113 protein-coding genes, 1 tRNA gene and 2 pseudogenes (2 of these 116 cut by a window edge) are annotated in these 109,797 nt (G+C 65.5%); 60 read left to right on the plus strand and 56 right to left on the minus strand.

Annotation, left to right across the window (positions count from 1 at the left end; all coding sequences use genetic code 11):
• The 3 genes from ACP156_RS16960 to rpe form a co-directional block, all read right to left on the minus strand.
• Positions 1–327, minus strand: partial view of a thioredoxin family protein gene (locus ACP156_RS16960; protein WP_425052544.1) — the 5' portion only. 231 nt of this gene lie to the left of the window's left edge; only the first 327 of its 558 coding nucleotides appear in the window; the start codon lies at positions 325–327; its stop codon lies beyond the left edge, outside the window.
• A gap of 73 nt (positions 328–400) precedes the next feature.
• Positions 401–943 carry a CHAP domain-containing protein gene (locus tag ACP156_RS16965; protein ID WP_425052545.1) on the minus strand — a complete coding sequence of 181 codons (543 nt, stop codon included), beginning with the start codon at positions 941–943 and terminating at the stop codon, positions 401–403.
• A 143-nt stretch (positions 944–1,086) separates the two neighbouring features.
• Positions 1,087–1,785, minus strand: coding sequence for a ribulose-phosphate 3-epimerase (gene rpe, locus ACP156_RS16970; RefSeq protein WP_425052546.1), 699 nt, complete (start codon positions 1,783–1,785; stop codon positions 1,087–1,089).
• Between the two features lie 251 nt (positions 1,786–2,036).
• Here rpe and ACP156_RS16975 point away from each other — a divergent pair, with 251 nt between their 5' ends.
• The 6 genes from ACP156_RS16975 to ACP156_RS17000 all read left to right on the plus strand — a co-directional run bounded on the left by ACP156_RS16975 (position 2,037) and on the right by ACP156_RS17000 (position 9,264).
• On the plus strand, positions 2,037–3,407 hold the full coding sequence (locus tag ACP156_RS16975; RefSeq protein WP_425052547.1) for a glutamine synthetase family protein: 1,371 nt from the start codon (positions 2,037–2,039) through the stop codon (positions 3,405–3,407).
• A 62-nt stretch (positions 3,408–3,469) separates the two neighbouring features.
• Positions 3,470–4,204 carry an SDR family NAD(P)-dependent oxidoreductase gene (locus ACP156_RS16980; protein WP_425052548.1) on the plus strand — a complete coding sequence of 245 codons (735 nt, stop codon included), beginning with the start codon at positions 3,470–3,472 and terminating at the stop codon, positions 4,202–4,204.
• 54 nt (positions 4,205–4,258) lie between these two features.
• A complete protein-coding gene (locus ACP156_RS16985; protein WP_425052549.1) occupies positions 4,259–5,131 on the plus strand; it encodes a BadF/BadG/BcrA/BcrD ATPase family protein in 873 nt (290 codons plus the stop codon).
• A 159-nt stretch (positions 5,132–5,290) separates the two neighbouring features.
• On the plus strand, positions 5,291–6,505 hold the full coding sequence (locus tag ACP156_RS16990; RefSeq protein ID WP_425052550.1) for a lytic murein transglycosylase: 1,215 nt from the start codon (positions 5,291–5,293) through the stop codon (positions 6,503–6,505).
• A gap of 41 nt (positions 6,506–6,546) precedes the next feature.
• Positions 6,547–7,431, plus strand: a complete 885-nt coding sequence (locus ACP156_RS16995) for a DUF1932 domain-containing protein (RefSeq protein ID WP_425052551.1) — start codon at positions 6,547–6,549, stop codon at positions 7,429–7,431.
• A 54-nt stretch (positions 7,432–7,485) separates the two neighbouring features.
• On the plus strand, positions 7,486–9,264 hold the full coding sequence (locus ACP156_RS17000; RefSeq protein ID WP_425052552.1) for a gamma-glutamyltransferase family protein: 1,779 nt from the start codon (positions 7,486–7,488) through the stop codon (positions 9,262–9,264).
• Here ACP156_RS17000 and ACP156_RS17005 read toward each other — a convergent pair.
• Complete coding sequence (locus ACP156_RS17005; protein WP_425052553.1) at positions 9,261–9,647, minus strand: GFA family protein; 387 nt, start codon at positions 9,645–9,647, stop codon at positions 9,261–9,263. The two genes, ACP156_RS17000 and ACP156_RS17005, sit on opposite strands and share 4 nt — an antisense overlap.
• 109 nt (positions 9,648–9,756) lie before the next feature.
• Here ACP156_RS17005 and ACP156_RS17010 point away from each other — a divergent pair, with 109 nt between their 5' ends.
• On the plus strand, positions 9,757–10,728 hold the full coding sequence (locus ACP156_RS17010; RefSeq protein WP_425052554.1) for a LysR family transcriptional regulator: 972 nt from the start codon (positions 9,757–9,759) through the stop codon (positions 10,726–10,728).
• A gap of 440 nt (positions 10,729–11,168) precedes the next feature.
• Here ACP156_RS17010 and ACP156_RS17015 read toward each other — a convergent pair whose 3' ends face one another.
• From ACP156_RS17015 to metF, 3 genes are all read right to left on the minus strand, one after another.
• Positions 11,169–12,383 carry a DegT/DnrJ/EryC1/StrS family aminotransferase gene (locus ACP156_RS17015; protein ID WP_425052555.1) on the minus strand — a complete coding sequence of 405 codons (1,215 nt, stop codon included), beginning with the start codon at positions 12,381–12,383 and terminating at the stop codon, positions 11,169–11,171.
• 161 nt (positions 12,384–12,544) lie between these two features.
• On the minus strand, positions 12,545–13,036 hold the full coding sequence (locus tag ACP156_RS17020; protein ID WP_425052556.1) for a PaaI family thioesterase: 492 nt from the start codon (positions 13,034–13,036) through the stop codon (positions 12,545–12,547).
• 74 nt (positions 13,037–13,110) lie between these two features.
• Positions 13,111–13,977 carry a methylenetetrahydrofolate reductase [NAD(P)H] gene (gene metF, locus ACP156_RS17025; protein ID WP_425052557.1) on the minus strand — a complete coding sequence of 289 codons (867 nt, stop codon included), beginning with the start codon at positions 13,975–13,977 and terminating at the stop codon, positions 13,111–13,113.
• Between the two features lie 98 nt (positions 13,978–14,075).
• Between metF and ACP156_RS17030 the strand changes: the two genes are divergently transcribed.
• From ACP156_RS17030 to ACP156_RS17040, 3 genes are all read left to right on the plus strand, one after another.
• Complete coding sequence (locus ACP156_RS17030; protein WP_425052558.1) at positions 14,076–15,011, plus strand: LysR family transcriptional regulator; 936 nt, start codon at positions 14,076–14,078, stop codon at positions 15,009–15,011.
• Positions 15,012–15,296: 285 nt separating this feature from the next.
• Positions 15,297–16,085, plus strand: coding sequence for an inositol monophosphatase family protein (locus ACP156_RS17035; RefSeq protein ID WP_425052559.1), 789 nt, complete (start codon positions 15,297–15,299; stop codon positions 16,083–16,085).
• A gap of 95 nt (positions 16,086–16,180) precedes the next feature.
• Positions 16,181–16,366 (plus strand): hypothetical protein, encoded by a 186-nt coding sequence (locus ACP156_RS17040; RefSeq protein ID WP_425052560.1) that lies wholly within the window; start codon positions 16,181–16,183, stop codon positions 16,364–16,366.
• A gap of 35 nt (positions 16,367–16,401) precedes the next feature.
• On the opposite strand, the gene ACP156_RS17045 is transcribed toward ACP156_RS17040, so the two are convergent.
• Genes ACP156_RS17045 through putA form a run of 3 tightly spaced genes read right to left on the minus strand, consistent with a single transcriptional unit; the run spans position 16,402 to position 21,003 of the window.
• Complete coding sequence (locus ACP156_RS17045) at positions 16,402–16,770, minus strand: GFA family protein (RefSeq protein ID WP_425052561.1); 369 nt, start codon at positions 16,768–16,770, stop codon at positions 16,402–16,404.
• 3 nt (positions 16,771–16,773) lie between these two features.
• Positions 16,774–17,523, minus strand: a complete 750-nt coding sequence (locus tag ACP156_RS17050) for a rhomboid family intramembrane serine protease (protein WP_425052562.1) — start codon at positions 17,521–17,523, stop codon at positions 16,774–16,776.
• A 30-nt stretch (positions 17,524–17,553) separates the two neighbouring features.
• Positions 17,554–21,003 (minus strand): bifunctional proline dehydrogenase/L-glutamate gamma-semialdehyde dehydrogenase PutA, encoded by a 3,450-nt coding sequence (gene putA, locus ACP156_RS17055; RefSeq protein WP_425052563.1) that lies wholly within the window; start codon positions 21,001–21,003, stop codon positions 17,554–17,556.
• Positions 21,004–21,105: 102 nt separating this feature from the next.
• Between putA and ACP156_RS17060 the strand changes: the two genes are divergently transcribed.
• The 5 genes from ACP156_RS17060 to ACP156_RS17080 all read left to right on the plus strand — a co-directional run bounded on the left by ACP156_RS17060 (position 21,106) and on the right by ACP156_RS17080 (position 26,011).
• On the plus strand, positions 21,106–21,570 hold the full coding sequence (locus ACP156_RS17060) for an Lrp/AsnC family transcriptional regulator (protein WP_425052564.1): 465 nt from the start codon (positions 21,106–21,108) through the stop codon (positions 21,568–21,570).
• A 650-nt stretch (positions 21,571–22,220) separates the two neighbouring features.
• Positions 22,221–22,304: transfer RNA gene (locus ACP156_RS17065), tRNA-Leu, on the plus strand.
• Between the two features lie 195 nt (positions 22,305–22,499).
• Complete coding sequence (locus tag ACP156_RS17070; RefSeq protein WP_425052565.1) at positions 22,500–24,191, plus strand: reverse transcriptase domain-containing protein; 1,692 nt, start codon at positions 22,500–22,502, stop codon at positions 24,189–24,191.
• Between the two features lie 356 nt (positions 24,192–24,547).
• Positions 24,548–25,120: a L,D-transpeptidase gene (locus ACP156_RS17075; protein ID WP_425052566.1), complete on the plus strand. Its 573-nt coding sequence runs from the start codon at positions 24,548–24,550 to the stop codon at positions 25,118–25,120.
• A 93-nt stretch (positions 25,121–25,213) separates the two neighbouring features.
• Positions 25,214–26,011 carry a hypothetical protein gene (locus ACP156_RS17080; RefSeq protein ID WP_425052567.1) on the plus strand — a complete coding sequence of 266 codons (798 nt, stop codon included), beginning with the start codon at positions 25,214–25,216 and terminating at the stop codon, positions 26,009–26,011.
• Positions 26,012–26,015: 4 nt separating this feature from the next.
• Here ACP156_RS17080 and pcaD read toward each other — a convergent pair whose 3' ends face one another.
• The 6 genes from pcaD to ACP156_RS17110 all read right to left on the minus strand — a co-directional run bounded on the left by pcaD (position 26,016) and on the right by ACP156_RS17110 (position 32,228).
• Positions 26,016–26,804, minus strand: coding sequence for a 3-oxoadipate enol-lactonase (gene pcaD, locus ACP156_RS17085; protein WP_425052568.1), 789 nt, complete (start codon positions 26,802–26,804; stop codon positions 26,016–26,018).
• Positions 26,804–27,973 (minus strand): 4-hydroxybenzoate 3-monooxygenase, encoded by a 1,170-nt coding sequence (gene pobA / locus ACP156_RS17090; RefSeq protein ID WP_425052569.1) that lies wholly within the window; start codon positions 27,971–27,973, stop codon positions 26,804–26,806. Before pobA ends, pcaD begins: the two co-directional genes overlap by 1 nt.
• A gap of 65 nt (positions 27,974–28,038) precedes the next feature.
• A complete protein-coding gene (locus tag ACP156_RS17095) occupies positions 28,039–29,229 on the minus strand; it encodes an endonuclease/exonuclease/phosphatase family protein (RefSeq protein ID WP_425052570.1) in 1,191 nt (396 codons plus the stop codon).
• A gap of 493 nt (positions 29,230–29,722) precedes the next feature.
• Positions 29,723–30,709, minus strand: coding sequence for a threonine ammonia-lyase (locus tag ACP156_RS17100; RefSeq protein WP_425052571.1), 987 nt, complete (start codon positions 30,707–30,709; stop codon positions 29,723–29,725).
• A complete protein-coding gene (locus ACP156_RS17105; RefSeq protein WP_425052572.1) occupies positions 30,706–31,545 on the minus strand; it encodes an alpha/beta fold hydrolase in 840 nt (279 codons plus the stop codon). Before ACP156_RS17105 ends, ACP156_RS17100 begins: the two co-directional genes overlap by 4 nt.
• A complete protein-coding gene (locus ACP156_RS17110) occupies positions 31,542–32,228 on the minus strand; it encodes a haloacid dehalogenase type II (protein ID WP_425052573.1) in 687 nt (228 codons plus the stop codon). The genes ACP156_RS17105 and ACP156_RS17110 overlap by 4 nt, the downstream gene beginning before the upstream one ends.
• A 187-nt stretch (positions 32,229–32,415) precedes the next feature.
• Between ACP156_RS17110 and ACP156_RS17115 the strand changes: the two genes are divergently transcribed.
• The 7 genes from ACP156_RS17115 (at position 32,416) to ACP156_RS17145 (ending at position 37,566) form a co-directional block, all read left to right on the plus strand.
• Positions 32,416–33,108, plus strand: coding sequence for a phosphatidylserine decarboxylase (locus ACP156_RS17115; RefSeq protein ID WP_425052574.1), 693 nt, complete (start codon positions 32,416–32,418; stop codon positions 33,106–33,108).
• A 3-nt stretch (positions 33,109–33,111) separates the two neighbouring features.
• Positions 33,112–33,870 carry a CDP-diacylglycerol--serine O-phosphatidyltransferase gene (gene pssA / locus ACP156_RS17120; RefSeq protein WP_425052575.1) on the plus strand — a complete coding sequence of 253 codons (759 nt, stop codon included), beginning with the start codon at positions 33,112–33,114 and terminating at the stop codon, positions 33,868–33,870.
• An 11-nt stretch (positions 33,871–33,881) separates the two neighbouring features.
• Complete coding sequence (locus ACP156_RS17125) at positions 33,882–34,499, plus strand: class I SAM-dependent methyltransferase (RefSeq protein WP_425052576.1); 618 nt, start codon at positions 33,882–33,884, stop codon at positions 34,497–34,499.
• 124 nt (positions 34,500–34,623) lie between these two features.
• Positions 34,624–35,058 carry a VOC family protein gene (locus ACP156_RS17130; protein WP_425052577.1) on the plus strand — a complete coding sequence of 145 codons (435 nt, stop codon included), beginning with the start codon at positions 34,624–34,626 and terminating at the stop codon, positions 35,056–35,058.
• A complete protein-coding gene (locus ACP156_RS17135; RefSeq protein ID WP_425052578.1) occupies positions 35,052–35,765 on the plus strand; it encodes a DUF1194 domain-containing protein in 714 nt (237 codons plus the stop codon). The genes ACP156_RS17130 and ACP156_RS17135 overlap by 7 nt, the downstream gene beginning before the upstream one ends.
• Before the next feature lies 1 nt (position 35,766).
• Positions 35,767–36,483, plus strand: coding sequence for a DUF1194 domain-containing protein (locus ACP156_RS17140; protein ID WP_425052579.1), 717 nt, complete (start codon positions 35,767–35,769; stop codon positions 36,481–36,483).
• 69 nt (positions 36,484–36,552) lie between these two features.
• A complete protein-coding gene (locus tag ACP156_RS17145; protein ID WP_425052580.1) occupies positions 36,553–37,566 on the plus strand; it encodes a hypothetical protein in 1,014 nt (337 codons plus the stop codon).
• 9 nt (positions 37,567–37,575) lie between these two features.
• Here ACP156_RS17145 and ACP156_RS17150 read toward each other — a convergent pair whose 3' ends face one another.
• Together ACP156_RS17150 and ACP156_RS17155 are read right to left on the minus strand one after the other, a co-directional pair.
• Positions 37,576–38,967: a CDC27 family protein gene (locus ACP156_RS17150; protein WP_425052581.1), complete on the minus strand. Its 1,392-nt coding sequence runs from the start codon at positions 38,965–38,967 to the stop codon at positions 37,576–37,578.
• A 1-nt stretch (position 38,968) separates the two neighbouring features.
• Complete coding sequence (locus tag ACP156_RS17155) at positions 38,969–39,916, minus strand: hypothetical protein (RefSeq protein WP_425052582.1); 948 nt, start codon at positions 39,914–39,916, stop codon at positions 38,969–38,971.
• 212 nt (positions 39,917–40,128) lie between these two features.
• Here ACP156_RS17155 and thyX point away from each other — a divergent pair, with 212 nt between their 5' ends.
• The gene (thyX, locus tag ACP156_RS17160) at positions 40,129–41,034 is read left to right on the plus strand and encodes an FAD-dependent thymidylate synthase (protein ID WP_425052583.1); all 906 of its coding nucleotides are present in this window, start codon (positions 40,129–40,131) and stop codon (positions 41,032–41,034) included.
• Between the two features lie 172 nt (positions 41,035–41,206).
• Here thyX and ACP156_RS17165 read toward each other — a convergent pair whose 3' ends face one another.
• Positions 41,207–41,659, minus strand: a complete 453-nt coding sequence (locus tag ACP156_RS17165; protein ID WP_425052584.1) for a hypothetical protein — start codon at positions 41,657–41,659, stop codon at positions 41,207–41,209.
• Positions 41,660–41,859: 200 nt separating this feature from the next.
• On the opposite strand from ACP156_RS17165, the gene ACP156_RS17170 reads away from it, so the two are divergent.
• Complete coding sequence (locus ACP156_RS17170) at positions 41,860–42,159, plus strand: hypothetical protein (RefSeq protein ID WP_425052585.1); 300 nt, start codon at positions 41,860–41,862, stop codon at positions 42,157–42,159.
• 152 nt (positions 42,160–42,311) lie between these two features.
• On the opposite strand, the gene ACP156_RS17175 is transcribed toward ACP156_RS17170, so the two are convergent.
• Entirely contained in the window at positions 42,312–42,518 is a 207-nt protein-coding gene (locus tag ACP156_RS17175; RefSeq protein WP_275634911.1) for a cold-shock protein, read from the minus strand.
• Positions 42,519–42,730: 212 nt separating this feature from the next.
• Here ACP156_RS17175 and ACP156_RS17180 point away from each other — a divergent pair, with 212 nt between their 5' ends.
• Positions 42,731–43,057, plus strand: a complete 327-nt coding sequence (locus ACP156_RS17180) for an ArsC/Spx/MgsR family protein (protein WP_425052586.1) — start codon at positions 42,731–42,733, stop codon at positions 43,055–43,057.
• Between the two features lie 45 nt (positions 43,058–43,102).
• Complete coding sequence (locus tag ACP156_RS17185) at positions 43,103–43,459, plus strand: hypothetical protein (protein ID WP_425052587.1); 357 nt, start codon at positions 43,103–43,105, stop codon at positions 43,457–43,459.
• Here ACP156_RS17185 and ACP156_RS17190 read toward each other — a convergent pair.
• From ACP156_RS17190 to ACP156_RS17205, 4 genes are all read right to left on the minus strand, one after another.
• Entirely contained in the window at positions 43,441–44,013 is a 573-nt protein-coding gene (locus ACP156_RS17190; RefSeq protein ID WP_425052588.1) for a DoxX family protein, read from the minus strand. The genes ACP156_RS17185 and ACP156_RS17190 overlap by 19 nt on opposite strands.
• Positions 44,010–44,771 carry a DNA-binding domain-containing protein gene (locus ACP156_RS17195; protein WP_425052589.1) on the minus strand — a complete coding sequence of 254 codons (762 nt, stop codon included), beginning with the start codon at positions 44,769–44,771 and terminating at the stop codon, positions 44,010–44,012. Before ACP156_RS17195 ends, ACP156_RS17190 begins: the two co-directional genes overlap by 4 nt.
• A complete protein-coding gene (locus tag ACP156_RS17200) occupies positions 44,768–45,631 on the minus strand; it encodes a DUF692 domain-containing protein (protein ID WP_425052590.1) in 864 nt (287 codons plus the stop codon). The genes ACP156_RS17195 and ACP156_RS17200 overlap by 4 nt, the downstream gene beginning before the upstream one ends.
• A 76-nt stretch (positions 45,632–45,707) precedes the next feature.
• On the minus strand, positions 45,708–46,019 hold the full coding sequence (locus ACP156_RS17205) for a DUF2282 domain-containing protein (protein WP_425052591.1): 312 nt from the start codon (positions 46,017–46,019) through the stop codon (positions 45,708–45,710).
• Between the two features lie 157 nt (positions 46,020–46,176).
• On the opposite strand from ACP156_RS17205, the gene ACP156_RS17210 reads away from it, so the two are divergent.
• Positions 46,177–46,713, plus strand: a complete 537-nt coding sequence (locus ACP156_RS17210) for a sigma-70 family RNA polymerase sigma factor (protein ID WP_425052592.1) — start codon at positions 46,177–46,179, stop codon at positions 46,711–46,713.
• A 17-nt stretch (positions 46,714–46,730) separates the two neighbouring features.
• Positions 46,731–47,372: an NrsF family protein gene (locus ACP156_RS17215; RefSeq protein ID WP_425052593.1), complete on the plus strand. Its 642-nt coding sequence runs from the start codon at positions 46,731–46,733 to the stop codon at positions 47,370–47,372.
• Between the two features lie 96 nt (positions 47,373–47,468).
• Here ACP156_RS17215 and pyrE read toward each other — a convergent pair whose 3' ends face one another.
• Positions 47,469–48,005: an orotate phosphoribosyltransferase gene (gene pyrE / locus ACP156_RS17220; RefSeq protein WP_425052594.1), complete on the minus strand. Its 537-nt coding sequence runs from the start codon at positions 48,003–48,005 to the stop codon at positions 47,469–47,471.
• 101 nt (positions 48,006–48,106) lie between these two features.
• Positions 48,107–50,056 carry a threonine--tRNA ligase gene (gene thrS, locus ACP156_RS17225; protein ID WP_425052595.1) on the minus strand — a complete coding sequence of 650 codons (1,950 nt, stop codon included), beginning with the start codon at positions 50,054–50,056 and terminating at the stop codon, positions 48,107–48,109.
• 179 nt (positions 50,057–50,235) lie between these two features.
• On the opposite strand from thrS, the gene ACP156_RS17230 reads away from it, so the two are divergent.
• From ACP156_RS17230 to ACP156_RS17245, 4 genes are all read left to right on the plus strand, one after another.
• Positions 50,236–50,994, plus strand: a complete 759-nt coding sequence (locus tag ACP156_RS17230; RefSeq protein ID WP_425052596.1) for an alpha/beta fold hydrolase — start codon at positions 50,236–50,238, stop codon at positions 50,992–50,994.
• The gene (locus tag ACP156_RS17235) at positions 50,994–51,422 is read left to right on the plus strand and encodes a VOC family protein (RefSeq protein ID WP_425052597.1); all 429 of its coding nucleotides are present in this window, start codon (positions 50,994–50,996) and stop codon (positions 51,420–51,422) included. Before ACP156_RS17230 ends, ACP156_RS17235 begins: the two co-directional genes overlap by 1 nt.
• Positions 51,423–51,439: 17 nt before the next feature.
• Positions 51,440–52,078, plus strand: coding sequence for a hypothetical protein (locus ACP156_RS17240; RefSeq protein WP_425052598.1), 639 nt, complete (start codon positions 51,440–51,442; stop codon positions 52,076–52,078).
• A gap of 83 nt (positions 52,079–52,161) precedes the next feature.
• Positions 52,162–52,899 carry an alpha/beta fold hydrolase gene (locus ACP156_RS17245; protein ID WP_425052599.1) on the plus strand — a complete coding sequence of 246 codons (738 nt, stop codon included), beginning with the start codon at positions 52,162–52,164 and terminating at the stop codon, positions 52,897–52,899.
• Positions 52,900–53,143: 244 nt separating this feature from the next.
• Here the strand turns inward: ACP156_RS17245 and phaZ are convergent.
• Positions 53,144–54,403 (minus strand): annotated as a pseudogene (phaZ, locus tag ACP156_RS17250) (polyhydroxyalkanoate depolymerase); the annotation flags it as partial.
• Between the two features lie 101 nt (positions 54,404–54,504).
• Here phaZ and phaC point away from each other — a divergent pair.
• The 5 genes from phaC to ACP156_RS17275 all read left to right on the plus strand — a co-directional run bounded on the left by phaC (position 54,505) and on the right by ACP156_RS17275 (position 58,857).
• Complete coding sequence (gene phaC / locus ACP156_RS17255; RefSeq protein WP_425052600.1) at positions 54,505–56,313, plus strand: class I poly(R)-hydroxyalkanoic acid synthase; 1,809 nt, start codon at positions 54,505–54,507, stop codon at positions 56,311–56,313.
• A gap of 112 nt (positions 56,314–56,425) precedes the next feature.
• Positions 56,426–56,857, plus strand: coding sequence for a phasin, PhaP (locus tag ACP156_RS17260; RefSeq protein WP_425052601.1), 432 nt, complete (start codon positions 56,426–56,428; stop codon positions 56,855–56,857).
• 306 nt (positions 56,858–57,163) lie between these two features.
• The gene (locus tag ACP156_RS17265) at positions 57,164–57,616 is read left to right on the plus strand and encodes a phasin, PhaP (RefSeq protein WP_425052602.1); all 453 of its coding nucleotides are present in this window, start codon (positions 57,164–57,166) and stop codon (positions 57,614–57,616) included.
• A 145-nt stretch (positions 57,617–57,761) separates the two neighbouring features.
• Positions 57,762–58,307 carry a polyhydroxyalkanoate synthesis repressor PhaR gene (gene phaR, locus ACP156_RS17270; RefSeq protein WP_425052603.1) on the plus strand — a complete coding sequence of 182 codons (546 nt, stop codon included), beginning with the start codon at positions 57,762–57,764 and terminating at the stop codon, positions 58,305–58,307.
• 19 nt (positions 58,308–58,326) lie between these two features.
• The gene (locus ACP156_RS17275) at positions 58,327–58,857 is read left to right on the plus strand and encodes a hypothetical protein (RefSeq protein ID WP_425052604.1); all 531 of its coding nucleotides are present in this window, start codon (positions 58,327–58,329) and stop codon (positions 58,855–58,857) included.
• Between the two features lie 19 nt (positions 58,858–58,876).
• Here the strand turns inward: ACP156_RS17275 and ACP156_RS17280 are convergent, their stop codons facing one another.
• The 4 genes from ACP156_RS17280 to ACP156_RS17295 form a co-directional block, all read right to left on the minus strand.
• Positions 58,877–59,473 (minus strand): TadE/TadG family type IV pilus assembly protein, encoded by a 597-nt coding sequence (locus ACP156_RS17280; protein ID WP_425052605.1) that lies wholly within the window; start codon positions 59,471–59,473, stop codon positions 58,877–58,879.
• Position 59,474: 1 nt separating this feature from the next.
• The gene (locus ACP156_RS17285) at positions 59,475–60,014 is read right to left on the minus strand and encodes a TadE/TadG family type IV pilus assembly protein (protein WP_425052606.1); all 540 of its coding nucleotides are present in this window, start codon (positions 60,012–60,014) and stop codon (positions 59,475–59,477) included.
• Positions 60,011–61,822, minus strand: a complete 1,812-nt coding sequence (locus ACP156_RS17290; RefSeq protein WP_425052607.1) for a TadE/TadG family type IV pilus assembly protein — start codon at positions 61,820–61,822, stop codon at positions 60,011–60,013. The genes ACP156_RS17285 and ACP156_RS17290 overlap by 4 nt, the downstream gene beginning before the upstream one ends.
• Before the next feature lie 66 nt (positions 61,823–61,888).
• A complete protein-coding gene (locus ACP156_RS17295) occupies positions 61,889–62,173 on the minus strand; it encodes a hypothetical protein (RefSeq protein ID WP_425052608.1) in 285 nt (94 codons plus the stop codon).
• Positions 62,174–62,260: 87 nt separating this feature from the next.
• Here ACP156_RS17295 and ACP156_RS17300 point away from each other — a divergent pair, with 87 nt between their 5' ends.
• From ACP156_RS17300 to ACP156_RS17325, 6 genes are all read left to right on the plus strand, one after another.
• Positions 62,261–63,697, plus strand: coding sequence for a Glu/Leu/Phe/Val family dehydrogenase (locus ACP156_RS17300; RefSeq protein WP_425052609.1), 1,437 nt, complete (start codon positions 62,261–62,263; stop codon positions 63,695–63,697).
• Positions 63,698–63,882: 185 nt separating this feature from the next.
• Complete coding sequence (dnaG, locus tag ACP156_RS17305) at positions 63,883–65,907, plus strand: DNA primase (protein WP_425052610.1); 2,025 nt, start codon at positions 63,883–63,885, stop codon at positions 65,905–65,907.
• 118 nt (positions 65,908–66,025) lie between these two features.
• Entirely contained in the window at positions 66,026–68,014 is a 1,989-nt protein-coding gene (rpoD, locus tag ACP156_RS17310) for an RNA polymerase sigma factor RpoD (protein ID WP_425052611.1), read from the plus strand.
• Positions 68,015–68,443: 429 nt separating this feature from the next.
• The gene (locus ACP156_RS17315; RefSeq protein ID WP_425052612.1) at positions 68,444–68,710 is read left to right on the plus strand and encodes an HlyU family transcriptional regulator; all 267 of its coding nucleotides are present in this window, start codon (positions 68,444–68,446) and stop codon (positions 68,708–68,710) included.
• 10 nt (positions 68,711–68,720) lie between these two features.
• Complete coding sequence (locus ACP156_RS17320; protein WP_425052613.1) at positions 68,721–69,182, plus strand: thiol-disulfide oxidoreductase DCC family protein; 462 nt, start codon at positions 68,721–68,723, stop codon at positions 69,180–69,182.
• Positions 69,175–69,699 (plus strand): DUF4166 domain-containing protein, encoded by a 525-nt coding sequence (locus tag ACP156_RS17325; protein WP_425052614.1) that lies wholly within the window; start codon positions 69,175–69,177, stop codon positions 69,697–69,699. Before ACP156_RS17320 ends, ACP156_RS17325 begins: the two co-directional genes overlap by 8 nt.
• Here ACP156_RS17325 and ACP156_RS17330 read toward each other — a convergent pair.
• Positions 69,693–70,367, minus strand: coding sequence for an SDR family oxidoreductase (locus ACP156_RS17330; RefSeq protein ID WP_425052615.1), 675 nt, complete (start codon positions 70,365–70,367; stop codon positions 69,693–69,695). The two genes, ACP156_RS17325 and ACP156_RS17330, sit on opposite strands and share 7 nt — an antisense overlap.
• A 579-nt stretch (positions 70,368–70,946) precedes the next feature.
• Between ACP156_RS17330 and ACP156_RS17335 the strand changes: the two genes are divergently transcribed.
• From ACP156_RS17335 to ribD, 4 genes are all read left to right on the plus strand, one after another.
• Complete coding sequence (locus ACP156_RS17335) at positions 70,947–71,375, plus strand: secondary thiamine-phosphate synthase enzyme YjbQ (RefSeq protein WP_425052616.1); 429 nt, start codon at positions 70,947–70,949, stop codon at positions 71,373–71,375.
• Complete coding sequence (locus ACP156_RS17340; protein WP_425052617.1) at positions 71,372–72,385, plus strand: hypothetical protein; 1,014 nt, start codon at positions 71,372–71,374, stop codon at positions 72,383–72,385. Before ACP156_RS17335 ends, ACP156_RS17340 begins: the two co-directional genes overlap by 4 nt.
• Before the next feature lie 91 nt (positions 72,386–72,476).
• Positions 72,477–72,947 carry a transcriptional regulator NrdR gene (gene nrdR, locus ACP156_RS17345; protein ID WP_275634876.1) on the plus strand — a complete coding sequence of 157 codons (471 nt, stop codon included), beginning with the start codon at positions 72,477–72,479 and terminating at the stop codon, positions 72,945–72,947.
• A gap of 29 nt (positions 72,948–72,976) precedes the next feature.
• A complete protein-coding gene (gene ribD / locus ACP156_RS17350; protein ID WP_425052618.1) occupies positions 72,977–74,074 on the plus strand; it encodes a bifunctional diaminohydroxyphosphoribosylaminopyrimidine deaminase/5-amino-6-(5-phosphoribosylamino)uracil reductase RibD in 1,098 nt (365 codons plus the stop codon).
• 129 nt (positions 74,075–74,203) lie between these two features.
• Here the strand turns inward: ribD and ACP156_RS17355 are convergent, their stop codons facing one another.
• The 5 genes from ACP156_RS17355 to cobS all read right to left on the minus strand — a co-directional run bounded on the left by ACP156_RS17355 (position 74,204) and on the right by cobS (position 80,061).
• Complete coding sequence (locus ACP156_RS17355; RefSeq protein ID WP_425052619.1) at positions 74,204–74,545, minus strand: DUF427 domain-containing protein; 342 nt, start codon at positions 74,543–74,545, stop codon at positions 74,204–74,206.
• 64 nt (positions 74,546–74,609) lie between these two features.
• Positions 74,610–76,424, minus strand: coding sequence for an aminopeptidase P family protein (locus ACP156_RS17360; RefSeq protein WP_425052620.1), 1,815 nt, complete (start codon positions 76,422–76,424; stop codon positions 74,610–74,612).
• 132 nt (positions 76,425–76,556) lie between these two features.
• The gene (gene cobT, locus ACP156_RS17365) at positions 76,557–78,434 is read right to left on the minus strand and encodes a cobaltochelatase subunit CobT (RefSeq protein ID WP_425052621.1); all 1,878 of its coding nucleotides are present in this window, start codon (positions 78,432–78,434) and stop codon (positions 76,557–76,559) included.
• Between the two features lie 42 nt (positions 78,435–78,476).
• Positions 78,477–78,875, minus strand: coding sequence for a hypothetical protein (locus ACP156_RS17370; RefSeq protein WP_425052622.1), 399 nt, complete (start codon positions 78,873–78,875; stop codon positions 78,477–78,479).
• A gap of 199 nt (positions 78,876–79,074) precedes the next feature.
• The gene (gene cobS / locus ACP156_RS17375; protein WP_425052623.1) at positions 79,075–80,061 is read right to left on the minus strand and encodes a cobaltochelatase subunit CobS; all 987 of its coding nucleotides are present in this window, start codon (positions 80,059–80,061) and stop codon (positions 79,075–79,077) included.
• Positions 80,062–80,301: 240 nt separating this feature from the next.
• Between cobS and msrB the strand changes: the two genes are divergently transcribed.
• Positions 80,302–80,778: a peptide-methionine (R)-S-oxide reductase MsrB gene (gene msrB, locus ACP156_RS17380; protein ID WP_425052624.1), complete on the plus strand. Its 477-nt coding sequence runs from the start codon at positions 80,302–80,304 to the stop codon at positions 80,776–80,778.
• Between the two features lie 6 nt (positions 80,779–80,784).
• On the opposite strand, the gene ACP156_RS17385 is transcribed toward msrB, so the two are convergent.
• The 3 genes from ACP156_RS17385 to ACP156_RS17395 form a co-directional block, all read right to left on the minus strand.
• Positions 80,785–81,651, minus strand: a complete 867-nt coding sequence (locus tag ACP156_RS17385; RefSeq protein ID WP_425052625.1) for a DUF6473 family protein — start codon at positions 81,649–81,651, stop codon at positions 80,785–80,787.
• Positions 81,652–81,663: 12 nt separating this feature from the next.
• Positions 81,664–82,377, minus strand: a complete 714-nt coding sequence (locus tag ACP156_RS17390) for a sulfotransferase (protein WP_425052626.1) — start codon at positions 82,375–82,377, stop codon at positions 81,664–81,666.
• A gap of 184 nt (positions 82,378–82,561) precedes the next feature.
• A complete protein-coding gene (locus ACP156_RS17395; RefSeq protein ID WP_425052627.1) occupies positions 82,562–83,188 on the minus strand; it encodes a DnaJ domain-containing protein in 627 nt (208 codons plus the stop codon).
• Between the two features lie 76 nt (positions 83,189–83,264).
• Here ACP156_RS17395 and ACP156_RS17400 point away from each other — a divergent pair, with 76 nt between their 5' ends.
• On the plus strand, positions 83,265–83,522 hold the full coding sequence (locus ACP156_RS17400; protein WP_425052628.1) for a BolA family protein: 258 nt from the start codon (positions 83,265–83,267) through the stop codon (positions 83,520–83,522).
• Here ACP156_RS17400 and ACP156_RS17405 read toward each other — a convergent pair.
• Together ACP156_RS17405 and gatB are read right to left on the minus strand one after the other, a co-directional pair.
• On the minus strand, positions 83,519–84,112 hold the full coding sequence (locus ACP156_RS17405) for a DUF4177 domain-containing protein (RefSeq protein ID WP_425052629.1): 594 nt from the start codon (positions 84,110–84,112) through the stop codon (positions 83,519–83,521). The two genes, ACP156_RS17400 and ACP156_RS17405, sit on opposite strands and share 4 nt — an antisense overlap.
• A 401-nt stretch (positions 84,113–84,513) precedes the next feature.
• Positions 84,514–86,025: an Asp-tRNA(Asn)/Glu-tRNA(Gln) amidotransferase subunit GatB gene (gatB, locus tag ACP156_RS17410; protein ID WP_425052630.1), complete on the minus strand. Its 1,512-nt coding sequence runs from the start codon at positions 86,023–86,025 to the stop codon at positions 84,514–84,516.
• A 577-nt stretch (positions 86,026–86,602) separates the two neighbouring features.
• Here gatB and ACP156_RS17415 point away from each other — a divergent pair.
• Entirely contained in the window at positions 86,603–87,223 is a 621-nt protein-coding gene (locus ACP156_RS17415; RefSeq protein ID WP_425052631.1) for a VPLPA-CTERM sorting domain-containing protein, read from the plus strand.
• Between the two features lie 75 nt (positions 87,224–87,298).
• Here ACP156_RS17415 and maiA read toward each other — a convergent pair whose 3' ends face one another.
• Complete coding sequence (gene maiA / locus ACP156_RS17420; protein WP_425052632.1) at positions 87,299–87,943, minus strand: maleylacetoacetate isomerase; 645 nt, start codon at positions 87,941–87,943, stop codon at positions 87,299–87,301.
• A 91-nt stretch (positions 87,944–88,034) separates the two neighbouring features.
• On the opposite strand from maiA, the gene ACP156_RS17425 reads away from it, so the two are divergent.
• Complete coding sequence (locus tag ACP156_RS17425) at positions 88,035–88,724, plus strand: D-lyxose/D-mannose family sugar isomerase (protein ID WP_425052633.1); 690 nt, start codon at positions 88,035–88,037, stop codon at positions 88,722–88,724.
• A 219-nt stretch (positions 88,725–88,943) separates the two neighbouring features.
• Positions 88,944–89,537, plus strand: coding sequence for a transglycosylase SLT domain-containing protein (locus ACP156_RS17430; protein WP_425052634.1), 594 nt, complete (start codon positions 88,944–88,946; stop codon positions 89,535–89,537).
• Between the two features lie 142 nt (positions 89,538–89,679).
• On the opposite strand, the gene infC is transcribed toward ACP156_RS17430, so the two are convergent.
• Positions 89,680–90,225, minus strand: coding sequence for a translation initiation factor IF-3 (gene infC / locus ACP156_RS17435; protein WP_425052853.1), 546 nt, complete (start codon positions 90,223–90,225; stop codon positions 89,680–89,682).
• Positions 90,226–90,416: 191 nt separating this feature from the next.
• Here infC and ACP156_RS17440 point away from each other — a divergent pair, with 191 nt between their 5' ends.
• The gene (locus ACP156_RS17440; protein WP_425052635.1) at positions 90,417–91,949 is read left to right on the plus strand and encodes a hypothetical protein; all 1,533 of its coding nucleotides are present in this window, start codon (positions 90,417–90,419) and stop codon (positions 91,947–91,949) included.
• A gap of 96 nt (positions 91,950–92,045) precedes the next feature.
• Here the strand turns inward: ACP156_RS17440 and ACP156_RS17445 are convergent, their stop codons facing one another.
• Positions 92,046–92,582, minus strand: a complete 537-nt coding sequence (locus tag ACP156_RS17445; protein ID WP_425052636.1) for a winged helix-turn-helix transcriptional regulator — start codon at positions 92,580–92,582, stop codon at positions 92,046–92,048.
• A 40-nt stretch (positions 92,583–92,622) separates the two neighbouring features.
• On the opposite strand from ACP156_RS17445, the gene ACP156_RS17450 reads away from it, so the two are divergent.
• Positions 92,623–92,997 (plus strand): VOC family protein, encoded by a 375-nt coding sequence (locus tag ACP156_RS17450; RefSeq protein ID WP_425052637.1) that lies wholly within the window; start codon positions 92,623–92,625, stop codon positions 92,995–92,997.
• Positions 92,998–93,084: 87 nt separating this feature from the next.
• On the opposite strand, the gene ACP156_RS17455 is transcribed toward ACP156_RS17450, so the two are convergent.
• The 6 genes and pseudogenes from ACP156_RS17455 to cysG all read right to left on the minus strand — a co-directional run bounded on the left by ACP156_RS17455 (position 93,085) and on the right by cysG (position 98,542).
• Positions 93,085–93,933, minus strand: coding sequence for a ferredoxin--NADP reductase (locus ACP156_RS17455; RefSeq protein WP_425052638.1), 849 nt, complete (start codon positions 93,931–93,933; stop codon positions 93,085–93,087).
• Positions 93,934–94,005: 72 nt separating this feature from the next.
• Positions 94,006–94,407: a DUF934 domain-containing protein gene (locus ACP156_RS17460; protein ID WP_425052854.1), complete on the minus strand. Its 402-nt coding sequence runs from the start codon at positions 94,405–94,407 to the stop codon at positions 94,006–94,008.
• 51 nt (positions 94,408–94,458) lie between these two features.
• Positions 94,459–95,184, minus strand: a pseudogene (locus tag ACP156_RS17465) (phosphoadenylyl-sulfate reductase); the annotation flags it as partial.
• Positions 95,174–96,844: a nitrite/sulfite reductase gene (locus tag ACP156_RS17470; protein WP_425052639.1), complete on the minus strand. Its 1,671-nt coding sequence runs from the start codon at positions 96,842–96,844 to the stop codon at positions 95,174–95,176. The gene ACP156_RS17470 and the pseudogene ACP156_RS17465, both read right to left, overlap by 11 nt.
• Before the next feature lie 4 nt (positions 96,845–96,848).
• A complete protein-coding gene (locus ACP156_RS17475; protein ID WP_425052640.1) occupies positions 96,849–97,148 on the minus strand; it encodes a DUF2849 domain-containing protein in 300 nt (99 codons plus the stop codon).
• Positions 97,145–98,542 carry a siroheme synthase CysG gene (gene cysG / locus ACP156_RS17480; protein WP_425052855.1) on the minus strand — a complete coding sequence of 466 codons (1,398 nt, stop codon included), beginning with the start codon at positions 98,540–98,542 and terminating at the stop codon, positions 97,145–97,147. Before cysG ends, ACP156_RS17475 begins: the two co-directional genes overlap by 4 nt.
• Positions 98,543–98,681: 139 nt before the next feature.
• Here cysG and ACP156_RS17485 point away from each other — a divergent pair, with 139 nt between their 5' ends.
• Entirely contained in the window at positions 98,682–99,143 is a 462-nt protein-coding gene (locus tag ACP156_RS17485; RefSeq protein ID WP_425052641.1) for an Lrp/AsnC family transcriptional regulator, read from the plus strand.
• 4 nt (positions 99,144–99,147) lie between these two features.
• On the opposite strand, the gene ACP156_RS17490 is transcribed toward ACP156_RS17485, so the two are convergent.
• Together ACP156_RS17490 and ACP156_RS17495 are read right to left on the minus strand one after the other, a co-directional pair.
• On the minus strand, positions 99,148–99,669 hold the full coding sequence (locus ACP156_RS17490) for a hypothetical protein (RefSeq protein WP_425052642.1): 522 nt from the start codon (positions 99,667–99,669) through the stop codon (positions 99,148–99,150).
• 32 nt (positions 99,670–99,701) lie between these two features.
• Positions 99,702–100,883, minus strand: coding sequence for a cytochrome P450 (locus tag ACP156_RS17495; RefSeq protein WP_425052856.1), 1,182 nt, complete (start codon positions 100,881–100,883; stop codon positions 99,702–99,704).
• A 102-nt stretch (positions 100,884–100,985) separates the two neighbouring features.
• On the opposite strand from ACP156_RS17495, the gene ACP156_RS17500 reads away from it, so the two are divergent.
• From ACP156_RS17500 to ACP156_RS17520, 5 genes are all read left to right on the plus strand, one after another.
• Positions 100,986–102,746, plus strand: coding sequence for an ATP-binding protein (locus tag ACP156_RS17500; RefSeq protein WP_425052643.1), 1,761 nt, complete (start codon positions 100,986–100,988; stop codon positions 102,744–102,746).
• On the plus strand, positions 102,743–103,966 hold the full coding sequence (locus ACP156_RS17505) for a sigma-54-dependent transcriptional regulator (protein ID WP_425052644.1): 1,224 nt from the start codon (positions 102,743–102,745) through the stop codon (positions 103,964–103,966). The genes ACP156_RS17500 and ACP156_RS17505 overlap by 4 nt, the downstream gene beginning before the upstream one ends.
• Before the next feature lie 270 nt (positions 103,967–104,236).
• The gene (locus ACP156_RS17510; RefSeq protein ID WP_425052645.1) at positions 104,237–105,247 is read left to right on the plus strand and encodes a DctP family TRAP transporter solute-binding subunit; all 1,011 of its coding nucleotides are present in this window, start codon (positions 104,237–104,239) and stop codon (positions 105,245–105,247) included.
• A 75-nt stretch (positions 105,248–105,322) separates the two neighbouring features.
• Positions 105,323–106,012 carry a TRAP transporter small permease gene (locus ACP156_RS17515; protein ID WP_425052646.1) on the plus strand — a complete coding sequence of 230 codons (690 nt, stop codon included), beginning with the start codon at positions 105,323–105,325 and terminating at the stop codon, positions 106,010–106,012.
• Between the two features lie 4 nt (positions 106,013–106,016).
• Positions 106,017–107,486: a TRAP transporter large permease gene (locus ACP156_RS17520; RefSeq protein WP_425052647.1), complete on the plus strand. Its 1,470-nt coding sequence runs from the start codon at positions 106,017–106,019 to the stop codon at positions 107,484–107,486.
• Between the two features lie 96 nt (positions 107,487–107,582).
• Here the strand turns inward: ACP156_RS17520 and mmsB are convergent, their stop codons facing one another.
• The 3 genes in view from mmsB to ACP156_RS17535 are tightly spaced (each overlapping or abutting the next) and all read right to left on the minus strand, a layout consistent with a single transcriptional unit that may run on beyond the window.
• Positions 107,583–108,458 (minus strand): 3-hydroxyisobutyrate dehydrogenase, encoded by an 876-nt coding sequence (gene mmsB / locus ACP156_RS17525; RefSeq protein ID WP_425052648.1) that lies wholly within the window; start codon positions 108,456–108,458, stop codon positions 107,583–107,585.
• Positions 108,455–109,471, minus strand: a complete 1,017-nt coding sequence (locus tag ACP156_RS17530) for an enoyl-CoA hydratase/isomerase family protein (protein WP_425052649.1) — start codon at positions 109,469–109,471, stop codon at positions 108,455–108,457. Before ACP156_RS17530 ends, mmsB begins: the two co-directional genes overlap by 4 nt.
• On the minus strand, positions 109,468–109,797 hold the 3' portion of the coding sequence (locus tag ACP156_RS17535; RefSeq protein ID WP_425052650.1) for an acyl-CoA dehydrogenase family protein. Its footprint extends 816 nt past the window's final position; 330 of the gene's 1,146 nt are visible here — the last part of the coding sequence; the start codon falls outside the window, past its right edge — the gene reads right to left on this strand; the stop codon is at positions 109,468–109,470. Before ACP156_RS17535 ends, ACP156_RS17530 begins: the two co-directional genes overlap by 4 nt.

The following is a 109,797-nucleotide window of genomic DNA, read 5'->3' on the forward strand; positions in this document are numbered from 1 at the left end:
CTGCGACTCGTCGTGCAGATAAGGGAACGGAAAGGCGTGCCGTTCGGCCAGCGCCTTCATGTTCTCGAAACTGTCGGCGGGATGGGTGGTGGCGTCGTTGGCGCAGATCGCGACGACGCCGATCCCCATCGTCTGAAGGTCCTGCGCGGTGACGATCAGCCGTTCGAGGATGGCTTTCACGTAAGGACAGTGGTTGCAGATGAACATGACCAGCGTGCCCTTGGGGCCGGCGATATCCGCCAGCGCATAGGTTCTGCCGTCGGTCCCGGGAAGGGTGAAGTCGGGCGCCTTGGCGCCGAAATCGCAGACGGGCGGGGTGGTGGCCATGTCGGTCTCCTTCGTGTCACGCAGGAGCACTATAGAGCCGGGGTGGACTTACGCCAGCCGCCCCATACCGGTGTCAGGCCTGCGGCGCCCAGATGAACCCGTCGATCTGGTAAACGCTGCCGTAGGAACCGGGGTTGGTCATCACCCGGACCCGCGACCAGTCGTTGTCGGGCGAAACGTCGATCACCGACATGTTCAGCGAGACCTGGTTGCGGTGCCAGTTGGCGTGGTGGATCAGGATCTCGCGATCCGACACGACCTTCGACACGACCGCGATATGTCCCATCGGCAGCTTGCTGGTGCCCGAGAACGCCATCACCGCGCCGATGGTCGGAGTATGCCCGCGCGCGAACTTGCCCTCGGCCTGTCCCCACCAAGTGTCGGCATTGCCGCGAATCTCGATGCCGCTGGCATTGCGGGCGAAGGGAACGCACCAGACCCGCTTGCCGGCGGCGCGCATGTCGGTTGCGATATTGACCGCGCGGCTGACGAGTTCGCCGTTCAGGCCGGGGATGTCTTCACGTTTCACCTGCCCGCAGGCGGCCGTCATCAGAAGCAGCGCGCAAAGCGCCGGGAATCGAAGCCGTGACGGCTTGAAAGCGTGATCGATCTGCATTTGTCCCTCGGCCGGTTGTGGTCCGCCCCCGATCCGTTTTCGGATCTTCGACAGGAAGGATGCCAAATCCAGAGGCAAAATCAAGCTTTTGTTGCCCGACCTTCGTTTGAATGCATGCGACAGGCTGCCCGTCTGCCGGAACGTTAAGCGAACTGTCCGGTCGCCAGCTCTGCCGCCTCGCGGATCGCGCGGATGTTGTCGCCATAGGGCGCGGCGTTGTCGGCAGAGCCGCCCTTGAACACGGCAGAGCCCGCGACCAAAACGTCGGCGCCCGCCCGCGCGACAAGGGGCGCGGTGTCCGGCGTGACGCCGCCGTCGATCTCGATATGCACCGGGCGGTCGCCGATCATCGCCCGCAGGCTGCGCACCTTGTCGGTCAGGTCGATGAACTTCTGTCCGCCGAAGCCGGGGTTCACCGTCATCACGCAGATCAGGTCGGTCAGGTCCAGCAGATGCGCCACCGACTCTGCCGGGGTGCCCGGGTTCAGCGCCACGCCCGCCTTCATCCCCGCCGCGCGGATCGCCTGCAGGGTGCGGTGGATATGCGGTCCGGCCTCGACATGCGCGGTCAGGATGTCCGCGCCCGCCTCGGCGAAGGCGTCGATATAGGGATCGACCGGCGCGATCATCAGGTGCACGTCCATCACCGTCTTCACATGCGGGCGGAACGCCTTCACGGCGGGCGGCCCGAAGGTCAGGTTCGGCACGAAATGCCCGTCCATCACGTCCACATGCACCCAGTCGGCGCCCTGATCCTCGATGGCGCGGATCTCGCGCCCGAAGTCGGCGAAGTCGGCGGACAGGATCGACGGCGCGATCTTGATGGAGCGGTCGAACGACATGGGGCACCTCCGTGATGTCTGCGCGCGGATTAACGGCAACCGGGGCAGGGGTCCAGAGCGACGGCGCGTATCGGCGCTGCCGAATAAGGGGGCTGTCCGCCCCTCTGCGCCTGCGGCGCATTCACCCCGGAGGATATTTTTCGTCCGAAGAAGGAGAGTTGCGCCCGGATGCAGGCCCTGAGGCTCGACATCGGCGCCCGCTTCCGCTCAAGTCGCGGAAACAACAAGACCCGACCGACAGGAGAGACCCGATGACCGACGCCCCGCTGACCCTCGACGAGTTGAAGGCCGCGGCCGCCTCTGGCGAGATCGACACCGTGATCATGGCGCAGACGGACATGCAGGGCCGGCTGATGGGCAAGCGGTTCCACGTGTCGAACTTCCTTGAAGCGGGGATGCACGAGACCCATTCGTGCAACTACCTGCTGACCGTCGACATGGACATGGAGCCGGTGCCGGGGTTCAAGTCGGCGTCGTGGGCGCAGGGCTATGGCGACTACATGATGAAGCCCGACCTTTCGACGCTGCGCCGCATCCCGTGGCAGGAGGGCTGCGCGCTGGTCCTGTGCGACGTGCTGGATCACCACGGTCACGCGCCCATCGAGATGAGCCCCCGCGCGATCCTGAAGGCGCAGCTGAAGCGGCTGGAGGACATGGGCCTGACCGCGATGATGGCGTCCGAGCTGGAATTCTACATGTTCCGCCAAAGCTTCGAAGAGGCGCACGCGGGCGGCTATCGCCAGCTTGACCCGGTCAGCCCGTACAACGAGGACTACCACATCTTCACCACCCAGCGGGACGAGGTTGTGATGCGCGCGCTGCGCAACGGCCTGTACGGCGCGGGCATCCCGGTAGAGAACTCGAAGGGCGAGGCCTGGGCCGGACAGGAAGAGATCAACGTCAAATACGCCTATGCCCTGACCGCCGCGGACAACCACGTGCTGACCAAGGAGGCGACGAAAGAGATCGCGCTACAGGCGGGCCACGCGGTGACGTTCATGGCGAAATACGCCGACGCGCCCGCCGGGTCCTCGTGCCACGTGCACCAGTCGCTGTGGACGCAGGACGGCAAGCCCGCGTTTCTGGACGAGAACGGGACCTACGGCATGTCGAAGCTGATGGAGCAGTATGTCGCCGGGCTTCTGACTTACGCCCCCGACATCACCGTGTTCCTTGCGCCCAACATCAACAGCTACAAGCGCTATGTCGCGGGCACCTTCGCGCCGACCAAGGCGATCTGGTCGCGCGACAACCGCACCGCCGGGTTCCGGCTGGTGGGCGAGGGCGGCAAGGGCATCCGCATCGAGAACCGCATCGGCGGCGCCGACCTTAACCCCTACCTTGCCTTCGCGGCGCAGCTTGCCGCGGGCCTTGCCGGGATCGAAGAGGGGCTGGACCTTGAACCCGAGTTCACCGGCGACGCCTATGGCGCCAAGAAGGCGCGCCAGATCCCCGGCACGCTGCGGGACGCGGCGAAGCTGTTGAGCCGATCGAAGATGCTGCGCGCGGCGATGGGCGATGCGGTGGTCGATCACTATGTGCACGCCGCCGAGTGGGAAGTCGCCGAATACGACCGCCGCGTCACCGACTGGGAAGTCGCGCGCGGGTTCGAACGGTCGTGACCGCCACGGGCGCTTGACCATCCCGCCGCGACACGGAACAGTCCGCGGCGGGAGGATATTTCATGGATTTCAAAGGACAGGTGGCCGTCATAACCGGCGGCGCACAGGGCATCGGCCGTGCGGTGGCCCAGCTTCTGCATGCCCATGGCGCGCGGATCGTGATCTGGGACATGGACATGGCCGCCGCGGCCGAGACGTCCCGCGCGCTAGACGGCGCCCGGATCGATCAGGTCGACATCACCGACTGGGCCGCCGTCGCCGCTGCCCGTGACGCGACGCTGGCCGCCGAGGGCCGCATCGACGTTCTGGTGAACTCTGCCGGTATCGCGGGGCTGAACGACACGGTCGAAAACTACCCGCCCGAGGAATTCGCGCGGATCATCGACATCAACCTGCTGGGGACGTTCCACGCCAACAAGGCCGTGGTGCCCGCGATGCGGGCGCAGGGCTATGGCCGGATCGTCAACATCGCCTCGATCGCGGGGAAGGAAGGCAATCCGGGCGCGTCGGCCTATTCCGCCTCGAAGGCGGGGGTGATCGGGCTGACGAAGTCGCTGGGCAAGGAACTGGCGTCCGAGGATATCTCGGTCAATTGCGTCACGCCCGCCGCCGCGCGGACCCGGATCTTCGACCAGATGAAGCCCGAGTTCATCGATTTCATGCTGTCCAAGATCCCGCGCGGCCGCTTTCTTGAGGTGGACGAGGCCGCCGCGATGATCGCTTGGGTCGCCAGCCGCGAGAACGGGTTCACCACCGGCGCGGTGTTCGACCTGTCGGGAGGTCGGGCGACGTACTGACCCACGCGCCAGTTGCCCGTTTCCAACCCCGCGCCGCTGCACTAAGGAGCGGCCATGACACGCACTGACACATACGTGGTCGGCGTCGACGGCGGCGCGACGGGGTGCCGGGTGGCGATTGCCCGGACGGACGGAACCGTGGTGGCGGGGGCCGAAGGCGCCGAGGCGAATGTCGCCTCGGACTTCGACAAGGCGCTCAAGCACCTGTCCGAGGCGATCGAGACCGCGCGGGCAAAGGCCGGGATCGACGCCCGAACGCTGGCCGCCAGCCCTGCGTGGTTCGGCCTTGCCGGCGCCATTGACGCCGCGACCTGCGACCGGGTCGCCGCCGCGCTGCCCTTCGATACCGTCCGTGTCACCGACGACCGCCCGACCGGCATGACCGGCGCGCTGGGGGGCCGCGACGGGTGCCTTGTGGCGACGGGGACCGGCTCGTTCCTCGGGCGGCAGGCGGGCACCGAACGGTTCTTCGTCGGAGGCTGGGGCCTGCAACTGTCGGATCAGGCCTCGGGCGCTTGGCTCGCGCGGAACCTGCTGCGCGCGCTGGTCGACCACCATGACAACATGGGCCCGGACTCGGCGCTGCTTCAGGACGTGTTGGCAGAGTTCGGCACCGTCGCGGCGGCGGTGTTCTTCTCGCTGCGCGCCACGCCGACCGAATTCGCGCGCCTCGCGCCGCGCATCGTGGCCGCGGCGAAGGATGGCGACCCGGTGGCGCGGCGGCTGATGCAGGAGGGCGCCGACTGGGTGGCCGAGGGCCTGAACGCGATGGGCGCTTCGGATGCCGAGGCGGTCTGTCTGATCGGCGGCATCGGTCCGCATTACGCCGACTACCTGCCGCCCGCGCTGACCCGCAACCTGCTGGAGCCGCGCGGCACGTCGCTGGACGGTGCGGTGCTGCTGGCGCGCGAGCTGGCGGCGGGCTGAACCGGCCCGGCGGCAACCCGCGCGGGACCTTGCGGGACGGCTCGACCGACCGGGGTCGGCCGCGCTATGCTGGGCCTAGAGCAGTCGCAAATCAGCACCAGAACAGGGCACCCGATGCAACCTCCCGCACCCATTCCGTCCCGCCGCGCGGTCCTTCTCATGCTGGGCGCCAGCACGCTGGCCGCCTGTGGCGGCGGCAGCCGTTTCACCACAGGCGCGGCGGCCACCACCACGGCCTACAGGCCTGTCGACAACCCCGCCTTCGACGCGTGGATCGCGGCGTTCCGGGGCCGCGCCGCGTCGGCGGGCATCTCGGGCTCTACGCTCGACGCCGCGCTGGGCCGGGCGGGCTTTCTGCCCGGCGTGATCGAGCGCGACCGCAATCAGGCAGAGGTCGACCGCTCGTTGCAGGACTATCTTGCGCTGACCGTGGACGACGAACGCGTTTCGGTCGGCCGCGCCAAGATGCGCCAGCACGCGGCGGTTCTGGCTGAGGTCGAGGCCCGGTTCGGCGTCGAGAAACACGTGGTCGCCGCGATCTGGGGCGTCGAAAGCCGATATGGCGCGCGGATGGGCGATATTCCCGTGATCTCGGCGCTGGCGACGCTTGCCTTCGACGGGCGGCGCGGCCAGTTCTTCGAGCAACAGCTGATCGCCGCGCTGCGCATCCTGCAAAACGGCGACATCACCGTTGACCGGATGACCGGAAGCTGGGCCGGCGCGATGGGGCACACGCAGTTCATCCCGACCTCTTACGAAGCCTATGCCGTCGACTTTCGGGGCGATGGCCGCCGCGACATCTGGAGCGAGGATCCGACCGACGGCCTTGCCTCGACCGCGTCCTACCTGAAGAACGCGGGCTGGCAGCGCGGCCGGCCGTGGGGGCTGGAGGTGACGCTTCCCTCGGGCTTCAACACGGGGCAGGCCGGGCGCGGCCGCAACCGGTCGGTGGCCGAATGGAACGGGCAGGGCGTCCGTCTTGCAAGCGGCGGTTCGATCCCCGACCACGGGCCCGCCTCGATCCTCGTTCCGGCGGGCGCCAGCGGCCCGGCCTTCGTGATCTTCCGCAACTTCGGCGCCATCGCCCGCTACAACAACTCCGAGAAATACGTGATCGCGGTGGGGCACCTGTCCGACCGTCTGAATGGCGGCGGCCCGCTGCGGGGCAACTTCCCGCCCGACGCGCAGGGCCTGTCGCTGGCCGACCGGAAAGAGCTGCAAGGCCGCCTGACCGTCGCGGGCTACGACGCAGGGACGCCGGACGGGGTGATCGGCAACGGCACTCGGGACGCCATCCGCGCCTACGAGGCGGCGAACGGCCTGCCGGTCACGGGCGAGGCGACGCTGGCCCTGCTGCAAAGGCTCAGAGGCTGACGGTCCGTCCAATCGCCGGCCACACACAGGGAGAGCACCGCATGACCCGGATCGCATTCATCGGCATGGGCGAGGCCGGAGGCGCGCTTGTCACCGGGTGGGCGGGCGCGCATCCCGGCATCCGCGCCTATGACGTGAAGCTGGACGATCCGTCGACGGCGGACGCCATGCGCGCCCGGTGCGAAAGCCTTGGCGTCATCGCCTGCAACAGCCCAGCCGACGCGGTGGGCGAGGCGGATCTGGTGTTCTGCACCGTCACCGCCGACCGCGCGGTCGAGGCCGCCCGCGCCGCCGCGCCGCATATGCCACAGGGGGCGTATTGGCTTGACCTGAACTCCTGTGCGCCGTCGTCGAAGGAAATCTCTGCCGGGGTGATCGAAGCGGCGGGCGGGCGCTATGTCGATGTCGCGGTCATGTCGCCGGTGCATCCCAAGCTGAACATGGTGCCGCTGCTGATCTCCGGCCCCCATGCCGAGGGTATCGCGGCGGATCTCGAAGCCCTTCCGATGTCGCTGCGCGTGGTCGAGGGGGCGGTCGGCCGCGCCTCGTCGATCAAGATGATCCGCTCTGTGATGATCAAGGGGATCGAGGCGCTGTCCGCCGAATGCGCGCTTGCCGCCGTCGCGGCGGGCGTCGCGGACGAGGTGGTGCCGTCGCTGTCGAACAACTATCCCGGCGTGGAATGGGCGGGGCAGATGGCCTACAACATGGAACGCGCGATGGTGCATGGCGAACGCCGCGCGGCCGAGATGGAAGAGGTCGCCAAGACCCTCGCCGATCTCGGTCTGCCGTCTGCGATGGCGCAGGCGACGGTCGGCTGGCAACGGCGTCTTGCCGGGGCCGGGGCAGCGCCGCCAGATAACCCGCGCGAGGTCGGGGCTGCGGCGGTTGCAGAGATGCTATTGGCAGAAATTCAAAAGAAATGACCGGGTTTTTGCGCAGAATACCCCTCAGAATGTTCGATAATTGAAGGCCCGTTAATGTTCACCACTCGCCCCGATCTGACCGGCACCTTCGGAATGGTGGCCACGACGCACTGGATTGCGTCGACGGTCGGAATGAAGCTGCTGGAACAGGGCGGCACTGCGGCCGATGCTGCCGCCGCCGCGGGGTTTACGCTGAACGTGGTGGAACCCCACCTGAACGGGCCGCTCGGCGACATGCCGCTTTTGCTGCGCCCTGCTGGCGCGGACCAGCCCACCGTCATCTGCGGGCAGGGCCCGGCCCCCGCCGCCGCCACGATCGAGCGATACCGTTCCGAGGGGCTGAACCGTATCCCCGGATCCGGCCTGCTTGCCGCCTGCGTCCCCGGCGCGTTCGACGCGTGGATGCTTCTGCTGCGCGACCACGGACGCCTGCCGCTGCGCGCGGTAATGGAGCCCGCGATCCACTACGCGGAACACGGCCACCCGGCGCTGGCCCGCATGTGCAGCGCCATCGCGGGGCTCGCGGACTTCTTCCGCGCCGAATGGCCCACCTCTGCCGAAACGTGGCTTCCGGGCGGCGCGGTGCCCGAACCCGGCCGCCTGTTTCGCAATCCGGCGCTTGCCGCCTTCTGGTCGCGTCTGCTGGACGAGGCCGAGACCGCGACTGGCCGCGAGGCCCAGATCGAAACCGCCCGTCGCACCTTCGCCGAAGGCTTCGTGGCCGAAGCGATCGACACCTACCTGCGCGACGCCCGCGTGATGGACGCCGAGGGCGACCGCCGCCCCGGCGTGCTGACCGCTGACGACATGGCAGGCTGGCGCGCAGGCTACGAGGCCACCGCCTTTACCACCCACCACGGTTGGGAGGTGCACAAGCCCGGCTTCTGGTCGCAGGGGCCGGTGCAGCTTCAGGCGCTTAACATGTTGGAAAACGACGATCTCTCCGGCCTCGACCCACTGGGGCCAGAGTTCGTTCACCTGACGACCGAAGCTTTGAAACGCGCGTTTGCCGACCGCGAAGCCTATTACGGCGACGGCGATATTCCGGCGGCAACCCTGCTGGACAAAGCCTATGCCGCCACCCGCCGCGCCGACATCGGCGACAGCGCCAGCCTTGACCACCGCCCCGGCGCGATCCCGGGCTACGAACAGCTTGCCGACGCCTTCCTGCGCCGCGCCGCGACGGACTATGCGGCGGGGCCGGGCACCGGCGCGGGAGAGCCGACCATGGCGCATCTGTCGGAACGCCGGGGCGACACGGTGCATCTCGACGTGATCGACCGCTGGGGCAACATCGTCTCGGCCACGCCCTCGGGCGGCTGGCTGCAATCGAACCCGGTGATCCCCGGCCTTGGCGTGCCGCTGGGAACGCGGGCGCAGATGTTCTGGCTGGATGAGGGCCTGCCGACCTCGCTTGCCCCCGGGCGCCGTCCGCGCACCACGCTGTCGCCGTCACTGGCGCGCGACGAGAACGGCCGCTGGCTGTCCTATGGCACCCCCGGCGGCGACCAGCAGGACCAGTGGCAACTGATGTTCTTCCTGCGCCACGTTCACCACGGGATGACGATGCAGCAGGCCATCGACGCGCCGCTGTTCTACACCGATCACCTGCAGGCGAGCTTTTACCCGAGAAACGTCAATCCGGGGCATCTGAAGGTGGAAGAACGTTTCGCGCGCGAAACAATCGAGGCTTTGCGGGCCAAGGGGCACAGGCTGGAGATTTCCGGTCCGTGGGACGTTGGCCGCCTCACCGCCGCCGCCCGCGACGCGGACGGTATGCTGCACGGTGCCGCCACCGCGCGGCTGATGCAGGCCTACGCGGTCGGGCGCTAAGCGCGAGGCAGGTCGTCGGCCAGATGCAGCCACGGCAACTGCTCGTCCGCGTGGTCGTGGTTGGCGGGCTCCGCCTGTTCCGGCGCGTCGAGACTGGCGGAATAGCCGTGGATCTCGCCCGGGCTCTGTTCTGTCCGATAGGCCATCTGGCTGCCGCAGCGGTCGCAGAAGAACCGATGCACCCCCGGTGAGCTGGCGAAGACCGCAGGGGGTTCGCCAGACCAGCGCCATGCGGAATCGCGGACGCCGAAGAAGGTCGTCATCGGGGCCGAACAGGCGCGGCGGCAGCTTTCGCAGTGGCAATGGCCCTGCCACAACACCGCCTCCGGGTCGAACTTGTAGGTGACCCGCCCGCACAGGCAGCGGCCCTTCCCCTCGATCATCGCAGTCTCCCCTGTGCCGCCTCAAGTTGCGTCGCCCTCAGAATGTCCGCGTTGCGAAACGGGGGCAATGGCCTTAGCGTCTGCGGCGAACGCAGACGGACGGGACGCGATGGCCGAGACGGCAGGACGCATAACGCTTTGGCATATCGAGGTCTTCGTCGCGACGGCGGAAGAGGCTTCGATTTCTGCCGCGGCGCAGCGGCTGGGCGCCAGCCCGTCGTCGGTGAGCCAGCAGCTGACCAACCTCGAGGCCGCGCTGGGCACCGCGCTTCTCAACCGAAACGAGAGACCGATGAGCCTGACACCCGCCGGGAACCTGTTCCTGCGCCGGGCGCAGGCAATCCTGAACGAGGCGGCGCGCGCCAAGGCGGAACTGGCCCGGCGCGATCCCCGGATGCTGACCCGGCTGCGGATCGGCGTGATCGAGGATTTCGACGCCGAGGTGACGCCGCGCCTGTTGCGCGACCTGTCGCAAGAGATGACGGGCTGTCAGTTCCTGCTGGAGACCGGCGCCTCGCACCGGCTGATCGACAAGCTGGAAACCCGCGCGCTGGACATGATCATCGCCGCCGAGATGGGGGCCGAGGCCGCATGGATGGAGGTGCACCCGGTCCTGACCGAGCCCTTCGTCGCCGCCGTTCCCAAGGGCGCGGTGGCCGAGGGCGCGGACCTGATGGCGGTGCTGCGGCAGATGCCGCTGATCCTGTACACGGAACGTCACCACATGGGCCGGGTCATCGCCTCGCATCTTGCGCAGCAGAACTTCCGGCTGTCGCACCGGTTCGAGTTGGACAGCTATCACGCCATCATGGCGATGGTCGCGGCGGGCGAGGGGTGGACGATCCTGACGCCGTTGGGCTTCCTGCACGCCGCCCGGTTCCGCGATCAGGCGGACGTCATGCCCTTGCCCTTCGCTCCGCTGTCCCGCCGCATCTCGCTGACCGCGCGGCGCGGCGTGATGGAGGATATCCCCGCCCGCACCGCCGAGACCCTGCGCGGCTACCTTCGCGACCTGATCGTCGCGCCCGCCATCGAGCGGATGCCGTGGCTGGAGGGAGAATTGCGGGTCGAGGGGCGGTAGAGCGGAGCGTTGCCCGTGGAAGATAGGGCGCCTGTCGGAGGTTTCGGACGGGTCTGGTGGGGAGATTGGGTGAAACGCTATCCAACGGCGGTTCCGTCGATGGGGTGAAACCCCATCCTACATTGGCACGTTGACGGGGTGGAAGGGTATCCAACGGCGGTTTCGTCGATGGGGTGGAACTCCATCATACATTGGCCTGATGACGGGGTGGAGGGGTATCCAACGGCGGTTTCACCCCATCTTCACCCCGGAAAACCGTGGAACGCGTTCCATCCCATCTTGCAATACCGGAGACCACGGCACGTCGGCTGCAGAGGCAGGAGGGGGCTCTGCCCCCGCTGTGCCGGGCACAGCCCCCCGAGGTACTTGGAAAGAGAAGAAGCCGGGGTGAGCCCCCGGCTTCGCGTGTCTGTAACCGTGGCGCGGCAGCGCCGCGCGGGTCAGGTTCCGTAGGCCAGTTCCGGGCTTTTCACGTCCTCGGCGGCAGCAGTCAGCGCGTTCGCGACGAAATCGCAGTCCGCGCGGGTCAGCCGGGCAGGCAGGCGGGCGTCGCAGGCCCGCATCAGCATCGTGCGGGTCTGCGGAAGCTCGGGCACCTCGCCAAGGAACTGCCAGTTCCAGAAGGCGCGGGCATTGTCGGTGGACATGCCGAAGATCTGCACCTTCACACCCCGCGCGGCGGCGGCGTTCTGGAAGGCGCGCGCCTCGTCATCGGTCATGCCGACAAGGTTGAACTGGATCGAGTCCGGCGCACGCTCTTCCGGGCCCAGCTTGTCGGGCACGGTCAGCCAGTCGCTCTTGTTCAGGGCGGCCGCGACATAGTCGTGGTTGCGGCGGCCGTCGCGGACGCGGCGCGGGATCTCGGCGATCTGCGGGCGGACGATGGCGGCCGACAGGTTGCCGAGGCGGGTGTTGTACAGCGGCAGCTTGTTCTGCCAGCGGGCAAAGGCCTGTTCCAGTTCGGGCGAGTTCTCGCCGCGCGGGCCTTTGTGCTTCTTCCAGTTATGCTCGTAGGCGCCGGACATGATCACGGCGCGGGCGATCAGTTCCGGATCGTCGGTGATCAGGATGCCGCCTTCGCCCGAGTTGAGAAGCTTGTAGCTTTGGAACGAGAAACAGCCGATGCGGCCCAGTGTGCCGATGGTCTTGCCGTGCCAGGTGGTGCCCAGCGAGTGGGCCGCGTCCTCGATCACCGGCAGGCCGCGCTGTTCGGCAAGCGCCATGATCGCGTCCATGTCGCTGGTGTGGCCGCGCATGTGGCTGATCATGACCGCGTCGACCTGGTCGAGCTTGGCTTCGAAGTCGGCGATGTCGATGCGGTAGTTCGCCTTCACCTCGCACAGCACCGGCACGCAGTCGGCGTGGACGATGGACGAGGGGACGGCGCCGAAGGTGAAGGCGGGGATCAGGACTTTCGCGCCGCGCGGCAGGTCCAGCGCCTTCAGCGAAAGGAACAGCGCTGCCGAGCACGAGGCCACGGCAAGCGCGTATTTGGCGCCGACGGCATCCGCGAACTCACGCTCCAGCAGGGCCACGGGACTGTCGCCCGGATCGGTGTAGCGAAACAGGTCTCCGCTTTGCAGCAGCCGCTCGATCTCGGCGCGGGCGGAATCAGGAATTGGCTCGGCGTCATAGACGTTGGGGGCTGCCGTCATGTTTTCACCTTTTCCGAAAACTACCTTCGGAAAGACTACAAAGCAGGGCCCAAAAAGGGAAGGCCCTTTCCCCGCCGGGGTGGGCGAAAACGTGCCGTCCGGGCCGGAAAGCCACAACGTCTTCCCGGTTCGCTGTCACAAAACCGCAATATTTAGGGGTATCAGCCCTTGCCGGGCGTCATGATGATGCAGGTGGTCGAGCCTGTGGCATAGATCCGGCCATCCTGTTCGCCCCGCAATTCGCCCATGGCGATCCCGGTGGAGCGGCCCGCGTGCTGCACCCGGCCCTCGGCCAGAACGGTCATGCCAAGGGGCAGGGGGCGGACGATGTTCACCTTGTACTCCAGCGTCGTGTAGATCTGGCCCTGGGGCACCTTGGTCATCACGGCGCAGGCCATGCAGCTGTCCAGCAGGGTGCCGTACCAGCCGCCATGCACCGTCCCCATCGGGTTCAGCGCGCCGAACGCGGGGGTGCCGCGAAACAGCACGCGGCCATCCTCGACCAGATCGATGTCGATGTTGAGCGTGCCCGCGATAGGCGCGCCCGCGATCTCACCCCGGGCGACGGCCCGCATGAACTCGAGCCCCGACATCGAAGTCAGTTGCGCGAGGGTGGCCAGCTGGTCGGGCGAGGCGGCGGCGAAGGCGTTCATGAAAAAGGCTCCGGTCGGTGACGACCGAAGCCTAGTGCCGATCCGGAAACCCCGGCAACGCCGGGATGCCGCCGTTACGCGACGTCGCGGAGCGTCGCCTGCGGAACCACGCCAAGCGCATGCGCCACTTCGCGGGTCAGGTGCGGCTTGTTCAGGGTGTAGAAGTGCAGGTCCTCGACGCCGCCTTCCAGCAGGTCGGTGCACAGTTCGCTGCACAGCGACACGGCCAGCAGGTCGTGACGGTCGTCGCGCTCGGCCTTCTCGAACGCCTCGATCACCCACTGGGGCACATGCGCGCCGCAGCGGTCGGCGAATTTCTTGACGCCCTTCCAGTTCTCGACCGGCAGGATGCCGGGGATGATCTGGGCGTCGATGCCGGCGGCGGCGCAGCGGTCGCGGAAGCGGAAGAACGTGTCCGCCTCGAAGAAGAACTGCGTGATGGCCGAGGTCGCGCCGGCGTCGATCTTGCGCTTGAGCCAGTCGATGTCGGCGGTGTCCGAGGCGGCTTCGGGGTGCGGATCCGGGTAGGCGCCGACGCGGATCTTGAACTTGCCGGTGTCCGCCAGCGCCGAGATCAGCTCGCAGCTGTCGGCGAAGCCGTCGGGATGCGGGGTGAAGGCGCCTGCGCCTTTCGGCGGGTCGCCCCGCAGCGCGACGATCTCGGTCACGCCGGCTTCGGCGTAGCGGTCGCAGATTTCCATCGTCTCGGCCTTCGTCGCTTCCACGCAGGTCAGGTGGGCTGCGACGTTCAGGCCGTAGTGATTGTGGATCGTCTTGACCGCGTCATGCGTCAGGTCGCGGGTGGTTCCCCCTGCGCCATAGGTCACTGACACGAACTCGGGCGCCAGCGGCGACAGCGTGCGGACGGTATCCCAGAGGCGAAAGGACGCCTCCAGCGACTGGGGCGGGAAGAACTCGAAAGAAAGGCGAGGCGCAGACATGGCGTAATCCTGTGATCGGTACTGGAACCAGTTGTAAGTTTTCCGGTGACGTGAGACAAATTCATAATCCTCAAGAAGGTTATGAGCGGAGCGCTAGGTTGCATCTCGAATTCCGGCATCTTCGGACCATCAAGGCGATCCACGAGGCGGGCGGTCTCGCGCGCGCGGCCGAGCTGATGAACATCACCCAGTCCGCCCTGTCGCATCAGGTGAAGGGGCTGGAGGAACAGGCGGGGGTGGAACTGTTCGTGCGCCGCACCAAGCCGCTGCGGCTGTCGCCCGCGGGCATGAAGCTGCTGCGTCTCGCCGAGCGCATCCTGCCCGAGATCGAGGCGCTGGAGGACGAGTTCCTGGCTTTGGAGTCCGGGCGCTCGGGCCGGTTGCACATCGCGATCGAGTGCCACGCCTGTTTCGAATGGCTGTTCCCGGTGCTCGAGCAGTTCCGGCAGGCCTGGCCCGATGTGGATGTCGATATCCGCCCCGGCCTCGCCTTCGATGCGCTGCCCGCACTGAAGCGGGAAGAGGTTGATCTTGTTGTATCTTCCGACCCGGAAACCATCAGCGACGTCGATTTCACGCCGCTGTTCGACTATGAGCCCGTCTTCGTCGCCTCGTCGCAGCATCCGCTGGCGCAGAAGGACTATGTCGAGGCCGAGGACTTCCGGGGCGAGACGCTGATCACCTATCCGGTGGACCGCGCGCGGCTGGACGTGTTCAGCCAGCTTCTGACCCCCGCCAAGGTCGAACCGCGCGCGGTGCGGCAGGTCGAACTGACGGCGGTGATCCTGCTGCTGGTCGCCTCGAACCGAGGTGTCGCGGTGCTGCCGGACTGGGTGGTGCGCGAGGTGCGGTATCATTCCGACTATGTCACCCGCCCGATCACCAAGGCCGGCCTGACCCGCCGCCTGTACGCCGCGACGCGGGCCGAAGACACGGCGCGTCCGTTCATGTCGCACCTGCTGAAACTGGCCCGGACTGTGCCGGTCCGGCTGCAAAGAGGCGATCTGACGAAATCGGCGGCCCCGTCTGCCTGAAACAATTCGGCGGCTGGGGCTTCTTTGGTCCTGCAAATATCCTCGGGGGGAGCTGCCGCAGGCAGCAGGGGGGCGGAAAGCCCCCCGCTTCGGGGGACGATTCGGGCGAATCCGCCGGGGTGATGCGCGGATCGGCGGGGGCGCGAAAGATCGTTCCAATGTTAAGTAATTGGCGAAACAGACGGTGCGGCGGCCGGATTCCCACCGTGTTCCGCGCGCATGCGCCCTTCACATCGCCGCGCCTCTGGCCTATGTCGCGGCCTGACCTTCAAGGAGCCGGATGACATGCAGGGCAGCGCCAATATCAATCTGATGATCAAGGCCGCGCGCAAGGCGGGGCGGAGCCTGGTGAAGGACTTCCGCGAGGTCGAGAACCTGCAGGTCTCGATGAAGGGTGCGGGGGACTTCGTCAGCCGTGCCGATATCGCGGCCGAGAAGATCATCCGCGACGAGCTTATGTCGGCCCGCCCGAACTATGGCTGGCTGGGCGAGGAGAGCAAGCCGGAAGAGGGCGCCGACCCGACCCGCCGCTGGATCGTCGACCCGCTGGACGGCACCACCAACTTCCTGCACGGCCTGCCGCATTGGGCGGTTTCCATCGCGTTGGAACATAAGGGAGAAATCGTCGCGGGCGTTATCTTCGACGCGGCCAAGGATGAACTCTACTGGGCCGAGAAGGGCGCCGGGTCGTGGATGAACGAAAGCCGTCTGCGGGTGTCCGGGCGTCACAAGATGATCGAGTCGATCTTCGCCACCGGACTGCCGTTCGGCGGGCGTCCGGAACTGCCCGCCGTGATGCATGACCTTGGCCGTCTGCTGCCGGTCTGCGCCGGGGTGCGCCGCTGGGGCGCCGCCGCGCTGGACATGGCCTATGTCGCGGCCGGTCGTCTGGACGGCTACTGGGAGCGGGGCATCAACGCGTGGGACATGGCCGCCGGCGTGGTCATCGTACGCGAGGCCGGGGGATTCGTTCACGCCATCGCCGAGGACGGAAACATGCTGGAAGACGGCGATGTGATCTGCGGCAACGAGCGCATTTTCGACCAGTTCGCGGGCGTCATCCGGAAGGGGTGACGCGCCGGGCGGGCCGCACAAATTGACGTAGCGTTCCCCAATCAGGCCACATTTGAAGGTCAGAAACTTCCCAGACCTTCCAAGTGAGTGTGCCCATGACTCAGATTATGAAATTCCTTCGCGACGAAAATGGCGCCGTGACTGTCGATTGGGTAGTGATTACCGCAGCGATCGTCGGCCTTTGCATTTCCGCATTCGGGTGGATCGGAAACGATACCCACGACTATGGCGAGCGCATCGGCGACCACATGTCGACGCAGGGCGTGAAGACGACTTACTAAGCGAACTTCTCCGCGCCGGATGCGGCGCGGACCGCCTAGCGGTCCGACGGGTGATTTACGCCGTCGTTCCAGCCGAACTCGGGGAAGTCGCTGGGGTTCACACCCTCCAGCGCGCCCAGATTGATGCCGTATTCGTTCGGGTTCGAGCGGCGGCGGTGGTGCGTGTAGATCCCGCAGACCGAGCAGAACCAGTGCCGCGCCGTATGCGTTCCGAACTGGTACAGCGTCAGTGCGTCTTCTCCCTTCAACACCGTCAGCCCGTCCAGCGGCACCGCCAGCATCGGCGCGCCGCGACGGCGGCAGTACGAGCAGTCGCAGCGCTTCGCGTCCGCAAGCGCCTGTTTCGGCTGCACCTCCAGCGCGACGGCGCCGCAGTGGCACGACAGGCGGTATGTCTCTGCCATGGTCTAGCGCTTCCGGCGAGACACGGTGGGGATGTGGCTGCGCTCTAGCTTGTACTTCGCCGCCGGGTGGTCCGGGTGGCCGTGGGTGCGGCTCCAGTAGGACGTGCCGCCCCGGCGAAGGAACAGCGGGATCACCAGCAGGAAGCCCACGATGAAGCCGCCCGCATGCGCCCAGTAGGCGACGCCGCCCATGTCGGGATCCGCGCCGACGCCGTTGAACAACTGCAGCGCGAACCAGATGCCCAGCATCAGCCATGCGGGGACCGGGATGATCTTGAAGATGACGACGAAGATGAAAAGGATGTCGACCTTGGCCTTGGGGTACATCAGCAGATAGCCCCCCATCACCCCGGCGATCGCGCCCGACGCGCCCACGGTGGGCACCATCGAGTAGGGGGCGGACAAAACATGCACCAGCCCCGCGCCAAGCCCGCTGGCAAGGTAGAACCCCAAGAAGCCGATATGGCCGAAGTCTTCTTCGAGGTTGTCGCCGAAGATCCACAAAAACAGCATGTTACCGGCGAGGTGCAGGAACCCGCCGTGCATGAACATGGTCGAGATCAGGGTGTAATAGCCGTCGCCCTGCGAAATGCGGGCAGGGATCAGCGACCACTCGATCATCAGGTTGCGCTGCGACGCGAGGTCCTGCATCGCGGGCAGGGTGGCAAGATACACCAGCACGTTCACCGCGATCAGCGCGTAGGTGACGTACGGGGTCTTGTTCGACGGGTTGTGATCGCGGATCGGAAACATGCGCTTACCTTGGCCCTCGCGGGCGCAAGGTCAAGCGTCCGATACCTCGGCCAGCAATTCCGCGTTGCCCCCTGATGCGGTCGTGTCGATGCAGAGGTGGCGTTCCAGCAGCACGTCGGGTTCGGACGGCCGCGTTGTGATCAGCGGAAGGATCGCTCCGTCCCGTTTCGCCAGTGCCTGCGCGAGGGGCCGCGCGGTGTCGGGGCCGCCCCAGTACACCACGCCGCCAAAGCCGGTGGCCATGGTCAGCGCCTCCGGCAAGACGCCCTCGGGCAGTTCCACCGCGACGCCGCCCAGGGCGCGCACCGCGTCGGCCTGCGCCGCTGCCGCCGTCGCGCCGGGGCCGAGGCACAGAAGCGGGGGGCGGGCGACGCGGGTCAGCCGGTTTGACTCGCCGGTCGGGCCGGGCATGTCGCGCACATCGACCGGAAGGTCCGAGGTTTTTGCCGCGCCGATCCGGGCCTGCACGGCGCCTGCGTCCAGCGTGCCGGGTTCGCCCGCGGCGGCTTCCATCGTCTCGGGCCGGGTAAACCGCGCGACATAGTCGGGGCCGCCCGCCTTTGGGCCGGTGCCCGACAGCCCCTCGCCACCGAAGGGCTGGCTGGCGACGATGGCGCCGATCTGGTTGCGGTTCACGTAGGCGTTGCCGACCGCCAGCCGCTCGGTCACGTATTGCACGCGGTCGTCGATCCGGGTGTGCAGGCCGAAGGTCAGGCCAAAGCCGCTGGCGCGGATGTCGGACAGCACGCGGTCAAGGTGTTGTGGCCGGAAGGTTGCAAGGTGCAGCACCGGGCCGAAAACCTCGCGTTCGATGTCGCGGATGCCGGTGACTTCGACAACGGCTGGCGCGACGAACAAGCCGTCCTCCGGGGCTTTCAGGCGGTGCAGGACGCGATTGCCCGCGGCGTCGACATAGTTGGCGATACTGTCGCGCGCCTCGGGGTCGATCACCGGTCCCACGTCGGTGGACAGGTGCCACGGGTCACCCATCTTCAGCTCGTCCATCGCGCCGAACAGCATCTTGCGGAAGGCCGGTGCGATGTCGTCCTGAACGTACAGGCAACGAAGTGCGGAACAACGCTGGCCCGCCGACTGGAAGGCCGAGGCGATCACGTCACGCACCGCCTGCTCGGGCAGGGCGGTCGAGTCGACGATCATCGCGTTGATGCCGCCGGTTTCGGCGATCAGGGGGGCGTCGGGCGACAGGTTGTCCGCCATCGCGCGGCGGATCGCCTGCGCCGTCTCGGTCGAGCCGGTGAAGGCCACGCCGTCGACGCGGGCGTCCGAAGTCAGCGCCGCGCCCACGGTGGGGCCGTCGCCGGGCAGGAATTGCAGCACCTCGCGGGGCACGCCCGCCTGATGCAGCAGTTCGACGGCGGCGTGGCCGATCAGCGGCGTCTGTTCCGCCGGTTTCGCCAACACGCCGTTCCCGGCTGCCAGCGCCCCGGCGATCTGGCCGGTGAAGATGGCGAGCGGGAAGTTCCATGGCGAGATGCAGGTGAAGAGGCCGCGCGGCGGCCGGGTCAGGCCCTCTGCCTGTTCGGCGTAGTACAAAAGGAAGTCCGCCGCCTCGCGCAATTCGCCCACCGCGTCGGGCAGCGACTTGCCGGCCTCGCGCGCGAGGATGGCGAAGAGGCGGGCGTGGTGGTCCTCGTACAGCTGCGCCGCGCGCTTGAGGATCGCGGCGCGCTCGGCGGGCGGAGCCGTCCACGGGGTCGCGGCGTCCAGCGCGGTCTGCACCTCGGCGGGCGAGGCGTCGCGGACGCGGCCCACGGTGTCGGAGGGGTTGGCCGGATTGGTTGTCGTCTCTTCCGCGCCGGGTTCTGCCGTGCCGGCGATCAGCGGGGCGGCGGTAAAGACGGTGTCGCGAAAGTCGGTGCGGGCGGCGTCCAGCGCGTCCAGTTCCGGGCGGTGCGCAAGATCCCAGCCGCGGGAATTGCCGCGGGCAGGCTGGAAGATCTCGGCGGGTTTGCGGACACGGATCTGCGCCGCCTCGACAGCGTCGAACGGGTCGGCGGCGACGGTCTCTGGCGGAACGTCCTCGTCAACGATCTGGTTCACGAAGGACGAGTTCGCGCCGTTCTCCAGCAAGCGGCGGACGAGATAGGCCAGCAGGTCGCGATGCGCGCCGACGGGGGCATAGATCCGGCAGCGCGCGCCGGGCTCTTTCATCAGGATGTCGTGCAGACGCTCGCCCATGCCGTGCAGGCGCTGGAACTCCCAGCCGTCGCGGCTGTCCGCCATCTCCAGCACGGCGGCGGTGGTGTGGGCGTTGTGGGTGGCGAACTGGGGGTAGATCCGGTCGCGCAGGCCCAGCAGTTTGCGGGCGCAAGCGATGTACGAGACGTCGGTCGCGGGTTTGCGGCTGAACACCGGGAAGCCCGGTGCGCCGATCACCTGCGCGTGCTTGATCTCGCTGTCCCAGTACGCGCCCTTGACCAGCCGCAGGGTGAAGCGGCGGTCGAGACGTTCGGCTAGCGCGTGGAACCAGTCGATCACGTGGCGGGCACGAGGGCCGTAAGCCTGCACGACAAGGCCGAAGCCGTCCCAGCCGTGCAGCGCTTCGTCGGCCAGCGCGGCCTCGATCACGTCCAGCGACAGATCAAGGCGGTCGGCTTCTTCGGCATCGACGTTCAGACCCATGCCCGCGGCGGCGGCCTGCTTGGCCAGCGCCTGCAGTCGGGGCACGAGTTCGGTCATCACCCGGTCGCGCTGTGCATCCTCGTAGCGCGGATGCAGCGCGGACAGTTTTACCGAAATGCCAGGATTGTTTCTGATATCGCTATTGTTCGCCGCCTGGCCGATCGAGCCGATGGCCTGTGCGTAGGCGTGGAAATAGCGCTCTGCATCGGCGCCGGTGCGGGCGGCTTCGCCGAGCATGTCGTAGGAATAGGTGTAGCCCTTCGCCTCCATCCCGGCGGCGCGCTTCATGGCAGACCCGATGGTTTCGCCCAGCACGAACTGGCGGCCCATCTCGCGCATGGCGCGGCCAACGGCGGTGCGGATCACCGGTTCGCCCAGCCGCTTCACCGCGCCCCGAAGCGCGCGGGTCACACCCGGCTTGCGGTCGTCCAGAACCCGGCCCGTCAGCATCAGCGCCCATGTCGAGGCATTGACCAGCGAGGACGAGGAATGGCCCAGATGCTTGCCCCAGTCGGACGGCGCGATCTTGTCCTCGATCAGCGCGTCGATGGTGTCGGCATCGGGGACGCGCAGCAGGGCCTCGGCAAGGCACATGAGCGCGATGCCCTCGTCGGTGGACAGGCCGTATTCGGCTAGAAACACCTCCATCAGCCCGGGGCGGGCCGAGGCGCGGATGTCGCGCACCAGCCCCGCGGCACGGGACGAGATGCGGGCGCGATCCTCGGCGGAGAGGTCGGCGAGTGCCGTCAGTTCGGCCAGCGTCTGGGCCTCGTCGGCATAGGTCGCGGCGGCGATACGGTCGCGGATCGGGTCGGACTGGGGGGTGTCGAGAGTCATGTTGAACCTCCGTTTGACCCGTTTTACCGCAGGTTGGGCTTTGATTTTCTCCCGAATAGTGAAGAATGATGGTCGAAACGACCAAAGACGGGGTCATGTGCAGTGCAAACGGTCCATCCGAAGCTTGACCGCTTCGATCACGCGATTCTCGATGTGTTGACGACGGAGGGCCGGATCAGCGTCACCGAGCTTGCGGCGCGGATCGGGCTGTCGAAGACGCCCACGCAGGCGCGGCTGCGGCGGTTGGAGGCGGACGGGGTGATCACCGGATACCGCGCGATGCTGGACCCGATCCGCATCGGGCGCGACCATGTGGCATTTGTCGAGGTGAAGCTGACTGACACGCGCGAGGCGGCGCTGGCCGCGTTCAACGCGGGCGTCCGCAGGGTGCCGGAGATCGAGCAATGCCACATGGTCGCGGCGTCGTTCGATTACCTGCTGAAGGTCCGCACGGCGGACATGGCCGCCTATCGCCGGGTGCTGGCCGAGGACATCTCGACCCTGCCGCATGTCGCGCAGACCTCGACCTTCGTGGCGATGCAGGCGGTGAAGGAGGACGGGCTGTAGCGCGCCTGTCGCTGCGCCAGCCGGCGCGTTTTCGGGTTCCAGCCCCGGACGGTCCCCACTAAGGTGCGCGCCGGGCCCGCGTGGTGGAATGGTAGACACAGAGGACTTAAAAGTGCGCCATTGCGCATATCACAACGACACCAAGGGTAGCCTTGGTCATACTAAAAGGAGTGTATGTAAATCAGCGACTTAGGGAATGGAGACTTACCAAACCCGATACCGGAGAGGGAAACCTCAAAGGGACCAGAGCAGGTCGTGAAAAGCCTCGTTGAGGATGGTAGGACATCCAAGAGAACAAGGCAGATATTTGTATATGGTGAAGGCTATACAGCTTGAATCGCAGTCTTGGCGGGTAGCTCTCGAACCCCGTGGGTTTCCTACAACAATCCCCACGACATCAGGTGGCACTTAAAGATTTTAAGTAGGTGTCAACCTTTTCCTGATGAGCCACTCACAAGAAGTGAGTAAAGAGACGAACGCGGCACCTACGTACAAGACCTTCGAGGAACCAAAACCATCCTCGTAGGAAAATCGTTGTGATATGAACTATGGGATCACCTAAGGGAAGCAATTCCTACCTTTTCGAAGGCGAATTTCGATACCATATCTCTGGTAGAGAAAAGGGGTGACGGAGTTGTCGTAGTATTTGTGGCGGCGTGGTGGAATCGGTAGACACGAGCGACTTAAAATCGCTTTCCTATGGAGTGCGGGTTCGAGTCCCGCCGCCGCTACCAAAGAAGGACAACAGTTGAAGCAAGTTTGGGAGATGAAAGGTATATCGGATGGTATGTGAGCCTCTTACTCGCCTGAACAAACTATACGAGTTGAACTCGAATTCAGAATGGATGAACGCTGAATTATACAGGTTGGTGTGTAGTCCAGACCTTCTGACAATCGCTTACGAGCGTATCAAATCCAAATCGGGAAATATGACCCCCGGAACGGACGGAGAAACACTCGACGGTATCTCTTCCTCCTATATCTCGCGCCTCTCGGACGCACTCAAAAACGAGTCGTTCCAGTTTCGCCCGACACGGAGACATCTCATTCCGAAAAAGAATGGGAAAATGAGACCACTGGGTGTCCCATCACCACGGGATAAGGTTGTTCAAGAGGCTATCCGGATTATTCTGGAAGCCATATACGACAGCCCAACATCTCCAACTTTTGTTCCTGAAAGTCATGGCTTTCGAGAAGGACGAAGTACGCATACGGCGATTGAACAAGTTCGTGCCAATTGGGGCGCGCCAAACTGGGTGATTGAAGGGGACATCAAGTCATTCTTCGACGAGATTAACCATCACACCCTAATCCAAATCCTACGGAAACGAATTTCTGATGAACGCTTCATAAGCTTGATTTGGAAGGCTTTATCCGCAGGGTATATGGAGGATGAACAGTTTGTTGCCTCAAAAGTCGGAACTCCGCAGGGAAGCATTATCAGCCCCGTTCTAGCCAACATCTACCTCCACGAGTTCGATGTGGCTGTAAAGAAATGGATTGCTGAACTTTCCAATAATGTGAAAAAACGCCCTAATCCCGAATGGCGCCGCGTGGTGCGCAAAAGGGAACGCCTGATGAAGGCGTCAGGTGGTGAAGTCACAGAGGAGATCAAGTTACTCACCCAAACCATCCGTTCGCTTCCTTCTCAGGACCACAACGACCCCAACTCAATTCGGGTGTCTTACGTGCGTTATGCGGACGACTGGATTATTGGCGTGACCGGTCCGAAAATGCTGGCAAACACCCTCAAAGAGCGAGCGCAAATATTCCTTCGGGATGAACTTAAACTCGAACTTTCGATGGATAAGACCAAAGTGACGAACTTAAGAAAAGGCTATGTCCATTTTCTCGGGTTTTCACTAACGGTCCCATCGCCAAAAGAGGCTAAAGTCAGTGATTATCAAAGTGGCTCTTTTGGCTTGAAGCGACGCGTCAGTCACGGCGCAAGTATTAAAGTCAATATTCCATTGGATGAAGTCTTTACACGGCTAAAATCTCGTGGATTTTGTGACGAAAAAGGTTTTCCAACCCATCACAAGGGCCTTCTCGCTTTGGATTTAGACCAAATCGTCGCTCAATATAATTCGGTAATGAGAGGTATCGCCAACTACTATGCGGCGTGTACAAATTTCTCAAAACTGAATAGGGTTGATTACATCTTGCGATACTCGCTCGCCAAGACCTTGGCGAACAAGGAACGCTCATCAATGGTCAAGCAATTTCAAAAACGCGGAAAAAACCTCCGTGTCAAGAAAACCATTGGTGAAAAGAAGGTGTCGGTCAGTTTTGTCAACTTCCGCTCCCTTAAAAGAACGAAGTTCTCCGGCGAACAACCGAACTTGGACCGTATCTTTATCTTCCAGACTTTCCGCACAAAATCCCGTCTTGGGGTTACGGAATGCGCCGTCAAAGGGTGTTCATCTGGGGAACCCGTGGAAATGCATCACGTTAAGCATATCCGGAAAATGGGAAAGAAGGTCTCTGGCTTTACGAAGTTAATGGCACAAATAAACCGCAAACAGGTTCCGTTGTGTACCTCTTGTCATAAGAAGGTTCACAAAGGAACATATGACGGATTGGCTCTGAAAGATTTGGAGTTGTCAGTTATATATGGGTAACCATCTACGGTTGTTCGAGTAAGACTAAATGGTGCCGATACGGAGAGCCCAGTGCCAGGAAACTCGCACGCTGGGTTCGGAGGAAGGCAGTTGGTTATCCCTTCTGGGACCCGACTGCCGATCCTACTCCTTAGGCCGAAAGGCCGTGCCGGTTCGAGTCCGGCCGCGGGTACCAGGGCTTTGACGCTGCGCTGCGGCGAAAAATGCGGGCGTGTTCTCAGGGGCTTGATGCAATTTTATTGCCGTTCGACGGGGCGGGCGCTACCGTATTGGCGACGTTCTGCTTCCGCCCTTTCCGACAATACGCGCCCCGCTGCGGGGCACAGTTCCGCTTCATTCCTGCCGATGGACCCTGCATGACGAACCGCCGTACCTTCCTGACCGGAGCGCTTGCCGCCACCGGCGCCACAGCCATTCCCGCCGCCGCCCAGCAGGTGTTCGAAGTGCCCGAAAGCTGGCAGCCGCGTGTCGTGGACATGCCGGCGCGGTATCGGCCCGGTGTCATCCTTGTCTATCCCGACCGCTTCTCGCTGTTCTGGACGCTGCCCGAGGGCAAGGCGATCCGCTATGCCGTGCGCGTCGGGCGGGGCGACCTGTACGAGCCCGGCGAGTACACCATCGGCGCGCGGAAAGAGTGGCCGTCGTGGACGCCGACGCCCGACATGATCGAGCGCGAGCCCGAACGCTGGGGACAGTACGCCGACGGGATGCCGGGCGGGCCGAACAACCCGTTGGGTGCGCGGGCGCTGTACCTGTTCCAGCCGGGGCGGGGGGATACCTTCCTGCGCATCCATGGCACCAACGATCCCGGCAGCATCGGGCGGGCGGTGTCGAACGGCTGTGTCGGGCTGCTGAACCCGCACATGATCCACCTGTACGATCAGGTGCCGCTGGAAACGAAGGTATATCTGTACCCCAAAGCGGCGTGACGATCCGTGGCGCCGCGCGACCCCGCACTTGCGCGCGCGATGCGCTGTGGGCTACAGGGCAGCAGGTGACACGGCGCCGGTGGTTCAGTGATCATGATTAAGTTTTTTCTTTCGGATCAACGGCCCGGCTGGGCCCCTTGGGTTGCGGGGCTGTCGCTGCTGGCGAACACCTTCGTGGTCGTCACGGTGAACCTGAACATCTACAAGGCGCGCGCCGATTTTATCGAGGCGCATCCCGAGTACGTCGCCAACCAGCCGCCCACCATCAGCCGTGCTCTGTCCGATCCGGCCATCGGAGACGGCTTCGCCTTCTGGATCGCGATCTCGGCCGTGCTTCTGTTTCTTGGCGTCTGCGGGCTGATCGCGACCTTCGCGACGGCCTTGCCCGCGGTGCGGGCGGTGTCCTCCAGGGGCGCGCGGCGGCTGACAACGACGCTTTGCCTTGTGCCGCCTATGCAGCTGGCGGCCTGTGTCGGAATGGTGATGCTGTCGCAGTACACCTTCCCGCACCACAACGAAGCGCACATGATGGGCAGCTATATCTTCTTCGCCAGTCAGGCGGCGACGGTGCTGACCGGCCTGTTGCTGAGCCGCGCGATCGCGAAGGATCAGCCGATGGCCCGCGCGATGGCAGATGTCGGCGTCTATTCCGCAGGCGCGAACCGGGTGCGGCTTTGGGTCGGTATGGCCAGCGTGGTGCTGGTGCTGAGCTATCTCGTGCTGTTCGTGGTCAAGGACTTCGATCTGGGCGCATGGGAGCCGCTGGTCTACCTGATCTACGTCAGCACCGAGCCGCTGTGCATCTCGTCCTTCCTGCTGTTCGTGCTGCTTTACAACGCCGACCTTGCCCGCGCGGCGCGCAGCCGCCGGGCGGTAGAGCAGGGCGCCTGACCTTTCAGATGTGGCCGACGGACCGGGCGAAGTCCGCCAGCAGGGCGGCATAGGCTTCGGGCTGTTCCACGCAGGGCAGGTGGCCCGCGCCGCGCATCAGTTCGAACCGCGCGCCCTTGATCAGCTCTGCCGTCTCGCGCACGAGATCGGGCGGGGTCGATCCGTCCTCGCTGCCGGCTATAACCATCGTGGGCAGGGTCAGGCCACTGGTGGGTGTGTAGAAATCGGTGCCCCGGATCGCCGCCATGCAGCCCAGATAGCCCTCGACCGGCGTGCGGGTCAGCATGTGGCGCCAGACGCGCATATCGGGCGTCGTGCGGAAGGGCTTCGAGAACCAGCGCTCCATCGTGCCATCGGCCAGCGCCTCGATCCCGCCCGCCTCGACGGCGGCGATGCGGTCGTCCCACGTGCCATGAGCGCCGATCTTGGCGGCGGTGTTCGACAGCACCATGGCGCGGACAAGGTCTAGACGTTTCACCGCCAGCCCCTGCGCGATCATGCCTCCGATGGAGATGCCGACGAACAGGCTGTCACGGACCTTCAGGTGGTCCAGCAGGCGTTCCGCGTCCGACACCAGAGCCCCCATGGAGTAGGGGCGGGAAGGGCAGTCGGACAGGCCGTGCCCGCGCTTGTCGTAGCGGATGATCCGGAAGCCCGGCGGCAGGTGGGACAGCACGCCGTCCCATAGCCGGTGATCGGTGCCCAGAGAGTTCGCAAAGACCAGCGGCGCGCCGTCGGGGTCGCCGTCCTCGCGCCAAAAGATGCCGGTGCCTTGCAGTTCCGTCAGCGGCATCAGTAGGGCGCGCCGACGTACAGCTCTGCCATCGCGGCCTGCGCGGCCTTCGAGGTCTCCAGCAGGGTGATTTCGCTTTCCTGCATCCGCCGGTCAAAGCCCGACTGATCCGGGAACTGGTGCATGACGGTGGTGAACCACCACGAGAACCGCATCGCCTGCCAGACGCGGGCGGCTGCCTTCTGCGCGTAGTCTTCGATCCCGCTATCGTCCTTGTCGAGGTAATGCGCCTTCAGCGCCTCGAACAGGTAATGCACGTCCGAAGCGGCGAGGTTCAGCCCCTTCGCGCCGGTGGGCGGAACGATATGCGCCGCGTCGCCCACAAGGAACATCCGGCCCCAGCGCATCGGTTCGGCGGCGTAGGACCGCAACGGGGCGATGGATTTCTCGATCGCCGGACCGGTGATCAGCTTCTCTGCCAGATCGCCGGGAATGCGCGCCTTGAACTCGTCCCAGAACCGGTCGTCGGACCAGTTCTCGACCGGTTCGCCCTGCGGCACCTGCACGTAGTAGCGGCTGAGGTTCTCGTTGCGCAAAGACGCCAGCGCGAAGCCGCGCGAGTGCGAGGCGTAGAGGATTTCGTGCGTTACCGGAGGCGTCTCGGACAGGATGCCGAGCCAGCCGAAGGGATAGACGCGTTCGTATTCCTTCAGAACGCTGCGCGGGATCGACTTGCGCGAGACGCCATGGAAGCCGTCGCAGCCCGCGATCCAGTCGCAGTCGATCCGGTGCTCTGCGCCGTCCTTGTAGTAGGTGACGAAGGGCGCGTCGGTGTCCATCTCGTGCGGCTTCACCGCCTCGGCCTCGTGGATCACGGTGCCGCCCATCGCTTCGCGCGCGTCGTAAAGGTCTTGCGTGATCTCGGTCTGGCCCCAGACCATCATCGACTTGCCGGTCAGCGCCTTGATGTCGATGCGGAAGCCGTGCGTCTCGCCCGCGACGACGATGCCTTCGTCGACGATGCCCTGCTTGTCCATCCGGTCGCCGACCTTCGCCCTGCGCAGCAGGTCGACGGTGCCCGATTCCAGCACGCCCGCACGGATGCGCCCCAGCACATAGTCGCGAGTCCGGCGTTCCAGCACGACGCTGTCGATGCCGGCAAGGTGCAGAAGCTGGCTAAGCAGTAGCCCCGACGGGCCTCCGCCGATGATGCAGACCTGTGTGCGCATGGGGCGCTTCCTCCCGTTTTGGGTCAGACTTGCACGCGGCCCCGCAGTTGTCGACAAGCCGCGCGTCAATCGTACATGCGGATGTGCGCCATGATCTGCCCGTGGTCGCTTGCCAGCTTGTTATAGGGCGCCTCGGGATGAGCGCCATCGGTCAGATGATCATTCAGCACGCTGAAATACTCCATCTCGCCGATGTGGTTGTCATAGCCCGGATGGAAATGGCGCGACATCAGGATCTGGTCGATGCTTTCGTACACGCCGCCGAAGGCCGAGGTATAGACCATGTCGCGCAAGGATTTGGAGACGAACAGCTTTTCTGCCGAGTGCAGGCGATAGCGTTCGACCTGTTCGCGGATGATCTCGGCTTCTTCCTGGGAGTAGCGGTCGTTCGCGTGGGTGGCATCGTGGCGGCGCATCCAGGCGTAGTTCACGAAGGGTTTCTCGCCGCTCACGATCTCCGAGGATACGGCGTGTTCGCCGTCGTTCAGGTCGCCCAGCACCATCACCGGGCGCCCCGCGTCGAGTTCGGCGATCACGAGGCGGCGCAGGACCCAGGCTTCGGCCATCCGGCGCAGCCCGGCGCGCAGCGCGCCCATGGCGCGGCCGGTCGGGTCGTAATGGACAAGATCGGCCTCGGGGGCGAAGGGGGCGCCGGCGGGCTTCAGGAACTCGCCCAGCTTGGACTTGAAGTGGACGCAGAAGACCGTGACCACGGTGCCGCCGACCGGGATGCGGACCTTGAGGATCGGACGCGACAGCCGCGACAGGCGGTAAAAGCCGCCGTCCTCGCCGGTGAGTTCGCGGAACGGGATGTGGAGCGCGGGGTCGAGGGCCTGAACGACCTCGGGCGCGCCTTCAAACCCGAAGCGCGACAGAACGGCGACACCGGGGCGGCGTTCGCCGGGCTCGCCGTCGTTCAGGTTCGGCGCGAAAGCGACGGCAGCGTCGCCATAGGGGGCGTAGCGCAGTTTGCGGAAGATCGCCTTCTTGCGGTACGGGCTGTCGCTGCCGGGGACCACGGCGTCGTTCAGCAGATGCCCGCGCCGGTCGGCCTCGGCGATGACGGCCGCGAGGGGGGCTTCGTCGAAGATCTCCTGAAAGCAGGTGATATCGGCGTTGAGCGACATCAGTTGGTCGGCCAGCCAATCCTGTTTCCAGGCGTATTCCTCGGCGGTGTATTGTTCGAAACGGTAATATTCCTCACCGGAACCAATCAGGTTTTTGACGTTGAATGTTGCAATTGTGAAATTGGCCATGGAAATGCGCTCCGTTTAGGGACGGGTTCACGAGAAGCGTAGCGGCTGGCGCGCGGCGGGCCAACCGTTTGGGGCAGCGCCGGTATGAGAGGCGGGTTCGGGATGGGTTGGAAACCCGGCCTTCAAGGTGGTTCCGAATTTGGCTGCCGGTCCGTGATTGTCCGATGGCGTGAGATGGGTTGGAAACCCATCCTACGGGGACGGGTTGGCTGCCGTTCCGGGATTGTCCGAGGGTGTGGGATGGGTTGGAAACCCATCCTACGGGGAGGTGTCCGATTGGCTGCCGTTCCGGGATTATCCGAGGGTGTGGGATGGGTTGGAAACCCATCCTACGGGGACGGGTTGGCTGCCGTTCCGGGATTATCCGAGGGTGTGGGATGGGTTTTTAACCCATCTGTCAGGCCGCGTGTCGCGGGGGGCGTGGTTTCCGGGGCGACGGATTGGCTGCCGTTCCGCGATTGTCCAAGGGTGCGGGATGGGTTGGAAACCCATCCTACGGGGTGGTTTCGAGGGCCTTTGTGAACATCGGAACGTCGACGTTGCCGCCAGAGGCGACGGCGATCACCGTGTCGCCCTCGACCGTCTCCGGCATGTAGAGCGCGGCGGCGAGGGCGATGGCGCCGCCGGGTTCCAGCACGATCTTCAGCCGGGTGAAGGCCGCCGCCATGGCGCGCAGGCACAGCTCGTCGGGCACCACGACGCCGGGGCCGCACAGGCGCTGCATGATGGGGAAGGGAAGCACGCCGGGGGCGGGGGTGACGATGGCGTCGCAGATCGAGCCGGACATGCGGGGGTTGCGCTCGATCCTGCCGGACTCCAGCGAGCGGGTCACGTCGTCGAAGCCTACGGGTTCGACCGGGCGCACGCGCAGGCCGGGGGCGTCGGCCTCCAGCGCCAGCGCAATGCCCGAGGTCAGGCCACCGCCGCCGCAGCAGACCAGCACGTCCGCGGTTTCCACACCGGCTTCGGCGGCCTGCGCGGCAATCTCCAGCCCGCAGGTGCCTTGTCCCGCGACCACCAGCGGTTCGTCGAAGGGCTTGATCAGGGTCAGCCCGCGTTCAGAGGCAAGACGCGCGCCGATCTCGTCGCGGTCCTCGTTCTCGCGGTCGTACAGCACCACCTCGGCCCCCAAAGCGCGGGTGTTGGCGATCTTCAGGGCAGGGGCATCCTCGGGCATCACGATCACCGAGGGCACGCCGTGGCGGGTGGCGGCGTGGGCGACGCCCTGCGCGTGATTGCCGGACGAGAAGGCGATGATGCCCTTCGCACGCACCTCGGGATCCAGCGCCGAGATCGCGGACCACGCACCGCGGAATTTGAACGAGCCGGTGTGCTGCAGACACTCGGGCTTCACCAGCACGCGGCGGCCTGCGATCTCGTCGAGGAAGGGCGAGGACAGCAGCGGTGTGCGCCGCACCACGGGGGCCAGCCGTTCGTTTGCGGCGCGGATGTCGTCGATGGAAACGGGCGAGGGGGTCATCGTGTCTGGCACAGGTCTATCCATTTGCGGATGGCGGCGACGGCTTCGGGCTCGTCGAGGAAGGGGATATGGGCGCGGTCGGGGACTTCGGCGGCGATCATGTCGGGGCGGCGGCGCTGCATCTCGGCGAAGGTCTCGGGGCTGAGAAGGTCCGAGTTCGCGCCCCGGATCGCGGCGATCGGCAGGCCGTCCAGCGCATCGAACACCGGCCAGAAATCGGCGGGCGCCGGGTTCGCGTCCGGGTCGGCGGCATCGAAGATGCGGGCGAGGTCGGGGTCATAGTTGATCCGAAGCCCGTCGTCGGTCTGCACGAAATGGCGGTGTACCTCTTCCATCCAGCGCTCTTCCGGGACGTTCTCGAACCCGACCATCAACCGCGCGCGGGTCATTGCGGCCTGTTCGTAGGTCTTGATGCCGGGCTGCTTGCCCACGTAGCCCTGGATCACGTCCAGCCCCTTGGGGTCGACCACCGGGCCGATGTCGTTGAGGCAGGCGCCCAGCATGCGGTCCTTGGCGACATAGGCCAGCAGCATCGCGATCAGCCCGCCGCGCGAAGTGCCGAGGATCGCGGCCTTGTCGATGCCAAGGTGGTTCAGCAGCGCCAGCGCATCGCCGCCTTCGACCTGGATCGTATAGGTGGACGGGTCGGCCCAGTCCGAGCCGCCGCGGCCGCGGTAGTCCAGCCGGATCAGCCGCACGTCGCCTAGATGCGGGGCGACATAGTCGAAGTCGGTGCCGTTGCGGGTCAGTCCCGAGAGGCACAGCACCGGCAGGCCCTCGCCCTCGTCCTTGTAGGCCAGATGGGTGCCGTCGGGCGCGTCGAAATACTGCATCATGCCTCTTTCGCCAGTTTCGGTATGCCGCTCAGGTCGGCGAGGATGTGATCGGGGCGCCAGCTGAGCCGGTCCACGGGTTCGCCCGCGCGGTTCACCCACGCCGTGACGAAGCCATAGCCCTTTGCGTGCGCCGCGTCCCAGCCATTCGACGAGACGAACAGCACGTCGGAGGGCGCGCAGCCGAACCGGTCGTCGACCATGTCGTAGACCTTGCGGTGGGGTTTGTAGACGCCCACGTCCTCGACCGACAGAACCGCGTCAAGGCGATCGCCGACCCCGGCGCTGTCGACCGCGCCCGCCAGCATTTTCGGTTCGCCGTTCGACAGGATCGCCGTCGCCATGCCGTCCGCCTTGAGTTGCGCCAGCATCGCGGGCACCTCGGGATAGGCGGAGAGGCGGAAGTACAGGTCCATCAGGCGGTCGCGCAGGTCTGCGTCGTCGAGGCCCGAGGCCTCCATCGCCCAGTCCAGCGCGTCGCCGGTGACCTGCCAGAAGTCCGTGTGATCGTCGGCCACGGCGCGAAGCCAGCTGTATTGCAGCTGTTTGAGCCGCCAGTCACGGGCGAGCGTGGCCCAGACGGGCTTCAGCGCCTCGTTCCCCGGCTGATCTGCCGCCTCGCGCGCGGCGGCGGCGACGTCGAACAGCGTGCCATAGGCGTCGAAAACGCAGGTGGTGATGGACATCGGCGGCCTCCCTCTGGCGGCAGACTGTCAGATGGCGGGGGCAAGGGGAAGAGCGGCGCGCCCCGTGCCGGTCGCAGGGAACGGGTCACTCTTCCGCGCGTTGATCGGGTGACGCTGATGTTCCCTTGCCCCTGACGGCTGCGGCACGTACCACCGTTCACAACCAAGGACGAAAGGCGACACTTCGATGCGCATGCGCGACACTTTCATCAAGCCGATGCACCCCGAGGGGCGCCGGTTCGTCGCCATTTTCGCGGCGATCACGGTCGTCCTGTTCCTGATCTGGCAGCCCTTGGGATGGCTGGGCGTCGGCGCGACGGTGTGGTGTTATTACTTCTTCCGCGACCCGGTGCGGGTGACGCCGGTACGCGAGGGGCTGGTGGTGTCGCCGGCGGACGGGGTCGTCTCGCTGATCGAGCCTGCCGTGCCGCCCGCCGAACTGGGGATGCCGGACGTGCCGCTGACGCGGGTCAGCGTGTTCATGTCGGTGTTCAACTGCCATGTGAACCGCGCGCCGGTGGCGGGCCGGGTGACGGCGGTGGCATATCGGCCCGGCAAGTTCTTCAACGCCTCTCTGGACAAGGCGAGCACCGACAACGAGCGCAACGGGCTGGCCATCGAGATGGCGGACGGCCGGACGCTGGCGGTGGTGCAGATCGCGGGACTGGTGGCGCGGCGGATCGTTTGCTTCACCGCGCCCGAGAAACGGCTGGCGGCGGGGGAACGGTTCGGACTGATCCGCTTCGGCTCGCGGCTGGACGTGTACCTGCCGGAAGGCTCGGTGCCGCTGGTGGCGCTGGGCCAGACGATGATCGCGGGCGAGACGGTGATCGCCGACCTGGCCTCGGACGAGGACACCCGTCCCGCGCGGACGGACTGAGCCATGAAACACGACGATCTCGAGACTGACCCGAAACGTGACCGCGACCTGCCGCTGGTCAAGCTGCTGCCGAACCTGCTGACCCTGACCGCGGCCTGCGCCGGGCTGACCGGCGTGCGCTTCGCGCTGCTGGGCGAGTTCCAGTGGTCGGTGCGGATGGTGCTGATCGCGACCATACTCGACGGGCTGGACGGACGGCTGGCGCGGCTGCTGCGCAGTCAGTCGCCTTTGGGCGCGGAACTGGACTCGCTGGCGGATTTCCTGAACTTCGGCGTCGCGCCGGCGCTGATCCTTTACTTGTGGACGCTGAACGACGTGGGCGGCATCGGCTGGATGGCCTCGCTTTGCTTCACGCTGTGCTGCCTGCTTCGGCTGGCGCGGTTCAACGTGGGCCAGAAAAACGGCAACGGGTCGTCGGATTACTTCGAGGGCGTGCCGTCGCCCGCGGGTGCGCTGCTGGTGATGATGCCGATGGTCGCGGCCTTTGCCTTTCCGGGCCTCCCCGAGATTCCGGCATGGCTGTCGACGATCTATGTGCTGGCGATCGGGTTGCTGATGATCAGCCGCATCCACACGTTCTCGTTCAAGAACGTGAAGATCCCGCGTCGGAATGCGCGGTACGTTCTGCTGGGCGCCGTGCTTGCCGCCGCCCTGCTTTTCAATTTCACATGGGCGACATTGCTTCTGGTTATGATCGCCTATCTGGCAACCATACTTGTCGCGCTTCGGGTGAAACCGGGCGGCGGGCAAAAAGACCTTTAGGGAAGACCACTTTGGAAATCGACGTCGTCAAGAATTCCTACGCCCGGTGGGCGCCCGTCTACGATCGCACCTTCGGTGCGGTGACGCAGGTGGGGCGCCGGACCGCTGTGGGGCACATCAACGAGATGGCCGGGACGGAGGTGCTGGAGATTGGCGTGGGCACTGGGCTGGCGCTGCCGAACTACGCGCCGGACCGGCACGTGACCGGGATCGACTTCTCGCACGAGATGCTGGCGAAGGCGCGGACCAAGGTGTCCGAGATGAACCTGACCGCGGTGAAGGACCTGCGGCAGATGGATGCCCGCGAACTGGATTTCCCGGACGCGAGTTTCGACGCGGTGGCCCTGATGCATGTGATCTCGGTCGTGCCCGAGCCCGAGAAGGTGATGGCGGAGGCGGTGCGCGTGCTGCGGCCCGGCGGGCACGTGGTGGTGGTGAACCACTTCGCCCGCGACAAGGGGTTCCTTGCGCGGGTCGAGAAGATGGCCGCGCCGATGGCGAACGTGCTGGGGTGGCATTCGGATTTCGAGATGGACGTGGTCACCGACCCGCCCGAGTTGCAGTTGGTCGAACAAAAGCAACTGCCGCCGATGGGAATGATGACCTACCTGCTTCTGCGCAAGGTCTAAGGCCCGCCGTTTCACCCGGTTCCCCTAGGCGCGCCACACGCAGCCGTCACCGCCTCGCCACTGGCCCCGGCGCGCAATCGTGCTAGGGTCCGGCCAAAACCGCACTGAAAGTTCCGGAGGGAAAATGGGTATCAAGTATCTGCACACCATGGTTCGCGTGAAGGACCTGGAGAAATCCAAGGCGTTCTACGAACTGCTGGGTCTGGTCGAGCGCCGCCGGGTGGACAACGAGAAGGGCCGCTTTTCGCTGGTCTTCATGTGCCCGCCGGATCAGGCCGACGGCACCGCCGATGTCGAGATGACCTATAACTGGGACGGCGACGACGGGCTGCCCTCGGACAGCCGCCATTTCGGCCACCTCGCGTATACCGTCGACGACATCTACGACATGTGCGCCAAGCTTCAGGACGCGGGCGTGGTGATCAACCGGCCGCCTCGCGACGGGCACATGGCGTTCGTGCGCTCGCCCGATAACGTCTCGATCGAGCTTTTGCAGGCGGGTGACGCGCTGCCGCCGCAAGAGCCGTGGGCCAGCATGGAAAACACGGGCCATTGGTAAGGCGCTTCGCCCTTGCCCTGACCTGCGGGGCGGCGCTTGCCGCCGCCCCGGACGCCCGCGCCGACTGCCGGCTGGCACTGGTGCTGGCGCTTGATATCTCTTCCTCCGTCGACAATGCCGAGGACCGGTTGCAACGCGAGGGCCTTGCCGCGGCGCTGACCTCGCCCGAGATCGTCGAGGCGATCCTTGCCCTGCCGGAACAGCCCGTGGCACTGGCGGTCTACGAATGGTCCGGCCGCTATCAGCAGGACCTGCTTGTCGACTGGACGATGCTGGACACCCGCGACGACGTGGTCGAGGTTGCTGGCCGCATCGCACGGTCCATCCGCAGTTATGCCGACTATCCCACCGCCATCGGCTATTCGCTGGGCTATGCCGCCGGGCTGTTCGAAAGCGGGCCGGACTGTCTTTACAGCACGCTCGACGTCTCGGGCGATGGCCGCAACAACGAGGGTTTCGGGCCCGATCTGGCCTACGAGAACTTTCCGCTGGCCGAGGTCACGGTGAACGGCCTGACCATCGGGGGCGAGAAGGACGGGCTGTCCGACTATTACCGCGAGAACGTGATCAAGGGTCCCGGCGCCTTCGTGGAAGAGGCGCTGGATTTCGACGATTTCGAGCGGGCGATGCGGAAGAAATTGCTGCGCGAGCTAGAGGTTCGGGCCGTCGGGTCGCTGCCGCGCGATGCTGCGACGGGGGACGGCTGAGATGCGCCTCCTTGCCCTTCTCGCGGCGCTGCTGGCGACGCCCGCCGACGCCGCCTGCCGGCAGGCGCTGGCGCTGGGTCTCGATGTCTCGGGCTCTGTCGACGATACCGAGTATCGTCTGCAACTGGACGGGCTGGCCAACGCGCTGACGATGCCCGAGGTGCAGGCCGCGTTCCTTGCGCTGCCCGAGGCGCCGGTGCGGCTGTACGTGTTCGAGTGGTCCGGAAGCGGGCCGAAACGGCAGGTGCTGGACTGGCGAGAGATCGCCACGGCGAAGGACCTTGCCGGTGTCGCTGCGAAGTTACGCGCCACGGGCCGCGCTCCGATGCCTCAGTCGACCGCGCTGGGCGAGGCGATGGTGACAGGGGCGAAGGCGCTGGCGGCGCAGCCCTCCTGCTGGCGGCGGGTGCTGGACCTGTCGGGCGACGGCAAGTCGAACGCAGGCCCGCGCCCGCGCGATGTGCGCGGCGGGCTGGGGGACGTGACCGTCAACGGGCTGGTCATCGGTTCGGACCCGCGCAGCGCGGGCGACCAGAGATCGCCGCTTGTGGGAGAGTTGCAAGCCTACTACGCGGCCGAGGTGATCCGCGGCCCCGACGCCTTTATCGAGGTGGCGCTGGGCTTCGAGGACTTCGAGGCGGCGATGGCGCGCAAGCTGCTGAAAGAGCTTCAATTCGTCATCGTTTCGGACCTTGGCGCGATAGCCCCCGCACGCTGATTGGCAGCAGCGCAAGCCTGCGCTATGGTCCTCGGCCAACAGGGGTGTTTGGGTAACGAGCGGGCGGGAATGACAGCGCTGACGCAATACGAGCGGCTGGAGGCTCCAGCGGTCTGGCGGGCCGGGCCCGAGGATCAGCGGCGCGATGTGATCCTGTCGCTGGGGGATGCGACGCTTGTGATCTATGACGGGGCGGGGCGTCCCGTGGGGCACTGGTCGCTGGCGGCGATCGAGCGCACCAACCAAGGCTGCGAGCCCGCGCTGTACCGTCCCGGCCCCGACAGCCCCGAGGAACTGGAGATCACCGCGCCCGAGATGGTCGACGCGATCGAGCGGATCCGCGACGCGATCCAGCGGCGCGGACCGCACCGGGGCCGGTTGCGGTACTATCTTCTGGGCGGCGCATTGGCCGCCGTTCTGCTGGGCGGTATCTTCTGGCTGCCGGGCGCGATGGTGCATCACGCGGCAAGCGTGGTGCCCGCCGCCAAACGCGCCGATCTTGGGCAGCGGCTGCTGGCCGAAATCCGTCAGATCGCGGGGCAGCCCTGCGGCAACGAACTGGGCCAGAAGTCGCTGGAGCGATTGCAGACGCGCCTGATGCCGCCCGGCGGGCGGATTGTCGTGCTGCCCGACGCGGTCGAGGACGCGGCGCATCTGCCGGGCGGGATCGTCCTGCTGAACCGCAGCCTTGTCGAGGATCAGGACGACCCGACCGTTACCGCAGGCTATGTGCTGGCCGAGGTCGAGCGCGCCGCGCGACGCGATCCGGTGGAACTGCTGCTGGAGAATTCGGGCGCCGTCACCGCGTTTCGCCTGCTGACCACCGGCGATGTATCGCAGTCGGTTCTGTCGGGCTATGCCCGGTCGCTGCTGGCGGCCGAGCCCGCGCCGGTGCCGGACCTGCCGCTTCTGACCCGGTTCGAGGCGGCGGACGTTCCCGCCACGCCCTATGCCTATGCGCTCGATCCCACCGGCGAGACGGTGCTGGGCCTGATCGAGGCGGACCCGGTCAGCCAGCTATACGCCGAGCCGGTGCTGCGGGATTCCGAATGGGTGAGCCTGCAGGGCATCTGCGGCGAATAGGGCAGGGGGTCAGAAGTTCGACCGGATGCCCACCGCGACCGACCATTCAGACATCTCGTAGCGCGACACGTTCGAGTCGGTGATCGTGCGGCGCAGCCGGACGCTGGGCGAAAAGCCGGCGTATTCCACCTGCGTGAATACGCCTTCGAGGTCGAAGAACACCGTCTCGTCCTGCCGCCCGCCGGGCACGGGGAAGATCAGCATGGTATAGTCGGCGTATTCGGTGAAGCTGACGCCGATGCCGGCGGTCAGGTCGACGCCCAACACGGGTTTGCCCAGCGAGTAGCTGACCTTGCCGGTCCAGCCGGTGCTGTCGAAGATGTCGCCCGGCACATCGCTTTCGTTGTAGCCCGCCGCGACGCTGACGACCGAGCCGTTGTCGAAACGGTAGCTCAGCGCGGCGTTGAACCCGCCCAGCAGGCCCTCGTCGCCATAGCCGTCGGCATAGTTGCGTTTCTCGGCGCTGAGTTGGCCCGAGAAGCGCAGCCGCTCGGTCAGCGGGCGGGTGTAGTACACGCCGCCGGTGAGCGCGGTATAGATCCGGTCGCCGCCCTGCCAATAGTCGCGCAGCCCCGCATCGAACCGCAACGCAGAGCCCGGCACCTTGCCCACCTTCATGACATGGGTGACGCCGAAAGTGGCCGAGGTCACGCCCAGGCGCCCCGCATCGAAATCGGGTGCGGTGTCCTTGCCGTCTTCGTCCAGCCAGGCGCGTTTGACGTAATAGCCGCCGGTCAGCGCGGTCTCGGAGGTTTCAGAGCGGCGCAGGCGGTAGCTGAGGCGCAGGTTGGTCTGGGCGATGTAGCCCGACAGCGCCATCGCGTCGGGCGACAGGATGCCGACCAGCGGAACGCCTTGGATGATGTTGTACGCGCTGTCCGAGCCGCTGTTGATGTTGCTGGACGGGCTGACCGAGGCGTCGAGCTGAAAGCGGAAGGGGGTTTCGTGCCGCAGGTAGGCGAACTGGCGCTGGATCTTGTTGCGCTCGGCCTCGGTTGGCGCGTTGTCCCCGGCGCGGCGCAGCCAGAACTGCGACTGGATGCGCCGCTCGCCCGCAAGCGCGGCGATCGAGGCGACGCGCGCCGCGTGATAGCGGTCGGTGTCGTCCTCGGCGAAACGGAACGCCTTGCGGCTGGTCTCGTAAGCCGCGTCCCAGCGCCGGGTGGCGAGGTAGGCGGTCGACAGGGCGAACAGGGCCTGGCTGTCCTCGGGATCGTGGCGCAGCAGTTCGCCCGCCAGAACGGCGGCGGTCGCGGCGTCGCCGGACACGGCAGCGGCGACTGCGGCGGCGCGTGCGTCGTCGAGGGACAGGGCAAAGGTCTCTTCCGCCGCGGCCCCGTGGGGCTGGGCCCCCGCGAGGGCGGCCGCGGCGAGAAGGGCCGTCAGAAGACGGCGCGGCATATCAGTTCGGGGCCGCTTCGACGCAGAGCGCGGCATCGTCGCCCGCCAGACCGCACTGGGTCAGGACGAACATACCGGTCTCCCAACTGTTGGGATCGTCGGGATCGGGGATGAAGCCCAACAGACCCGCGACGGAACTTGCGTTGTTGCCGCCGAAGATGCCGCCGTAATTGCCGGTGGCGTCGTCGCCGTTGTCGAACTCCAACTCGCCGAGGAAGGTGCCGTCCTCGGAAATCTCGGTGACGATCATCACGATGTCGCGCAGCTCGGGCAGGGTGGGGTTGTCGATCGTCTGACGATTGAAGACCGAGCCGTTGATCTGCATGTCTTCGAAGTTGACGTTGACGAAGGCGCTGCCCACGACGCGGCCCGGCGCTTGCGGTTGCAGGGTCGGGTCGGTGTTCTGCGGCGGGACCGGGCCGGAATAGTTGTCGAGACCGACGTAGTCGCCGGCATAGCTGACCTGACCCTCGCCGGGACCGTCGCCGGAACTGGGCGGATCGAAGTCGCCGTCGCGCTCGTAGTGGCCGCCCCAGAAGAAGCGGTTGAACTGGCCGCCGTCGGACACGATCACGGCGCGCGCGCTTTCGTCGCTGCTTTCCTTCACGATGCCGGTAAAGAAGCGATCCAGCGCGTCTTCCTGCTGGGTGAACGCGAAATGACCGGCGGGAAGGCCGGCGGTCGCGGCAGAGTTATAGTCGTATTCGACCGCTTCGGGCGTGCCGTCGAGACCGCTGATGGTCACGAACAGCCGGCGGGCGGCCGGGTCGTAGACGACGCTTTCGAGGTTGTTCGACAAGACGGTCGGAATACCGGCGCCGTTCGTTTCGACACCGTCTTCCTCGTCGGTGCCGTCGTCGATGACGTCTTCTTCTTCCACCAGAAGGGGGTTGCCGTCGCAGGCGGCCAACAGGCACAGGACGGCCAGCGCCGCCACGGATTTACGCATTGGTCTGCTCGTTCTTGTTGCCTCTTTCCGACGGAAGGTGCCGAAGCCTTGTCTTCAAGTCAACGAAGCGCGATTCGCGGTACGGATGAGTGATGCAGGAAAACCGCGCCTATCGGCCGAGTGGCGTCTCGACTTTGCAGCATCTCGCGGATATTCCAATCGGGCGACATAGATGTAGTATAGCGTGCGACCGACCCACAGGAGCCCCCGACATGCCTCTGACGCCTGAACAGCAAGCCGAGATCGACGCACAGCGCGCCACCCCGCGCCCCACGCTGCGGGCGGTATCCGAGGGCATGGAGGCGCATCTCTACAAGGCGCACGAGGTGCTGGACCACGGCTTTGTCCGCGTGATCGACTACATGGGCGACGACAGCGCCATCGTGCAGGCGGCCCGCGTGTCCTATGGCGCCGGCACCAAGCATGTGTCGAACGACGAGGGGCTGATCCGCTACCTGATGCGGCACTGGCACTCGACCCCGTTCGAGATGTGCGAGATCAAACTGCATGTGAAACTGCCGGTCTTCGTCGCCCGCCAGTGGATCCGCCACCGCACCGCGAACGTGAACGAATACTCGGCGCGCTATTCGATCCTCGACCGCGAGTTCTACATCCCGCAGCCCGACGCGCTGGCGGCGCAGTCGACGGTCAACAATCAGGGCCGCGGCGAGGTGCTGACCGGCGCCGAGGCCGAGCGTGTGCTGGAGATCCTGAAGGCGGACGCGGGCCGGTCCTATGACCACTACGAAGAGATGCTGTCGCAGGACGGCCAGCAGGGTCTGGCGCGCGAACTTGCGCGGATGAACCTGCCGGCGAACATCTACACCCAGTGGTATTGGAAGGTCGACCTGCACAACCTGTTCCACTTCCTGCGTCTGCGCGCGGATTCCCACGCCCAGTACGAGATCCGCGTGTATGCCGAGGCGATTTGCGAGATGGTCAAGGACTGGGTGCCCTTCGCCTATGCCGCGTTCGAGGATTACCGGATGGGCGGCGTCACCCTGTCGTCCAAGGCGGTGGACTGCCTGAAGCGGATGCTAGGCGGCGAAGAGGTAACGCAGGAGACTTCGGGCATGTCCAAGGGCGAGTGGCGGGAGTTTCAAGCCGCACTGGCCTGACACGTCGGGTGGGTTTCCAACCCCAACGCTTTGCCAAGGACCGTAGGGTGGGTTTCCAACCCACCGTCCAACCCCCAACGTTTTGCCGTTCACCGTAGGGTGGGTTTCCAACCCACCTTCCAACTCCAACGCTTTGCCGTGCACCGTGGGGTGGGTTTCCAACCCACCACCCCTACGGATTGACCGCCACCCATCCGCCGCCGTCCACCAGCACCGCGCAGGCGTCCGCGTCCGGGGCGCCTTTCGGGTAGGTGACGCCGGCGGCGATCTGTTCGGGGGTGCAGCGCGCCAGCGACGCGCGGCGGTAGTTGCTGGTCGCCATGCAGTTCTCGACCGCCTGCGTGCGGCGCGTGGCGTTGGCGTCGTAGGTCGAGACCGGCGCGGTCTGGTACACCCCGATCCCGGTGCCGGTGCACAGCCAGCCGTGACAGACACGCGGCCCGATGGTGCCGCCGATGCCGATGGTGGTGCGGGGCTGCATGCTGACGGGGAAAAGCTTCAGCGCCTGCGCCTCGCAGGCCAGCAGGTCGGCCTGCTTCTCGGCCGGGTAGGTGCCGCTGCGGGTGTAGACGGTGGTGGTGCAGCCGGTCGCCAGCACCAGAAGGATGATCCCCGCGATCCGCATGGCCCGCTCACTCCGATAACTTCGTTAACTATAGTCTCCGCCCCTGTCCCGGATGAGTCAAACCGCAAGGGTGCCGCAGGACCGGGCAGGCGGCGCAACCGTTACCGGGATAGAGACAATTTTGTATAACAAACGTATATACAGGTTGTCATAAAGCCGTTACACTTTCTCTCAGAGCCAACGACTCCGGGAGACTACCCATGAGCATCCGAGTGGCCGTCCCGGCCATCCTTGCTGTTTCGCTACAGGCGGCGCCCGTTGCCGCGAACCCGTTGCCGGACATCATCTGCGCACCGACCGACCAGATGTATACCCGCCTGTCGCGGGAATACCTGGCAGAGCGGCGGGGGACCGGAATGCGGGCCCCGGATCAGATCATGGAGATCTGGGAAGCGCCGAAGTCGGGCGAATGGACACTGTTGATGACCTACGCCTCGGGGCGGTCGTGCATCGTGGCGATGGGGCAGGACTGGTACACACCCGAGAAGACCGAAAGCTGACGGCGCGCGCGCCAGGCGTAGGGCTTCGGGGAAAAGGGGCCAGTCGCGGCGACGACGTATCGTGTCACCGGACCGCGGCGGGGGCGTGCCACGGGCAGACCCGATAAAGCGGCCCGGCGGGGCCGCCCTTCACGGGTGTCGGGCCGATCCGTTCAGATGGCCTTGAGTTCCGAAGCCGACGCACGGCCGTCACGGCCTTCACGCAGTTCGTACTCGATCTTCTGGTTGTCGGCGAGGCCGGTCATGCCCGCACGCTCGACCGCAGAGATATGCACGAAGACGTCCTTGCCGCCCTCGTCGGGCGCGATGAAACCGTAGCCCTTGGTGGTGTTGAACCATTTCACGGTGCCGGTCGGCATTCCGTTTCTCCTTGTCTAGTTTCCCACCCACGGGATTGCGGTGGGTGTGATGCAGCCAGGGTCTTCCAAGTCTCAGAGGCTGCTCCGGACAGGAGCGGTCTTCGAAGAAAGTCTGTCGTCACGGCAACAAGCATCGCCCATTCACGTACAGAAGCAAGTGAATTATTGGTGTCGCGAGACGGACATGTTTACGAGCGATAGTGGAAGAACAGATGGATTTCTATGGCCTTAAGACATGCGACACCTGCCGGAAAGCGGAAAAGGCTTTGCGGTCGCATGGTTATGACCTGAACGTCATTGACGTAAGGTCTGACGGCGTGCCCAAAGCAGAGCTTGAACGCTTCGTCGAGACCTTCGGAGAGCCGGTGGTGAACCGCCGTTCGACCACGTGGCGCGGACTCAGCGACGCTGAACAGGCAGGCAACCCGGTGGAATTGTTGGCGAATCATCCCACACTGATGAAACGGCCGGTGATCGGGCACGAGGGGCGGCTGTACTTGGGCTGGGGCAAGGACGTGCAGGACGCACTTCTTGGATAACGCCGACAACGTTCCTATCTGCTGATCGCACGAAGGAGAAAACACATGCGCAACGCGGCGCTTATGCTGGGTGTCATCGGCGGGATCGTCGGAATGATCGTGGGGCTGTTCAGCACCGGGTACCTGTGGGTCGTGGAATGGCTGGGGGGCGTCGACGAGGTCGCGCTGCAGGTCGAAAACGCGGAGCTTATCCGCGCGGCGGGCTTCCTTGCGCCGATCCTTGCCATCGCGGGCGGGGCAATGGCCCGGTCGCAGGCCGCCGCCGCCGCGGTGCTGATGGCGCTGTCGGCGGGGGGCATGTACTATGCCTTCGGCTTCAACCCGGCGACGATGTTCCCGATCGGGATGTGCGGACTGGGCGCGGTGCTTGCGCTGGCCGCGCGTCAGCCCGACACCGCCTGAGGCGCTGGCGCGGGACGGTCCAGCACCAGCCGGTCGACAGAGACCGGCCCCGCGCCACGGAACACAAGGTAGATCAGGATAAAGACCCAGAACGCGCGCTGGTCGAGGATGTGCGCGTCGGACACGCTGTCGAACCAGTGGCCCACCGTCTCGGCATCGGCGTTGTGGCCGTAGATGTCGGTCAGCGACTGCACCGCCACGAAGCCGATCATGCCCAGCGACGCAAGCCGCGTGAACAGGCCGATGACCAGCAGCAGCGGCAGGACGAACTCGGCCCACGTCCCCGCAAGCGCCACCAGCTTGTAGCCGAAGCCCAGCATCGACGGGTCATAGCCCACCGCTTCCATCTGTTTCGGGAACATCTGGACATAGGCGCCGGAGCTGAGATTGACGAAGCCGAACAGGCCGTCGCCCAGCTTGGTCATCGCCGAGTTCCAGTAGTACCCCAGCAGCACCGCCGCGAAGGTGAACCGCGCGAGCGTCGGAAGGATGACCGGGGCCGCTGCCTCGATGCGGGCGAAGGCGGCGTTGTGCAGAGCGATGATCCTGTTCATGGAAGGTCTCCTTCGGTCAGTCCGGTGATCGCGCCGGCGGCGATGAGGTGCCCCAGAAGGGGCGCAAGGTCGAAGCCCGGCGCGGCGTCCAGCGCGGCATCGTGGGCGCCGGAGAGGGTATCGCCCGCCTGCAATCTTGCGACGAAGACACCGCCGCCGGTGGACAACAGGCTTGGGGTCGGGTCGAACTCGGGGCGCAGGATCAGCACGTCCTCGGCGCGGGGCTCGGGGCGGGGTGCGCCGGGGTCCATGTTGAACCGCCAGATTCCGTGGATCGGCCAGTCGGACCGGACCAGCCGCAACGAAGGCGCAAGATGCAGGACCGAGGCCATCAGCGCGTCCGGCGGCAGGCTTTGCAGGCGCACAGGGTCGACGCCTTGGCTGTCGGTTGCGTGGTACGAGGCGCGCAGGGCCAGTTCCAGCCGCGCCACATCGGGCAGATAACCAAGGCTTTGGACCGGCTCGAAGCGCGCCAGAAAGCCCGGCATCTCTTGCCCGTAGTGCATCATCAGCGGCGAGGCCGGTGGATGCTGCCGCAGGTAGACCCCGGCCAGCACGCGGAAATTCGTCTCGCCCACCAGTTTGCGGATCACCGGGAAGGCCTGTTCCAGAGCTTCGGTCAGGCTGACGGCCACGTTGTTGCGGTACACGTCGAAGCGGCGGGTCGCCGGGCGCCCGTCGGGGTTGGCGAGCCCCGCAGGGATCGCCGCGCCGGGGTCCAGCATCGCGCGGGTGAACTGGTCCTGCGTGACGGTCATGCCACCGGCTCCGCGAGCGGTTCGAGAACCTGCGCCGCGCGGGCGGCCTCGGCGGCTAGCACCGGCCACTCGGGCACGTCGGTGTCCCATTCGATCAGCGTGGGCTTCTCGCCGCCGACGGCGATGGTGTGGGTGTAGAGCGCCCAGACCGGATCGACGACCTCGGCCCCGTGGCTGTCGATCAGCAGCGGCGCGCCGGTTTCGTCCTCGTCCTCGTCATGGCCGCCAAGGTGGATCTCGCCGACGGCGGCATGGGGGAATGCGTCGATATAGAACACCGGATCGGTCTGCTGGTTGGTGGCCGAGACGAAGACGTTGTTCACGTCCAGCAGCAGCCCGCAGCCGGTGCGGCGGGCGATCTCGGCAAGGAAATCTACCTCGGACCAGTCGCTTTCCTCGAAGGCGAGATAGGTCGAGGGGTTTTCTAGCAGCATCCGGCGACCCAGCGTGTCCTGCACCTGCTCGATATGCGAGGCCACGCGGGACAGGGTCTGCACGGTGTAGGGCAGGGGCAGCAGGTCGTTCAGAAAGTGACTGTCGTGGGTGGACCATGCGAGGTGCTCGGAAAAGCTTGCGGGCTTCAGCCAGTCCATCAGGTGTTTCAGGCGGGCAAGATGGTCGGCGTCCAGACGCCCCTCGCCGCCGATCGACAGGCCGACGCCGTGCACCGAGATCGGGAAGCGTTCGGACAGGTGGCGCAGCTGCGCGATGGGGCGGCCGCCGTCGCCCATGTAATTCTCGGCGTGGATCTCCAGCCATTCGACCGGCGCAGGGTCGCGCAGGATGTCGGCATAGTGTTGCGGCTTGTAGCCGACGCCGGGGGCGTGGGGGAGGCGGTCGAAGGGGGTCGCGTCAAGCATCGGTCTGCCTTTCTGTCCGGAGATCGTCACGTGGCCCGGGCGCGGCTGTCCCGCCGCGCCCGGTGTTGTCGTCGGATCAGGACGCGGGCATGTCGCGCTCGAGCGGCTCCAGCGAGCCCATGCGCGGCGAACCGTCGGCCATCGCCGGAAGCTCGATCTCGGCGCAGGTGCCGGAGTCGACGAGCGTCCATGCGTTGCCCTGGTAGTCCACCTTGGACGTGCCGGCGCAGGTGGTGCCGGGGCCGGCCGCACAGTCGTTCTCGCCCGCCATGGAAACGCCGTAGCACTTTTCCTGCGCTTGGGCGTTGGCGGTGCCGGCAACACTGACACCCATAAGGGCGGTGGCGACGGCGGTGGCGAGAAGGGCTTTGTTGGTGGTCGTGGTCATGTCTATCCTCCAAGATGCGGAGCGCCGTTGTGGCGTCCATGCAAAGCCATTCGGAGAGAGGACCGGGAATGTTACGCCGCTCACGAACGAGTGAAGAAATTGCATGAAATGGGCCGGTGACTGTAACGTTTCGCCGTAACGCGCGAATGGAGGAGCAATGACGGATCGGAATGACCGCTGGGGTGCGCTTCTGGGCAGGGCGAACCGGGGCGAGGCTGTGGCCTACGCCGCGTTCCTGCAGGACGTCACGCCGGTTATCCGAACCATCGTCCGGGGCCGTTCCTCGTCCGAATTCGAGAACGAGGACATCGTGCAGGAAGTCCTGCTTGCGATTCACGCCAAGCGTCATACATGGCGCGAGGGCGACCCGGTGGCGCCGTGGCTCTATGCCATCGCGCGCTACAAGACGGCGGACGCATTCCGCCGCAGGAAAGGCGCGGTGCAGGTTCCGATCGACGACCTGGCCGAGCGGCTGGCCGACGAGGCGCCGGGCGATCCGACCGCGGCGCGCGATCTCGGGCGGCTACTGGAAGGCATCGACGAACGCTCGGCGGGGATTGTGCGGGCGGTGGGCGTCGAAGGAGAGAGCGCCGGCGAAGTCGGCGCACGCATGGGGATGAGCGAAGGCGCGGTCCGGGTGGCCTATCACCGCGCGCTGACCCGGCTGAAGAAGATGGCCGGGTCCAAGGAGTGACGGAAGAGACGCAGAGTATGAAGACCGAAGACCTCATAGCCACGCTGGCCGCCGAGCCCGCACCGCCCCCCGCCGCCTCGCTGGAGCGACGCGCGGGGATGGGTGCCGTGGCCGGGCTTGCCGTGACGGTCGTGCTGTTCCTTGCGGTGCTTGGCCCCCGCGCGAACCTCGGCGCGGCGCTGTCGGATCCGGTGGTGCTGGCGAAGACGCTGATGCCGCTGCTGCTGGCCCTGTTTGCCGGGGCGCTGGCCTTGCGGTCCGCGCGGCCTGCGGTGCCGTCTGGCGTGCCGGGCCGCATCGTCTGGCTGGTGCCTGCGGCGGTGGGTGCGCTGTTCTTCTGGGCGCTCGGCGCGACCGAGGCGGGGCAACGGCTGGTGGCGTTCCTTGGCCATTCCACGCAGGTCTGCATTCCCGCGATCACCGTTCTGTCGCTGCCGATCCTCGCCGGGCTGATCCACGCCATGCGGGGCGGCGCCCCGGTCCATCCGGCACGCAGCGGCGCGCTGGCGGGTCTGGCGGCGGCGGGCATGGCGGCGGCGATCTACTCGCTGTTCTGCACCGAGGACTCACCGCTGTTCTACGCGGTCTGGTACAGCGTCGCGATTGGCGTCGCGACGGGCATCGGCGCCGTGGTGGGGCGGCGGTTCTTGCGGTGGTAGCGGTGCGGGTCGCTGGTTCCCGGTCGCGCATGAAGGGTGCCGCCGCTTGGGCCGGACCCGTGCCGCACACGCGTCGCGGGTCGGACCAAAGTCTGCTCAGCGCTCCAAATCAGCGCGGGTGAACAGGGGAAGCACCGGAAGCTCGGGTACGTCCTGAACCTGCGGGTCTCCATCGCCGCGCCAGATTGCACATACGACGGCCAGAATGTCGGCGCCCTCTTGCCGGGCAAGACGATAGGCGTCCGCGACTGCGCCGCCTGTGGTGATGATGTCCTCGATGAACGTCACCTTCTTTCCGGAGACATCCTGACCTTCTAGGGCGCGACACGTCCCGTATGTCTTGGCCGATTTCCGCACGAAGGCCGCTGGCAACCCTGTTGCAAGTGAGATCGCGGTGACCAGGGGAACGCCTCCCAACTCGAGCCCGGCGACGATTTCCGTGTCCGCTGGGAGAAGTCGGCTCATGGCGGGGGCGAGTTCTTTCAGAAGGGCCGGGTCACCCTCGAAGCGGTACTTGTCGAAGTAACGCTTAGAAGTTTGCCCGGATCGCAGCAGGAACTCGCCTTCAAGGGTCGAGACTTCGGCAATCCGGCGCGCGAGATCGGCAATTGGGTCAGCTTCTGCGTTGGTCATAGGCAAGCCTCTGGGTTATCAAAATCGAATTGGGCCACCGCGAACCTTTGTCGGACCCCTAGGTGCAAAAAAGGCGCCCCGCGGGGCGCCTTTCCATTTCGTTACTTCCGCAGGTCCGGCGGGGTCGCTTCCGCCGCCAACGCGGTGGCAAGATCGTCCAGCGCCTCGACGCTGGTCTGCTTCTCGCCCAGCCGGCGCACGGTCACCGTGCGTTCCTCGACCTCGCGGGCGCCGCAGGCGAGGATCACCGGGACCTTGCCCAGCGAGTGCTCACGGACCTTGTAGTTGATCTTCTCGTTGCGCGTGTCCGCCTCGGCGCGGATGCCTGCGGCTTGCAGCGTCTTGACCACCTCGTGAACGTAATCATCGGCCTCGGATACGATCGAGGCGACGACGACCTGGCGCGGGGCCAGCCAGAACGGCAGCTTGCCCGCGAAGTTCTCGATCAGGATGCCGATGAACCGCTCGAAGCTGCCGACCACGGCGCGGTGCAGCATCACCGGGCGGTGCTTGTCGCCGTCCGCGCCGATGTAGTTCGCGCCCAGCCGTTCCGGCAGGTTCGGGTCGACCTGGAAGGTGCCGCACTGCCAGTCGCGCCCGATGGCGTCGGTCAGCACGAACTCCAGCTTCGGCCCGTAGAACGCGCCTTCGCCCTCGTTGATGGTATAGTCGTAGCCCGCCGCCTTGGTCGCATTGCCAAGCGCCGCCTCGACGCGGTCCCATTCCTCTTCCGATCCGATCCGCTTCTCGGGCCGCGTCGACAGCTTTACCGTCCAGTCGGTGAACCCGAGGTCGGCGTAAATGTCGGCGAGGAAGGCGATGAACTTCTCGGTCTCGGCTTCGATCTGGTCCGGCGTGCAGAAGATGTGCGCGTCATCCTGCGTGAAGCCGCGCACCCGCATGATGCCATGCAGCGCGCCCGAGGGTTCGTAACGCGCGCAAGAGCCGAACTCGGCCATCCGCAGGGGCAGGTCGCGATAGGACTTGAGGCCCGAGTTGAAGATCTGCACGTGGCACGGGCAGTTCATCGGTTTCAGGGCGTTGACCGTCTTTTCGCGCGCGTGTTCCTCGTCCACTTCGACGATGAACATATGCTCTTGGTAGTTGTCCCAGTGGCCCGAGGCTTCCCACAGTTTGCGGTTCACGACCTGCGGCGTGTTCACCTCGACATAGCCGCCGGCTTCCTGCCTGCGGCGCATGTAGTCCTGCAGCACGGTGTAGATCTTCCAGCCATTCGGATGCCAGAAGATCTGGCCCGGGGCTTCTTCCTGCATGTGGAACAGGTCCATTTCCCGGCCAAGCTTGCGGTGATCGCGCTTGGCGGCCTCTTCCATCATGATCTGCCACGCCTTCAGCGCCTTGCGGTCCTTGAACGCGACGCCATAGATCCGTTGCAGCATCGGGCGGCTGCTGTCGCCCAGCCAGTAGGCGCCGGCGACATGCGTCAGCTTGAACGCGTCCGCCGGGACCTGACCCGTGTTCTGCAGGTGCGGGCCGCGGCAAAGGTCCTGCCAGTCGCCGTGCCAGTACATACGGATGTCCTGATCCTCGGGGATGCGGTCCAGCAACTCGATCTTGAACGGCTCGCCCCGCTCTTCGTAATAGGCGACGGCGCGCGCACGGTCCCAGACCTCGGTCTTCACCGCGTCACGGGCGTTGATGATCTCTTTCATCTTCGCCTCGATCTCGCCGAGGTCCTCGGGCGTGAAGGGCTCTTCGCGGTCGAAGTCGTAGAACCAGCCCTGATCGCGGACCGGGCCGATGGTGACCTTTACGTCGGGCCACAGTTCCTGCACCGCCCGCGCCATGATGTGCGCAAGGTCGTGCCGGATCAGTTCCAGCGCCTGCTCGTCGTCTTGCAGGGTGTGGATCGCGATAGAGGCGTCTTCGGTGATCGGCCACTGAAGGTCGTAATGCGCGCCGTTCACCGTCGCGCTGATTGCCTTCTTGCCAAGGCTCGTCGAGATGCTTTCGGCGACGGCGGCAGGCGTCACGCCCGCGTCGAAGTCACGCGAATTACCATCGGGGAATGTCAGGGAGATCTGGGCCATATCGGCTCCTCGTCGGTTTGGCGCCCACGGAACGCCCGGTTGCGGGTTATGTGTGCGGCGCTTATGGCGCTGGCTTCACAAGGAAGTCAACCGGGGAAGTCAACCGGCGCCAACGCGATGTTAAGGCTTTCGTGTCCCTCGAGGTCACGTGTATTCAGAAGCCAATACGGGAGGATGCCATGCCTGAACCATCGTACCTCGAAACGCCCCAAGGGCGGCGCATTGCGTACCACCTGACCGACGGCAGGGGGCCGACCGTGGTGTTCCTTGGCGGGTTCCGGTCCGACATGGAAGGCACCAAGGCGGTGCATCTTGAAGCGTGGTGCAAAAAGCGCGGGCAGGCGTTTCTGCGGTTCGACTATTCCGGCCATGGGCAATCGTCCGAGGATTTTCTGGACGGCGCCATCGGAGACTGGGCCGAGGACGCCGAAGAGGTGATCAACGCGCTGGTGGACGGGCCGGTGATGCTGGTAGGCTCGTCGATGGGCGGGTGGATCTCGCTGATCCTGTCGAAGCGGCTGGGCGGCAAGGTCTGCGGGCTGGTCGGCATCGCCGCTGCGCCGGACTTCACCGAGGATTCCATGTGGGCCGGGTTCTCACCGGATCAGAAGGTCGCCTTGGTCGAGGACGGGCGGGTCGAGCTGGCGTCTGAATATTCCGACGATCCCTACGTGATCACCCGGCGGCTGATCGAAGAGGGCCGCAGCCAGTTGGTCCTGCGTCTGCCGCTGGTGCTGAAGTTTCCCGCCCGGTTCCTGCAAGGCACCGAGGACGCGGATGTCGAGATGTCCGTCGCGCTGCAATTGCTGGATCACGCCGAGGGCAGGGACCTGCGGCTGACGCTGGTCAAGGGCGCCGATCACCGGTTCTCGACGCCCGAGTGCCTTGGCCTGATCGAGCGCGCCATCGACGACGTTCTGACCCGGGGGGGCAACTGATGGACCAGCGCGTCAGCCTGATCACCCTTGCGGTGGACGATCTGAAGGCGTCGGCCGCCTTCTACGAGGCGCTGGGCTGGACCCGCGAGCCCGGCGAAGAGGGGATCGTCGCCTTCGATCTGATCGGCCAGACCATCGGGCTGTATCCGCGCGCGGATCTGGCGCGGGACATGGGGCTGGAGCCGTCGGACGTCGGCGGCTTCTCCGGCATCACGCTGGCGCACAACCTGCCCAGCAACGCCGAGGTGGATGCGCTGTACCAGCGGTTCCTCGACGCGGGCGGGCGCGGGATCAAAGCACCGCACGAGGTATTCTGGGGCGGCTACACCTCTTACGTGGCGGACCTTGACGGCCACGTGTGGGAACTGGCCTGCAACCCGTTCTCGCCGCTGGGGCCGAAGGGCGAATTCCAGTGGGGCGGTGCGTGAGGAAACCGGGGCGTTACGTGTCGCTCGAAGATCTCGGCAGGGTGCGCCTGTCGAAGCACTTCCAGTTCCGCAACTTCCTGTACTCCGAGATCGGCAATTTCTACGGCAAGCCGAACATCCCCGAAGACCCCGAACTTGCCATCGCGGCGGGGCGTCGGCTGGCCGAGGAACTGCTGGACCCGCTGGTCGAAACGTTCGGGCCGATCGACATCCGGTCGGGCTATCGCTCGCCATCGTTGAACCATTTCGGCGCGACCGAGGTGAAGCCTCAGAAATGCGCGGCGAACAAGGCCAATGCCGGGGGTGGGCACATCTGGGATCTGCGCGACGATGCGGGGCGGATGGGGGCGATGGTGTCGGTTTCGATCCCGTGGTTCGCGGAGCAGTACAACGCCGGGCGCGACTGGCGCGACCTTGCGTGGTGGCTGTTCGACCATCTCGATTTCCACTCGATCTGGTTCTTTCCGAAGAACGCCGCCTTCAACCTGAGCTGGCGCGAACAGCCAGATCATGTGATCCACAGCTACATCGCTCCGAAGGGCAAGTTGTACGGTCCCGGACTGACAGCCGATCCGCAGCGGGCCGAGCGCTATGCCGACTTTCCCGCCTTCCGCGCCATCGCCTATCCGGCGCAGCCCAATGCCGTCACCCCATGAGTTGCATGAAGCTGGCTAAATTGGAACAAAGGGGCGTGTCATGCGCTGCCGCGTAGCACAGAACGAATTTTACTGAGGATACGATGCTAGAGCCTCTGGTCCTGATTCCGGGCATGATGTCCGACTCGCGCGGGTTCCTGCCGCAGATCGTCGAGCTAAGCTGGGAGACATCCGTGCACGTCGCCCCGCCGCTGACGGGCGAGACGATCGAAGAGATGGGCGACGCGATCCTTGCGCGCGCGCCCCAGCGGTTTGCGCTGTGCGGGCACGGGCTGGGCGGCATGGTTGCGATGGACCTGCTGAACCGTGCGCCCGAGCGGATTACCCGTCTGGCGCTGATGGACACCAACTGCCAGTCCGAACTGCCGCAGGTGGCGGCGGCGCGCGAGAAGCGGATCGTCGCGGCGCGGGCAGGGCGGCTTGCCGAGGCAATGCAGGACGAACTGCGCCCCGAGCACATCGCAGACGGCGATCAGCGCGAGGCGATCTGGCAGATGATGCAGGACATGGCGCTGGATCTTGGGGTCGAGACCTTCATCCGGCAGTCACGTGTCCTGCAAAAGCGACCCGACCAGCAAGGCATCCTGCGCAAGTCGCGCACGCCCACGCTGATCCTGTGCGGCGAGGCGGACACGCTGTTTCCGGTGCGCCGCCACGAGTTCATGGCGCACCTGATGCCGAATGCGAAGCTGGAAGTGGTGCCGGGCGCCGGCCATCTGCCGGCGCTCGAGAACCCTAATGCCGTGTCTGCGAGCCTGCGGAATTGGCTTTCGTGGCCGATTTCCGCGGGGCGCGCGTCTTCGACGACGAACTGGACTTAGCCGCGCCGTTGCCGTTGCCGGACTTGGCGGCGGTTTTCGACGCCGTTGTCTTGGTCGCGGCGGGCTTGGTCGCGGCAGGTTTCGCAGCCGCGGGCTTCTTCGCCGCGGTCGAGCGCGAGGCGCTGGCCTTACGCGTCCGGGTGGCCGGTTTCGCCGCCGGTTCTTCCTCGACCGACGTGGTTGCCGTCAGCGCGGGCTTCGCATCCATCGCCGAGGTCCGTTCGGCCTCGCGCTGTTCCGCGTCGGCCTTCCGCTTCGACGACACGCCGGACGGGGCCGCGTTGTCGTCGATGAACTGCAGCACCAGCGGCCGGATGTTGTTGCGCCAGGACTTGCCCGCGAAGATGCCATAGTGGCCCGCGCCGGGTTCGAGGTGCGCGGCTTTCTTGCTGTCGGGCAGGTTGGGCATCAGGTTCAGCGCGGCAAGGCACTGGCCCGGCGCGCTGATGTCGTCCTTCTCGCCCTCGACGATCTTCACGGCGACATCGGTGATCTTGGTGATGTCGATTCGCTTGCCGTCGATCGAGAACTCGTTCTTCGCGATCTCGCAGCTTTTGAAGATCCGCTCGACCGTCGACAGGTAGAACTCGGCCGTCATGTCCATCACGGCGAGGTACTCGTCGTAGAAGCGGTTGTGCTTGTCGTGGTCGCTGGCCTCGCCCTTCGCGGCGGCCAGGACCTGGTTGTAGAATGCCTCGCCGTGGCGGTCGGCGTTCATCGACATGAAGCCTGCCAGCTGCAGCAGGCCCGGATAGACCATGCGGCCGACGCCGGGGTAGTTCACGCCGACATGCTGGATCGCCATCCACTCAAGCTGGCCCATGGTCACGCGGCGGCCGAAGTCGGTGACATCGGTGTCGGCTGCGTCCGGGTCGATCGGGCCGCCGATCAGCGTCAGGCTGCGCGGCTGCGCCAGCGGATCGTGTTCTGCAAGATAGGCCGTCGCGGCCAGCGCCAGCGGGGCGGGCTGACAGACGGCGATCACGTGGGTCGAGTGACCCAGCGCGCGCATGAACTCGATGATATACTTTGTATAATCCTCGACGTCGAACTTGCCCTTGCTGACGGGAATTTCGCGCGCGTTGTGCCAATCCGTAATATAGACTTCGCAATCCGGCAGCAGGCTGGTTACAGTCGACCGGAGGAGGGTGGCATAGTGACCGGACATCGGTGCGACAAGCAGAACACGGCGCTTGCGCTCGGGGCGACCGACGACACGGAAGTGGATCAGGTCGCCGAAGGGACGCTTGACCAGGGGCTCGACGGAAACGACGTGATCGCGGCCGTCCTCGCCCACGACCGAGGTGATGCCCCAGTCGGGTTTGGCGACCATGCGGGCGAAGGCGCGCTCGGTGACCTCGCCCCACGCACGGAGCATCTGGAACGCGGGCGTCGGCATCATGCCCGTGAAGGGATAAGAGCCCATGGCGGCGGCCGTCGCGCCCAACCACTGGTTGGTGTTCCGGAACGTTTCCATCAGGTCGTACGTGTGAAGATACCGCATCGTGTCAGTCCCCGGATTGTTCGGCAGGTCTTCGCGCCGCCATTCCTCCCCGATACGGTGACGCCCGTTGCTGCAACTGCAAAATAGCTGGAATTGTTAAAATGACAACCGAGGAAAACGGAGCAGGCCGGGAACTGGACGAGTTGAGTGCCAACCTGGTTAAGATGGACGAACTGTCCCAGCGTCTGGTCGCGGCGCTTGCCAACAAGACCCCGGACCGCGCCGGGCTGCAGGGGCCGGGGCAGGATCTCTACATGAAGGCCGCGACGGCTTACATGGCCGAGATGATGGCCAATCCGGCCCGTATGCTGGAGCAGCAGATCAGCTATTGGGGCAAGACGTTGCAGCACTATGCCGACGTGCAGCAGGCGCTGTCGCGCGGCAAACTGGAGCCGCCGGAAGACAGTTCGCCCTCGGATCGGCGGTTCTCGGATCCGCTTTGGCAGACGCATCCGTATTTCAACTTCTTGAAACAGCAGTATCTTCTGAACTCGGAGGCGTTGAAGAACGCGGTGGACGGGATCGAGGGGCTCGACGACCGGGAACGCCGGCGGGTGGAGTATTTCAGCCGGCAGATCATCGACATGTTCAGCCCGACCAATTTCCTTGGCACCAATCCCGAGGCGTTGCAGCGCGCGGTCGAGACGAACGGGCAAAGCCTTGTCGACGGGCTGGAGAACCTCGTGCGCGACATCGAGGCGTCGGAAGGCAGTCTGAACGTCACGCTGGCCGACAAGGACGCCTTCAAGGTCGGCGGCAATATCGCGACGTCACCGGGCAAGGTGGTGTTCCGCAACCGGATGTTCGAGCTGATCCAGTACAGCCCGCAGACCGAGACCGTTCACGAAACGCCGCTGCTGGTCTTCCCGCCGTGGATCAACAAGTACTACATCCTCGACCTGAAACCGCAAAACTCGCTGATCAAGTGGGTGGTCGAGCAGGGCTATACCCTGTTCGTCGTCAGCTGGGTGAACCCCGATGCCGCCTATTCCGACGTGGGTCTGGATACCTATATCGAGGAAGGCTACCTGACCGCGATCGAGCAGGTGAAGCAGCTGACCGGTCAGAAGCGGATGAACATCATCGGTTACTGCATCGCCGGGACCACGCTGGCGCTGACCCTGTCGTACCTTCACAAGAAGAAGGACAACTCGATCAAGTCGGCCACCTTCTTCACGGCGCTGACCGACTTCTCGGATCAGGGCGAATTCACGCCGTTCCTGACCGACGACTTCGTGGACTCTCTGGAAGCGGAGATGGCCGAGAAGGGCTATCTGAACCACAAGATCATGGCGCGGACCTTCTCGTTTCTGCGGTCCAACGATCTGGTCTATCGCCCCGCGATCCGCAGCTACATGATGGGAGAGGCGCCGCCGGCCTTCGACCTTTTGTTCTGGAACGGCGACGGCGCGAACCTGCCCGGACGCATGTGTACCGAGTACCTGCGCTGGCTGTGTCAGAAGAACCTGTTCGCCAAGGGCGAGCTTGAACTGCTGGGAGAGACGCTGTCGGTGAAGGACGTGCGCGTCCCGCTGTGCGCGATCACCTGCGAGACGGACCACATCGCGGCGTGGAAGGCCTGTTACGAAGGCGTCCGCCAGATGGGGAGCCGGCAGAAGACCTTCATCGTATCGGAATCCGGCCACATCGCCGGCATCGTGAACCCGCCCAGCAAGAAGAAGTACGGGCATTACGTGAACGAGGATCTGACGCTGGACGCCGACAAGTGGATGGCGGGCGCAGAGTTCCACGAGGGCTCGTGGTGGCCCCGGTGGGAAGAATGGCTTGCGAAGCGGTCGGGCAAGATGGTCCCGGCCCGCGAGCCCGGTGACGCGGATCATCCGGCCATCTGCGATGCGCCCGGCGTCTACGTCGTCGCGCAGCCACGGCTTATAGGCGAACCGGCGTAGAATCTTCGCGCGATTGCCGAATTGCCTCTTGAATGCTGCGGTGCAGCATTGTATCGGTCCGATGACGTAACGGCAGGCGGACGGCCTGCACTCAAATGGGGAGAAGTCAACAATGGCGAAGTCGACGACAGGTAAAGGCGGCATGTCCGATCCGTTCGGAAACGTGGACATGGGCTCGATGATGGAGCAGATCAAAGGGTCTGCCGTTGTCGGTGAGAAACTGTCGAAAGCTGCTTTGGACGCGGCCGAAAAGGCCAGCGAGCTGTCCAGCAGCTGGACCAAGCAGACGATCGCGAACATGGGCGACGTGACCTCTGTTAAGGACGATCCGACGGACTATGCGAAGGCGATGACCGATTTCGCGTCGTCGCAGGGCGCGCTGGCGCAGGAAAACCTGAACGCCTTCGCCCAGATCGCGCAGGCGCTGCAGGAACAGACGATCTCGATCCTGATGGAAGCGAGCTCGAGCATGGGCGGCGACGCCGCCGAGGCGGTCCAGAAGGCCGCCGACATGATGGGAATGAAGGGGCCTGGCTCCAAGTGAGCCGGGACGCCCGGTTGAGGGACCGGGTGTGACGCTTGGTGTTGTAACGAGTATGAAAGGGCGGGCCTTCGGTCCGCCCTTTTCAATTGGCGGTTTTGCTGACGTAGGGGAATCACGCGCGCAGTAAAATCGTGCCAATTCTTGCGGTCGATGTGGGGCAATCGCGATTAACTACCTGATAAACCGCCATTTAAAAATTTTGCTGCAGTGCAGAAAAATCCCTTGAAATGCCGCGCCGCAGCAAGCATATTCCTTGTGCAGATGCAGAATTCCGGATCGGGCACGATCCACCGAAGGAGAAATGATATGGCTGCGAAGACCGCCGACTACACCAAGATGATGAAAGACATGATGGGCGCCTTCCCGGTCGACATGACCGCGATGCAGGACGCCTTCAAAACCCAGGCCACCCTGTCGGACAAGCTGTCCAAGGTTGCTCTGGAAGCCGCAGACAAGTCGACCGAGATCTCGACCAAGTGGACCAAGGACACGCTGTCCAAGATCAGCGCCATGACCACCGTCAAGGACGATCCGGCTGACTACACCAAAGCGATGACCGATTTCGCGTCGGCCCAGGCTGAGATGTCGGCCGAAACCATGGCCGCCTTCGCTGAAGTTGCGAAGAAGGTTCAGATGGAAACCGTCGAGCTGCTGCTGGCCGCTGGCAAGGACATGTCGGAAGACGCGACTGCCGCCGTCAAGAAGGCCACCGCCGAGGTGACCGCCGCTGCGAAGAAAGCGACCGCAGCCGCCAAGTAAGGCTTGTTGCCAAGAACTGGGGCGTGACCGGATATCCTCCCTGCCGGAACGCCGAACTGGGCGGGCTTGAAGCCCGCCCTTTTATTTTTTTCCGCAAGGGCCTAGTCTTTTTTCTGCACCGCCAAATACCCGGGGAGGGACCGCGTTGGCCGATACCGATGCTCCACTGCTGATCAAGCGCTACGCAAGTCGCAGGCTCTACAACACCGAAACGAGCGATTACGTCACGCTCGACGACATTGCCCAGTTCATCAGGGACGGGCGCGAGGTGCAGATCATCGATCTGAAATCCGGCGACGACCTGACCCGGCAGTACCTTCTGCAGATTATAGCGGACCACGAAAGCCACGGCGAAAGCGTGCTTCCGATCAACGTGCTGACGGACCTTGTCCGCAGCTACACGACCGGCGTGCAGTCGGTGGTGCCGCAGTTCCTGCAGATGTCGTTCGAGATGCTGCGCGACGGCCAGTCGAAGATGTTCGAGAACTTCACCAACCCGATGGCCAAGATGCCGGGGTTCGAAGCGATGCAGGCGCAGCAGGAAGCCTTCCTGAAGGCGATGACCGGCGGATGGGCGGGGTCGCCGGGCGCCGGCAAGATGCCCGATGCGACCGAAAGCGCCGCCGAGGATCTCGACGACATCAAGAAGCAGCTCGCCGATTTGCAGGCCAAGCTGTCCAAGCTGAGCTGACCGTCGAAAGGAAGCCTTCATGGCAGATGACGTGATTGCGGTCGTCGCGCCCTCGCAGGCGCGGCGCTGGCTGGCGGTGGCGTTGCTGGTGGTTCTGGGCGGGATGCTTTTGTACCTCGCCTTCAGCTCACCGCCGGAAAACCTGTTCCTTCAGGCGTTCCTTGTGGCGCTTGGCTTGGCGTCGGTGGTGATGGGCGACCGCATCCGCCGCGCGACCGAGACCTATATCGAACTGACCGAGGACGGTCTGCGCGATGGCGACGGGCGGGTGCTGGCGCGGATGGACGAGATCGACCGCGTGGAACGCGGCGCTTTCGCGTTCAAGCCGTCGAACGGCTTTGTCGTTCACCTCAAGACGCCCGGCCCGCGCGCGTGGCAGCCGGGCCTGTGGTGGCGCACCGGCCGCAAACTGGGCATCGGCGGGGTGACGCCCGCGGGGCAGGGGAAGTTCATGGCCGACATGATCGCCCTGCGCCTGCGCGGCGGCGACCCGCTGGGTCTGGGACTGGATGCAGGGAAAGGCAGCGACCCGGACAGTCAGAAGGACTGATCCGGGGCCCCGGCCCGGATTACGAGGCGTTCAGGCAGGGCGAATCCTGCGTCAGTTCGCCTTCCTCGAAGCAGAGGTTCGGCGCGAAACGCGGGCGGGTGACCACCGTGTTCTCGAAATAGAACGCGCCCAGACCCCAGGTCATGACCGGCTCGAACGCCGCCCATGTCTCAACCACGATGTTGAACGCGCCATGCGCCATGATCGGGATCTGGTCCTCGATCTCTTCGAGCGTGCCGTTCGTCAGCGGCACGATGATGCCTTTTGTGCCGCCGTCGACAGCGGACCAGACCACCGATGTCGTCTTGGAGTTGTCGTCGTAGGTGACGGCGGTGACGCGGATGATGGTCGGATGCTTCGACTGGGTCAGCAGCGACAGAAGCTTGTTCATACCCTCGACGTAGTCTTCCGTCAGCAGGTTGTCCTCGCGCGAGATCAGGTCGGACACCGTGTAGGACGCGCGCACGTTGACGTTCTGCATCCGGAACGCATCGAAGAAGGTGAACAGACCGGCGAAGCAGAACAGCAGCAGCGGGACGATCAGCACCGTCTCGACAGAGAAGGTGCCGCGCTCGGAGCGGCGGAAGCGCCGAAGATATGTGTGCAGTCGCTTCATGTTACGGCTCGTTCACGAAGGCGGACATCGCGACGAGGCGATAGTGCAGGTCGTCGCCCAGCTTGGGCAGGTAGCGGCCGATGAAGCTGAGCGGGCGCATCACCGGGAACTTGCCGCAGACGGTAATCACCATCAGGTCGTTCAGCGTACCGGGGTTGAACCCTTCGACAAGGTCGATCTCTTCGGACACGTCGGTGCAGGCGATAAGGCCGGTCCGGAAGTCGAAGTCGGCGGTGCTGACGCGTTCGAGTTCCACGAACAGCGACTGGTCGCAGTCTCCGATCACGCCGGAGTATTCGCAGATCGCCCAACGCAGTTCTTCGTAGGTCGGCGTCGGGTCGCGGCCAAGGCGCAGGTCGCGCACGGCAAGGTCGACGCCACGTTCCAGCAGCGCATGACGTGCGTTCACCATGCCGACTTCGAACGTCGCCACGAGAATGGCGATGAACAGCGGGAACAGGATGATGAATTCGATCGTCATCGCCGCGCCGTCCTCGCTGCGCCGGAACCGGCGCAGGTGGTGTTTCAGACGCCGGATCACTGGATCAGCCTCAGACGGTTGATGTCCGCGGCGATGGCCGAGAAGGCGGCAGAAATCTGGGTGCCGCTGACGTTGAAATAGTGCGACGGCGTCGTGGCGCAGTCCTGCAGCAGGATGCGCGAGTTATAAGGCGCCTCGAAACCGATGGTGTAGACGTAGATGCCGTTTGCCTTGGCGGCCGTGCAGATGCTGCGGGTGCGGGTATCCTTGGTGTCTGAGTAGACGTAGTTCCGGGCGTTCTTCACGCCGCTGCGGTAGGCATCCATCATGCTGCCCATGTCGCGCAGGTATTCGTCGGCGAAGTACTCTACCGGAACCTCGGCCCAAAGCTCGTCCCAGGTCATGATCCACGCTTCTTCGTTCACGTTGCCGACGAAGGGCGTGCTGCGCCATCCCGTGCTGGCACCGTCGTAGGAATAGCGGTTGGCGAGGTACCAGTTTTCAATGAGCACGGTCTCGGTCGTGGTCTGCTCTTCGCGGCAATAATAGTAGCGGCGGCCGCGGTGGTAGTAAGAGCCCCAGGAGACGCATTCGGTGACTTCCTGATCCTCGTATTGCTCTTCCGGGACCGGCGCGCCGTCGCCGCCCCAGATCGAGAAGTACGGGCGACCGTACTGGTCGTACCAGACGTAGACGATGCTGTCGCCGGCGCGGTACGGATCGTCCATTTCATAGTGCTGGGTGTTCTGACCGTCAGTCATCACGACCATCACTTTCAGGCCGTCCGCGGTGTTGTAGTCCAGCGGGCGACCGGCGAAATCCGCCTCGACGATCCCGTCAGAGATCAGGCCGGTGACCACTGGCCGGAATGCCGGGTCCAGCATCGCGGTACCCCATTTCACACCGATCTCGATCGATGTCAGGTTGGTGTCGTCAAAATCATTCACGTAGTCTTCGATGACGCCCGGCGACTGCGAGAAGGGCAGGATGTCGGTCCAGGAATCCGTGGGGCACACGACCTGCCACAGGTCGTATTCGGGGCGCCAGTTGTCATTCTCGTCGGTCCACGGGTCGAAGTGCAGCGTCTGCTCGACCTCGGCAGAGGTTGAGATCGAGGCCGAGCTGAAGTCGCTGGCCGAGAAGTTCAGACAGTGCGAATGCTCGTGGCTGACCGGCGCACGGTTAAGGTACTTCAGGATATCCGGGCCGGCCGACACCTGCGTGGAGTAGGGGATCACCGAGGTCGAGATCGAGCTGTCCTCGGCGTTCTCGTAGATCGCGTCGATGAAGTCCTCGGCGGCGTCCTTCAGGTTCGCCAGCTTCGAGTTCGAGCCCATCGAGCCCGACACGTCGAGCACCAGCGAGATTTCGACGTCGCCGATGGATTCCTCGGCCACCGAGTCGACCAGCGTGCCAAGGTTGGTGACGCCCACCATGTTGAAGAAGTGCGTCGGCACGTTGATGTCGGCGTCGATTTCGACGTGCTTGTAGTTGATGGCCTCGGTGACGCGGACGTCATCGACGAAGCCCGCCACGCCGGCTTTTGCGAAATAGTCGTAAACCAGCACTTCGCTGTCGACTTCTTGCGTCAGCGAGGCGGCGGCAAGTGCGGCGCCGTCGGCGGTGTTCTGAAGCTTGGTGCGGGCGGTCTCGAAGCGTTCGATGTCCAGCGGAATGCCGGCCATGAACAGCATGACGATCATCATCATCAGACCGAAGATGATAAGCGACCCGTCTTCTTCCCGCCGGAAATGGCGTGCAAGGTCGCGGACGCGGGTGCGCATCGGCGCCTGGTCGGGCGACATTTCGGAAATCCGGCGGAAAGGCCGGATGCAGGACGGCTCTGGCAGCTCGCAGCGTCGACGCATCTTTTCCACTCCTGGCGGCCCCGTGGCCGCGCACCCCCCGGGACGCAGGCCCGGTTGGTCAATAATTCAACCTAAGATTTGCACCGTTAACCGGGCCGGGTTGCGCGGGATTTGTGGCAAGAATATGGTTTTCCGCTCAATGTTGTCCGTGCCGGGATAGTGTTTCGCCCCCAGATGCAATTTCCGGGAGAGCAGGAAACAAATTCCCTTCAATTCCGGGCTTCTGGAGAATCGGCGCGCGATTTGCGGGAATCTGCTTAGCGGCCGCATCGCGCGGCCTTCGATGGTCATTACGACGGCGCGCGACTGCCGGTTCCGGCACGCATACACGGCAGGGATGAACTCTTTCACCGCGCGGACATGCGAATCGGTTTAGCGTGAAGGAATCGCAAACTGCACAAATGCGCGGCGGCGCGCCGCGACAGTCTGGAGGCCCCGATGAACACCCACGCCACCCGAGAGCCGAGCTTCCGCCAGTCCGTCGACCTGATGTTCAACCGGGCCGTCGCGCTGATGGACCTGCCGCCGGGGCTGGAAGAGAAGATCAGGGTTTGCAACGCGACCTATACGGTGCGGTTCGGGGTGCGCCTGCGCGGCCAGATCCAGACCTTCACCGGTTATCGCTCTGTTCATTCCGAACACATGGAGCCCGTGAAGGGCGGCATTCGCTATGCGCTTGGTGTCAACCAGGACGAGGTCGAGGCGCTGGCGGCGCTGATGACCTATAAATGTGCGCTGGTCGAAGCGCCCTTTGGCGGCTCGAAGGGCGGGCTGTGCATCGACCCGCGCCAGTATGAAGAGCATGAACTGGAACTGATCACCCGCCGCTTCGCCTATGAACTGGCCAAGCGCGACCTGATCCACCCCTCGCAGAACGTGCCCGCGCCCGACATGGGCACCGGCGAGCGCGAGATGGCGTGGATCGCCGACCAGTACCGCCGGATGAACACCACCGACATCAACGCCAGCGCCTGCGTCACCGGCAAGCCGATCCACGCGGGCGGCATCGCCGGCCGGGTCGAGGCGACGGGCCGGGGGGTGCAATACGCGCTGCAAGAGTTCTTCCGCCACCCCGAGGACATCGCCAAGGCCGGGCTGTCGGGCAAGCTGGACGGCAAGCGGGTCATCGTTCAGGGCCTCGGCAACGTGGGCTATCACGCGGCCAAGTTCCTGTCGTCCGAGGATGGTGCGATCATCACCGGCATTATCGAGCGCGACGGCGCGCTGGTGTCGCAGGCCGGCATCGACGTTGACGACGTGCGCGCCTGGATCGTCAAGCACGGCGGGGTGAAGGGCTATTATAATGCGCAGTACGTCGAGACCGGCGCTGCGGTGCTGGAAGAGGATTGCGACATCCTCATCCCGGCGGCGATGGAGGGAGTCATCAACCTTGGCAACGCCGACCGCATCCGCGCGCCGCTGATCATCGAGGCCGCGAACGGCCCGATCACCGCCGGGGCCGACGAGGTGCTGCGCGAGAAGGGCTGCATCATCATCCCCGACATGTTCGCCAATGCGGGCGGTGTGACGGTGTCCTACTTCGAGTGGGTCAAGAACCTGTCCCACATCCGCTTTGGCCGCATGGGCCGCCGGCAAGAGGAAGCGCGCCACCAACTGATCGTCGACGAGCTTCAGCGGCTGGACGAGCATCTTGGCGACGCGTGGTCGATGAGCCCGGATTTCAAGCGCCGCTACCTGCGCGGCGCCGACGAACTGGAACTGGTGCGCTCGGGTCTCGATGACACGATGCGCGAGGCTTACCAGTCGATGTCCGAGGTCTGGCATGCCCGTGACGACGTGGTGGACCTGCGGACGGCGGCCTACATCGTGTCGATCAGCCGCGTGGCGCTGAGCTATAAGGAAAAGGGCCTGTAGGCGGCGCGAGGGTTAACAGGATCTTCTAGAAAAACCTGCCCGGCACGGTCTTCCGGAAGATCGTGCCGCAAGGCCTGTGTGCGACTGGCAGACCCGCGCCATTCGGCGGGTACGGCGCCGGGAAATCCGCATCCGTCGCGCGCGGCATCTCGACTCTCGGACGCCCCGGACCGATATTGTCGGGCATGAGTCTGCCCCCCGGTTTCCTTGATGAACTCCGCACCCGCACCTCGCTTTCGCAGGTGGTCGGGCGCAAGGTCATGTGGGATCAACGGAAGTCCAATCAGGGCAAGGGCGACATGTGGGCGCCGTGCCCGTTCCATCAGGAAAAAAGCGCCAGCTTCCACGTCGATGACCGCAAGGGCTTTTACTATTGCTTCGGGTGTCACGCGAAGGGCGACGCCGTGACCTTCGTGCGCGAGACCGAGAACGTGGGGTTCATGGAAGCGGTCGAGATCCTTGCCCGCGAGGTTGGGATGCAGATGCCCGCCCGCGATCCGAAGGCGCAGGAGAAGGCCGACCGGCGCACCCAGCTGGCCGAGGTGATGGAGCAGGCGGTGCAGCACTATCGCCTGCAGCTGAACACCGGTGCCGCCGCCGAGGCGCGCGACTATCTTGCCGGGCGCGGGCTGCCGCCCGAGGCACAGGCGCGCTGGGACATCGGCTTTGCCGCGCCGGGTTGGCAGGGGTTGTGGGATCATCTGCGCGGCAAGGGCGTTCCCGAGGACCTGATCATGGCGGCGGGGCTGGCGAAGGCCTCGACCCGCGACAACGGGCGGCCCTATGACACCTTCCGCAACCGGATCATGTTCCCGATCCGCGACGCCCGTGGCCGCGCCATCGCGTTCGGCGGGCGGGCGATGGACCCCTCGGACAACGCCAAGTACCTGAACTCGCCCGAGACCGAGCTGTTCGACAAGGGCCGCAGCCTGTACAACCATGGCCCCGCGCGCGAGGCGGCGGGGAAGGGCGCACCACTGCTGGTCGCCGAGGGCTACATGGACGTGATCGCCCTGTCCGAGGCCGGGTTCGGCGCCACCGTGGCGCCCCTTGGCACCGCGATCACCGAGGATCAGTTGCAGCTTTTGTGGCGCATCGCGCCAGAGCCGATCATCGCGCTGGACGGCGACACCGCCGGTCTGCGCGCCGCGATGCGGCTGATCGACATGGTGCTGCCGCAGCTTGAGGCCGGGAAGTCGTTGCGCTTCGCGATCATGCCGGCGGGCAAGGACCCGGACGACGTGATCCGCGACGGCGGGGCAGGGGCGATGCACAAGGTGATCGACGCCGCGCAGCCCTTGGTCAACCTGCTGTGGCAGCGCGAGACCGAGGGCAAGATCTTCGACAGTCCCGAGCGCAAGGCGGCGCTGGACAAGTCGCTGCGCGAGGCGATCCGCAAGATCCCCGATCCATCGCTGAAGAAGCACTATGGCGACGAGATCAATCGACTGCGCTGGGAACTGTTTCGCGGCAACCGCGGCTCGGACCGCCCGGCCAATGATCGTGGCGCGCCGCGGCGGGGATTCGGGGAAGCCGGGCAAAGCGGATTCGGACGCGGCAACGGGCGCGGATTCGGTCGCGACTTCACCCCCGGCGCGACGCCGGGACTGCGCGCCTCGGTACTTGCGGCCGAGGGCACCGCGGTCGAGGATCAGGTCCGCGAGGCGGTGATTTTCGCCGTCCTTCTGACCCATCCCCACCTGCTGCCCGAGATCGCGGGCGAACTGGAAGGGCTGCATCCGGCCAATCCCGATCACGCGCGTTTGCAGATGGCGCTTTTGCGCCACGCCGGGGCGGAGCCTGCCGAACTGCGTGATCTGGTGGCGCAGGAAACCGGCGCCGAGACCCTTGAAAAGCTCTTCGCGCAAAGCCACATAGCCGTCATTCCGGCGGTGCGGCATCCCCATGACAGCGAGACAGCGTTGCTGTGTCTCGCCGAAGAATTCGCCAAGCTGGAAGCGCGTCGCGGAGCCGAACGGGAGATCAGCGAGGCGATGCAGGATATCGACCGGCTGGCCGATGAAGGTCTGACGTGGAGATTGAGCCAGGCCGCTCTAGCTAAGCAAAGAGCGGAGACCGGTTCGCAGGAGGACACGACGGAATACGACACCGCGCCGACGGGAGCGAAAATGAGCCGCGACGAACGCAGCGCTTTTGATGCGCTGATAGCCAAGATCGAGTTCAAGAAGCCCGGGCGAAAGTCGACCTGAGACGATTCGGTGACGAATCGGTAAAGGAAACAGGATAAATTGGCGCGAATCAGTGATTCGCCTTGTGTGATTCGGTAAACTGAAACGAATCACGCTGCCGCTTTTCGAAGGAGTGCCAATGGCCGCCAAAGATACGGACGACCGCAAGCAGGACGATCAAGAGCCGGAAGTGATGCTCGACATGAGCCAGGCTGCGGTCAAGAAGATGATCGCCGAGGCGCGTGAGAAGGGCTACATCACCTACGATCAGCTCAATCAGGTCTTGCCGCCCGACCAGGTTTCGTCCGAGCAGATCGAGGACGTGATGTCGATGCTGTCCGAAATGGGCATCAACATCATCGAAGCCGAAGAGACCGAGGAAGAAGAGAACAAGGGATCGACGGACATCGTCGAGACCTCGAACTCGCGCGAGGTCGCGGTTTCCCAGTCCGAGACGGAAAAGCTCGACCGTACCGACGACCCAGTGCGCATGTACCTGCGCGAGATGGGCTCGGTCGAACTGCTGAGCCGCGAGGGCGAGATCGCCATCGCCAAGCGGATCGAGGCGGGCCGGAACACGATGATCGCCGGGCTGTGCGAAAGCCCGCTGACCTTCCAGGCCATCACGATCTGGCGTGATGAACTTCTGTCCGAAGACATTCTCCTGCGGGACGTCATCGACCTTGAAACCACCTTCGGGCGGTCGATGGGCGAGGATGACGACGAACCCGTGGTCGAGAACCTGTCGGTGTCCGAAGCGCCGGCCGCGAAGAAGAAGGAAGAGGGCCAGCAGGAACTCGACGCCGACGGCAACCCGCTTCGCAGCGATGACGACGATGACGAGGACGATCAGGCCAACATGTCGCTGGCCGCGATGGAAGCCGCGCTGAAACCGCGCGTGCTGGAGACGCTGGACCGGATCGCCAACGACTATGTCCGTCTGTCCGAGATGCAGGACCTTCGCATGTCGGCCACGCTGAACGAGGACGGCTCGTTCAGTGCGTCGGCGGAAGGCGAGTATCAGCAACTGCGGTCCGAGATCGTGCTGCTGGTGAACGAGCTGCACCTTCATAACAACCGGATCGAGGCGCTGATCGACCAGCTTTACGGCATCAACCGCCGGATCATGTCGATCGACTCGTCCATGGTGAAGCTGGCCGACCAGGCCCGCATCAACCGCCGCGAGTTCATCGACGAATACAAAGGCTCTGAGCTTGACCCGACCTGGATGGAGCGGATGGGCGAAAAGTCCGGCCGCGGCTGGCAGGCGCTGATCGAACGTTCCGCCGACAAGGTGGACCAGCTTCGGTCCGACATGGCGCAGGTCGGTCAGTATGTCGGCGTCGACATCTCGGAATTCCGCCGCATCGTGGCGCAGGTCCAGAAGGGCGAGAAAGAAGCCCGGCAGGCCAAGAAGGAAATGGTCGAGGCGAACCTTCGCCTTGTGATCTCGATCGCCAAGAAATACACGAACCGCGGCCTGCAATTCCTTGATCTTATTCAGGAAGGCAACATCGGCCTGATGAAGGCCGTGGACAAGTTCGAGTATCGCCGGGGCTACAAGTTCTCGACCTACGCGACGTGGTGGATCCGCCAGGCAATCACCCGCTCGATCGCCGACCAAGCGCGGACGATCCGTATCCCGGTCCACATGATCGAGACGATCAACAAGCTGGTCCGCACCGGGCGCCAGATGCTGCACGAGATCGGCCGCGAGCCGACGCCGGAAGAACTGGCCGAGAAGTTGCAGATGCCGCTCGAGAAGGTCCGCAAGGTGATGAAGATCGCCAAAGAGCCGATCTCTCTCGAAACGCCGATCGGCGACGAGGAAGACAGCCAGCTTGGCGATTTCATCGAGGACAAGAACGCGATCCTGCCGCTGGACTCGGCCATTCAGGAAAACCTGAAAGAGACCACGACCCGGGTTCTCGCCTCGCTCACCCCGCGCGAAGAGCGCGTTCTGCGGATGCGGTTTGGCATCGGGATGAACACCGACCACACGCTGGAAGAGGTCGGCCAGCAGTTCTCGGTCACCCGCGAACGGATCCGGCAGATCGAAGCGAAGGCGCTGCGGAAGCTCAAGCATCCCAGCCGGTCGCGGAAACTTCGGTCGTTCCTGGATCAGTAACGCCACCATGTTTACGACAGCGCCCCCGGACACGGGGGCGTTTTTCGTTTGGGGGTTCGGGGAGATTGGGTGGGCAGATGGGGTGGAACCCCATCCTACAACGGAGGCGGCGCGTCGCGATGGGGTGGAACCCCATCCTACAACGGGGACGGCCCGTCGCGATGGGCTGGACCCCATCCTACTATGGAGATGGCCGTCGCGATGGGGTAGAACCCCATCCTACAAGGGCGATGACCCGTAGGATGGGGTTCCACCCCATCCGCCACCCAGGTAACGCTGCGCCGGTAGGATGGGGTTCCACCCCATCCACCACCCCGCCACCCCGGCGAGCCCCGTAGGATCGGGTTCCACCCCATCCCACCCAGCCCCCCATCGCTTGACCCCGCCCGCGGCCAAATGCGACAACCGTCCGGCAACAGGAGATCCCCCATGTCCCTTCTTTCCCGTCTGTTCGGTGGCGGCGGCGGCGCGTCGGCCCCGCAGGTCCAGCCCGAAGAGCACAACGGTTTCGCAATCTACCCCGAGCCGATCAAGGAAGGGCCGCGCTGGCGCGTGGCGGCGCGGATCGAGAAGGACGGCAAGGTCCACAAGCTGGTCCGCGCCGATACCATCGAGGATGAGCAGACCGCCCGAGACGTCTCGACCGCAAAGGCGCGGCAGATGATCGACGAGCAGGGCGAGCGCATCTTCACCTGACCCCGGCGCGATGACACCGGTCGCCGATCTGCCCGAGGGCCTGCGCGCCCGCATCGAAGGGCGCGACGTCATCGTGTTCGATGGTGAATGCGTCCTCTGTTCGGGCTTCTTCCGCTTCATGCTGGCGCGGGACCGCGAGAGGCGGTTTTCCTACGCCACGGCGCAGTCCGAACTCGGGCATGCGCTGTACACGGCGCTGGGCCTGCCGATTGACGACTTCGAGACCAACCTCGTGATCGTCGGCGGCTGCATCTACGGCAAGCTCGACGCCTTCGCAGCCGCGATGCGGGCGCTGCCGGGGCCGTGGCCGGTGCTGGGCGCGGTGCGGTGGCTGCCGAAACCGTTGAAAGACCCGGCCTACGGCGTCATTGCGCGCAACCGCTATCGGCTGTTCGGCCGCTACGACGCCTGCATGGTGCCGGATGCGGACCTGCGGGCGCGGTTCCTGCCCGGCGGTTTCGCCCTTGGCTGACCCCATCGCGCTGGCCTGCGCGGCGCGCGGCATCCCGCTGCCGCCGCCATTGGCCGCGTTTCATGCCGGAGGTGCGGCGTGGCGGGGCAGGGCGCATATCGAGCGCGGACGCCGCTTCCCGGTGCCGCTGCTGCTTGGATGGGGCGGCTTCCCGCCCGAGGCGGCAGAGGTGCCGGTCACCGTCGAGGTTCGCCTGACCGCCACCGGCGCGACGTGGGTCCGGCGCTTTGGCACCCACGTCACTCGGTCGGACCTGCGGTTCCTCCCCGAGCGCGCTCTCGTGTCCGAGCGGCTTGGTCCCTTCCGGCTGCTGATGGCGCCGGAGCCCGTCGCGGGCGGCTTTGCCCTGCGGATCGTGGGACTGTCGCTTTGGGGGCTGCCCGCCCCGCGCGCCCTGCATCCCAAAGCCGCGGTGCGGGAAGTCGCCGAGGGCGACATGCTGTCCTTCGACATCGGTGCGTCGCTGCCGCTTTTCGGGCCGCTGATCCGCTATCGCGGAACGCTGTCGCCTCAGTAGCTTGGCATCACGAAGATCTCGCGCACCGTGGCGCGCGGGTCCGCCTGCAGCGCATGCATCACCGAGCGGGCGACGTCGGACGGGTGCAGCTTGTCCGGCTTGGCCTCGGAGAAGAACGGCGTGTCGACCATCCCCGGCGCGATCACGGTACAGCGCCCGCCCCAGCCGCGCATGTCCTCGGCAAGGTTCCCGGCGAGCCCGTGGACGAACCACTTGGTCGCCCCGTAGATCGAGCCCGCGATATGGGTCCGCCCCGCCGCCGAGCCGGTCATCAGCAGATGTCCCTTGCTGTCCTTCAGGTGCGGATAGGCCGCGCGCGCGGTGTAAAGCACGCCCATGCAGTTGAGGTCGATCATCGCCTGCCATTCCGCCGGATCGCCCTCGAGAATGCCGGGCGTATCAAGCCCGGTCCCCGCGTTGGCGAAGGCCGCATCGACCGACCCGAACTGCTGCGCCAGTTGCGACAGCGCCGCCTCTTGCGCGCCAAGGTCCGAGGCATCGCCGACAAGCGGCAGGGCGGCGTCTCCGAGGTCTTCGGCCAGCGCCGAGATCTTGTCCTCGGACCGTGCGAACAGCCCCACGTTCCAGCCTGCGGCGACCGCGGCGCGGGCGGTCTCGGCCCCGATCCCGCTGGAGGCGCCGGTGATGAAAAGGGTCTTCGCTGTCATGTCGTCTCTCCCGTGTCTGTCGTCGCTGGGGGCTCTGCCCCCGGCCTGCGGCCTCCCCCGGGATATTTCCGGACCGAAGAAGCAGGAAGGGGAGAGAGGTAATGCGCGGGCGGCGCAAGAAAAGCGGCGTATTCCTGCGACCATGTCGCGAACGCCGCATCCGGCGGGCCGGGCGCGGCGTATCTGTCGGGCGAGGCGGCACAAGGCCGCCCGAGCAGGACAGGACATCATGAAGACACAGACCAGCCCCGCGCCGGAGAAACCGGTGGAAAACCGGCAGGCCGCGCGCAGTCTCGCCCGCTACATGTGAACCGGGACCTACAAGGCGACGCACCCGGACGCGGCAGAGGACGAGCTTCGGTCGGCATGGGACGCAGCCAAGGCGTCACAGATCAAGCTGGCCCGCGCGGCGCTGCGGCGGCTTGCCCGGACCGGCGCGATCACCGTCAACGCGCAGCCTGCGCCAGAGACGGGCTCCGCCTGAGGCGGGCAGAACGGACACGGCCCTCGCGTCAATCGCGGGGGCCGGTTGCCTTGCGGCCGGATCGGGCTGATGATCCGGCCAAGAGGATCGGGCGCGTGTATAGCAATTTCCGGATCGAGACCCGCGGCGCGGGCCTGTACGAGTTTACCCGCGAGGTGGCGGGGTGGCTGTCCAATGGCGGCGCCCGCGACGGCGTGCTGACGCTGTTCGTGCGTCACACCAGCTGTTCGCTGCTGGTGCAGGAAAACGCGGACCCCGATGTGAAGACCGACCTGCTTGCGTGGCTCAAGCGGCTGATCCCCGATGCCGACGATCCCTCGATGTCCTACCTGACGCATGTGCTGGAAGGCCCTGATGACATGCCGGCGCATCTGAAGGCGTCGGTTCTGCCGGTCAGCCTGCAGATCCCGGTGGTCGGCGGCCGCATGGTGCTGGGGACGTGGCAGGGGATCTACCTGTTCGAGCATCGCGCCCGACCGCACCGGCGCGAGGTGGCGGCGATGCTGGTGCCTGCCGCGGGATGAACGACGCAAGTTACAACGGGCGCTACGGCGGTGACGAGACGGCCTGCCGTTTCGTGTCGAACTTCGGCCTGCTGAAAAGCATCGCGGCGCGGGGTGTGCCGCGTCCCGGGCGATTCCCGAAGCTGCCCCGCGATATGCTGCGCCGCCATCGCCCGGGCGATTCGGTCTACGTGCAGCCAGAACTGCTGGACCGCTTCGTTGCGCGTGTGCTGCCGCGGATTGCCGGGCCGTTCACGCTGGTGACCGGAAACAGCACCAACGACATCCGCCCCGGACAGGTCCGCAAGGAGGTTCTGGAGGCCTTGCTGTACCATCCCGGCCTGCGCCACTGGCACGCCCAGAACCTTGCGATGACGCACCCGCGGCTGTCGGCGCTGCCGCTTGGCCTTGACTACCACACGCTGTCCATCGGGCGGAAACCCGGCTGGGGCCCGCCCGCGACGCCGGCGGTGCAAGAGGCGGAACTGGACGCGATCCGCCGTGCGGGCAAGCCGCTTTCGCAGCGCGAGGTCACCGGCTTCTCGAACTGGCATTTCGCCACCGGCAACACGGCGCGTGAGACGATGAGGGCGCGGCTCGATCCCGAAACGGTGCACTGGCAGCCCGCACCGATGCCGCGCGCAGAAAGCTGGCGCGCCTCGACCGGGCATTTCTTCACCCTGTCGCCGCGGGGGCGGGGCATGGACTGCCACCGCACGTGGGAGGCGCTGATCCTCGGCTCGGTTCCGGTGGTCGAGGATCTGCCGATCCGCACGCTGTTTGCCGACCTTCCGGTGGTGCGCGTCACCGACTGGACCGACCTGACGCCCGCGCGGCTTCAGGCCGAGCGCGAGCGCATCCTGCGCGGCCGCTTCGATTTCGCGCCGCTGTTTCTGGACACATGGCGCGCGCGCATCGCCGGAGAGCCGGTTTCAAGCCTGCGGATGACCTATCAGCAGTTCCTCGACACACCCCTGTCGCAGATGGCGGGCAGGGTGCAAGCAACCCAGCGGCAACACATGCCACGCTAAATCCGGTGGCCGGTTTCGGGGGCTACCCAACCTCTCGGTGCTCCCCTATAGTCGCTGTGGATAACCGGGGACTGGGATCAATGGAGAGGCCATGCGCTGTCCGTTTTGCGGAAATATCGACACTCAGGTGAAAGACTCGCGCCCGGCCGAGGACCATGTGGCGATCCGCCGGCGGCGGTTCTGTCCGGCCTGTGGTGGACGCTTCACGACCTATGAACGGGTGCAGCTGCGCGATCTTGTGGTGATCAAGTCGAACGGGCGCCGCGAGGATTTCGACCGCGACAAGCTGGAACGCTCTATCCGCATCTCGATGCAGAAACGCCCGGTGGAACCCGAGCGCATCGACCAGATGATCTCGGGCATCGTGCGGCGTCTGGAGTCGATGGGCGAGACGGACATCCCGTCCAAGACCATCGGCGAGATCGTGATGGAAAGCCTCGCCCGGATTGACACCGTGGCCTACGTCCGGTTCGCCAGCGTTTACAAGAACTTCCAGGCGGCGGACGACTTCGAGGACTTCGTCAGCGAACTGCGCCCGCACCTGCCGCCCGATGCGGTCTGACCGCCGCCCCACGGGACGGTGACCTTCCGATGAGCGACGACCTCCGGCACATGCGCCACGCGCTGTCGCTGGCGGCGCGGGGGCTGGGCAACGTCTGGCCCAACCCCGCTGTCGGCTGCGTGCTGGTGAAGGACGGCCGGGTGATCGCACGCGGCTGGACCCAGCCCGGCGGACGACCACATGCCGAGGCGATGGCGCTTGCCGCGGCGGGCGGGGCCGCGCGGGGCGCCACGGCCTACGTTACGCTGGAACCCTGCGCCCACCATGGCAAGACGCCGCCCTGCGCCGACGCGCTGATCGCGGCGGGGGTGGCCCGCGTCGTGGTCGCCTTGCAGGACCCGGACCCCCGCGTCGACGGCGGCGGCATCGCTCGGCTAAGAGCGGCAGGGATCGCGGTGACCACCGGGGTGATGTTCCCCGAGGCGCGGCGGCAGCAGGCGGGGTTTCTCAGCCGGATCCAGCGGGGCAGGCCGCACCTGACGTTGAAACTCGCCACCTCGCTTGATGGGCGCATTGCCACGGCGACCGGCGAGAGCCGCTGGATCACTGGCCCCGCTGCGCGGCGGCTGGTGCACGGGATGCGGCTGGACCACGACGCGGTGCTGGTGGGCGGCGGCACGGCGCGCGCCGACGACCCGGACCTGACGGTGCGCGACTTCGGCCCGGTGCGGCAGCCTGTACGCGTGGTCTGGTCGCGCCATCTTGACCTGCCGCTGGACGGACGGCTGGCCCGCACCGCGCGGGACGTACCGGTCTGGTTGTGCCACGGCGGCGACGCCAGCCCGGATCTGACCTCTGCGTGGGAAAGCCTTGGCGCGCGGCTGATCCCGCTGGACACCGGGCGCGCCCGGCAGATCGACCCGAAAACGGCGCTGGACGCACTGGGAGAGGCGGGCATCACCCGCGTGTTCTGCGAGGGCGGCGGCGCGCTTGCGGCCTCATTGCTCGCGGGCAACCTCGTGGACCGTCTCGTCACCTTTCAGGCCGGTCTCGCGCTGGGGGCCGAAGGGCGTCCGGCGCTGGGGGCGATGGGCGTCGACCGGCTTGGCGACGCGCCCCGGTTCACGCTGACCGAGACACGGCAGGTCGGCCCGGACGCGATGCACGTCTGGGACCGCGACGCCTGACGGGCTGCGCTGGCGCCGCCTTCTTTGGTCCAGAAATATCCCGGGGGTGAATGCGCCGCAGGCGCAGAGGGGGCAGCGCCCCCCGTGAGTCCCCTGTGACCCTCCGGTGAGTCGCCCGCGAAAGGCGGCTCAGAGCTGCTCTACCGCAACCCGGTCGGTGTAGAAGGCAAGGTGCCCGGCAATCGCTTCTAGCCCTTCTTTCGGCGTCTCATAGCTCCACGCCGCGTCCGGGATCGGGCCGCTTTTGGCCTGAATGGTGTAATAGACCGCGTCGCCCTTGTAGGGGCATGTGGACCGGGTCTCGGACGGTTCGAGGAAGGCCATCGCAAGGTCTTCGCGGGGGAAGTAGATCACCGCCGGATAGTCGCCCTCGGTCAGTTCAACCGCGTTGGTGGTTTCGCCCAGCACAGCGCCGCCGGCGCGCACCACCCACGTGCCCGGTGCCTTGCGGGTCTTGATGTGGCTTGTCATATCCGTCCGTCCCCTACGTCTTGTGTCCGGTGGGTTGTAGCACCCCTACCGTAACAACAACATCTCAAATCGCTTTGGTCGCCCGCGACAGCCAGTCGCCCGTCGTCTCGGACACGCGGTCCGCCAGACGCGCATGACATTCGGCGTGGTACGCGTTGAGCCACGCGCGTTCGTCGCGGTCCAGAAGCTCTGCATCGACCAGTGCAAGATCGATGGGCACGTATGTCAGCGTTTCGAAGTCCAGCATCGCCCGGTGCGCATCGCCGCCGGGCAGGGCGGGCGCGTTCTGCACCGCCACGAGGTTCTCGATCCGGATGCCGAACGCCCCTTCGCGGTAGTAGCCCGGCTCGTTCGACAGGATCATCCCGGGCTCCAGCGCGATGTCGGACACGCGGCTGATGCGGGCGGGGCCCTCGTGAACCGACAGGTATTGCCCGACGCCGTGGCCGGTGCCGTGGTCATAGTCCTGCCCGGCGCGCCACAGCGCGATGCGGGCCAGCGCGTCGAGATCATGGCCCGAACGTCCCTTGGGCCAGCGCGCCTGCGAGATCGCGATCATGCCTTTCAACACCCGCGTAAAGCAGGCGCGCTGCTCGTCGGTGGGTGTGCCGATGGCGATGGTGCGGGTGATGTCTGTGGTGCCGTCGAGATACTGGCCACCACTGTCGACCAGAAGCAACTCACCGGGGGCAAGCCGACGGTCGGTGTCCTCGGTGACGCGATAGTGGACGATGGCCCCGTTCGGGCCAGAACCGCAGATCGTATCAAAGCTGATCTCTTGCAGCGCGTTGGTCGCGCGGCGGAAGCCTTCGAGCGCCCGGACGACGTCGGTCTCGGTCACCTTGTGGCCGCTGTCCGAGGCAAGCTTCTGGCCCTCGGCGTCCACCCACGCAAGAAACTCGCACATCGCGGCGGCGTCGCGCAGGTGGGCGGCGCGGGCGGCGGTGAGTTCGGTGTCGTTCTTGCAGGCTTTGGGCAGGATGCAGGGGTCGTCGGCGTAAGAGATCGTGATATCCGCCGATTGCAGCGCCCGTGTCACGGCCAGCGGGGCGCTGGACTTGTCCACGCGGACCGGTCCGTCAAGCTGCGTCAGCACCGGCTCGAAGGCATCCCACGGCGCGATGTCGACGGCCTTGTCGGTGGCGAGGCCCCGGAACTTCGCCTCGTCCGAGAAGATCTGCACCTTGCCGTCGTCGTGCAGAATGGCGAAGGCCTGCACCACCGGGTTGCGCGGGATATCCGCGCCGCGCACGTTCAGCAGCCAGCAGATCGAGTCCGGCAGGGTCAGCACCGCCGCCTGCTGGTTCGCGTCGCGCAGGGCGGCGGCGAGGCGGCCGCGTTTCTCGGCGTCGGTTTCGCCAGCCATGTCGTCGGGATAGCGGGTCACCGGCTCGCAGGGACGGTCGGGACGGTCGTCCCAGATGCGGTCGACGAGGTTATCGCTTTCCACCAGCGTGATCCCGGTGCCTTTCAGGCGTTTCTCGACCGCTTCGATCTCGCCCAGCGTATGCAGCCACGGGTCGAAACCGACCTTGCCGCCGTCGGGCAGGGCCTCGGCCAGCCAGTCGCCCAGCTTGGTCTCGGGCCAGTCGACGGGGGTGTAGTCCGAGGCGACCTGCGCCTTCACCTGCACCCGGTAGCGGCCGTCGACGAAGACACCCGCACGGTCGGCGAGCGCGACACAGAAGCCGGCCGAACCGGTGAAGCCGGTCAGCCACTCCAGCCGCTTGTCACAGTCGGCGACGTATTCGCCCTGATGCTGGTCGGCGAGCGGGACGATGAACCCGTCAAGCTTCTCCGCCTTGATCTCGCGCCGCAGCGCGGCCAGCCGGGGCGGGCCCTGTTCGGGGGAACTGGTGCTGTCGAAAGTCTGGAACATGGGGGCTCCTGTCGTTTGCGGCGAGACTGCCCAATCGTCGCGGAAGATGCCAGAGGGACGGATGCGGGCGCGTCAGACGGCGCGCCCGGGCCCGCAAAGGGGCTGGGTCGAAGCAGGCGAAAGGCGCGGGGCTCAGGACGCCTTGCGGATGCCCATAATGCGCGCGCGGGCGCGCGGGTCGCTGTCGAACAGGCTTGCCAGTTGCTCGGTCATAGCGCCGGCCAGTTGTTCCACGTCCGTGATCGTCACCGCGCGGTCGTAGTAGCGCGTCACGTCGTGGCCGATGCCGATGGCCAGCAGCTCCACCTGTTTGCGCTTTTCGACCATCGCGATCACGTCGCGCAGGTGCTTTTCGAGGTAGTTGGCGGGGTTCACCGAAAGGGTCGAGTCATCCACCGGCGCGCCGTCCGAGATCACCATAAGGATCTTCCGCGCCTCGGGGCGGTAGGCGACCCTGCGGTGCGCCCATTCCAGCGCTTCGCCGTCGATGTTCTCTTTCAGCAAACCTTCCTTCATCATCAGACCAAGGTTGTCGCGCGACCGGCGCCACGGCGCGTCGGCGGACTTGTAGATGATGTGGCGCAGGTCGTTCAGACGGCCCGGTCCCTGTTCGCGCCCGGCGTTCAGCCAGTCTTCGCGGCTCAGGCCGCCTTTCCACGCGCGGGTGGTGAAGCCGAGGATTTCGACTTTCACGTCGCAGCGTTCCAGCGTGCGCGCCAGCACGTCGGCGCAGATCGCGGCGATCGAGATCGGACGCCCACGCATCGAGCCGGAGTTGTCCAGCAGCAGCGTCACCACGGTGTCGCGGAACTCGGTGTCTTTCTCGGTCTTGAACGACAGGGGCGTGGTCGGGTTGGCGACGACGCGCGCCAGCCGTCCGGCGTCCAGCGTGCCTTCCTCGAGGTCGAACTCCCAGCTGCGGTTCTGCTGCGCCTGAAGCCGCCGTTGCAGCTTGTTGGCCAGACGCGACACGGCGCCCTTCAGCGGTTCAAGCTGCTGGTCCAGATAGGCGCGCAGGCGTTCAAGCTCTTGCGGTTCGGCCAGTTCCTCGGCGCGGATTTCCTCGTCATGGGCCGTGGTGAAGACCTTGTAGCCCGGATCGGCCTCGGAGTGGGGCGGGGGCGGCGGAGGTTCGAGGGGCATGTCGCCCTCGGGCATCTCCGTCTCTTCCGACATCTCCATGTCGTCGATCTCGTCGGTGGACACCTGCGCTTCGGCGGCGTCCATCTGTTCTTCCTGGCTTTGCTCCGGCGCGGCCTCGCTGTCATCCTCGGACTGGTCGTCTTCCGAGCCGGTGGAATCGGGTTCTTCTTCCTGCTCGTCCGAGCTTGCCTGATCCTCGTCGTCTTCCGAGATGTCGTCGGGGTCGTCGCCCAGCTGGTCGCCGTAGCCCAGATCCTCGATGATCTTGCGCGAGAACTTGGCGAAGGCGGCCTGATCCTTCAACGTTTCGTCAAGGTTGCCCAGCGTATCCGCCGCGTGCTCTTCGATGAAGTCGCGCCACAGGTTCATCACGTTGGCGGCGGCGGCGGGGACCGGGCGGCCCGTCGCGAGGTGGCGGATCAGGTAACCGGCGGCGGCAGCCAGCGGCGCCTCGGACGCCTGCGTGATAGAGCCATAGCCGCGTCGTTCCGCCTCGTTCGCGATCTTGGCGTCGATGTTCGACGCGGTGCCGGGCATGGTCATCGCGCCCACCGCTTCGCAGCGGGCGGTTTCCATCGCCTCGTACAGGTCGCGGGCCATCTGGCCCTGCGGGGAATAGCGGTTGTGTGTCTTCGCGTTGTGATGCTTCAGCTTCAGCGCATAGGCGTCGGCGGTGCCGCGGGCCAGCAGCACCTCTTGCTTGGTCATCCGCCGGCTGATCTGCGGCAGCCGGACAGAGTCGTTGCCCAGCCCCGGCGGGTCGACCGAATAGGTAACCGCAAGCTCGGGGTCGTCCGCAAGAACGCGGGTCGCCTCTGCCAGTGCCTTCTTGAAGGGATCTGCCGGGTTGTCGTTGGGCTTCTTCATGCCCGATACATCGGCCCGATGCGGCCCGAACGCAAGGCGGAATCAGCCTTCGAGCATCAGCTGGTCGCAGCGGGCGATATGGTCCGCAGCGCTTGCCGCCGCACTCGCGCGGCGCCCGGGATCGGTGCCGAAGGTCGCGACCAGCAGCAAAGCCGCCTGCGCGGCTTTCGCCTCGATCCGCCAAGCCAGAACGGTGCGGCCCGTGTCGGGCGCGCGCACGGCGTCCAGCATCGCGGCGAAAGAGTTGCGCCGCCGCTCGGCCCGGTTGTCGCCGGTCTCTCCGATCAGCCAGTGATGTTCCATCAGGGCGGAATAGCGGCCTGTGCAGTTGGCGAATTGGCGTGGCAGGTCCACCGCGTCGAGGGCGCGGGCCTCGGGAGGGGACAGTGTCAGCAGGAGCAGCACTGTCCACAGGGTGACCTGTGTTTTCATTCCGCTCATTATCTAGACCTTACCCCAAAAATCTTGCCGATCAATTGGGCAATACTGGGGCCGGATCTTGCCGGCCCGGGGCGTGTCTAGCAGTCGCGGCTTTCGGCGGCGTTAAGGCGTGGCCCGGCGTTGGGGCGGGCAACCTGTGCGGCGCAACGAAAAAGCCCGGGCGCAGGGCCCGGGCTTGGTGTCTGGCATGTCCGCCGGATCAGGCGATCGCGACCGACGCGGCGCTTTCGGGCAGTTCCTCGTCAAAGCAGCGCTGGTAGAACTCGGCCACCGTTTCACGCTCTAGCTCGTCGCACTTGTTGAGGAAGGTCACGCGGAAGGCATAGCCGATGTCGCGGAAAATCTCGGAGTTCTGCGCCCAGTTGATGACGGTCCGCGGCGACATGACCGTGGACAACTCGCCATTCATGAAGGCGGTCCGGGTGAGATCGGCGACCGAGACCATCTGGCTGATCTCGCGGCGGCCCTTCTCGTTGTTGTAATGCGGGTTCTTCGCCAGCACGATCGCCGCCTCGGCATCGTGGCTGAGATAGTTCAGCGTGGCGACCAGCGACCAGCGGTCCATCTGGGCCTGGTTGATCTGCTGAACGCCGTGATACAGGCCCGTCGTGTCACCCAGACCCACGGTATTCGCGGTGCCGAACAGGCGGAAATACGGGTGGGGCGTGATCACTTCGTTCTGGTCCAGAAGCGTCAGCTTGCCGTCATGCTCCAGCACCCGCTGGATCACGAACATGACGTCGGCGCGGCCCGCGTCGTATTCGTCGAACACGATGGCTGTCGGGTTGCGCAGCGCCCACGGCAGGATGCCTTCCTGAAACACGGTGACCTGCTTGCCGTCCTTCAGCTTGATCGCATCCTTGCCGATCAGGTCGATCCGGCTGATGTGGCTGTCGAGGTTCACACGCACGCAGGGCCAGTTCAGGCGCGCGGCGACCTGTTCGATGTGGGTCGATTTGCCGGTGCCGTGATAGCCCTGGATGATCAGGCGGCGGTTGCGCCCGAAGGCGGCAAGGATTGCCAACGTGGTGTCGCGGTCGAACTTGTAGGTGCTGTCGACATCCGGCACGCGGTCCGAACGGTCAGCGAAGCCCTTGATCTTCATCTCTGATTCAATGCCGAAGACGTCGCGAACGTCGAGCTCTTCGGTCGGTTTCGCCGTCACATCCAGGTTTCCGTCCGCCATTTCGACCTCTGCTTCAGGGAATTCGTTCCATGCGGCGCCGCGGCGCGGCGCCCACGGGCCTTCATGTAAGATTATCGGGATGAGGTCAACGCCACCCGCCGTCCGTCGCCGTATGCCGCCGTCCGGGCGCTACAGCCGATGGGGCGGGGCCACCTTTGGTCACGGTTTCGCGAGGTGGCGGAGCGGATCGGCGCCGCGTCCCGTGTCTGCCAGCACTATAACAGAGAAAAGGAGCAGACCATGAACCGCAGGGAATTCGTTCTGTCCGCCGCCGGCACCATTGCGCTTCTGCGCGCAGGCGCAAGCCGCGCCGCGACCGATGCGCGCTATGTCACGGTGCGCCGGTCCGAGGCCGAATGGCGCGCCATGCTGAGCGATGCCGAATACGACGTGCTGCGCGACGAAGGCACCGAGCGGGCTTTCACCAGCCCCCTGAACGACGAGACGCGCGCGGGCACGTTCCACTGCAAGGGCTGCAAGCTGCCGGTCTATCCCTCTGAGACAAAGTACAAAAGCGGCACCGGCTGGCCCAGCTTCTGGGCGCCCATCGAGGACGCGGTGCGCACCAAGCCCGATCGCAAGCTGTTCATCACCCGGACCGAGGTTCACTGCCGCCGATGCGGCTCGCACCTTGGGCACATCTTCGACGACGGCCCGAAGCCCACCGGCAAGCGGCATTGTCTGAACGGCATCGCGCTGACCTTCACCCCGGCCTGAGCCGTCCTATGGCGCCAGGAACGGCCCGACGACCGGGTAAAGCTCCAGCGCCGCCTGAACGTGCATGTGCGGCGGGATATAGGCGCGGTGGTTGGTGATCGTGTAGGTCTCGGACCGCTTGATCGACGTGTACTCGCCGGTGAACCGGTTCAGCAGGCGCCGGTCCATGCCTTCCTTGCCGACCACGGCGACGGTCGCCTCGCACAGCGTCTGAAGCTCGGCGAAGACCTTCTGCGTCACGAGATGCGGATGCGTGCCCACCAGACGCTCGGGCGTCCAGTCGTCCGAGGTGACATCGGCGATCGGCGGGTTCGGCCCGAGGTACAACAGCACCTTCGGCACGGTGATCGCCGCGCAGAGCGCACGATACTGCGCGACGTAGTTGTCCAGCGTCTCTGCCACGAGGTCCGCGAACTCCTGCTTCGACACCGCGCCCGCGATGCGAAGAAGCGCATGGTGGCCGAGACAATCCTCGCTTCGCCCGTCCGGGTAGGTCAGCCGCACCGAGGCGCGGCCGTTCAGCGAGGTCATGTACCGGTTCTGCATCGACGAGCGCGCCGACATCACCTGTATCACGCAGACCGAACTGCGGTTCACAAGGTCGATCAGCTCTGGCCGGGTGGCGTACAGACCCGGCCCCGCGCCGCCGTTCGCAAGGTTCATCACACGGGCCGACAGCATCTCTCCCAACAGGTTGGGGAAGGGATGGTTCACGAACGTCCCGAACACCTGCGCCGCGCCGAGGAACGAGATGGCAGGGGCCTTGCCGTCGATGGCGACCGGCGGGCCGCGCAGGGGAAAGTCGATCCCGGGCAGGGTCCACAGGCCATAGTCGGCGATGTGGCTGCTTTCCATCTGGTACTGCATCGACATCGGCCGGCTTCCTTACAGGTGGGATTTGTCGAAATCCGCGATCTCGTTGTAGTTCGAAACGATATCCGGGATCGCCCATGTGTTCTGCTTGCGGATCGGAAGCTGCATCGGGAAGGCGGGCATCGGAAGCCCGGTCACCTGCGCGATACGTTCCGCGCAGAGCTTCGGATCGGCGGCGATGTCCTCGTAGCTGACCTCGTGCAGATCGGCGTTCCGGAACCGTTCGCGGAAGCGCTGCACATAGGCCTGCCGTTCGCTGATGAAGGTGGCAACTTCGGTTGGGTCCAGCCGGACCTCGGGTCGCGCGGGCGGACCGTCGACATGGCTGGGCTGGAACCATGTCCCGCTGTCCTCGGCCAGCTTGCGCGACACCAGCGTGTCGAGGATACGGCGGCGGACAAGGTGGATGATCCGCGCCTCGTCGATCAGCCTGTCCCAGATCGGGCTGCCTGGCCTTGCGTGGTAATAGAAGATCTTCACCGCCAGCGGACGCGATCCGGCGGCCTTACGCAGCATTTGCCACAGAGCGACCGGATCGTCCTGCCCCAGCGTCACCAGCCGGGACCGCGGCAGGCCGGTCAGTTCGGCGAGTTCCGGAAGGTTGTCGCCGCCCTTGCGGAACACCTCGCGCAGAACCACACCGTCCGGCGCCATCTTCTGGAAAACGCTCAGGAAATAGTTGGTGCCGGAACGTGCGCTGGACAGCACGACCAATGGCTTTGTCATTCTCCGACCCCGGATACCGCGTTCACATTCCCTATCGGGCGGGCGGTGCACCTGTCAATTTCCGCTCGCGCCGCGCGGGCGCCCCGGTCCGGTTTCCGCGCATGACGCAGGGTCGGCGGGCAGGGGCGCGAACGACAAGGGGCGCACCCATGGCGCGCCCCCGAAATCGTGTAAGGATGCGGCCTTACTGGAAGTTCCGGCTGTCCTTGATCTGGTCCCAGGCCCAGACGACTTCCTGCAGCTGTTCCTCGTGCCCGCGGTCGCCGCCGTTCATGTCGGGATGCAGTACCTTGATCAGCGCCTTGTAGGCCTTGCGGATCTCGGCCTTCTGCCAATGGTCCTTGGCTTCGAGAATATCCAGCGCGCGCCGTTCGGTGGGGGGCAGCTTGCGGGTGCCGGTGACCGATTTGCCGGGGTTGCGCGTGGCGTTCTCGCCCAGCACCTGATGCGGGTCGTCGATGCCCAGCCGCGCCCAGGCGCGCTGTTCCTCGCCCGGTTTCAACGGCTTGGTCTCGCGGCCCCAGACGCGGTCGCTGTCGATCTGCTCCTGAAATTCCTCTTCGGTCGTGCCGTTGAAGAAGTTCCATTTCAGATTGTACTCGCGGACGTGGTCCTTGCAGAACCACAGGTACTCGTCGAGGTGATCGGGCGACCGTGGAGCGCGGTACTGGCCCTGTTCGCGGCAGCCGGGATGTTCGCATTCCCGCTGCGACGTCTCGAACGCGCCGGACATGCCGCGTTTGCCACGATTGCGCTTCTTCTTGTCAGAGGTGACGCGGATGTCAAAACCGAACGGATCTGGATTCGCCATTTGGGCTCGCCTTTGCTACTCGGACACGGAAGTCTAATGGTTTTGCCGCCGGATTGAAGGGGGCAGGTGGGAAAAAATGAAACTGGTAACGATCATAGAGCAGAAGCTGTCGGAAACTTTTGCACCCGAGACGCTAACTGTTGAGGATGAAAGCGAAAAACACCGTGGCCACGCCGGGTACCGGGAAGGCGGCGACAGTCATTTCCGCGTGTGGATCAAGGCGCCGGCCTTCGAACCCATGACCCGACTGCAACGCCATCGCGCGGTGCACGAGGCGCTGGGGCCGGATGTCATGGGACGTCTGCACGCGCTGGCCCTTCACATAGAGGCCTAACCCCGCCGCGCCACCCCGGGGGATGTTTCTGCCGGGGGATCCGCGGGCTCTGGATGGCTGGCGGCGCCAAGGCGCGGCGTGACGCCCTCGGGCGAGCGGGCGCTGATCTGCGGCTCGTCCTGACCGTCGCCGCGGTGGTGGAACGGCGCGCGCGAGAACGACAGTTCGCCATCGGGAGTCCGCATCGGCTCGGCTGAGAGTGTCGGGGTCGGGGTCGGCGCGGGTGCCGGGGCTTCGGCCCGCGGCGCGGGGGCCGGCTCGGCGTGCGGCGGCGTGCGGACCGGGGCAGGGGCCGTCATCGGCGCGGGCTGGTCGACGTGGACCGACGCGATGGCATCCGCCGCGCGCATCGCCGTGTCCAGTTCGCGCCGGAACACCAGCAGGTTCTGGAACGTCGTGGTGCGGCCCGTCAGGCCCGAGCGTTCCTCGCAGGGCAGGGTATCGGTGCGCTGGTATTCCCAGCCGTCGGCGCCGTACTGGTTCATCAGGCTGGCGAGTTCGTGGGCAAAGCGGGCTTCGGTTCCCTTGACCCCTTTTACCTTCCCGGCCTTCTTCGGCGCGGGCACGACCTTGTATTCATAACGCGGCATCTGGGACCCCTCGGATTCGACGCCGAGGGACATTAGCAAACGGGTCGGGCCAGGGAAAGCGGCGGGCGGGCGTGAGCGGTCACAACCCGCGGAAATCGGCCGTTGGGGGGGCACGGTGCGCATGAATGCGCACCGTACGGGGGAATGAATTTCGCGGTGCGCACAAGTGCGCAGCCTACGGGGTGTGAAATATGTGGTGCGCACAAGTGCGCACCCTACGGGGTGTGAATTATGCGGTGCGCATAAGTGTGCACCCTACGGGTGCCGGCGTAGGGTGCGCGTTCATGCGCACCGAACGAAAATGTACCGCGAGCCGGGTAGGGTGCGCATTCATGCGCACCACAAACCCCAACCACATTGCCGCAACGTCGGGTGCGCACTCACGCGCACCACAAACCCCGTCACAAACCCAGTTTCGCCGAGACCAGCTCGTTCACCGCCTTCGGGTTCGCCTTGCCGCCGGTGGCTTTCATCACCTGGCCCACGAACCAGCCGGCGAGCTTGGGGTTGGCCTTGGCCTTTTCCACCTGGTCGGGGTTGGCGGCGATCACCTCGTCCACCGCGGCCTCGATGGCGCCGGTGTCGGTGACCTGTTTCATGCCACGCTCTTCCACGATCAGCGACGGGTCGCCGCCCTCGGTATAGACGATCTCGAACAGGTCTTTCGCGATCTTGCCCGAAATGTCGCCCTTCTGGATCAGCGAGATGATCCCGCCCAGCTGCGCCGGGCTCATCGGGCTGTCACCGATGTCCTTGTCGTCTTTCTTGAGACGACCGAACAGTTCGTTGATCACCCAGTTCGCGGCTAGCTTGCCGTCGGACGCCGCCGCGACCTCTTCGAAGAAGGATGCGTTCTCGACCTCGGCCGTCAGCACCGAGGCGTCGTATTCCGTCATCCCGTAATCCGCGACAAAGCGGGCCTTCTTCTGATCCGGCAATTCCGGCAGCGAGGCGGCGATGTCGTCGACCCAGGCTTGCTCGATCTCAAGCGGCAGCAGGTCGGGGCACGGGAAGTAGCGGTAATCGTGCGCCTCTTCCTTGGACCGCATCGAGCGGGTCTCGCCCTTGTCGGGGTCGTACAGCCGCGTTTCCTGATCGATCTCGCCACCCGCTTCCAGGATCTGGATCTGGCGGCGCGCTTCGTACTCGATGGCCTGCTGGATGAAGCGCATCGAGTTCATATTCTTGATCTCGCAGCGGGTGCCCAGATGCGAGAAGTCCTGCGTCTCCTGGTACTTCTCGTAATCGCCCGGACGGCAGACCGACACGTTCACGTCGGCGCGCAGGTTTCCGTTCTGCATGTTGCCGTCGCAGGTGCCAAGATAGCGCAGGATCTGGCGCAGCTTGCCGACATAGGCCGCCGCTTCCTCGGGGCCGCGGATGTCGGGGCGGCTGACGATTTCCATCAGCGCGACGCCGGTACGGTTCAGGTCGACGAAGGTGAAATGCGGGTCCATGTCGTGGATCGACTTGCCCGCGTCCTGCTCCAGGTGGATGCGTTCGATGCGGACCTTGCGCGCGCCGCCGGGGCCCATGTCGACCAGCACTTCGCCTTCGCCCACGATGGGGTGGTACAGCTGGCTGATCTGGTAGCCCTGCGGCAGGTCGGGGTAGAAATAGTTCTTCCGGTCGAAGGCGGACTTCAGATTGATGTCGGCCTTCAGCCCCAGCCCGGTGCGCACCGCCTGCGCGACACAGAACTCGTTGATCACCGGCAGCATCCCCGGCATCGCCGCGTCCACGAAGGCGACGTTCGAGTTCGGCTCGGACCCGAACTGCGTCGAAGCGCCCGAAAACAGTTTGGACTTGGAGGCGACCTGGGCGTGCACCTCGAGGCCGATCACGAGTTCCCAGTCGTGCTTGGCGCCCTGGATGACCTTCGGTTTCGGGGCTTCATAGGTGAGGTCGAGCATGTGTGCGGTCCTGCTGCAAGATCGGCGCTTGTTCTAGGGGAGCGGGCGCGGCGGGGCAAGGGGATGGCGCATGGCGTCCGGCGGGCCGGATCGTCACGCCCGTGCGGCGGGCGATCCGATCACGATCGTGTCAATTTCGGGGCGGCGCGCGCATCGACTCGGCCCCGTGTGGCGTCGATTTTGCGTTTGCCGGCGAGGGCCGCGAACCGCGCGCTCCGCGTCGGCGACAACTTGCCCTTTACCCATGGTAATAGTGTTTCGGATCAGGGGGTTACTTCGCGGAAACCTGTCCGGTCCACCGTGGATACTTAACATCATGTCATTGATTTCCCTTGTTTATCAAGGATCAGGCATTTCACACGGTTTGCAACGGCCCTGTAGTATGGCGTGAGCATTGTTAATGCCGAGGCCGCCAGTTCGTTAAAATTTACCCGGTATATTAGGTGTTTAACGGCATTGCTTTTGGGCATTGTGTTCTTTGGGTGAACAGTGCCTGAATTCTGCCACTTTGCGGTTGCCAGCCGAGGTTCGATCCTACATTCCTCGAAGTTACAGGTTTGAGACGGAGACAGTGACAATGAAGAAATTGCTCTCGGCAATCGCCCTCGTCCTGACGGCAGGTACGGCGCAAGCCGTTACGGTGGACTTTGAAGGCATCGCGGCTGAAAACGGCCATACGCACTATAGCAACGATTTTCTGCACACCGGCACGTTCCGCTTTTTCGTGCCCGAAGGATATGTGATCGACTCGGGTTTCGCCGAGCCGCGCCCCTATGCGTCCAAGAACGGCAGCGACTGGCTGATGAGCCTGAGCAACGAACCGCTGCTTCTGCACTCGGCGTCGCCGTTCTCGATCGAGAGCCTCGACGCGGGTTCGAACAGCGACCTGTCGACGCTGGTGCGCGTGGTGGGCTACCTGGCGAACGGGGACCACTTCAAAAAGGTGTTCTGGGCGCAGCCCGGTTTCTCGACGTTCCAGCTGGGTTGGACCGGCCTGTCGAGCGTGTTCATCTACACCAAGTTCGGCAACGCCAGCTTCGACAACTTCGTGCTGAATGAGCCGGGCGTGCAGGGCGGGCAGTACGCCGAAGCCGCCGCCATCTCGGCCGTGCCGCTTCCGGCTGCAATGCCGCTGCTGATCGGCGGGCTGGCCGCGATGGGCTTCGTCGCCCGCCGCCGCAAGCGCAAGGCCGACTGACGCGCCGCAACAGTCGACAGACCATGGATACGAGGGCCGCGCGAAATGCGCGGCCTTTATCGTTTGGATCGGGGCCTAGGCCGCGTCGGGCTGCGTCGGAGGCGCCGCCTTGCGGAACGCGTCCAGCGTGTCGAGGGCCGTGAAGATCCGTTCGATCGTCGGATAGGCCGAGGTGTTCACCTTGAACCGCTTGTTGTTCCACATCTGGGCATACAGGCAGCAATCAGCGAGCCCCGGCGTCTCGCCATGGCAGTAGGTGCCGGTGTCCGGACTTTCGGCAAGCAGGGTCTCCAGCGGCGCGAACGTCGCGTGGACCCAGTGGTTGAACCATGCGGTCTTTCCCTGATCGTCGGCATCGAATTCCGAGGTCAGATACTGAAGGACCCGCAGGTTGTTCAGCGGGTGCACCTCGCAGGCGATCATGTAGGACAGGGCGCGCACGCGAGCGCGGCCTTTGGCGTCGGCGGGCAGAAGCGGGGGCTCGGGATGCTCTTCCTCGAGGTATTCGATGATCGCCAGCGATTGCGACAGGGCGGTTCCGTCCTCTAGCTCCAGCACCGGCACAAGGCCCGCGGGGCTTTTCGACAGGAACTCGGGGGTTTGCGTTTCGCGCTTGAGAAGCGCATACGCCTTGTAGTCGTAGTCCAGGCCCTTGAGATTCAGCGCCGCGCGCAGGCGGGTCGAGGTCGAGGACCGGAAATAGTTGTGTAATGTAAGCATGTGGGGAGCCTCCGATCGGCGCACTCTTGCGCGGGCCGGAGCGGAAGGCAACAGCACCGGCATCCCCCGGCAGGACAGAGAGGAAGCCCTCATGAAACGATCCACCGTGAACGAGATCCTGAAGGACGGCGACGCCTTCATCCGGTCGTTCGGCTATATCATGCCCCCCTTCGCCTACTGGACGCCCGAAGAGCTGAAACGGCGGGTGGCCGAGGATTCCCCGATGGTGCGCGATCATGCGCTGGGCTGGGACATCACCGACTACGGGCAGGGCAAGTACGATGACATGGGCCTGTTCCTGTTCACCGTGCGCAACGGGACGAACGACAACATCCCGCAGGGCAAGGGCATGCTATATGCCGAGAAGATCATGATCTCGGGCGAAGATCAGCTGTCGCCGATGCACCGGCACAACCTGAAGACCGAGGACATCATCAACCGTGGCGGCGGGACGCTGGTGCTGGAGCTGTTCAAGGCGAAGGCGGACGGCTCGGTCGACGAGAACGCCGAGGTCCGCGTGCTGACCGACGGGCGCGCGCGGGTGATGGAAGCCGGCGGCCTGCTGAAGCTGAAGCCCGGCGAAAGCGTCACGCTCGAGACCGACACGTGGCATGCGTTCTGGGGCGAGGGCGGCCGCGTTCTGATCGGCGAAGTGTCGAACGTGAACGACGACCGGACCGACAACGTGTTCCGCGAGCCCATTGGCCGATTCTCTGAGATCGAGGAGGACGCCGATCCGGTTCACCTTCTCGTTTCGGATTATGACAAGTGGCTGGGCTGACGTTCGCCTGCCGCGCGAAACATCACGTGGTGGCGCGCCGCGAGCGCGCTGCCACATCTTGTGAATTCGTACCGTTCTTTGGATTAAGCCAAAAACCCCGGCGGGGGATTCCCGCCGATGGCCTGACCATAGGGTAGACGGACCGGATCGTTTTTGGCACAGGATTTCCCTTGCCGGGGGTTGGCCCGGTGCTGCCAAAGTTTGCCAATGATCCGTTCCATGTTGAGAGCCGCGACGCTGTTCGCGGTGCTGACCGCCTCCGCCTGCGCTGCAAGCAAACCCTACGAAACGCCTGACGTCCCGCCGATGCGCTGGGACTTCCGCCCGGAAGCGACCGAGTGGACGATGGCGACGATGGGCGCGCTGGAGACCCACGGAGCGGTGCTGTCTCAACTGGTTCCCGAAGACATCGACCAGTGGTGCCCGGCCTATCGCGCGGCGCCGGTGGAACAGCGGCGGGCCTTCTGGGCCGGCCTGTTCTCGGCGCTCGCGAAGCATGAGAGCCGCTGGACTCCCGATGCCTCGGGCGGCGGCGGCAAATGGCTGGGCCTGCTGCAGATCGCCCCGGCGACGGCGCGCGGCGTGGGCTGCAAGGCGCAATCCGCCTCGGCCCTGTTCGACGGCGCGGCGAACCTAAGCTGCGGCGTGCGGCTGGCGGCCTACGAGATGCCGAACAAGAACCGCATCCTTGGCGGGCCGGGCCACTGGGGCGGCATTTCCCAGCACTGGGCGCCGTTCCGGTATCCGGACAAGGTGGAAGACATGCGCAGCTGGATCAGCTCGCAGGAATACTGCGCATTGCCGCAGAAATAAGACGCGGTCACGCGCGAGGGACAAAAGGGCCGGGGTTCACGCCTCGGCCTTTTTCTTTTGGGTCGGGGCAGGGGGCCTCCCCTGAAACGAAAACAGGCACCCGAAGGCGCCTGTGCATCGTGTCTGCCGATGGGCCGGACCCTTACTTGGTCGAGGGCCCGATCATCATGACCATCTGGCGGCCTTCCATCTTCGGCATGTTCTCGACCTTGCCGAGTTCCTTCACGTCTTCGGCGACCCGCTCCAGCAGTTCACGCCCAAGGTTCTGGTGCGCCATCTCGCGGCCACGGAAACGAAGCGTCACCTTGACCTTGTCGCCGCCCTCGAGAAACCGGAAGACGTTTTTCATCTTCACATCGTAGTCGTGCGTGTCCGTGTTCGGGCGGAACTTGACCTCTTTGACTTCGATGGTCTTCTGTTTCTTCCGCGCTTCCGATTCACGCTTCTGCTGTTCGTACTTGAACTTTCCGAAGTCCATGATCTTGCACACCGGAGGCGTGGCGTTCGGGGAGATCTCGACAAGATCGAGGCCCGCCGCTTCGGCAAGGGCCATGCCCTTTTGCGGCGTAACCACCCCGACGTTCTCTCCCTCGGCGCCGATCAGGCGGATCTCGGGCGCGCGGATCCGGTCGTTGACGCGAGGCCCGGTGTCACGGGTCGGCGGGGCATTGTGGGGTCTGCGAGCGATGGTCGTGCATCCTTATGTCGTTGCAGGAAAGTCAGGCATAGAAGATACGGCTTGGAGGGGTCCGTTTCAACTGCCATTTCGTTCCGCGTGGCCTTTGTTCCTGCGCTTTCCGACTTGAAAGCGCTGAACACCGCTTCATTTCAATGCTTCGACACGAAACGCGTTCGGAATATCAGCGGGGAGTTCCTTTTATGGAAAAGAGTTGGATCATCGGAGCCCTTGTCGTGGCCGCGGCCATCGGCGGCTTCGCGTATTTCCAGGTACAGGATGAAGAGCCTGTTGCGGCGATGGACGAGCCCGGCGAAATCGCCGCGGCGCCCGAGATGACCGAGGAACCGGCAGCCGAGGAAGAAACCGCTGCCGCTGACGAGGAAGCGGAGGCGGAAGAGCCTGCGGCGACCGAGGAAACGGCTGAGGCCGAGGAACCTGCGGCAACCGAGGAACCTGCGGCAACCGAGGAAACGGCTGAGGCCGAGGAGCCTGCAGCGACCGAGGAAACGGCTGAGGCTGAGCAGCCTGCGGCGACCGAGGAAATGGCTGAGGCTGAAGAGCCTGCGGCAACTGAGGAAACGGCTGAGGCTGAGGAGCCTGCAGCGACCGAGGAAACGGCTGAGGCGGAAGAACCCGCTGCGACCGAGGAGATGGCTGAGGCCGAGGAGCCTGCGGCGACCGAGGAAATGGCCGAGGCTGAAGAGCCTGCGGCGACCGAGGAAACCGCTGAGGCGGAAGAGCCTGCGGCGGCCGAGGAAATGGCTGAGGCGGAAGAACCCGCTGCGACCGAGGAGATGGCTGAGGCGGAAGAGCCTGCAGCGACCGAGGAAACGGCTGAGGCCGAGGAGCCTGCGGCGACCGAGGAAACCGCTGAGGCGGAAGAGCCTGCGGCGACCGAGGAAACCGCTGAGGCGGAAGAGCCTGCGGCGACTGAGGAAACCGCTGAGGCGGAAGAGCCTGCGGCGACTGAGGAAATGGCTGAGGCGGAAGAGCCTGCGGCCACCGAGGAAACGGCTGGGGCAGAAGAGCCTGCGGCGACTGAGGAAACGGCTGGGGCCGAGGAGCCTGCGGCAACCGAGGAAACCGCTGAGGCGGAAGAGCCTGCGGCGGCCGAGGAAATGGCTGAGGCGGAAGAACCCGCCGCCACGGAAGAACCCGCCGCCGTCGAAGAGACTGCCGAAGCCGAAGCGCCTGCGGCCGATGAAGAAGTTGCCGGTGCGACGACCGCCGAGGAAGACCCGATCAGTACTGCGGCGTCCGAGGTGATCATGGGCGAGGCGGCAGAACTGCGCGATCAGGCTGACGAACTGATGACGAAGGCCGAAGAGATGCGCGCCGATGCTGCGGCGATGGAAGAAGCGGCGACGGCCCTGGCGGATACGGCGGACTCGATGGAGGAAACTGCTGCCGAAATGGCCGCCGGTGCCAGCGATGCGGCGGCGGATGAAGAGACCGCCTCGGAGGAAAGCGCCGCGGAAACCGGGGACGAGGCCGCTGCCTCTGACGAACCGGCGTCCGACGCGTCTGCCGAAACCGACAGCACTGACGCCGATCCGGCAGAGATCTTCACTGTCGAGGGCTTTGATCGTGACGAGGTTCTGGCGACGATCCAGGGCTCGGATCTGGACGCCGAGCAGAAAGAGACGCTGACCACGGCCATCGAAGAGGCCGGGGATGACGAGGCGGCGCTTTCGGATGCGCTCGAGCAGGCCCGCGAGGCGCTTGATATGTGACGGGATCGGATCGCTGTGCGATCCGACCGCCGCCCGGAGCCTGACAGCTCCGGGCGTTTTGCGTTTATGGGTGAGCGCAGGCGACGGGTCGGGCGATCAGCCCACGGCGGCGAGCGCCCTGCCGATGACCTGACCCGCATTGGCCGCATGGTAGCGCGGGCGCGGGGGGTGCTGCTCGGTGTCCGTGTGCCGGTCCAGCCAGCGGTGCGCCTGCAACTGCTTCAGCGATAGCGACAGCGCCCGGTCGGTGATTGGCGACAGGTCGGCGCGGATCTCGCCGAAATAGCGGGGCCGCTGGCAGGCGACGAGGATCGGCACTGTCCACGTGCGGCGCAGCAGGGCCGCGTCTTCGTCTCGCGAACCTGCGCCTACGATGCGTCCCGCGATAGCGGCGATCCGGATCCCTTCGGGCGTCAGCCGGAATTCGGGCCGCAGCGGGTGGCCATGGCCTGGGTTGCGCTCTAGCAGTTTCAACTCGATCAGGTGCGACAGGCTTTGGGCGAAGGCGGTCCGGCTTGCGCCCGTGGCGGCCAGAAGTGGCGCCTGCCGTCCCGGCGTGCCTGCGTCAAGGCAGGCGAGGATGTTCAGGGCCCAGGCGCGCGCGGTCAGCTTGACAAGAATCTCAATGTCCATAAAGTATAGTTACTATATTTTCTGAATTAAGGGAATCCCCATGGCTGCCGTTACCCTTGAGAACACGATTACCCTCGCGATGTCGGTGAAGGACCGCCACGTCAGCGCGAAATGGTATCTGGATATGCTGGGCTTCGACCTGATCTACCATGCCGACGATGCAGGCTGGACCGAGCTTCAGACCAAGACCGACGGCGTGACCCTTGGCCTTGGCGAACAGGCGTCGCCCGCGCCGGGCAATATGGTGCCCGTGTTCGGTGTTGCCGACATCGACGCCGCCCGCGCCGCCTTGGAGGCGGAAGGGGTGCGGTTCGACGGGCCGACCGAGGTGATCGAGGGGATGGTCAGCACCGCGACCTTCTACGATCCGGACGGAAACGCGCTGATGCTGGCGCAGGACCTGACCGGCGGCTGAGGTGAGACCCGGAAAAGAAAAACCTGCCCGGCGGTGACGCGGGGCAGGTTTGGAATATCACGGTCGACGCCGAGGCGCCGGGAAGGATCAGCCGACGAAGGCCTTCTCGACCACGTATTCGGCAGGCTCGGAGTTCGCGCCTTCCTTCAGGCCGAAGCCTTCAAGGATTTCCTTCAGATCGGTGTTCAGCCCCATCGAGCCGCAGACCATCGCGCGGTCGGTCTCGGCGCTGATGCCCTCGATCCCCAGATCCCTGAAGATCTCGCCCGAGCGCAACAGGTCGGTGACCCGGCCCATCTTCGGGCTCTCTTCGCGGGTGGTGGTGGGGTAGTAGACCAGCTTGTCGGCGAAGTTCTCGCCGATCACCTCGGCCAGCATCTCGTCGGCACGGACGCTTTCCACCAGCTCGCGGCCATAGGTCAGCTCGGCCACCTCGCGGCAGGTGTGGGTCAGGATGATCTGGTCGTAGCGCTCGTACGTCTCGGGCTCGCGGATCAGCGAGGCGAACGGCGCGATGCCGGTGCCGGTCGCGAAGAACCACAGCCGCTTTCCGGGCAGCAGCGCGTCATGCACCAGCGTGCCGACGGGCTTGGGCCGCAGGATGATCTCGTCGCCTTCCTTCAGGTGCTGAAGCTTCGAGGTCAGCGGGCCGTCCTGCACCTTGATCGAATAGAATTCCAGCTCTTCGTCCCACGCGGGCGAGGCGATGGAATAGGCGCGCAGCAGCGGCTTCTGCTTGCCGGTCTCGGGGTGCGGATCCCCCATCAGGCCGATCATGACGAATTCGCCCGAGCGAAACCGCAACGAGGCGGGGCGGGTGCAGCGGAACCGGAACAGGCGGTCGGTGTAGTGCTGGACCTCTGTCACGGTCTGCGCGTCCGGCAGGGCGGGTACTTTCTGGGCGGCGGCTTGGGTCACGGGTTTTTGCTCGGTCATGTCTATCTCATCCATGGCCTTACGGCCGTGTGAATCCTTAATCCTTGATGCAGGTCAGATGGAAGGCGTCAATCAGGCGCGCAGGCGAGATTGATAGTCATGCGCCTTCCATTCGGCGCGGCGGAGCCACTGATCCTCGGGCTGACGGGTGGCAAGGTCAAGGTCGATCTCGACCTCGTCAAAACCAACGCGGCGTGCCATCGCGTACTGATCGGCGATAACGTGACCCTTGGCGCGCAGACGGCCGGTGTAGCCCATCAGGCGCAGGCGGCGCGCGATCGTAAAGCCGCGACCGTCCGCGAAGCTGGGGAAGTCCACGGCCACAAGCTTCAGCTGGTCCAGCCGGTCGCGCAGCACTTCGGGGTCGGCGTCCGAGGGCAGCAGCACGGCGGCGGCGCCGGTGTCTTCGGGCGCGGCCAGTTCGCCATTCCAGTCGTCGGCGGCAAAACCGCCATCGGTCACGATAACGCTCATTGTCGTCTCCTCTTGCGGCGTCGCTTCGCCCTCAGTCCCTTCGGCGACCCGGCGCACGGGCTTGCCATTGATGAAGTGGATCCCGCATTCCACCTTGTCCTTGCCGCGCCAACGCCCGGCACGTTCGTCCTCGCCCTCGGCGACCTTGCTGGTGCAGGGCTTGCAGCCGATCGAGGGATAGCCCTGCGACACCAGCGGATGCCGGGGCAGGCGGTTGTTGATCATGTAGTCGCGGACATCGTCCTTGGCCCAGTGGGCCAGAGGGTTGACCTTGATGCGGATGTCGCCCTCGTTCTCGAAGAACTCCAACGCGGCGCGCTGGCCGCCCTGGAACCGCTTGCGGCCGGTGATCCACGCGTCGAACGGCGCCAGCGCGCTGGCCAGCGTCTGCGTCTTGCGCAGGTCGCAGCAGGCGTCCGGGTCGCTGAGATGCAGCGCCCCGAAGCGGTCGAGTTCGCGGATCTTCTCGGGGTCGGGACGGATCGAGCGCACGTCGGTCAGGCCCAGCTTCTCGGACACGTCCAGCTGGTACTGCAACGTCTCTTCGAACAGCATCTGGGTGTCGATGAACAGCACCGGGGTGGTGCGGTCCATCACCGAGATCATGTGCAACAGCACCACCGACTCGGCGCCGAAGGACGACACCAGCGCGATGTTTCCGACCTGCGCGTCGGACAGGGCACGTTCCAGCACCGCGGTCGCGCCGTGGTGCCGGTAGCGTTCGTTCAGATCCCTGACCCGGTCGGCGACCGGTGCAGAGGCTGGATCAAGCGGCACGGCTCTTCTCCTCGGCCGGGTAGAGGGCCGCCTTGAAAGGCGCCATACCGACACGTTTGTAGGTATCCAGGAACGTCTCGTCCGGGCTTTCGCGCTCGTCGAGGTAGGTCTCGACAAGGGTCTCGATGGCGGGAACGATCTGATCGTAGGCGAAGCCGGGGCCGGTCCGCGTGCCGATTGCCGCGTCCTCGGTTCCGTCACCGCCAAGGGTGATCTGGTAGTTCTCGACGCCGGCGCGGTCCAGCCCCAGAATGCCGATGTGTCCGACATGGTGGTGGCCGCAGGCGTTGATGCAGCCCGAGATCTTGATCTTCAGCGGACCGATGTCGTGCTCCATCTTCAGTTCGTCGAACCGGGTCGCGATCTGCTGCGCCACCGGGATCGAGCGGGCCGTCGCCAGCGCGCAGTAATCCATGCCGGGGCAGGCGATGATGTCCGAGATCAGGCCGATGTTCGCGGTGGCCAGCCCGTGCTGCTGCAGCCGTGCATGGATCGCGGGCAGGTCGGACTTGGCGACATGCGGCAGGATCACGTTCTGCTCGTGGCTGATGCGAAGCTCGTCCGAGGAATACTCGGCGGCCAGCGCCGCCATCTCGCGCATCTGCTCGGCGGTGGCGTCGCCCGGAGTCTCACCATGCGCCTTCAGCGAAATCGTCAGCAGCGCATAGCCGTCGACGGCGTGCTCGGCCACGTTGGTGTCGACCCACGCCCGGAACACCGGGTCGTTGTCATAGGCGGTGGTGAAGCCCGACAGGTCGCGCGCCGGAAGGTCGGGGCGGGCGAACTGCGCCTTGATCTCGGCCAGCAGTTGCTGGTCGGCGCCGCCGAACTGGCCGCGCAGCAGCGCGAAGCGGTCCTCGACCTGCGCCTTGAACTCGTCCAGCCCGTTCTCGTGAACGGTGATCTTGATGCGCGCCTTGTACTTGTTGTCGCGGCGGCCCAGCAGGTTGTAGACGCTGACGATCGCCTCGCAATAGGGCAGCAGGTCATCCTTGGGCAGGAAGTCGCGGATCACCTTGCCGATCATCGGCGTCCGGCCAAGGCCGCCGCCCACCAGCACGCGGAAGCCGGTATCGCCCGCGTCGTTCTTCACGATCTCAAGCCCGATGTCATGCGCCTTGACCACGGCGCGGTCGTTCGGCGCGCCGGTGACGGCGATCTTGAATTTGCGCGGCAGGAACTGGAATTCCGGGTGGTCGGTGGACCACTGGCGCAGCAGCTCGGCGTAGGGGCGGGGATCCTCGATCTCGTCGGCGGCGGCCCCGGCGAAATGGTCGGCGGTCACGTTGCGGATCGTATTGCCGCTGGTCTGGATGGCGTGCATCCCCACGTCGGCCAGCGCGTCCAGCATATCCGGCACGTCCTTCAGCAGCGGCCAGTTGTACTGGATGTTCTGACGCGTGGTGAAATGGCCATAGCCCTTGTCCCAAGTCTCGGCGATGTAGGCGAGCTGGTTCATCTGGCGGCTGTTCAGCGTGCCGTAGGGCACCGCCACACGCAGCATATAGGCGTGCAGTTGCAGGTACAGGCCGTTCATCAGGCGCAGCGGCTTGAACTCGTCCTCGGTCAGCGAGCCGTCGATGCGGCGCTCGACCTGGGCGCGGAACTGGGCCACGCGCTCGCGCACGAAGGCTTCGTCGAATTCGGTATAGCTGTACATGGCTTTACTGCTCCGCCTGTTTGCCGTGGGCGTAGTTCGAAGGGCCGCGGGTGCGGAACACCTCGCGGAAGTGGATGGGTTCGGGGCCATCGGGACCGGCCTTGGCATCGGCGAGATAAGCGCCGACGATCTCGTCCGCGCGGGCGCTGGCGTCGACCAGACGGATCTGCGCGTGCGCCTCGTCCTCGATCAGTTCGGCCTGCGCGTGGTCGCGGGTCCAGGTGTCATCGGCGGTCAGATAGACGACATCGCCCTCGAGCAGGGCGTTGGCGGTGACGACCTTGGGGGTGAATTGGCGGCTCATAGGGCCATCTCCTGTTCGAATGCGGTGGCTTCGGCGCGCGCCCGGCGCGGCGCGATGCCGTAAAAGGTAAGGACGGGGCCATCGAGCGGCGTGTCGGCCAGTGCGTCGGCCATGTCGCCCAGCGTCGCCTCGACCACGCGCTGATCCGGGCGCGAGGCGTTTTCGACGAAGCTGACGGGCGTGGCGGGATCGGCGCCGTGCATCATCAGGCGGCCCTGCACGAAGCGGGCGGCGCGCTTGCCCATGTAGACAGCGGCGACCTCGCCGGGGCGGGCGAGCGCGCGCCAGTCCTGCTCGGCAAAGCCCTTCATGTCGTGACCGGTCATGAAGCGCACCGACGAGTTGCGCTCGCGCTTGGTCAGGCTCTGGCCCAGGCCGGCGATGGCGGCAGAGGCGGCGGTGATGCCGGGGACGATGCGCCAGTCGATACCGGCGGCCTCGACGGCCTCGATTTCCTCATCCAGTCGCCCGAACACTGTGGGGTCACCGGACTTGAGGCGGACAACATGCGCGCCTTGCGACGCGTGTTCCACGATGGCGGCGTTGATGTCGTCCTGCGAGGCCGAGGGGCCGAAGCCGGTCTTGCCGACATCCACCAGCAGCGCCTCGCGGCGGGCGAGTTCAAGGATCTCGGGCGCGACCAGCCGGTCGTGGATCACCACGTCGGCCTTGTCCAGCGCCACGCGGGCTTTCAGCGTCAGCAGTTCCGGGTCACCCGGACCGGCGCCGACGAAATCGACATGCCCCGCCTGTTCGCCGCGCGACAGGTGACGGTCCAGCAGATCCTCCAGCGCGGCCCGCGCGCCGTCTTCGCCCTCGGCTTCGTAGGCGCGGGGGCCGGCGTCGAAGTAGTAGTCGCCCCAGAAGTCGCGGCGCGCGCGGCCCATGGGCAGGCGCTCGGCGGCCGGGCGGAACAGCTTGCCGATCTTCGCCAGAAGGCCCAGCACCGGCGGCAGGCGCTCTTCGAGGTCGCGCTTGATCGCGCGCGCCAGCACGGGGGCGGCGCCCTCGGTCCCGATCGCCACGGTCACCGGGTCGCGGTCGACGATGGCGGGGGTGATGAACTCGCTGTCTTCGAGGTTGTCCACGATGTTGACCAGCGCGCCCTCGGCGTCCGCGATGGCAGCGGTGCGGGCATCCTCGACGCCATCCTCGTCAGCGGCATAGAACAGGGCGGCGCCGGACACGTCGCCTTCCTGCAGCGAGCGGTCGGTCAGCACGATACGGCCCTCGGCGGCCAGCGCACGCAGATCGGCGCAGGGCTCGGCGGCGAAAACACGCAAGGTCGCCTCGGTCTTCATGAGAAGACGAAGCTTGGCCAGCGCCGCCTCGCCACCGCCCGACAGGACGACGGTGCGGCCGCGAAGGTTGAGGAAGATCGGGAAATGCTGCATCTGCACGGTCCACTCGTTCACTTGCGCTCAATATAGGAAATTTTCCCTTGGCGGCGCTATCGGTCGGTGCGAATAAGGACACCTGTTCCGGGTTGCGGAGGGATTGGAACGCATGTCGCAGCAAAATGGTGAATCCAAGATGCCCGTTCGTCTGGATGCTCTGGATCGGAAAATTCTTTCGGCCCTGCAGGAGGACGCAAGTCAGTCGCTGGACGAAATCGCCAAGGAAGTCGGGTCTTCCAAGACCCCGGTGTGGAACCGCATCCGCAAGATGCGCGAGGCCGGGGTGATCGGTCGGCAGACCGCGATTCTGGATCCCGAGGCGCTGGGCCTCGGCACCTGTTTCTTTGTCCTCATCCGCACCAGCGAGCACGAGGCGGAGTGGCAGGACCGGTTCCTCGCCGTGCTTCGCGCGCGCCCAGAGGTGCTGGAAGCGCACCGGCTGGCGGGCGAGATCGACTATATCCTGAAGGTCCGCGTGGCGAACGCGAAAGCCTATGACGACTTCTATCAGGCGCTGATATCAGAGGTGCGGATCTACAACGTGACCGCGTTGCTTTCGATGGAAGAGATCAAGTCGACGACGATCCTGCCGGTCTGATCCGCTAAAGCTTGCCCGCGCCAAGCGCCTCGAACACCGGGGTCAGCTTCTGCGCCAGCCCGGCGGACAGCCCGTCGCGGATCGTCGCCGCATCGCCCGCGCCAAGCCCCGAGTCCTCCCAGATGACCAGCCGTCCCGGAGGCCCGAGACGGCCGATGGTCGGCTTGTACAGCGAGGCCCAGATGAAGGCGCTGTTCGGCCCTTCCGAGCCGCGGATGTAGAAGGTCAGGTGAACCGGCGCTTCCATCCCGGTGTCGCCGGTCGGTTCAAGATAGACGTCAGAGCCAAAGCCCCACTCGGTCCGCCCGAGATCCAGCAGCGCGAGACCCTGCGCCTGCGCCAGCGAGGCGACCGAGGCCGACAGCCGGTCGCACATATCGACGGCGAAGGCGACGCGGGTGAAGGTGATGCACTGGGTGATGACGCCGTCGAAGCCCGCGGCTTTGCCGGGGGTCAGTACGCGCTCTTGCGCGGTGGCGGCTGTCGACAGGCACAGCGCGGCGAGCGCGAGGAAAAGTCGTTTCATGTCAATGTCTCCGGATCCTATTGCTTAAGACCTTAAGCGGAGACGCGCAGCCCTGTCAGCCCGTGAAAATGGTACACGTCGCCATAGCGCGGGGTTTCGGTCAGCTTCAGACCGGGCATCCGCTCGAACAGGACGCGCAGGGCGATCTGCATTTCCAGCCGCGCCAGAGGGGCGCCGACGCAGAAGTGGATGCCCGCCCCGAAGGCCGCGTTGGCGCCGGGCGTGCGGGAGGGGTCGAAGCGGGCAGGGTCCTCGGCCAAAGCCGGGTCTCGGTTGGCTGCGCCCAACAGGCAGGCGATCCGGTCGCCGCGCCCGAAGCGGTGGCCGAACAGCTCGACATCCTCATAGACCTGCCGCGTGAACATATGCAGCGGCGCATCATAGCGCAGAATCTCTTCCACCGTCGCCTCGACCCAGTCGGCGGTCAGGAGCTTCGCGTCAGTCCGATGCTCCAGCAGCGCCTTCACGCCGTTGCCCAGCGTGTGCACCGTCGCTTCGTGGCCCGCGTTCAAAAGAAGGATGCAGGTGGTGATCAACTCGTCCGTCGACAGGCGTTCGCCGTTTTCTTCCGCCGCGATCAGCTGGGTGATCAGGTCGTCGCGCGGGTCGGCGCGGCGGCGTTCGACATAGTCGCGCATGAACGCCGCGAAATCGGCCGAGGCGGCGACGGCGGCATCTTCCACGGCGCGGTCGCGGCGGGCCTGATACATCGACACCATCGCGTTGGACCACTGCAGAAGGTCCGGCGCCATGCTGTCGGGCACCCCCAGCAGACGCGCGATGACGATGACCGGGACCTGCGTGCAGTAGGTTTGCAGCAGGTCGATTTCCCCAGCCGGAAAGCCGTCGATCAACCGGTGGCACAACGCCTCGATCTCGGGCCCCAGCGCCGCGATCCGGCGCGAGGTGAAGGCGCGCACCACCAGCCCGCGCAGGCGGGTGTGGCGCGGCGGTTCGAGTTCAAGCATCGAGTGCGCCTCGATATCGTAGAACGGCGCCAGCCGGTCCGGGATCGCGGGCGCCAGTTCCGCCGGAACTTCACGCCCCAGCCGCCGGTCCCGCAGCAGGGCGTTCACCTGGGCATAACCGGCGGCGACGGGCATGTCGTAATCCTCCCAGAACACCAGCGGCCCCATCGGGCGCAGGCGGTCATAGAAGGCATAAGGGTCCTGCACGAAGGCAGGGTCCGTTGGCGACTGGCTGATGCGGGGCAGGGTGGTCATGGCGCAGAGCCTTCGGCGAAGCCGCTTTCCAATGCAAGCGGGCGCGACTAGAAAAACCGGATGACGCAAAGGTACAGGCGCAGAGGCCTCACCGTGGCCGGGTTTCTCGTCTTCGTGGCGGTCATCGCCGCGGGGGCGTGGTGGGTCGCGTTCACCTCGGCGCTGGACCAGTTGCGCGAACGGGGCGAGGCCGACCTTGCGCTGGCGGCCGACCGGCTGACCGGGCAGTTGCAGCGGGTGCGCGATCTTGCCGTCGTCATCGCCGATCATCCGGTGCTGAAGCCGCTGGTGCTGGGAGAGGGAGGTGATCCCGACATCGCCGACGCCCAGTTGCAACGGTTCGCGGACCGGTCCGTGGGGCAAAAGCTGTGGATCGCCGACGCCTCGGGCTGGGTGCTGGCCGCGTCAGACCGCGCAGCGGCGCGCTTCGTCGGCGGCACCCGCGCGTTCGAGAGGGCGCTGGACGGCGCGTTGGGAACCGCCACCGGCGTCGATCCCGACAATGGCCAGCGCTATTATATGTTCGCGGCGCCGGTGTTTTCCCAGGCCGGGCCGGTCGCGGGTGCGGTGCTGGTGCGCCTGAATATCGCCGAGGTGGAATGGAACTGGCCGTCCGATCCGTCGCCGGTGTTCTTCACCGACGAGATGGGCGTCGTGATGGTGTCGAACCGGCCCGACCTCGTGCTGACGGTCCGCACCCCCGGCACGAATGGCGCGCTGCCCGACGAGGTCTATGCCGGCGCTATGTTGCGGCCGTTCCCCGACCGGCGCGAGTGGGACGTGCGCGCGCACGAGTTGTGGGAACTGGAAGACCGGCCCGACATTCCGCGCCGCGCGCTGCACCTGTCGCGCGATCTGCCGACCATCGGCGTGGCGGCCGAAATCCTTGTCAGCCTCCAGCCCGCCCTGCGGCTTGCCTGGTTGCAGGCGGCGGTGGCGGCGGCGGTCTGTCTGATGTTCGGGGCGGTGCTGTTCTACATCGCCGAACGCCGCCGCGCCCTGTCGCAGCGGCTGGAGGTCGAAGAACGCGCCAACGCGGAACTCGAAGCGCGGGTGGCCGAGCGGACAGAGGCGCTGTCGCTGCTGAACGAGGACCTGCGCCACGAGATCCAGGAGCGGAACGAGGCCGAGGCGGCGCTGCGGCAGGCGCAGGCGGAACTGGTGCGCGCGGGCAAGCTAAGTGCGCTGGGCCAGATGTCGGCGGGCATCAGCCACGAACTGAATCAGCCGCTGATGGCGATCCAGTCCTTTGCCGAGAACGGCTCGATCCTGCTGGAACGCGGCAAGACCGAGAAGGCGGGCGAGACGCTGGGCCGGATCTCCGACATGGCGCAGCGGATGGCGCGGATCATCCGTAATCTGCGCGCCTTCGCCCGGCAGGAAACCGCGCCCGCGACCCGCGTCGGGCTGGCGGCGGTGGTGGAAAGCGCGCTGGAGATGCTTGGCCCTCGGATCGCCGACACCGGGACGCGGATCGACTGGAAGCGTCCCAACGGTCCGTCGGTGGTGATGGGCGGCGAGGTGCGGTTAAGCCAGGTGGTGCTGAACCTGCTGTCGAACGCGATGGACGCGATGGGAGAGGTCGAGAACCCGATGATCCGTATCCGCATCGAACAGGCGGATGAAGCCGTGCGGCTGATCGTGCAGGACAATGGCCCCGGCATCTCGGAGCCAGAGCGCATCTTCGATCCGTTCTACACCACCAAGGAAGTCGGCGGCGAAGGCATGGGGTTGGGGCTTTCGATTTCCTACGGGCTGGTGCAAAGCTTCGGCGGCCGCCTGACCGGAGAGAACGCGCCCGGCGGCGGCGCGATGTTCACGGTCGAACTGGACCGGGCGGAGGAACTGCAATGACGCGGCGGGTGCTGCTGGTCGACGACGATGCCGCCGTGCGCGAGGCGCTGGGCCAGACGCTGGAACTGGCCGAATTGCAGCCGATCACGGCGGGCTCTTTCGTGGAAGCCAAGGACAACATCACGCCCGCGTTCGAGGGGGTCGTGGTCAGTGACATCCGGATGCCGGGGCGCGACGGGTTTCACCTGCTGGAATATGCCCATGGGGTCGATCCAGACCTGCCGGTGATCCTGCTGACCGGCGAAGGCGACATCCCGATGGCGGTGCGCGGCATGGCGGCCGGGGCCTTCGATTTCCTCGAAAAGCCATGTGGTCCCAAGGATCTGTTGGCGGTGGTCGAGAAGGCTTTGAAGACCCGCGAACTGGTGCTGGAAAACCGACGCCTGAAACAGCAACTGTCCCGGGGCGATGCGGCGGCGCGGCTGTTGCACGGCCAGTCCGCGCAGGCCGAGGGGCTTCGCGAGCGGGTGCGCGCAGTGGCGCGGACCTCGGCCGAGGTGCTGATCACCGGCGAGCCGGGCACAGGCACCTCGAAGGTGGCCGAAGTGATCCACCTGCTGTCTGGCGCGTCGCAGCGGCCCTTTCAGAAACTGGTCGCCGCCACCCTGACGCCCGAGGCGTTGCGGGATGCCTTCGATGCCGCCAAGGGGGGCACCTTGTTTCTGGACGAGGTCGCGACCCTGCCTCAGGCGACGCAGTTCCTCGCGCTCGATCTGATGGAAAACGCGCCGTCTGCGCGGGTAGTGGCGGGGACGTATCGCGACCTTGAAACAGAGGCGCGCGAGGGCCGGTTCAATCCGGACCTCTACTACAAGCTTGACGTGATGCGGGTGCGCATCCCGTCGCTGCGCGAACGGACCGAGGACATCCCGATCCTGTTCCGCCATTACCTTCAGCTTGCCTGTGAACAGGCGGCGCTGCCGATGCCGGACATCACGCCCGACCTGGGCGCGCGGCTGATGGCGCAGGACTGGCCCGGCAACGCCCGGTCGCTGATGAACGCGGCGATGCGCTTCGCGATGGGGCTGGGCGAGGCGGAGACGGAAGAGGAACTGGGCCTGAACGAGCGATTGGCGCAGGTGGAACGGTCGATGCTGATCGAGGCGCTCCAACGTCAGCACGGCAACGCGACCGAGGCGGCGCAGGTGCTGAAGCTGCCCCGCAAGACGTTCTACGACAAGCTCGCCCGTCACAACCTTCGGCCCGAAGACTTCCGCTGACTCGCTGCATCGCGGCGCCCGTCGAAGTGTGCGGAATCCCGCACAAACCGCCCAGGGCGCTGTGCGGAGTTTCACCCATTCCCAATTGCGCCATCTGCCATGTGTTCAGGGAATGGCTCTCAGGGCGCTGAAAATTAACAGAAAATCTGCGTTGTCACGAAAACGCGAAGTTCCGCTTGTGCGGATTTTCGCTGGCGGCTTTCTATCCGTCGAGGCCCGGACACGGGCCCTCGGAGGACAATCACTATCCATATCGGGAGGAATACCGAGATGAAATTCGTCGCCAAGGCCGCCACGGCCGTCGCGCTTGTTCTGGCCGCTCAGGCCGCCACCGCGCAGGAAAATGCCTGCGATGACGGCGAGATCGTCGTCAAGTTCGCCCACGTGACCAACTCGGACAAGCACCCCAAGGGCATCGCTGCCTCGCTGCTGGCCGAGCGCGTGAACGCCGAGATGGACGGCACGATGTGCATGGAGGTCTACCCGAACTCCACGCTCTACAACGACGACCAGGTTCTTGAAGCGATGCTGCAGGGCGACGTCCAGCTGGCCGCGCCGTCGCTGTCGAAGTTCGAGACCTTCACCAAGCAGTTCCGCATCTTCGACCTGCCGTTCATGTTCAAGAACATCGACGCCGTCGACGCTTTCCAGACGTCGGAAGCCGGCGTTGCGATGAAAAGCTCGATGGAACGCCGCGGCCTGATGGGTCTGGAGTTCTGGCACAACGGCATGAAGCAGTTCTCGGCCAACGTGCCGCTGATCGACCCGAGCGACGCCGCGGGCCTGAAGTTCCGCGTGCAGCCGTCGGACGTGCTTGTCGCCCAGATGGAAGCGCTTGACGCTTCGCCGCAGCCGATGGCCTTCTCGGAAGTCTACGGCGCGCTGCAGACCGGCGTTGTCGACGGGCAGGAAAACACTTGGTCGAACATCTACGGCCAGAAGTTCTTCGAGGTTCAGGACGGCACCACCGAGACCAACCACGGCGTGCTGGACTACCTTGTGGTGGCCTCGGTCGACTGGCTGGACAGCCTTGACGCGGACGTGCGCGACCAGTTCCTGACGATCCTCAACGAGGTGACGATGGAGCGGAACGCGGCGGTTGGCGAAGTCGACGCCGAAGCCCGCGCCGCGATCCTCGAGGCCGGCGGCGAGATCCGCGAGCTGACCGAAGAGCAGCGCGCGGCCTGGGTCGAAGCCATGAAGCCGGTCTGGGAACAGTTCGAAGGCGACGTCGGCGCGGACAACATCGCTGCCGCGCAGGACATCAACGCCTCGATGTAAGCAGGCATTGCGCGGTCCGGGCCAAATCGTCCGGGCCGCGCCCTTTTCTTTCGATTCCAGTGGGAGGGGGCAGCCATGAGCGGCCATTCCGGGTATCACGCCCGCAGCGCGTTCGGGCGTTTCATCAACAATCTCGAAGAAACCGCGATCGCCGTCCTGCTGGGACTGATGACGCTGGTGACCTTCATCAACGTGGTCCTGCGCTATGTCTTCGGTGACTCGCTGATCTGGGGGCTGGAAGTCACGCTGATCCTGTTCGCTTGGCTTGTGCTGTTCGGTATCAGCTATGGCTTCAAGGTCACCGCGCACCTTGGCGTCGACGCGCTGACCAACCTGTTCCCGCCCAAGGGCCGCAAGGTTCTGGCGCTTGTCGCCGCCGCCTGCTGCCTTGCCTATGCGCTGCTGCTTCTGAAGGGCGCGTGGGACTACTGGGCGCCCTTCGCGGCGTTGCAGCCGACCGAGGGCCGCTGGTTCCCGACGGGTTTCACCGAGGGCGTCCGCGACCGCGCGTTCTACACCACCGACCAGGTGCCGATGCTGGGGATCTTCCGCTGGCTCGAGGACGCGATCAACTATGGCGAAGAGTACGACAAGCTGCCGCGCGTCATCCCCTATGTCATCCTGCCCGTCGGCGCCGCGCTGATCCTGTTCCGCGTGATCCAGGCCACCGTCGGGCTGTTCACCGGCACCCGCGAGTCGCTCATCGTCAGCCACGAGGCCGAAGACGCCGTGGATGCGGCTGCGGCCAAGGCCGAGAAGGACTGAACCCATGGAAGTCTTCCTGCTGTTTCTCATGGTCGTGGGCCTGCTGCTGATCGGCGTGCCGATCGCGGTTTCCCTCGGCCTGTCGTCGATGATCTTCCTGCTGGCCTATTCGGACACGTCGCTCGCCTCGATCGCGCAGTCGATGTATCAGGCGATGGCCGGTCACTATACGCTGCTTGCCATTCCGTTCTTCGTGCTGGCCTCGTCCTTCATGTCGACGGGCGGCGTGGCGCGTCGGATCATCCGCTTCTCCATCGCCTGCGTCGGTCACATGCGCGGCGGTCTCGCCATCGCGGGCGTCTTCGCCTGTATGCTGTTCGCGGCGCTGTCGGGCTCGTCGCCCGCCACCGTGGTCGCCATCGGCTCCATCGTCATCGCGGCGATGAAGCAGGCGGGCTACACCAAGGAATTCGCCGCGGGCGTGATCTGTAACGCCGGTACGCTGGGCATCCTGATCCCGCCGTCCATCGTTATGGTCGTCTACGCCTCGGCCACCGACGTGTCGGTGGGACGGATGTTCCTTGCGGGCGTCATTCCGGGCATCATGGCGGGCCTGATGCTGATGATCACCATCTACGTGATGGCCGTCATCCGCGGCATGCCCAAGGGCGAATGGGCCGGTTGGGGCGAGGTGGGCAGCGCCTTCCGCGACGCCTTCTGGGGCCTGATGCTGATCGTCATCATCATGGTCGGGATCTACGGCATCCCCGGCGTGACGGGCGCAATCTTCACGCCCACCGAAGCCGCCGCCGTCGCCTCGATCTACGCCTTCATTATCGCGATGTTCGTCTACCGCGACATTGGCCCGCTGGCGGCGAAGGACCACGAGGTGACCTCGTCCGACTATCTCGAGACGGCCAGCCACTCGCTGAACGCCGCCGCGACGCCGGACATCGCCATCCCGCGCAAGTCCAACCTGATGCAGAAGCCATGGGCACTGATCACGGCCTTCTTCCACAAGGACACGAAGGACACGCTGTTCGAGGCCGGCAAGCTGACCATCATGCTGATGTTCATCATCGCGAACGCGCTGATCCTGAAGCACGTCCTGACAGACGAGCAGATCCCGCAGCAAATCGCGTCCTCGATGATCTCTGCCGGTTTCGGTCCGATCATGTTCCTTGTGATCGTGAACGTGATCCTGCTGATCGGCGGTCAGTTCATGGAGCCGTCGGGCCTGATCGTCATCGTCGCGCCGCTGGTGTTCCCGATCGCGATCGAGCTGGGCATCGACCCGATCCACCTTGGCATCATCATGGTCGTGAACATGGAAATCGGCATGATCACACCGCCGGTCGGTCTGAACCTCTTCGTCACCTCGGGTGTCGCGGGGATGCCGATGATGCGGGTGGTGAAGGCGGCGCTGCCGTTCCTCGCCGTGCTCTTCGTGTTCCTGATCCTGATCACCTACGTGCCGTTCCTGTCGACATGGCTGCCGACCAGCCTGATGGGACCGGAGATCATCACGAACTGATGCGCGCGCCCGGCGCACGGGCTGCACTGAAAACAATTCGCGGCGCCTCGGTAACGGGGCGCCGCGATTGCTTTGCGGGGGGCTGCCTTCGGGGCGTCAGGCCGGGCGACGCCGGCTTTCGAACCGGGGCAGCATGGCCGAGAAGTCCTTGCCCGCGCCGTCCTCCTGTTCGACGAAATCGGCGTATAGCTCGGTCGCGCGCAGGCCCATCGGCGTATCGGCGTCGACCGCCTCGGCGGCCTGCTGCGACAGGCGCAGGTCCTTCAGCATGAGGTCGGCGGCAAAGCCCGGGGCATAGCCGTTGTCGGCGGGGCTTTTCGGGCCGATGCCGGGGGCGGGGCAGTAGGCGTTCATCGTCCAGCTGTAGCCCGACGAGGTCGACACCACGTCGAACATCGCCTGCCGGTCGAGGCCCAGCTTGTCGGCCAGTGCGAATGCCTCGCAGGTGGCGATCATCGTCGCGCCAAGGATCATGTTGTTGCAGATCTTCGCCGCCTGTCCATTGCCCGAGGGGCCGCACAGCACTGCCTTCTGGCCCATCACGTCGAACAGGTCTGCCACGGCGGCAAAGGCGGTGTCGGAACCGCCGACCATGAAGGTCAGTGTTCCCGCCGCCGCGCCGGTGATGCCGCCGGACACCGGCGCGTCAAGCGGCTGAAGCCCCGCGGCTTCGGCATCGGTCGCCACGGCGCGGGCGCTTTCGACGTCGACCGTCGAGCAGTCGAGGAACACCGCGCCGGAATGCATCGCGGGAATGATCTCTGCCGCGACGGTTTTCAGGATCGCGCCATTGGGCAACATGGTGATCACCACGTCCGCGCCGGTCGCCGCCTCGGCGGCGCTGGCGGCTTTGGCGACGCCCTCGGGCGGTTCCGCCGCAAGGTCGAAGCCGGTGACCGTGTGCCCGGCGGCGACGAGATTCGCGGCCATCGGGCCGCCCATGTTGCCAAGGCCGATAAAGCCGATCTTCATGCCGTGTCCTCCCAAACCAGCGCATTCTCTTCAAGCGCCGCAAGCATCGCGTCCACTTCGTCTTTCGTGACCCCGTCCGGCGTCTGCCGCCATTTGGGCGAGCGATCCTTGTCGATCAGCGCCGCGCGCACGCCTTCAAGGAAATCCGACTGGCCAAGCGCGCGCCACGTGAAGGCGAACTCCAGATCCAGCGCCTGCCTGATCCCGGCATCCGCTTCCCGCAAACGGCGCAGCATCTCCAGCGTGCAGGCCATCGACAGGGGAGAGCCTGTGGACAGCGCCTTGGCGGAGCGCTCGTCGGTGGTGCAGGCGATGATCTCGGGCAGCGTCCCGTCAAAGCAGGTGTCGATCCAGTCCTGCGCCGCAAGAGCCGAGGTCGGGGCAGGGGCCGCCGCTTTGGCCACGGCATCGATGTCGCCTTGGCAAAGCGCGTCTTTCAGGCTGTCCCACCGCTCGGCAGGGACATAGTGATCGGCGAAGCCGCAATGGATCGCGTCGCCCGCGTCCATCCGGTGACCTGTCAGGCCAAGGAACTCTCCAAGCCGGCCCGGTGCGCGGGACAGCAGAAGCGAGCCGCCCACGTCCGGGATCAGCCCGATGGCGCATTCCGGCATCGAAATGCGACTGCTGTCGCAAACGATCCGGTGCGAGCCGTGGCAGCCGATGCCGACCCCGCCGCCCATGACGAAGCCATGAAGAAAAGACACCACCGGCTTGCCGTAGCCCGCGATCTTTGCGTTCATCCGGTATTCGTCGCGCCAGAAGGTGCGGGCATAGTCGTGGTCGCCCGCGATGCCGCGCCGGTAGATCTCGGCCACGTCGCCCCCGGCGCAAAAGGCCTTCTCGCCCTCGGCCTCAAGGATCACCAGCGACACGGCGTCGTCCCCGGCCCACGCATCCAGCGCCTGTTCGATGGCGATGGCCATATCGTACGTCAGCGCGTTCAGCGCGGCGGGACGGGTCAGGGTAATGCGCCCGGCGGCGCCGTCGATCCGGGTCGTGATGTCGGTCATGCAGTCTCTGCCAGCAGCCCGCGCGCGACGATGACGCGCATGATCTCGTTGGTGCCTTCAAGGATCTGATGAACCCGCAGGTCGCGGACGATCTTCTCGATCCCGTAGTCGGCCAGATAGCCATAGCCGCCGTGCAGTTGCAGGCATTGGTCCGCCACGCGGCTTCCCGCCTCGGTCACGAACTTCTTGGCCATCGCGCAGAACTTCGTCGCATCCGGCGCGCCGTTGTCCAGCTTCCACGCCGCCTGCCGCAGGAAGGTGCGGGCAGCCTGCAACTCGATCTCCATGTCGGCAAGGCGGAACTGGAGCGCCTGAAAGCGGTCGAT

The organism is Psychromarinibacter sp. S121 (assembly GCF_049801035.1).
Taxonomy (GTDB): Bacteria; Pseudomonadota; Alphaproteobacteria; order Rhodobacterales; family Rhodobacteraceae; genus Psychromarinibacter.

Bases quoted from the DNA above. Each gene is read 5' to 3' on its own strand.
- ACP156_RS16965 (WP_425052545.1), bottom strand. From the start codon at position 943: ATGCAGATCGATCACGCTTTCAAGCCGTCACGGCTTCGATTCCCGGCG.
- rpe (WP_425052546.1), bottom strand. From the start codon at position 1,785: ATGTCGTTCGACCGCTCCATCAAGATCGCGCCGTCGATCCTGTCCGCC.
- ACP156_RS16975 (WP_425052547.1), top strand. From the start codon at position 2,037: ATGACCGACGCCCCGCTGACCCTCGACGAGTTGAAGGCCGCGGCCGCC.
- ACP156_RS16980 (WP_425052548.1), top strand. From the start codon at position 3,470: ATGGATTTCAAAGGACAGGTGGCCGTCATAACCGGCGGCGCACAGGGC.
- ACP156_RS16985 (WP_425052549.1), top strand. From the start codon at position 4,259: ATGACACGCACTGACACATACGTGGTCGGCGTCGACGGCGGCGCGACG.
- ACP156_RS16990 (WP_425052550.1), top strand. From the start codon at position 5,291: ATGCTGGGCGCCAGCACGCTGGCCGCCTGTGGCGGCGGCAGCCGTTTC.
- ACP156_RS16995 (WP_425052551.1), top strand. From the start codon at position 6,547: ATGACCCGGATCGCATTCATCGGCATGGGCGAGGCCGGAGGCGCGCTT.
- ACP156_RS17000 (WP_425052552.1), top strand. From the start codon at position 7,486: ATGTTCACCACTCGCCCCGATCTGACCGGCACCTTCGGAATGGTGGCC.
- ACP156_RS17005 (WP_425052553.1), bottom strand. From the start codon at position 9,647: ATGATCGAGGGGAAGGGCCGCTGCCTGTGCGGGCGGGTCACCTACAAG.
- ACP156_RS17010 (WP_425052554.1), top strand. From the start codon at position 9,757: ATGGCCGAGACGGCAGGACGCATAACGCTTTGGCATATCGAGGTCTTC.
- ACP156_RS17015 (WP_425052555.1), bottom strand. From the start codon at position 12,383: ATGACGGCAGCCCCCAACGTCTATGACGCCGAGCCAATTCCTGATTCC.
- ACP156_RS17020 (WP_425052556.1), bottom strand. From the start codon at position 13,036: ATGAACGCCTTCGCCGCCGCCTCGCCCGACCAGCTGGCCACCCTCGCG.
- metF (WP_425052557.1), bottom strand. From the start codon at position 13,977: ATGTCTGCGCCTCGCCTTTCTTTCGAGTTCTTCCCGCCCCAGTCGCTG.
- ACP156_RS17035 (WP_425052559.1), top strand. From the start codon at position 15,297: ATGCAGGGCAGCGCCAATATCAATCTGATGATCAAGGCCGCGCGCAAG.
- ACP156_RS17040 (WP_425052560.1), top strand. From the start codon at position 16,181: ATGACTCAGATTATGAAATTCCTTCGCGACGAAAATGGCGCCGTGACT.
- ACP156_RS17045 (WP_425052561.1), bottom strand. From the start codon at position 16,770: ATGGCAGAGACATACCGCCTGTCGTGCCACTGCGGCGCCGTCGCGCTG.
- ACP156_RS17050 (WP_425052562.1), bottom strand. From the start codon at position 17,523: ATGTTTCCGATCCGCGATCACAACCCGTCGAACAAGACCCCGTACGTC.
- putA (WP_425052563.1), bottom strand. From the start codon at position 21,003: ATGACTCTCGACACCCCCCAGTCCGACCCGATCCGCGACCGTATCGCC.
- ACP156_RS17070 (WP_425052565.1), top strand. From the start codon at position 22,500: ATGACCCCCGGAACGGACGGAGAAACACTCGACGGTATCTCTTCCTCC.
- ACP156_RS17075 (WP_425052566.1), top strand. From the start codon at position 24,548: ATGACGAACCGCCGTACCTTCCTGACCGGAGCGCTTGCCGCCACCGGC.
- ACP156_RS17080 (WP_425052567.1), top strand. From the start codon at position 25,214: ATGATTAAGTTTTTTCTTTCGGATCAACGGCCCGGCTGGGCCCCTTGG.
- pcaD (WP_425052568.1), bottom strand. From the start codon at position 26,804: ATGCCGCTGACGGAACTGCAAGGCACCGGCATCTTTTGGCGCGAGGAC.
- pobA (WP_425052569.1), bottom strand. From the start codon at position 27,973: ATGCGCACACAGGTCTGCATCATCGGCGGAGGCCCGTCGGGGCTACTG.
- ACP156_RS17095 (WP_425052570.1), bottom strand. From the start codon at position 29,229: ATGGCCAATTTCACAATTGCAACATTCAACGTCAAAAACCTGATTGGT.
- ACP156_RS17100 (WP_425052571.1), bottom strand. From the start codon at position 30,709: ATGACCCCCTCGCCCGTTTCCATCGACGACATCCGCGCCGCAAACGAA.
- ACP156_RS17105 (WP_425052572.1), bottom strand. From the start codon at position 31,545: ATGATGCAGTATTTCGACGCGCCCGACGGCACCCATCTGGCCTACAAG.
- ACP156_RS17110 (WP_425052573.1), bottom strand. From the start codon at position 32,228: ATGTCCATCACCACCTGCGTTTTCGACGCCTATGGCACGCTGTTCGAC.
- ACP156_RS17115 (WP_425052574.1), top strand. From the start codon at position 32,416: ATGCGCATGCGCGACACTTTCATCAAGCCGATGCACCCCGAGGGGCGC.
- pssA (WP_425052575.1), top strand. From the start codon at position 33,112: ATGAAACACGACGATCTCGAGACTGACCCGAAACGTGACCGCGACCTG.
- ACP156_RS17130 (WP_425052577.1), top strand. From the start codon at position 34,624: ATGGGTATCAAGTATCTGCACACCATGGTTCGCGTGAAGGACCTGGAG.
- ACP156_RS17140 (WP_425052579.1), top strand. From the start codon at position 35,767: ATGCGCCTCCTTGCCCTTCTCGCGGCGCTGCTGGCGACGCCCGCCGAC.
- ACP156_RS17145 (WP_425052580.1), top strand. From the start codon at position 36,553: ATGACAGCGCTGACGCAATACGAGCGGCTGGAGGCTCCAGCGGTCTGG.
- ACP156_RS17150 (WP_425052581.1), bottom strand. From the start codon at position 38,967: ATGCCGCGCCGTCTTCTGACGGCCCTTCTCGCCGCGGCCGCCCTCGCG.
- ACP156_RS17155 (WP_425052582.1), bottom strand. From the start codon at position 39,916: ATGCGTAAATCCGTGGCGGCGCTGGCCGTCCTGTGCCTGTTGGCCGCC.
- thyX (WP_425052583.1), top strand. From the start codon at position 40,129: ATGCCTCTGACGCCTGAACAGCAAGCCGAGATCGACGCACAGCGCGCC.
- ACP156_RS17165 (WP_425052584.1), bottom strand. From the start codon at position 41,659: ATGCGGATCGCGGGGATCATCCTTCTGGTGCTGGCGACCGGCTGCACC.
- ACP156_RS17170 (WP_425052585.1), top strand. From the start codon at position 41,860: ATGAGCATCCGAGTGGCCGTCCCGGCCATCCTTGCTGTTTCGCTACAG.
- ACP156_RS17175 (WP_275634911.1), bottom strand. From the start codon at position 42,518: ATGCCGACCGGCACCGTGAAATGGTTCAACACCACCAAGGGCTACGGT.
- ACP156_RS17180 (WP_425052586.1), top strand. From the start codon at position 42,731: ATGGATTTCTATGGCCTTAAGACATGCGACACCTGCCGGAAAGCGGAA.
- ACP156_RS17185 (WP_425052587.1), top strand. From the start codon at position 43,103: ATGCGCAACGCGGCGCTTATGCTGGGTGTCATCGGCGGGATCGTCGGA.
- ACP156_RS17190 (WP_425052588.1), bottom strand. From the start codon at position 44,013: ATGAACAGGATCATCGCTCTGCACAACGCCGCCTTCGCCCGCATCGAG.
- ACP156_RS17195 (WP_425052589.1), bottom strand. From the start codon at position 44,771: ATGACCGTCACGCAGGACCAGTTCACCCGCGCGATGCTGGACCCCGGC.
- ACP156_RS17200 (WP_425052590.1), bottom strand. From the start codon at position 45,631: ATGCTTGACGCGACCCCCTTCGACCGCCTCCCCCACGCCCCCGGCGTC.
- ACP156_RS17205 (WP_425052591.1), bottom strand. From the start codon at position 46,019: ATGACCACGACCACCAACAAAGCCCTTCTCGCCACCGCCGTCGCCACC.
- ACP156_RS17210 (WP_425052592.1), top strand. From the start codon at position 46,177: ATGACGGATCGGAATGACCGCTGGGGTGCGCTTCTGGGCAGGGCGAAC.
- ACP156_RS17215 (WP_425052593.1), top strand. From the start codon at position 46,731: ATGAAGACCGAAGACCTCATAGCCACGCTGGCCGCCGAGCCCGCACCG.
- pyrE (WP_425052594.1), bottom strand. From the start codon at position 48,005: ATGACCAACGCAGAAGCTGACCCAATTGCCGATCTCGCGCGCCGGATT.
- thrS (WP_425052595.1), bottom strand. From the start codon at position 50,056: ATGGCCCAGATCTCCCTGACATTCCCCGATGGTAATTCGCGTGACTTC.
- ACP156_RS17230 (WP_425052596.1), top strand. From the start codon at position 50,236: ATGCCTGAACCATCGTACCTCGAAACGCCCCAAGGGCGGCGCATTGCG.
- ACP156_RS17235 (WP_425052597.1), top strand. From the start codon at position 50,994: ATGGACCAGCGCGTCAGCCTGATCACCCTTGCGGTGGACGATCTGAAG.
- ACP156_RS17245 (WP_425052599.1), top strand. From the start codon at position 52,162: ATGCTAGAGCCTCTGGTCCTGATTCCGGGCATGATGTCCGACTCGCGC.
- phaC (WP_425052600.1), top strand. From the start codon at position 54,505: ATGACAACCGAGGAAAACGGAGCAGGCCGGGAACTGGACGAGTTGAGT.
- ACP156_RS17260 (WP_425052601.1), top strand. From the start codon at position 56,426: ATGGCGAAGTCGACGACAGGTAAAGGCGGCATGTCCGATCCGTTCGGA.
- ACP156_RS17265 (WP_425052602.1), top strand. From the start codon at position 57,164: ATGGCTGCGAAGACCGCCGACTACACCAAGATGATGAAAGACATGATG.
- ACP156_RS17275 (WP_425052604.1), top strand. From the start codon at position 58,327: ATGGCAGATGACGTGATTGCGGTCGTCGCGCCCTCGCAGGCGCGGCGC.
- ACP156_RS17280 (WP_425052605.1), bottom strand. From the start codon at position 59,473: ATGAAGCGACTGCACACATATCTTCGGCGCTTCCGCCGCTCCGAGCGC.
- ACP156_RS17290 (WP_425052607.1), bottom strand. From the start codon at position 61,822: ATGCGTCGACGCTGCGAGCTGCCAGAGCCGTCCTGCATCCGGCCTTTC.
- ACP156_RS17300 (WP_425052609.1), top strand. From the start codon at position 62,261: ATGAACACCCACGCCACCCGAGAGCCGAGCTTCCGCCAGTCCGTCGAC.
- dnaG (WP_425052610.1), top strand. From the start codon at position 63,883: ATGAGTCTGCCCCCCGGTTTCCTTGATGAACTCCGCACCCGCACCTCG.
- rpoD (WP_425052611.1), top strand. From the start codon at position 66,026: ATGGCCGCCAAAGATACGGACGACCGCAAGCAGGACGATCAAGAGCCG.
- ACP156_RS17315 (WP_425052612.1), top strand. From the start codon at position 68,444: ATGTCCCTTCTTTCCCGTCTGTTCGGTGGCGGCGGCGGCGCGTCGGCC.
- ACP156_RS17320 (WP_425052613.1), top strand. From the start codon at position 68,721: ATGACACCGGTCGCCGATCTGCCCGAGGGCCTGCGCGCCCGCATCGAA.
- ACP156_RS17330 (WP_425052615.1), bottom strand. From the start codon at position 70,367: ATGACAGCGAAGACCCTTTTCATCACCGGCGCCTCCAGCGGGATCGGG.
- ACP156_RS17340 (WP_425052617.1), top strand. From the start codon at position 71,372: ATGAACGACGCAAGTTACAACGGGCGCTACGGCGGTGACGAGACGGCC.
- nrdR (WP_275634876.1), top strand. From the start codon at position 72,477: ATGCGCTGTCCGTTTTGCGGAAATATCGACACTCAGGTGAAAGACTCG.
- ribD (WP_425052618.1), top strand. From the start codon at position 72,977: ATGAGCGACGACCTCCGGCACATGCGCCACGCGCTGTCGCTGGCGGCG.
- ACP156_RS17355 (WP_425052619.1), bottom strand. From the start codon at position 74,545: ATGACAAGCCACATCAAGACCCGCAAGGCACCGGGCACGTGGGTGGTG.
- ACP156_RS17360 (WP_425052620.1), bottom strand. From the start codon at position 76,424: ATGTTCCAGACTTTCGACAGCACCAGTTCCCCCGAACAGGGCCCGCCC.
- cobT (WP_425052621.1), bottom strand. From the start codon at position 78,434: ATGAAGAAGCCCAACGACAACCCGGCAGATCCCTTCAAGAAGGCACTG.
- ACP156_RS17370 (WP_425052622.1), bottom strand. From the start codon at position 78,875: ATGAGCGGAATGAAAACACAGGTCACCCTGTGGACAGTGCTGCTCCTG.
- cobS (WP_425052623.1), bottom strand. From the start codon at position 80,061: ATGGCGGACGGAAACCTGGATGTGACGGCGAAACCGACCGAAGAGCTC.
- msrB (WP_425052624.1), top strand. From the start codon at position 80,302: ATGAACCGCAGGGAATTCGTTCTGTCCGCCGCCGGCACCATTGCGCTT.
- ACP156_RS17385 (WP_425052625.1), bottom strand. From the start codon at position 81,651: ATGTCGATGCAGTACCAGATGGAAAGCAGCCACATCGCCGACTATGGC.
- ACP156_RS17390 (WP_425052626.1), bottom strand. From the start codon at position 82,377: ATGACAAAGCCATTGGTCGTGCTGTCCAGCGCACGTTCCGGCACCAAC.
- ACP156_RS17395 (WP_425052627.1), bottom strand. From the start codon at position 83,188: ATGGCGAATCCAGATCCGTTCGGTTTTGACATCCGCGTCACCTCTGAC.
- ACP156_RS17400 (WP_425052628.1), top strand. From the start codon at position 83,265: ATGAAACTGGTAACGATCATAGAGCAGAAGCTGTCGGAAACTTTTGCA.
- ACP156_RS17405 (WP_425052629.1), bottom strand. From the start codon at position 84,112: ATGCCGCGTTATGAATACAAGGTCGTGCCCGCGCCGAAGAAGGCCGGG.
- gatB (WP_425052630.1), bottom strand. From the start codon at position 86,025: ATGCTCGACCTCACCTATGAAGCCCCGAAACCGAAGGTCATCCAGGGC.
- ACP156_RS17415 (WP_425052631.1), top strand. From the start codon at position 86,603: ATGAAGAAATTGCTCTCGGCAATCGCCCTCGTCCTGACGGCAGGTACG.
- maiA (WP_425052632.1), bottom strand. From the start codon at position 87,943: ATGCTTACATTACACAACTATTTCCGGTCCTCGACCTCGACCCGCCTG.
- ACP156_RS17425 (WP_425052633.1), top strand. From the start codon at position 88,035: ATGAAACGATCCACCGTGAACGAGATCCTGAAGGACGGCGACGCCTTC.
- ACP156_RS17430 (WP_425052634.1), top strand. From the start codon at position 88,944: ATGTTGAGAGCCGCGACGCTGTTCGCGGTGCTGACCGCCTCCGCCTGC.
- ACP156_RS17440 (WP_425052635.1), top strand. From the start codon at position 90,417: ATGGAAAAGAGTTGGATCATCGGAGCCCTTGTCGTGGCCGCGGCCATC.
- ACP156_RS17445 (WP_425052636.1), bottom strand. From the start codon at position 92,582: ATGGACATTGAGATTCTTGTCAAGCTGACCGCGCGCGCCTGGGCCCTG.
- ACP156_RS17450 (WP_425052637.1), top strand. From the start codon at position 92,623: ATGGCTGCCGTTACCCTTGAGAACACGATTACCCTCGCGATGTCGGTG.
- ACP156_RS17455 (WP_425052638.1), bottom strand. From the start codon at position 93,933: ATGACCGAGCAAAAACCCGTGACCCAAGCCGCCGCCCAGAAAGTACCC.
- ACP156_RS17460 (WP_425052854.1), bottom strand. From the start codon at position 94,407: ATGAGCGTTATCGTGACCGATGGCGGTTTTGCCGCCGACGACTGGAAT.
- ACP156_RS17470 (WP_425052639.1), bottom strand. From the start codon at position 96,844: ATGTACAGCTATACCGAATTCGACGAAGCCTTCGTGCGCGAGCGCGTG.
- ACP156_RS17475 (WP_425052640.1), bottom strand. From the start codon at position 97,148: ATGAGCCGCCAATTCACCCCCAAGGTCGTCACCGCCAACGCCCTGCTC.
- cysG (WP_425052855.1), bottom strand. From the start codon at position 98,542: ATGCAGCATTTCCCGATCTTCCTCAACCTTCGCGGCCGCACCGTCGTC.
- ACP156_RS17485 (WP_425052641.1), top strand. From the start codon at position 98,682: ATGCCCGTTCGTCTGGATGCTCTGGATCGGAAAATTCTTTCGGCCCTG.
- ACP156_RS17490 (WP_425052642.1), bottom strand. From the start codon at position 99,669: ATGAAACGACTTTTCCTCGCGCTCGCCGCGCTGTGCCTGTCGACAGCC.
- ACP156_RS17505 (WP_425052644.1), top strand. From the start codon at position 102,743: ATGACGCGGCGGGTGCTGCTGGTCGACGACGATGCCGCCGTGCGCGAG.
- ACP156_RS17510 (WP_425052645.1), top strand. From the start codon at position 104,237: ATGAAATTCGTCGCCAAGGCCGCCACGGCCGTCGCGCTTGTTCTGGCC.
- ACP156_RS17515 (WP_425052646.1), top strand. From the start codon at position 105,323: ATGAGCGGCCATTCCGGGTATCACGCCCGCAGCGCGTTCGGGCGTTTC.
- ACP156_RS17520 (WP_425052647.1), top strand. From the start codon at position 106,017: ATGGAAGTCTTCCTGCTGTTTCTCATGGTCGTGGGCCTGCTGCTGATC.
- mmsB (WP_425052648.1), bottom strand. From the start codon at position 108,458: ATGAAGATCGGCTTTATCGGCCTTGGCAACATGGGCGGCCCGATGGCC.
- ACP156_RS17530 (WP_425052649.1), bottom strand. From the start codon at position 109,471: ATGACCGACATCACGACCCGGATCGACGGCGCCGCCGGGCGCATTACC.